This is a genomic window from Rhodococcus sp. 5G237, assembly GCF_053764735.1.
Map to the genome: position 1 here is coordinate 57,672 of NZ_JBSNCD010000012.1, position 112,915 is coordinate 170,586.

A 112,915-nucleotide genomic window follows, 5' to 3' on the forward strand; every position below is an offset into this window, starting at 1 on the left:
GTTGTAGTCGCCCCACCGTGAGGCGGTGAAGTAGAGGTCCGTATCCGTGGACCACGGGTGGATGAACGGAGCGTAGAGACCACCGATCTGACGGTGGGTGACCAGCACGCGGGCCTCGCTCCACGGTCCCTCGGGTCTCACGGACGTCCTCATCTCGATCGTGCCGTTCACCTCGTTGCCGTAGAGCATGACGAACTCGCCGCCCAGGAACTGCACCGACATCTCCCCGACGGCGGGTGGCACGACCGGGGTGGCCGCGGCGGCGTCGCCGGGCACCCAGCCGTCGCCGCTCCAGTACTCGTAGGCGGCCAGATCCAGCAGAGCGGTCTCGGGGACGCGCGAGACGAAGGCCGCGCCGAACCGGCCCTGCGGTGTGCCGAAGTCGTAGACGTATCCCTCGTGGCGGATGTAGGCGTGCTGCTGGAAGTTCTCGTTCCCGGTGGACAGCTGCTGCACCGTGGGCACGTCGAGCGGCAGGTTGATCCGCGCCGTCGCCGGGTCGAGCTGCCAGGTCTCCCCGTTGTCGGTCGAGGTCGCGATCATCGACGCGTTGGTCCACCACTCGCCGTGGTCGCCCCACGACCGCACCGACATGAAGTTGACGTATTGAACGCCGTCGACGGCGACGCCGGCCGTGGGGATCACGGTGATCTCGACGCCGTCGAGTGCGAGGCTGCCCACGAGTTCGCGGGAGATGTCGGGCGCGGAGGGCAGGACGGGGGAACCCGCACGTGGGTCGCCGGGCACCGGATCGGGCACGTCGATGCCGTCGGAGAGATCGGCGTCGGTGGTGCGCATGAGGACGTTGTGGCGCCACTGCTGGTCGGGCAGCGAGCAGTCGCCGAAGGTGTCGCCGAAGGCCATGAGGACCTGACGGTCCTCGCCCTGCGCACCGTTGTCCCACATGATGCCGAGGTCGGTTCCCGAGATGGAGAACCTGTCGTAGGTCCTGTTGGGGCTGCGCGGGCCGGTCACCCAGGCCACGGTGCTGGTGGGGCCCGGGCCGAGTGCCGGTAGCGGTCCCTGCGGGCCTTCGGGTGCGAGTCCTCCGCTCCCCGATCCACTGCTTCCGAGCCGCGGTCCTGATGATCCCGTGCCGAAGGGTCCGGAGCCCGAACCGGAGCCGGGGAGTCCCGAGTCGCAGGGTTCGCCGTGCGCGGCGGGGGCGGAGACCGCCATGAGTCCGAGTGCGAGCAGTGCACTGCACGATCCGGCAATCGCCGTGCGCAACGATCCCATCGATACGCCCTTCACCCATCGTGTTACCGGAGATACCGGTGTTACTGATGTTGCGGGAGTTACGGTCGGTAACGCTAGGGGCGCAAGTACCGCTCTGTCAGGCGCGTTCGTATCGATCGGGTCACGACATCACCGCTGCCCGGTCACACGGAACGCATGCGTGTGGGAGGTGCCACTTGGTCGAGGTGGGGTATGGCGCGATACACTGCAGGACATGCAGCGCGTGCTTCTCCTCGGCCGCCGCGGCGGGATCTGACCAGACCGGCTTCCCGTCGCGGGGTTTCGACGCGCCGGTCGATATTCGATCTGGGCCCACAGGTCCCCTTTTCTCTTTGGAGTTACGTCATGTCACCCGCCGACGCTTTCACCTCCGGCTCGCGCACCATCACGCCGCCGAGCAAGCCGGCCCCGGCCGACCAGCCGTCGTGGAACAAGCAGAAGAACTCGTCGATGCCGACCTATCGGTACCGTCCGTTCGCCGAGGAAGTCGAGTCGATCTCGCTGCCCGACCGCACCTGGCCCGACAAGATCATCGATCGCGCCCCGGCGTGGTGCGCCGTGGACCTGCGCGACGGCAACCAGGCGCTGATCGACCCGATGAGCCCCGCCCGTAAGCGGCGCATGTTCGATCTGCTCGTACGCATGGGTTACAAGGAGATCGAGGTCGGTTTCCCGTCCGCGAGCCAGACCGATTTCGATTTCGTCCGCGAGATCATCGAGGACGGCGCGATTCCCGACGATGTCACCATCCAGGTGCTGACGCAGTCCCGCCCCGAGCTGATCAAGCGCACCTTCGAGGCGTGCGCCGGGGCGCAGAACGTGATCGTGCACTTCTACAACTCGACGTCGATCCTGCAGCGTCGCGTGGTGTTCCGCGCCGACAAGGAGACCGTCAAGAAGATCGCGACCGACGCCGCCGAGCTGGTGCTCGAAGAGGCGAAGAACCACCCCGACACCAACTGGCGCTGGGAGTACTCCCCCGAGTCGTACACCGGAACCGAGCTGTCGTACGCCAAGGATGTCTGCGACGCGGTCGTCGAGACCCTGGGCGCGACCCCCGAGAACCCGGTGATCATCAACCTGCCGGCCACGGTCGAGATGGCCACCCCCAACGTCTACGCCGACTCGATCGAGTGGATGCACCGCAATCTGGCGAAGCGCGACTCGATCATCCTGTCGCTGCACCCGCACAACGACCGCGGCACGGGCGTCGCCGCTGCCGAGCTGGGCTACCAGGCCGGTGCCGACCGCATCGAGGGCTGCCTGTTCGGCAACGGTGAGCGCACCGGCAACGTCTGCCTGGTGACCCTGGGCATGAACATGTTCAGCCGTGGCGTCGACCCGCAGATCGACTTCTCGAACATCGACGAGATCCGCCGCACGGTCGAGTACTGCAACCAGCTGCCCGTCCACGAGCGCCATCCTTACGGTGGCGACCTGGTCTACACCGCCTTCTCCGGCAGCCACCAGGACGCGATCAACAAGGGCATCGACGCGATGAAGGTCGACGCGGAGGCCGCCGGTGTCGACGTCGACGACCACACCTGGGCCGTGCCCTACCTGCCGATCGACCCGAAGGACGTCGGCCGCACCTACGAGGCCGTGATCCGCGTGAACTCGCAGTCCGGCAAGGGCGGCATCGCGTACATCATGAAGCACGACCACGGCCTGAACCTGCCGCGTCGCCTGCAGATCGAGTTCTCGCAGGCCGTGCAGAAGGTCACCGACGGTGAGGGTGGCGAGGTCAGCCCCAAGGAGATGTGGGACATCTTCCACGAGGAGTACCTGGCCCCGGTCTCGCCGCTCGAGCGTATCCGGCAGAAGGTCACCGCGGCCGAGACCGACGACGGTGAGGACACCATCTCCGCCGTGCTGAAGGTCGACGGCGTGGAGAAGGAGATCTCCGGCAGCGGCAACGGCCCGCTGGCGGCCTTCGTCGACGCCCTCGAGTCGCTGGGTTATCAGGTGGCCGTCCGCGGCTACGCCGAGCACGCCATGTCCGCCGGCGACGATGCCAACGCCGCGGCCTACGTCGAGGCCGACGTCACGCGTCCCGACGGCACGACCGTCCTGGTGTGGGGCGTGGGCATCGCCCCGTCGATCACCACGGCGTCGCTGCGCGCGATGGTCTCCGCGGTGAACCGCTCGCACCGCTGATCCGTCTCCGAACCGGATGCGGTGGGCCCATCAGGGTCCACCGCATCCGTCGTTTTCGGGAATTTTCACCCCGACAATTCATCTCGCAAATACCGTTTCGGGCAATTACCGCACTCTCCGGAAAGATACAGTTCCGAATGTTCGACGAGAACGAACCCGTTCACGGGTGATATCCGTCGAATTCCGCAATTCTCGTCCCGCAGAGTCGTTCTGCTCGAACCCGGAGTGTGCGTATGGAATTCATGGACATCATCTGGTACATCGTCGTCTGCTTCGCATTCATCGCGTACCTGATCATGCTGTGGATGATCATCGGGGATCTGTTCCGCAACCGCGAACAGTCCGGCTGGGTCAAGGCGATCTGGATCGTCTTCCTGTTCGTCTTCCCGTGGCTGACGGGCCTGATCTATCTGATCGTCCACGGCACCGGAATGGCCGAGCGGTCCGCGAAGGAGGCCGCGCAGTACAAGGCCGTGCAGGACGACTACATCCGCTCGGTCGCCGGCAAGTCGCCCGCCGAGCACATCGCCGACGCGAAGAATCTGCTCGACGAGGGTGTCATCGACCAGACCGAGTTCGACGCACTGAAGGCCAAGGCACTCGCCTGATCCCGCGCGATGACCCGTTCGTTCACATCGACAGCTTCCGTGCCGCCGCGGCCCGGAAGCTGTCGAGCACTGCACCCACGGCGGGCCGTCGCGCCGCCCCCGGGCGGGTGACGAGCTCGTAGATCCGCGCCGCACGCACACCGGCCAGCGGCAGACGCACCAATGCCGGATGCAGAACCGAATACCGCGGCAACAGGGCCACCCCGTGCCCCGCCGCGACGAGTTCCTCGATGACGCGGAAGTCGTTGATGCGGTGCACAACCCGCGCTCGGATGCCCGTCACCGCCGCGACGGAGAGCAACACGTCGTCGACGGGGAAGCCACCCCGCACGCTGATCCAGCCCTCCCCCACCAGTTCGTCGACCTGCACGCGGTCCTGCGCCGCGAGCCGGTGCCCGGGCGGGAGGACGACATCGATCGGTTCGCGCATGAGCGTCTCGACGTGGACACGTGGGCCGGACAGCGGCGCCGAACGCTCGTCGCGGTGGGTGAGCACCACGTCGTAGTCGGCGAGCAGGGCGGGTGCGGCCGAGGCCGGGACGTCCTCGTCGCTCACGTCCAACTCGACGCCGATCGCCCCGGCCGCCTCGAGCACGGCCGGCAGCAGGAGCGCCGCTCCGGAGGGGAACGACGCCACGCGCACCCGTCCGCGGGGCGACCGCGCATAGGCGGTCATCTCGTCGGCGGCCCGATCGAGGGCGTCGAGCACCTCGTCGGCGCGCACCACGAGCGCACGACCCGCATCGGTGAACCGCAGACGCCGGCCGTCGGGTTCGAGCAGGGGCACTCCCGCCTCCCGGGCGAGCACCTTGAGCTGCTGTGAGACGGCCGACGGTGTCATCGACAACGCTGCGGCGGTCGCGGCCACGGTTCCGCGGTCGGCGAGTTCGCGCAGTATCCGCAATCGCACGACCTCCATGTAGTAAAACTACACATTTTCTTCAGAAACATTCGCTTGTCCTGATTGTTTCCTGAGCAAAGAATTGACGGCATGTCGTTCCGGGACCGTCTGCTCGCACTCACCGTCGTGGTGCTCTGGGGATGCAACTTCCTCGCGATCAGACTGGGTCTCGACCACTTCCCGCCGTTCTTCTTCGCCGGCCTGCGCTTCGCGATCATCGCCGTCCCGGTCCTGCTGTTCGTCCCGCGACCCGCCGTTCCCCTGCGCTGGCTCCTGCTCTACGGCGCCGGGTTCGGCTTCGCCCAGTTCGCCTTCCTGTTCTGGGCGATGGAGGCCGGTCTACCCACGGGCCTCGCGTCCCTTGTACTGCAGTCGTCCGCGCCCTTCACCGTCCTGCTCGCCGCACTGTTCCTGCGCGAACGGCTCGACGGAATCCGCCTCGCCGGTCTCGTCGTCGCCGTGTCCGGCATGGTGATCGTCGCCGTGGGGCAAGGCGCCGCGGACGCGAGCCTGCTCCCCATGACCCTCGCGTTGCTGGCCGGTCTGTCGTGGGCGGTCGGCAACATCGCGACCCGCAAGGCGGGCGCCTCCGACCCCATGCGCCTGATGCTGTGGATGTGCGTCGTGCCCGTGCTCCCCTTCTTCGGGATCTCCTGGTTCGTCGAGGGCCCGCAGGCCTGGTACACCCTCGGCAGCGCCGTCACCACCGTGGACGGAGGCCTGGCGTTGGCCGGACTCACCTACGTCGTCCTGGCGGGCACGATCGCCGGCACCGGCATCTATGCCTCGCTGCTGTCGCGCTATCCCGCCGGGACCGTCGCTCCGCTCTCCCTCATGGTGCCGGTCGTCGGGTTCACCGTCGCGTGGATCACGCTCGGCGAGCGGCCGGCACCGTCCTCCCTGATCGGCGGTGTGATCGTCATCGTCGGAGCCCTCGCCGCCCAGGGCGGACACCGCAGTGTGACGAGCAGGACGCTCCTCCGGCGACACAACGCTCCCCCGCCTGTGGAACACTCGCCGACGTGGGAACCAGCACAGGAATCACCGCACGTGGACGGCTCGCACTGCGCGCAGCCCGAGCCGCCGCGTGGGCGTCCCAGAAGGCCGGACGCGGTAAGGGCTCGATGATCGGAGGGCTCGTCGCCCTGAAGATCGACCCGGCACTGATGAAGCAGCTCGGCCACGGCCGGCAGACCGTGCTCGTCACCGGGACGAACGGCAAGTCCACGACGACCCGCATGACCGCAGCCGCGCTCGAGACCATCGATGCGGTCGTCACCCAGGCCGACGGCGCGAACATGGACGCCGGGATCGTCGCCGCGCTCGCCACCGACCTCCGGGCGCCGCTCGCCGCGATCGAGGTCGACGAACTCCACACCCCGCATGTCGCCGACGCCCTCGCGCCCCGCGCGATCGTGCTGCTCAACCTCACCCGCGACCAGCTCGACCGGGTCGGCGAGATCAACATGATCGAGCGGAAGCTGCGCGAGGGCCTGAAGCGGCATCCCGACGCGGTGATCGTCGCGAACTGCGACGACGTGCTCGTCACGTCCGCCGCCTACGACAACCCGAACGTCGTGTGGGTCGCCGCCGGCGCCGGTTGGGCCAACGATTCGGTGAGCTGCCCGCGCACGGGCGAACCGATCGTCCGCGAGGGCGACCACTGGTACAGCACGGGCTCCGACTTCGCGCGGCCGACTCCGGACTGGTGGGTCGACGACGAGAACCTGTACGGGCCGGACGGCCTCGTCCTCCCGCTCAAGCTGACCCTGCCCGGTCGCGCCAACCGGGGCAACGCCGCCCAGGCGGTCGCGGCCGCCGTCGCCCTCGGCGCCGATCCGGCGAAGGCCGTCGCGGCCGCCTCGGTCGTCGAAGAGGTCGCCGGTCGCTACAAGACCGTGCAGGTCGGGCCGCACTCGGTGCACATGCTGCTCGCGAAGAACCCCGCCGGCTGGCAGGAGGCCCTGTCGATGATCGACCCGACCGTCGACGGCCTGGTGATCGCCGTCAACGGTCAGGTGCCCGACGGCGAGGACCTGTCGTGGCTGTGGGACGTGCGCTTCGAACACTTCGAAGGCGTGCAGGTGGTGGCAGCGGGCGAACGCGGCACCGATCTCGCCGTCCGCCTGACCTACGCGGGTGTCGAGCACACACTGGTGCCGGATCCGCTGAAGGCCATCGCCTCGTGCCCTCCCGGTCGTGTGGAGGTGCTCGCCAACTACACCGCGTTCCGCGATCTCAACACTGCCATCGCCAGGAGAGCTGCCCATGTCTGAGTCGACCGTCCGCATCGGACTCGTCCTGCCCGACGTGATGGGCACCTACGGCGACGGCGGCAATGCCCTGGTGCTGCGCCAGCGCCTGCGGATGCGCGGTCACGACGCCGAGATCGTCGAGATCGGACTGAACGATCCCGTCCCCGAGTCTCTCGATCTCTACACCCTCGGTGGCGCCGAGGACGCCGCGCAGCGACTGGCCACACGGCACCTGCAGCGCTATCCGGGATTGCAGCGCGCCGCCGAACGCGGAGCGCCCGTGCTGGCCATCTGCGCCGCGATCCAGGTGCTCGGCCACTGGTACGAGACGTCCTCGGGCGAACGCGTCGACGGTGTGGGCATCCTCGACGCGACCACCTCGCCGCAGCAGACCCGCGCGATCGGCGAGATCGTCATCCGCCCCACGCTGTCCGGCGTCACCCGACCACTGACCGGATTCGAGAACCACCGTGGTGGAACGACTCTCGGATCCGACGCCACCGGGCTCGGCCGCGTCGACCGCGGTGTCGGCAACGGTGTGGGCGACGGGCTCGAAGGTGCCGTGCAGGGTTCGGTGATCGGCACCTATCTGCACGGTCCCGTGCTCGCCCGCAATCCCGAGCTCGCCGATCATCTCCTGATGCGCGCTCTGGGAGTCGACTCGCTGCCGCCGCTGGATCTGCCCGAGGTCGACCTGCTGCGGCAGGAACGGTTGCGCGCCTGAGTGATCAACCGTGCGCGGCGATGTGTTCGAGGACCAGCCGCGCGAGCTTCTCCGGCTCCTCGTCGGGAATCCAGTGGCTCGTGCCGACGAGCGTTTCCTGTCGGTACGGCCCACTGACGTAGCGGGCGGTCGCGTCGACCCCGGCGGATCCGATCGCAGTGTCCTTGTCGCTCCACACCATGAGTGCGGGCACGGTGATCTTCCCGAAGGACGACTTCGGATTCGACAGGGGCACCGCCCGATACCAGTTGATGCCGGCCCGCACCGCGGCGCGGTCCTTCAACCGCGCGACATCGCGGTCGGTGGCGGCGGACGGCTGGCCGGTGCCGTGCAGCAACTGCCGCGCGACCTTCTCCCTGCTCAGCAGGGTCTCCGGGATCCAGGGCAGCTGGAAGACGAGCATGTACCACGAGCGCAGCAGCTGACCGCTGGTGACGAACGAGCGCATGAACGCCGCCGGATGCGGAACGGACACCGCCGTCATGGTGCGGACGAGATCGGGACGCTGCTCCGCGAGCGCCCACGCGACGGCGGACCCCCAGTCGTGGCCGACGACGTGCGCGCGACCACCGGGCACCGATTCGATGAGCGCCGCGACGTCGTCGACGAGCAGGTCGAGGCTGTAGTCACGGCGGCGGGGTGGTCGGGCACCGGGCGAGTAGCCGCGCTGATCCGGGGCGAAGGTGCGATACCCCGCGGCGTGCAGGTGAGGTGCGACCGCCTCCCAGGATCGGGAGTCCTGCGGGAATCCGTGCAGAAGAACGATGGGTTCGCCGTCGATCGGCCCGTCGTCGCGGATGTCGAACCGGAGTCCGTCCCTCTCGACGGTCGTGATGCGCTCCCCCACCCCGTCCCCTTCTGTAGTCGCGGCGATCGGTACCGACCCGGGATTCGACCGCGAATCCTCCCCTGAACAGGGGTTCGGCCCGGTGATTCGCTTTACGCGTTCTCCGGGCCGGATCTCTGCTTCACGAGCTTCTCTCTGTCGTCCGCGGACGTCTTATAAGCTCGATTCGCACCTTCGATGTTAGCTACGTCACAGTGCGAACGCAAGTCTTTTCCGCGACCCGGTCAGACCGAGGCGAGGGGGAATCCCAGAGTCGCCCAGTCGTGCAGGCCCCCGCGGTAGTAGGCGAGCGCGGACGCGGGATATCCGGCATCGATCAGCTTCCGGATCGCATCGGGCGACTGAGGGCATTGGGGACCGTTGCAGAAGACGATCGTCGTCCGGGCGGTGTCGAGCTCGCCCTTCCTCTCGACGATGTCGTCGTGCGGGATGTTCACGGCGCCGGGGAGGCTCACTCCGCTCCGGGAATCGGGCACCCGCGTGTCGACGAGCGCAGCGCCCCGGTCGAGCAGTTCGATCACCTCGAGTTCACCGACGGTCGCCACGCCCGCCGCCACCTGCAGTGGCTGCACCTCACCCCAGGTCGTCTCCACCACCATGCGGTCGGCTTCACCCTCCAGCGGGCGGGGAATGTTCTGCGGGTCGCCGTCGCGTGTGCGATCGGCACGCCTGATCTGCTGCTCGTCGCTCGTCACGAACCGGACTCTACGGGAGATCGGTCGCCCTCCGCGGGGTTGTCGGGATCCCACCCGCGCTGGGCGAGGATCGCCGTCCCCATCCATCGCCGCAGGTAGCGGCGCAGATCGTCGTCGGAGCGTGGCGGCGTTCCCGGTGAGACGAAGAACGACTGCATCGTGCGCAGCACGTATTCGACCAATTCCGCGAGGGAGTCGTCGTCGTAGCCGTGTTTCTCCCAGTCGACGTCGAACCGCTTGATCATCGCCATGCCGAACATCCACGCCTCTTCCGACGCGATCTCCTCGGGATGCGGGTTCGAGTAGGTGCTCGACAGCAGGATGCCGAGGTGCGGGGTGCGACGCACCTCCGCGAGCGTGTAGACCACGCCTTCGGTCATGGCCTCGACCGGATCGTCGAGGCCCGCGACCTGCCGGGTCAGTCGTTCCAGGAACCCTTCGACCGATGCGATGGCGGCCGCGCGCATGAGGGCGTCGGCGCTCGGGAAGTAGCGGTAGACCGTCTGGCGGATCACGCCGAGGGACTGGGCCACGTCGGCGATGCTGATCTCCGCGCCGGTCCGGTCGATCAGGTCGACGGCAGCGGCGACGATCCGCTGCGACGCCTCTTCGTCGCTGGCGGGAGGACTTCCGCCCCACCCACGTCTACGTGCCACTTCGCGCTACCTCGAACCATCGCCTGGAGAAGGCCCGACGGTAACACGGCCGACCTCGGTGGATGTGGTCCGAAACGGGTCCCGCGAGCGAATGGGACACCTATCATACACATGACACATTTCGTGTATGTTCACGCCGATCGGGGCCTCCCGACTCTTCCGAGGTCCTCCCCAACCGTGTCCCAAACAGGTCCACCACCAGCCCGGTGTCGACGAGACGAGGTACCGCCCCATGACGAACCTGCAGGTCCGCAAGATGCGCTTCGCATTCGCGGATTACGACGTGCCGTTCCTGTGGAACGAGGAGAACCCGGCCTTCTCGAGCATGGCCAACGCCGTCTCGTTCCTCGCGATCGGCTTCGAGAAGATGATCGTGAACATGATCCGCGAGATCACCCCGCGCATCACCGATCCCGAGATCCTCGAAGAGGCCAACGCCTTCATGTATCAGGAGGGACAGCACTCCACCGCCCACCGGCAACACGTGAAGGGCCTGATCAAGAGCTATCCGGGGCTGCAGGAGACGCTCGACGACGTCATCGGCGCCTTCGACAAGCTCACCGCCGAGACCTCCGCCGAATACCGGCTCGCGTACACCGCCGATCTCGAGGCGACCTTCACTCCCGTCTTCAAGCTCATGCTCGACAACGACGCGGCGCTCTTCCGCCCCGGCGACGACCGGGTCGCGTCGTTGTTCATCTGGCATTTCGTCGAAGAGGTCGAACACCGCAGTTCGGCGCTCATCATCTTCGACGCGGTGGTCGGCAGCGATCTGTACCGCATGAGGCAGGCCCCCTCGGTGTTCAAGCACGTGCTCGACGTCATCGCCATCGCGTGCGAAGGCTTCAACAAGCATGTGCCGCTGGAGGAACGGAAGATCGACGCGATGTCGATGTTCGCGTCGTACCGCCGTAAGCAGAACCTGCGGCGCCGGTTGCCGTTCCTGCAGTACCAGGATCACGGCCCGATGCCGCGCGCCTTCGACGTCCTGCCGCTCGGCGAACAGCTCGTCGCGCTGGTGGGCATCGTTCGCAGCCAGATGCCCAAGCACAATCCCGACCACGAGAAGCTGCCGGCGCTCGCCGACGTGTGGTTCCGTCGATTCGACGAAGGCTACGACGTCTCGCACTGGTACACGGCGGAAACCGTGGGCGGGAGGAACAACTGATGTCCGACCTGTGTTCGCCGACCTTCGAGGACCTCTCGACCCGCCTCGGATTCTCGTGCGACGAAGCCGGTGGGATCTTCGAACTGCGCAGTCCGTTCGCGCTGGAGAACTGGACGCTGCCCGTCCTCGAAGCGACCATCGTGCTCGGGGCGGTGCTGATGCTCGTGTACGCGATCATCCGGCTGCGGCGCACCGGTGACGCCACCAACCTCGTCGTCTGGCTCGGTACGCTCGCGTTCCTGTTCATCATCGAACCGCTGCTGTACTTCCCCGACGCCTTCGGCGTGGAGGACTACCTCGACACGATGTTCGCGCACAACGTGTTCACCGTCGAGTTCATGTGGGGACGCCTGCCGCTGTACATCATCGCCATCTACCCGATGATGGCGACGATCGCGTTCGAAATCGTTCGGATGCTCGGGGTGTTCCGGCAGTACGGCACCGTCGTCGGCGCCGTGTGCGTGGGCTTCGTCCACCACGCCTTCTACGAGATCTTCGATCACCTCGGACCGCAGTTGCGGTGGTGGGAGTGGTCGCTCGACAACCCGATCAACCAGCCCTTCTTCGACTCCGTTCCGCTCCCGAGCGTCGTGGTCTTCGCCGCCCTGTGGCCGATGTCGCTGGCATTCTGCGCGCAGTTCTTCGTCGGCCGGCACATCGACGCGGGGCGCACCTTCGGCGGACTCGAACTGACCTGGCGCACGATCACCGTCGGGCTTCTCGCGTCCGTCGGTGTGGTGATCCTCCCGGCGCCGGCGACCGTGATCGGCATGGGCAACACGACGGTTCGGGCGACGATCTACGCGGCCGAACTCGTGATCCTGTCGATCGTGGCGATCTACGTGCTCTCGCGCCAGTGGTCCCGGCTGCGGAGCACACCCACCGATCGGCCCTATTCGAACGACCTCGTCCGCTGGTACGCCGTCGCCTATCTCGCCGTGATGGCCGTGCTGTGGATCAGCGCTCTGCCCGACTGGTTCTCCGCCGTCGACGGGGTCACCGAGGCGGGCGACCCGATCGGCAGCCTGTGGTACACCGTGGCGTGCTTCGTCGTCGCGATCGCCTGTGTCGCTGCGACCTTCACCGTCCCGCGCGAGGCCGATGCGAGTCCGGACGACACGGCATCGAAGACGCTCACCGAGGCCTGACAGATCCGACGGAGCCGGCCCGCGCTACCGCGCGTCGGCCCCGTCGAGCAACCACCGGTCGTCGACCCGCTTCAACGTGATGACGAAGCGGGTCGCGTCGGTGCGTCCCTCCGGTACGACGACGTTCTTCACGTCCTGATCGAGGAAGACCAGCACCGTGGCGACATCGCCGTCGAAGCTCTCGAGACCGGCATGCTCGGCGCGCGCCGCCGACGTGCCTTCCCCGTTTGCGACGAGCTCTCGCAGATCTCCGGCCACCTCCTCGTACCGGGCGGCGAATTCCTCGGTGGCATTGGAGGTCACGGCGGTGAGGTTGTCGTCGAACGAGCGGTAGTCGTAGGTGCCGAGGGCCACTGCGTACTCGCGGGCCTGCGCGATCGCGTCGTCGCGCAGCGTGGCGTCCTGTTCGGCCTGCCACCAACGGAATCCGAAGAAACCGGTGGCCGCGAGCAGCGCCACGATGACCGCGGCGGTGACCCATCTGCCCGCGCCGGAACGGGTGGTCGCAACAGCATCGTGCGACTCCGCTGCGGATTCGGTGTCGTTCCCGGTGGGGGCATCGGTCGGTGTCATCCGCCCAGTCCTTCCAAGACTTCTGTCGGTAGTTCAACGGTTCTCCCGACGCGGCCTCACCGATCCGGGGCCGAACGACGACGAACGAGGACACGGACCGTAGTGGTCCGGTCCCCGTTCGTTCGTACGAGGAGTGCGCCGGGATCAGCCCTGGGTGACGGCGGGGAGACCGCCGCGGAGCTCACCCTTGACGACCTTGCCGCTCGCGTTGCGCGGCAGGGCGTCGACGAGCACGACCTCCTTGGGGTGCTTGTACCGCGCGAGGTGCTCGTTCAGGTACGGCTGGAGCTCGTCGAGGGTGAGGTCGTCGTTGCCGGGCTTGAGCGCGATGACGGCGACAGGCACCTCGCCCCACTTCGCGTCGGGGCGACCGATGACCGCGGCCTCGAGCACCTTGGGATGCCCGAACAGGACGTTTTCCACCTCGGCGCAGTAGATGTTCTCGCCGCCCGAGATGATCATGTCCTTCTTACGGTCGACCACGTAGACGAAGCCCTCTTCGTCGACACGCACGAGGTCGCCGGAGTGGAACCATCCGCCGTAGAACGCTTCGCTGGTGGCGGTGGGGTTGTTCCAGTACTCGCGCATCATGGTGGGGCCGCGGTAGACGATCTCGCCGACCTCACCGGGGGCGACGTCGTTCATCTCGTCGTCGACCACACGCGCCTGGATGGTGGGGATGACCCGGCCCACGGAACCGAGCTTGCGGATGGCGTCGTCGCCGTCGAGCACACAGGTGATGGGCGACATCTCGGTCTGGCCGAAGACCGCCACGTTGAAGGCGTCGGGGAAGGTCTCCGCCATGGCCCGCAGGATCGTGTCGGAGCTCGGCGCCGCACCCCACGAGATGTTGCGCAGCTTCAGCTTCCGCGGCGCGGCCTGCTGCGCGGCACACATGGCCTGCCACTGCACCGGCACGAGGAAGAGGCTGGTGACGTTCTCGGCCTCGAGCACGTCGAGCAGTTCCTCCGGGTCGAAAGCGCCGACCGGGTGGATGACGGTGGGGGTGCCGAGCATCAGGCTCGGGGCGATCGAGCCGAGGGCCGCGATGTGGAACATCGGCGACGCGCAGAAACCGATGCCCGACTCGTCGAACAGGCGGAACGCCCGGATGCAGGTGAGCGACTGCGCTTCGAGATTGGAGTGGGTGAGCACGGCGCCCTTGGGCCGGCCCGTCGTGCCCGAGGTGTACATGATGAGCGCGGGCGTGTCGTTCGGGATCTCCACCGGCGGGTGGGGTTCGCCTTCTTCGGCGACGAGTGCCTCGTAGGAGAGCGAGTCGCCTTCCGGCTCGGTTCCGACCGTGATGGACAGTTCGATGCCCTCTGCCTGGCCACGGGCGGCAGCGGCGAGCGGGACGAGCGGCCCCTCCGCGACGATCGCCTTCGCGCCGGAATCACCCACGAGGAAGGCGACCTCGGGTGCGGTGAGGCGGAAGTTCACCGGCACGGCGATGGCACCGAGGGCGTTGGCCGCGAGCACGATCTCGACGTACTCCGGACGGTTGAGCATGAGGATGATGACGCGGTCGCCGAAGCCGATGCCGCGACGCGAGAGTGCATCGGCGAGCTTCTCGACACGCGTGTTCAACTGCGACCAGGTGATGGTCTCGCCGCGGAATCGGAAGGCCGTGCGATCGGGAATCATCAGGGCGTGGCGCGCCACCTGATTGTTCCAGTTGTTGCTGCGGAAGCGGGTGGCGTCGGAGCCGACCGCTTCGGAAACGACAGAGGGGGGAACCATCGATGATCCTCTCGTGACGGGGCGGGAGTGCGGGCACGGCCTGTGCCGAGCCGTCGATGTGTGAGGCACATTACAGGCCCGGAACGGTTTGGGCCAGAGCTTTTGTTAACGGAGATTCCGCGAATACGGACCGACTCGCTCCAGGCGTCGACGCCGAGCGAGAACGGGTGAACGAGGCAGAAAATACTGGTCGAGCGTTGGGTTCACCGGACGGGAGCGGGTGTTCCGACGGCACGTCGGTCCCTGCTCCCGTCCGGGAAGTTCCTTGTCGATCCCCCGAGAACCATGCCCCGGGAAGGATCGTCCGGTCAGGCGAAGCGGGCGGGACGCTTCTCCAGCATCGCCATGGCACCCTCCGCGAAGTCGGCGGAGCCGAGGAGTTCGACCTGACCGTCCTTCTCCCGCTCGAGCGCCGCGTCGAGTTCGCCGAGCGTCGAGGCGTTGAGGGCCCGCTTCGTCAGTTCCAGGGCACGTCGCGGGCCGGATGCGGTCCGCGAGGCGACGGCGTCGACGTGTGCGGCGAGTTCGGTGTCGGGCAAGGTGCGGGCCACCAACCCGAACCGGTCGGCGTCCTGCGCGGACACCCGCTCACCGAGCAGTGCCATCTCGGCGGCCCGGGCCCGCCCGATCGCGGCCGGAACCAGCAGGCTCGCGCCGCCGTCGGGCATCAGTCCGATGTTGACGAAGGCGAGCAGGAAGTACGCGCTCTCGGCCGCGTAGGTGAGATCGGCCGCGAGGGCGATCGAGACGCCGACGCCCGCGGCGGGACCGTTGACCGCCGCGATGACGGGCACGGGGACGGATGCGATCGTCCGGACCAGTTCGTTGGCGGTGTCCATGACGACACCGGGGTCCTGTGGATCCGCTGCTCCCGCAGCCAGATCCGCACCCGTGCAGAACGCCGATCCCTCACCGGTGACGACGATCGTGCGGACGCGTTCGTCGTCGCCGGCCGCCTTCACCGCGTCGCTCAGCGTCTTCATCGTGGTCAGGTCGATCGCGTTCATCCGGCGCGGACGCGTGATGGTCAGTCGCAGGATGCCGTCGGCGAGTTCGGACCGCAGGCTCTCGGTGGTGGTCGAGGTCATGCGCGCACCGCCCGGTCGGCACCGGCGATGTCGTTCAGGCGGCCCGTGATGATGGCCTCCGCTTCGGTGACCATGCGGTCGACCAGTTCGCCGACGGTGGGGATGTCGTGGATGAGCCCCTGGCTCTGCCCGGCCGTCCAGATGCCGGCGTCGAGATCTCCGTCCTCGAAGACCTTGCGACCGCGCGCTCCGGCGACCAGGTGAGCGATGTCGCCGAATTCGGCTCCGCGCGATTCGATCTCGACGACCTCTTCGCTCACCGCGTTGGTGGCGACACGAGCGGTGTTGCGCAGCGTGCGGAAGATGAGCTTCGTGTCGAGTTCGGTGTTGCGGACGATCTGCTCCTTGACCTCGTGGGCCACGGGCGATTCGACCGTGCACATGAAGCGGGTGCCCATGTTGACGCCGTCGGCGCCGAGCGCGAGTGCCGCCACGAGCCCACGGGAATCGGCGATGCCACCCGAGGCGATGACGGGGATGCCGAGCTTGCTCGTCGCGGCGGGGATGAGGATCAGGCCCGGGACGTCGTCTTCACCCGGGTGCCCGGCGCACTCGAAGCCGTCGATGCTCACAGCGTCCACGCCGATGCGCTCGGCCTTGACCGCGTGCCGCACGCTCGTGCACTTGTGGATCACCTTGATGCCGGCGTCCTTGAAGTGCGGCAGGTGGTCGGCCGGGTTGAAGCCGGCGGTCTCGACGATCTTCACGCCCGAGTCGATGATCGCCTGGCGGTACTCGGCGTACGGCGGCGGATTGATCGACGGCAGGATCGTGAGGTTGACGCCGAACGGCTTGTCGGTGAGTTCGCGCGTCCGTTCGATCTCGCGGACGAGATCCTCCGGGGTGGGCTGGGTCAATGCGGTGATGAAGCCGAGCGCCCCCGCCTCCGCCACGGCGGCCACGAGTTCGGCGCGGCCGACCCACATCATGCCGCCCTGGACGATGGGATGCTCCACCCCGAAAATCTCGGTGAATCGGGTTCTCACGAGTCCTCCTCGGTCCTTCGAAAAGTGCCGCTGTCGTGACGGATCCGTATGCGCCCAGCGGTGACGCAGCTGAAGAATTGGTGTTAACTTTGCGGTCTGGGTGCTGGTTTGTCAATACGTTCTGTCCTGCAGTTTTGGCGATTCTTACCCGAAAGTAGTGTTTCTCCGCAGGGGGTGCGACTGTTACCTTTGAGGCCGACGAACATTCACCGCGACATCGCGGCCGGAAACAGGATCCACGACGAGGAGGCAGGGTGCCCGAACAAGCGCAGGTCGGGGCACGCACAGCCGCGAAGACCGGCACCCCGACCCCCACCGTGCGGCGCCGGCCGAAGAACCGCAAGGCACAGATCGCCACGGTCGCGGCCGAGGCGTTCAGCGAACGCGGCTACCACGGCGTGAGCATCGACGAGATCGCCACTGCCGTCGGCATCTCCGGCCCCGCCCTGTACCGGCACTTCCCGAACAAGTACGCCCTGTTCCACCACGCCGTGGTCACCCTCGCCGACGCCCTCGGCGCCGCCCTCGCGGAGTTCGACGAACAGCGCGGAGCGAAGGGCACCGGACTCGACGCCGCCGAGGAGCTCGAACGCAAACTCCTCGCGCTCATCCGCACCACGATCGAGAACCGCCGGACGGGCGGGTTGTACCGCTGGGAACGCCGCTACCTCACGGGTGAGGACCACAGCGAGATCCGCTCGAAGATGCGGGCACTCAACCGCCATCTCGCCCGCACGGTCGCGCGGCTGCGGCCCGATCTCACCGACGACGACTACGTGCTGCTCAGCAGCGCGATGCTCAGCGTCATCGGCTCCATCACCACTCACCGCGTCCCGCTGTCCAACCGGCGCCTGCAGCAGCTGCTGCTTGACGCGTGCACAGCGGTCGCAGCAACCGACCTGGTGCCCGACATCGACGAACCCGCACCGACTCCCGAGCCGGGTGGGCTGTCCGTGGCGAACAAGCGTGAGGTCCTCCTGCACGAGGCCGTGCTGCTCTTCGACGCCCGGGGCTATCACGAGGTGAGCATCGAGGAGATCGGTGCTGCGGCAGGTATCAACGCGTCCGGCGTCTACCGTCACTTCGCGAGCAAGGCCGATCTGCTCGCCGCCGCCTTCCACCGGGCCGGTGATCGCGTCGCGATGATCATCGGCGAAGCGCTCGCCGACTCGACGACCTCCGCGCAGGCCCTCGACGTCCTCACCGAGGCGTATGTCCGGATGTCGTTCGAGAACAGCGAACTGATGTCGGTGTACTTCGCCGAGGTCGGCAACCTGCCCGCGCATCATCGCAGCGACCTGCGGAACATCCAGCGGCTCAACATCGAGGAATGGGCCCGTCTGGTCGGGGAGCTCCGCCCCGAACTGCCCGCCGTCGAATGCCGCTTCCTCGTGCACGCCGCGCTCAACCTCGTGCTCGACACCGGCAACCTCGTGCACTTCCTGCCCACCCCCTCCCGGCAGCGCAGGGTGCAGCAGCTGATGCTCTCGGTGCTGCTCGGCGACACCGGTTCGCCGGAGGCGGTGGGATGACCCGCACCGCGACCGCAGCGGTACTCCGCGAGTACGGTGCACCGCTGCGGCTCGAGACCGTGACCGTGCCCGAACTGCGCGACGACGAAGTGCTCGTACAGATCCACGGGGTCGGGATCTGCCACACCGACCTCACCGCCGCCGCGGGCGGCGTTCCCGTCCCGACGCCCGTCGTACTGGGACACGAGGGTGCCGGAGTCGTCACCGAAGTGGGCTCGGCGGTCACCGCTCTCGCGGTCGGCGACCGAGTCGTCCTCGGATTCGACTCGTGCCGCACGTGCCGCAACTGCGCCCGGGGACGGCACGCCTACTGCACGCGATTCGCCCCGCTCAACTACGGCGGTGTGCGCGCCGACGGCTCGACCGTGCTCCGCGACGCCGACGGAGCACCGGTGCACGGCAACTGGTTCGGACAGTCGTCGTTCTCCTCGCTCGTCGTGGCCACCGAACGCAACGCCGTGCGTCTGCCGGCGGATGTTCCGGTGGCACTGGCGGGTCCGCTCGGGTGCGGCCTGGCGACCGGCGCCGGAACCGTGCTCGAGGTGTTGCGACCGGAACAGGGGTCGACGATCGTCGTCTTCGGTCTCGGCGCCGTCGGCACGGCCGCGGTGATGGCAGCGCGTATCGCCGGGTGCGAGAGCATCATCGGCGTCGACCCGAATCCGCGACGGCACGGCGTCGCGCGATCGCTCGGGGCCACCGAGGTCCTCTCCCCCGACGATCACGACGACCTCGGACGCCATCTGCGTCGTCTCACCGGCGGTGGTGCCGACTACGCGGTGGAGGCCGTGGGCACCGAATCCGTGATCCGGCAGGCACTGTCGTCGCTGACCAGTCCCGGGGTCTGCGCCACCCTCGGACTGCGTGCCGGCCGCAATCCCGTCTCGATCGACCAGACCCATCTGTTGTCCGGTCGCACCCTGACCGGAGTCATCGAGGGCGACGTCGATCCCCACCGGTTCCTTCCCGAGCTGGCCGCGCTGTGGCGCGACGGGCGTTTCCCCGTCGACGAACTCGTGCAGACCTTCGATTTCACGAAACTCGACGACGCTCTCGCCGCTGTCGCCTCCGGCGAGGTCGTCAAAGCCGTACTCACCTTCGACATCCAGGGGAACACATGAACGTCGTCCAGCGACTCGAGGAACTGCGCGCCCGCACCGACCGGATCGATCCTCGCGAACTCGATGCCCTCTGGGAACATCTCGCTCCGGCACGCATCGACGATCTCGTCGGATACCGATGGAAGGGCTTCAGTTTCGACACCGGGCACCGCACCCATACGCTGCTCGGCACGTCGCGGTGGTACGGAAAGACGTTCGCGTCGGTGTCCGAGGTCCAGCCGCTCGTGTGCTACGGCGAGGACGGCGAGTTGTTCTCCGACACGAAGACCGGACGCGGCGAGGCGAGCCTGTGGGAGATCGTCTTCCGCGGTGAGGTGACGGCGACGATGGTCTACGACGGCATGCCGGTCTTCGACCACTTCAAGAAGGTCGACGACGACACCGTCGTCGGGGTGATGAACGGCAAGGGCTCGCTGGTGTTCGACGACGGCGAGCACTACTGGTTCGGTCTCGAACGCGACAGCGCCGTGTGATCGTCGGATGGGAAACGCACAGTGGCCGGACGTGCGTCCGGCCACTCGGCGTTCTCCGTGGAGAACTCAGATGACGTGTCCGTGCGCCTTCATTCGGCGGCGCATGTCGTTGAGGTAGTAGGTGGCCGACAGCTGGCGGATCGGCCTGGGCACCGCGCGGTAGATCGGCGGGACCACCTTCCAGAACAGGTCGAAGCGCCGTTGGTCGCGCGGGCTCCACGGCAGCGCGAATTCGTCGCGCATGCGTTGCGGGAGAAGGCCGATCGTCATGAAGCGCTGCAGCGGCATGAGGGCGCGAACGGGAAGCGGGGCGTCGCCGCCGGTGAGGAGGTCGCGGGTGAACGAACGCACCTTCCGGTCGACCTCGAAGGTCGCGATCATCTCGTCCCAGTACCTGTCGAACTCCTCCCGCGTCTTCGGCCACATGTCGTCCTTGACCTGCAGGGCCGTGCCGTAGATCGCGGACTGGCGGTAGATGCGTTCGATGTCGGCATCGGTGAGAGGCCCGAACATCCGCCGGTACATGTCGACACCGTTGCGGTACAGCGTTGCGGCGACCCATAACTGGAGTTCAGGGTCGAAGGCGTTGTAGGTCTCCGAACGCACCGGGACGTGCGCCTTGTTGACCATCCGGACGATCTGCTTCTTCTCCTCGGGAGTACCGAGCGTGACCGCGTAGACGTAGGTCATCGTGGTGCGCAGCCGGTCGAGCGGCCGCTGCAGGGTGGTGCTGTGATCGGCGACGCCGTGCCCGACACCGCGCGATGCCAGCTGCAGGAGGACCGTCGCACCGGCTCCGAGCAGGAGCATCGACTCACCGACGAAGTCGGCGAGTTCGACCGAGCCCGCCGGAAGCGGAGCGGGGATCGCCACCGGTTCGTCGGTGGTGGCGACGGGGACGCGCTCTTCGGCGTGGGTCGTCATCGGAGGTCTCCTGATGGTGAAAGTACGGGTGCAGCACTGTCATACAAATTGTGCACACCCGTACTCAGATAGGCAAGTGCCTATCCGGCAGGCGAATCGACACCCGCTCGCTCACGGTGGGCGACCAGGCGCGCGGCCGCGTCCTCGAACTGCACGAGCGTCTGCGTGATCACCTCGCTGTGGTCCTGCGCAGCGATCGCCTCGATCAGCTTCGTGTGCGACCGGATGGCGAGCGTTCCCCACTCGGCGTCCCGCGCGTAGAGGCGGTACGGAATCGTGCGCGCGGCGGTGTTGAGGAACCACGCGAGCTTGGGGCTGTCGGCGATGCGGTTGAGCTCGCGATGGAAGTCGAACTCCGCGTCGGCGATCCGCTCGATGTCGGGTGTCACTCCGTCCGGAATGACGACGAGCATGCGCAGCCTCTCGTTGAGTTCGGCCAGACGCTCGAGGTCGGCCGGCGTGGCACGGTCGACCGCTCGGAGCGCGAGCTCGACGGCGATCTGTCCCTGCAGCCAGAAGATGTCGTCGATGTCGCCGCGCGTGAGAGGCGAGACCCGGTAGCCGCGGTTCGGCGCGGATTCGACCATCCCCTCCCCGCGCAGCGTCAGCAGCGCCTCCCGGACGGGGGTGACGCTGACGCCGAGTTCGACCGCGGTCTCGTCGAGCCGGATGAAGTCGCCCGGACGCAACGCGCCGGACATGATCGAACCGCGGAGGTGGCCGGCCACCTCGTCGGAAAGCTGCGGACGGCGCCGCACGGCCCCCTCCGAACGTCGGGATGCCGCAGCGTGATCCGCCGCTGTCCCGGGGCTACGTGTCGGTGCCGCCATCGTGTCTCCTGTAGGAATCCGGACAACTGCGCACGGGGGTTGTCCAATTGGCCCGCGAACGCCTAATGTGATGTCCACTACAGCTATCACATCAAATATATGTGATGTGGTCCACCAGGAAGTGTCGAACATGACCCAGAACCTCTCCAGTCCGAAGAACGCGAAGAGCAGCTCGGACAAGGCATCCACGGCAGCGAACACCGACACCTTCGCCAGCCTCGACCCCCGGAACGGCGAGGTGATCGCCGAGTATCCGATCGCCGACGAGGCCGCCGTGAGCGCGGCCGTCGAGCGCGCCCGCGTCGCCGCTCGCTGGTGGGAGGCGCAGGGCTTCCGCGGCCGCCGCGACTGGCTCCTCGAGTTCAAGAAGGCCATCGCGTCCGACGCGACCTCGCTCGCATCGGTGGTGGCGAAGGAGACCGGCAAGCCCTTCGGCGACGCCTTCCTCGAAGTCATGCTGGCGGTCGAGCACCTCGATTGGGCGGCCAAGAACGCCAAGAAGGTGCTCAAGCCCCGCAAGGTGCCCTCGGGCGTCGCGAGCTTCAACCAGGCCGCGACCCTCGAGTACAAGCCCCTCGGTGTCATCGGCGTGATCGGCCCCTGGAACTACCCGGTGTACACCCCGATGGGTTCGATCGCCTACTCGCTGGCCGCCGGCAACGCCGTCGTCTTCAAGCCGAGCGAGCTTACTCCCGGTGTCGCGAAATGGCTCGAGGACAAGTGGAACTCGATCGCCCCCACCCAGCCGGTCTTCCAGGTGATCACCGGTCTCGGCGAGACGGGTTCGGCGCTCGTGCGTTCGGGTGTCGACAAGGTCGCCTTCACCGGCTCCGGCCCCACCGCCCGCAAGGTCATGGCGGTGTGCGCCGAGTCGCTCACTCCGCTCGTCGCCGAATGCGGCGGCAAGGACGCGATGATCGTCGCGGCCGACGCGAACATCGACGAGGCCGTCGAGTTCGCCGCCTTCGGTGCGTTCGGTAACGCCGGCCAGACCTGCGCGGGTGTCGAGCGCATCTACGTCGAGGAGCCGGTCTACCGCGAGTTCCTCGACAAGCTCACCGCCACCGTCCGGCGCGCGAAGCCGGGCGGCGACGAGAACTCCACCTACGGCCCCATGACGCTTCCGCGCCAGGTCGACATCGTGCGCAATCACATCGAGGACGCCCTGAAGTCCGGTGGCAAGGCCGTCCTCGGCGGGCTCGATTCGGTGCAGGAGCGCATCGTCGAGCCCGTCATTCTCACCGACGTGCCCGAGACCTCGGCCGCGGTGTGCGAGGAGACCTTCGGCCCGACGGTCGTCGTCAACAAGGTCCGCGATCTCGACGATGCTGTCGAACGCGCGAACGGCACCAACTACGGTCTCGGTGCGTCGATCTTCACGCGCAACAAGAAGAAGGGCCGTCAGCTCGCCGAGCGCCTGCGCAACGGCATGGTGTCGGTCAACTCGGTGCTCGGCTTCGCCGCCATCGCCTCGTTGCCCTTCGGCGGCATCGGCGAGTCCGGCTTCGGCCGCATCCACGGCGCCGACGGCCTGCGCGAGTTCAGCCGTCCCAAGTCCGTCACGGTGGCGAAGTTCCGCTCGCCGCTCAAGCTCATGAGCCTCGAGCGTCCGGAGCGCGACCTGAAGATCTCGCAGGCGATGCTCGAGTTCATGCACGGAAGGTGAGCCGATGACGACCACTCCCCCGCGTACTCGCAGCCGGAAGGCCGCCGTCGTCGCGAAGCCCGAGGCACGTCTCGAGAAGGCCGGTACGTTCCCACCCCCGAACAGGGATCCGCACCCGAAGCGTGGGCGGATGGGCTGGGTCAAGGTGATCGAGGAGCTCGACCCGGTCACGCAGCACCAGGACATCGTGCGGATCACCGCCGGTTACGAGTTCCCGTGGGACTACCAGCGGTCGCTCGAGTTCGCCCTCTTCCGCACCTACTGCGTGCCCAGCATCTCGGAGCTGCTCGCCCGCACCGGCGAGTTCGAGAAGCGGCCGCAGAAGCGGTACGACGACACCGCGCTGCTGATGGCCGAGCTGGTCGAGCACGGCTACGACGCCGAGCGGGGACGCGAGTCGCTGCGCAACATCAACCGGATGCACGGCAAGTACTCGATCGACAACAACGACATGCTGTACGTCCTGTCGACCTTCGTGTACGACCCGCTCGACTGGATCGACCGCTACGGGTGGCGTCGCCTGCACCCGAAGGAGCGCCTGGCGTCGTTCTACTTCTACCGCCAGGTGGGCATCCGGATGGGCATCAAGGACATCCCGGAGTCGTTCCAGGAGTTCCACCGGTTCAAGCTCGAATACGAGCGTGAGAAGTTCACCTACAGCGACGACAACCACGCCATCGGCACCTACACGCTGCGCCTGTTCCAGTCGTGGTACCCGAAGGTGCTGAACAAGGGCATCGAGAAGGTCGTCTTCGCGCTGATCGACGACCGCATGGCGTCGGCGTTCGGTTTCCCGAAGAGCTCACCGCAGCTGACGGAGATCGTCGAGGGCGCGCTGCGGGCACGGTCGGCGTTCGTGCGGCGACTGCCGAAGAGACGTGTGTCGCTGTCGGCGGGCAACGCCACCAACCGGACGTATCCGGGTTACCCCCTCGGTTACCGTCCGAGCGATCTGGGCGTCGAACACTGACGCACCGACAGGCCTGGGGGACAGGAGGGGCGGCCCCGCATTCCGGTTTCATCACCGGGGTGCGGGGCCGTAACTGTTCCGGCAGGAGCGTGCCGGGCTCAGTTCCCGACCGGCCGCAGGGCCTGCTTCGACGGGAGCGCGAAGCCCGAGACGAAGACGACCACGGCGCAGCCGGCGCACACGAGATAGGCGATCACGAAGCCCGCGGTGCCGATGCCGAGCCCGCCTCCGAGGGTGTGGGCCGCGAGCACCGAGGCGACGACCGCGCTGCAGACGGTGCTGCCCACGGTGCGGAGCAGGACGTTGACGCCGTTCGCCGCGGCGTTCTGCGACAGCGGCACCGCGCCGAGCAGGAGCACCGGCAGCGTGCAGTACACGAGCGACGTGCCGATGGCCGCGACGAAGATGGCGGCGACCACGAGCCACAGCGGTTTGCCGGGCACCGCGTGGACGCTGTAACCGGCGAGCAGGAAGACCGCGCCGGTCATGATCGTGATCTTGGGTCCGAAACGCTCGGTGATCCGGGAGGCCACGATCGCGAAGATCATCATCGCGAAGCTCGCGGCGAGCTGACAGGCCGCGGCCTGGAGGATGGTCAGGTCGTATCCGGCTCCGTGCTCGGACGACGCCTGCAGAAGCTGCGTGGTGATAAGGGTGTTGCCGTAGAAGGCGAACCCGACGAGCAGTGCCGACAGGTGCGGCGCGAGGACGGAACGGTGGGCCGAGACACGCAGGTCGACGAGCGGGTTGCGGTTGCGCAGCTGCTGCACGCCCCAAAGCACGAACAGCAGCACCGACGCTGCGAAGGAGAGCAGCACCGCGGGGCTCGTCCAGCCCCACGTGCTGCCCTGGGTGATGGGCACGAGCAGGCACACCAGGGCGGCGGACAGGCCGGCGGCGCCCACAGCGTCGAAGCGACCGCCGGTGCGGGTGTCCGATTCCGGGATGACGATCCACGCCGCGAGGGCGACACCGGCGCCGATGGCGGCGGTGATCCAGAAGAGCAGGTGCCAGTCGGCGAACTGGACGATGGCGGCCGCGAACGGGATGCCGACCGCGGTGCCGATGCCGAGGGTGGAGCTGAGCATCGCGATCGAGCGCTCCACGTGCTCACGGGGCAGGACCTCGCGGAGGATCGCCATGCCGATCGGCAGCACCGCCGCGCCGGCGCCCTGCAGGCCACGGGCGACGATGAGCAGTCCGATGTCCGAGGTCAGCGCGCAGATCAGCGAGCCGAGGGTCATGAGCGAGAACGCGGTGAGGAGCATCCGCTTCTTGCCGATCATGTCGGCGAGACGGCCGAAGATGGGCGTCATCACCGCACCGACCAGCAGGGTGCTCGTCACCAGCCACGACACGGCGGTGGGTCCGGCGCCGGTGAAACCCGGCATGCTCGGCAGGAGCGGGACCATGACGGTCTGCATGATGGCCTGGAAGACGGCACCGACCGCGAGAACCGGGAAGACGAGATGCCGCAGGTTACGCGTCTTCTTCTCCGCCGGTCCGCTCGCCTTCTTCGTTCCGGACGCCGAGCGCGTCGGCGCGGAGGCGGACCTACCCGCCACGTGCAGGCGTAGGGGGAGCGAGATCGACATCGACACCCCCTCCTCGACAAACAGGTAAATAGCCGTTCACCACATTAGGTGAACGGCTATTTACCCTCAAGAGGAGTGACCAAGGTCATTCGTGCTGCTAAGAACCGTCTCCGTCGAGCAACCGCTGGACCAGCGGCGCGTACATGGCCACGACTTCCTCGACCGTGCCGGTCGCGCGCTCCTGCATCATGCGGCGTCGCATGATCGCCAACCCCATCACCGCCGACATCGCCAGCTCGGCCCGGAGACGGGCATCCGGCCCCGGTAGCCGCGCGGCGAGCGCGTCGACCATCTGCGCGGAGTAGTTGTCGCGGAGCATGCGGTTGCTCTCCTCGCTGCCCCCGCTCATGAACAGGATGTTCATCGACAACGGCTTGTAGGGCTCGAGCGGGCGGGCGAGCATCGCGACCATCCGCTCCCCCAGGCTCTCGAGCGGGCCGTCGAACAGCACCTGCGCGCCGTACTGGAAGTCGACGAGCTCCTCGTACAACTGCTCCTTCGAGCCGAAGTACTTGATGATCAGCGGTGCGCTGACCCCCGCTTCCTCCGCGATGTCCTTGAGCGTGATGTCGCGGTAGGGGCGCGTCGCGAACGCCTTCCCCGCAGCGTCGATGATCAACTTCCTGGTCTCGTCGGAAGTCCGGCGACGCTTCTCGGGCTCACCACGGTGCGATGCCTCCGTGCTGCGCACGGTCACATCGCCCGCCTCCCCGACAACGCCCGTCCGAGTGTCAGCTCGTCGGCGAACTCGAGATCGCCACCCATCGGCAGACCCGAGGCCAGACGGGTGACGCTCAGCCCCGGGAAGTCGCGCAGCATGCGCACCAGATAGGTGGCCGTCGCCTCGCCCTCCGTGTTGGGGTCGGTCGCGATGATCACCTCGGAGACGTCGACGCCGTCCTCCTGATTGCCGATGCGGGTGAGCAGTTCGCGGATGTGCAGCTGGTCGGGGCCGACGCCGTTGAGCGGGTCGAGCGCACCACCGAGGACGTGATAGCGCCCCCGGAACTCACGGGTGCGTTCGATCGCCTGCACGTCCTTCGGCTCCTCGACCACGCAGATCACCGTGCGGTCGCGGCGAGGATCGGAGCAGATGCGGCAACGCTGCTGGTCGGAGACCGTTCCGCAGACCTCGCAGAACTGCACGCCGTCGCGGATCCGCTGCAGCGCCGCCTGCAGGCGGTCGATCTCGGGCGGCTCGACCGAGAGCAGGTGGAACGCGATGCGCTGGGCACTCTTCGGGCCGACGCCCGGAAGTTTGCCCAGCTCGTCGATGAGGTCCTGTACCGGTCCTTCGTACAACGCCGACCTCTAGAAACCGGGCAGGCCGGGGATACCGCCGCCGAGCCCACCCGCGAGCGGACCGAGCTTCTCGGCCGCGATCTCCTGAGCCTTCGCCGAGGCGTCGGCGATCGCACCGACCACGAGATCCTGCAGGGTCTCGACGTCCTCGGGGTCGACGACCTTCGGATCGATCTTCACGGACACGACCTCGCCCGTGCCCTTCACCGTCGCCGTCACGAGGCCACCGCCGGCCTGGCCGGTGACCTCCGCCTGCGCCATCTCGTTCTGCGCAGCGACGAGCTGCTGCTGCATCTGCTGGGCCTGAGCGAGGAGTTGCTGCATGTCGGGCATTCCACCACCGGGTTGCACGGCACGTCCTTTCTGCACGTTTGTGATGCCAGCCTAGTCGCCGCGCATCGGGGTCGGCACAGACGCCGAGGTCGACGGAACCGGGCTCAGTCGACTTCCTTCTTCAGGTTCTCGAGCACCTGCTGCTGGATCTTCTTCAGGCCGAGCGGCGCGAACGTCTTCTCGAAGAAACCCTTGACGCCACCGGCGCCCTGCCACTGCGTGAGCACCACGACCGTCGAACCCGTCCCGTTCGGCACGACGCTGTAGGTCGTCACGAGCGAGGAGTTGGCATCCGTCTCCGTGACGGTACTGCCCTTCACCGACACGGTGGCCTGCACGTCGCGCTGACGCTTCTCCGTGGCCTGGAGGATCCAGTGCACGACGGTGCCGTCGCCGCGGCCGCCGGAGATCACGCGGTAGTCGCGGTAGTGCTCGGTGAGGATGCGCGGGCGCACGGTCTCGTAGTCGGCCAGGGCGGTGAGCACCGCCTCGGGAGCTGCCGCCAACTGGATCGAACTGCTTGCGCTGACCTGTGCCATGAACGACTCCTTCTGCTTCTTCCCTGCTGATGCGGGCTCGAATGTGCCTGTGACGACAGCATCCATCCTGCCCTGCGCGTTCCGGGACGGATGCGACCGCCGGGTCTATTGTGGACGTGCCTACTGATGCGCCGCTCCGAAGGAGTCGAATGCAGATGCCGAGATCGTCAGGTGTGAAGGTCCCGTACGGGGAGGCGGTACACCGCCAGGGTGTAGATCGCCTGCTGCGCTCGTACAGCGCGATTCCGGCCGACGCGCCCGTGCGACTCGCGAAGAAGACGTCGAATCTCTTCCGAGCCCGCGCCGCGGTGAACGCGCCGGGACTCGACGTCTCCGGCCTCGGCGGTGTCATCTCCGTCGACCCGCAGGCCCGCACCGCCGACGTCGCCGGCATGTGCACCTACGAGGACCTCGTCGACGCGACCCTGCCCTACGGCCTCGCACCGTTGGTCGTCCCGCAGCTGAAGACGATCACACTCGGCGGCGCCGTCACCGGGCTCGGCATCGAGTCGACGTCCTTCCGCAACGGTCTCCCCCACGAGTCGGTGCTCGAGATGGACATCCTCACCGGGTCCGGCGAGATCGTCACGGCCCGCCCCGAGGGCGAGCACGCCGATCTGTTCCACGGCTTCCCCAACTCGTACGGTTCGCTCGGGTACGCCACGCGCCTGCGCATCGAACTCGAACCGGTGAAGCGTTTCGTCGCGCTACGTCACCTGCGTTTCGACACGATCGCCGCTCTGCAGTCCGCTCTCGCGCGGATCGTCGACGAACGGATCTGGGACGGCACGCCGGTCGACTACCTCGACGGCGTCGTCTTCTCCGCGACCGAGAGCTACCTGACGCTCGGCACGCAGACCGACGAGCCGGGCCCCGTCAGCGATTACACCGGGCAGGACATCTACTACCGGTCGATCCAGCACGTCTCCGTCAACCGCCCCAAGGAGGATCGGCTCACGATCCGCGACTATCTGTGGCGGTGGGACACCGACTGGTTCTGGTGCTCACGAGCTTTCGGTGCCCAGAACCCGAAGATCCGTCGGCTGTGGCCGAAGCAGTTGCTGCGCAGCAGCTTCTACTGGAAGCTCATCGCACTCGACCACAAGTACTCGGTGGCCGACCGGATCGAGGCACGCAAGGGCAATCCGCCCCGCGAGCGAGTCGTGCAGGACATCGAGGTCCCGCTCGAACGCACGCAGGAATTCGTCGAGTGGTTCCTCGACGAGATCCCCATCGAGCCGATCTGGTTGTGCCCCTTGAAATTGCGCGACATCGAGTCGTCTCCGGACACCGGTCGTCCGAACACCTCGGACGCCCAGCGCCCGTGGCCGCTGTACCCGCTCGAGCCGAAACGCGCCTATGTGAACGTCGGGTTCTGGTCGTCCGTTCCCATCGTGCCCGGCGCCGAGGAAGGCGCCGCCAACCGGTCGATCGAGAAGAAGGTCGCCGAACTCGACGGGCACAAATCGCTCTACTCGGACTCCTACTACTCGAAGGACGAGTTCGAGAAACTTTATTACGGCGGCGGTGAATACCCCGCTCTCAAGCAGAAATACGACCCTCGGTCCCGTCTACTGGACCTGTTTTCGAAGGCGGTGCAACGAAAGTGACCATATTCAAGACCGAGAACGATCGGTCCACCGAGGACAAGCTCGCACTCGCCCAGATCGTCGAGATCGTGACCGGCGGCGACATGCCGTTGCGCTTCACCGCCTACGACGGATCGGCGGCCGGCCCCGAGGACTCTCCCTACGGTCTGCATCTCGCATCGCCCAAGGGCGCGACGTACATCGCCACGGCCCCCGGCGATCTGGGTATGGCACGGGCGTACATCTCGGGCGATCTCCAGGCGAAGGGAGTGCATCCCGGCAACCCCTACGAGTTGCTCGCCTCGCTCGGCGACCTGCACTTCGAGCGTCCCCCGGCACGTATCCTCGCGCAGATCGCCCGGTCGCTCGGCACCGAACTGCTCAAGCCGATCGCACCGCCGCCGCAGGAGCACCTGCCGCGCTGGCGCCGCATCGCCGAGGGCCTGCGGCACTCGAAGTCGCGCGACGCCGAGGTCATCCATCACCACTACGACGTGTCCAACGAGTTCTACGAGTACGTCCTCGGGCCCTCGATGACGTACACCTGCGCCGTCTTCGAATCCGAGAACCAGAGCCTCGAGGATGCCCAGGAGAACAAGTACCGTCTGGTCTTCGAGAAGCTGCGGCTGAAGCCGGGCGACCGTCTGCTCGACATCGGTTGCGGCTGGGGCGGAATGGTGCGTTACGCCGCTCGGCGCGGCGTGAAGGCCCTCGGTGTGACGCTCTCCAAGGAGCAGGCCGAGTGGGCGCAGAAGGCCATCGTCGAGGAGGACCTGAGCGACCTGGCGGAGGTCCGGCACTCCGACTACCGCGACGTGCCCGAGGAAGGATTCGACGCCATCTCGTCGATCGGCCTGACCGAGCACATCGGTGTCGCCAACTATCCGGCCTACTTCCGGTTCCTCCACGGCAAGCTGCGGGTGGGCGGTCTGCTGCTCAACCACTGCATCACCCGGCCGACCAACAACACCCGCGCCAAGGCCGGCGGGTTCATCGACCGGTACGTCTTCCCCGACGGGGAGCTCACCGGTTCGGGTCGCATCATCACCGAGGCGCAGAACATCGGCTTCGAGGTGATGCACGAGGAGAACCTGCGCGAGCACTACGCCCTGACGCTGAAGGGCTGGTGCGAGTACCTCGAGAAGCACTGGGAGGCCTGCGTTGCCGAGGTCGGTGAAGGCACGGCCCGCCTGTGGGGTCTGTACATGGCCGGCTCGCGCCTCGGCTTCGAACGCAACGTGGTGCAGCTGCACCAGGTGCTCGCGGTCAAGCTCGGTGACGACAAGAAGCCGCAGACGCCGCTGCGCCCCTGGTGGGTCGCCTAGCCGACCCCGTCGGCACGACAACAGAAGAGCGCGAACGGGAAGGGCTCCCGACGCCGTGGCGTCGGGAGCCCTTCCCGTGCAACCGTCGTGTGCGTCAGCTGCGCAGCGACGCCGGCGGGTTGAAGCGCTCGCCGTACTTGGCGGCGAGTTCCTCGGCGCGCTTGACGAAGCCTTCCTTGCCACCCGGGTAGCCGACGATGTACTGAGCGACACCACCGGTCCAGGCCGGGAAGCCGATGCCGAGGATCGAGCCGATGTTGGCGTCGGCGGTGGTCTCGAGAACACCCTCGTCGAAGCACTTCTGGGTCTCGATCGCCTCGGCGAAGAGCATGCGGTCGATCAGATCCTGCAGCGGCACATCGAGCGTCGCCTCGGTCTTGTAGTGATCGCGCACGCCCTGCCAGATGCCCAGGCGCTTGCCGTTCTCGTCGTACTCGTAGAAACCGGCCTTCTCGAGGCGGCCCGGACGGCCCTGCTCGATCATCCAGTCGACGACGTCGAGTGCGGGATGCCGCGTGGTGCCGAGCTTGGTGTCGCCCTGCTTGGCGGCCTCCTCGGTCTCCTTCGCGATCTTCTGCATGAGCTTCATGTTCAGCTCGTCGGTCAGCTGCAGCGGCGGAGCCGGGTAGCCCGCCTGCGAACCGGCCTGCTCGATGGTCGCGGGCTCGATGCCCTCGCCGAGCATGGCGATGGCCTCGTTGACGAACGTGCCGATCACGCGCGAGGTGAAGAAGCCGCGGCTGTCGTTGACGACGATCGGGGTCTTGCGGATCGCGAGCGTGTAGTCGAACACGCGGGCCAGGGCCTCGTCGGAGGTCTTCTCACCCTTGATGATCTCGACCAGCGGCATCTTGTCGACCGGCGAGAAGAAGTGGATACCGATGAAGTCCTCGGGACGCTTGACGCCGGTCGCGAGACCGGTGATGGGCAGCGTCGAGGTGTTCGAACCGAGCAGCGCGTCGGGATCGACGATGTCCTCGATCTCCTGGAACACCTTGTGCTTGAGCTCGGTGTTCTCGAAGACTGCCTCGATGACGAAGTCGACGCCCGCGAAGTCGGCGGCGTCGGCCGTCGGCTTGATGCGGTCGAGCAGAGCCTTCGACTTCTCCTCGGTGGTCTTGCCACGCGAGAGGGCCTTGGCCTCGATCTTCTCCGAGTAGTTCTTGCCACGCTCGGCGGCCTCGAGGGTGACGTCCTTGAGGACGACCTCGAAACCGGCCTTGGCGGAGACGTACGCGATGCCCGCGCCCATCATGCCGGCGCCGAGAACGCCGACCTTCTTGATCTCCCGCTTCGGCACGTCCTTCGGACGCGAAGCGCCCGAGTTGATGGACTGCATGTCGAAGAAGAACGCCTGGATCATGTTCTTCGCGACCTGGCCGGTGGCGAGCTCGACGAAGTACCGCGACTCGATGGTCGAGGCGTTGTCGAAGTCGACCTGGGAGCCCTCGACGGCGGCGGCCATGATGGCGCGCGGAGCCGGCATCGGGGCGCCCTTGATCTGCTTGCGCAGGTTCGCGGGGAAGGCCGGGAGGTTCGCGGCGAAGGCCGGGCTGGACGGGGTGCCACCGGGGATCTTGTAGCCCTTGACATCCCACGGCTGGACGCCGCCCTCGGGGTTGGCCTTGATCCATTCCTTGGCGGCCGGGACGAGCTCCTCGACGCTGCCCACGACGTCGTGGACCAGGCCGATCTCCTTGGCCTTGACAGCGTTGTACTTGTTGCCCTGCAGCAGAACCGAGAGCAGAGCGGTCTGGATGCCGAGCAGGCGCACGGTGCGGGTGATACCACCGCCACCGGGGAGCAGGCCGAGGCTGGCCTCGGGCAAACCGATCTGGACGCCCTTGACGTCGGCGGCGATGCGGTGGTGCGTCGCGAGAGCGATCTCGAGACCGCCACCGAGAGCCGCGCCGTTGATGGCGGCGACGACGGGCTTACCGAGGGTCTCGAGGCGACGCAGGTCGGCCTTGATGCCCTGGACCTCGTCGAACGCGGCCTGCGCGTCGTCGGGGCCGATCGCGATGATGTTGCGCAGGTCGCCGCCGGCGAAGAAGGTCTTCTTCGCGGAGGTGATCACCACGCCGGTGATGGAGTCCTGCTCCTCGTACAGGCGGTCGACGGTGGCCTTCATCGACGCCTTGTACAGCTCGTTCATCGTGTTGGCGCCCTGGTTGGGGTCGTCGAGGGTCAGCACGACGATGCCGTCGGCGTCCTTCTCCCAGGAAATCATGTTGTCGCTCACTGTTGTTCGAATTCCTTCCGGTGTCAGACGCGCTCGATGATGGTGGCCACACCCATGCCGCCACCGATGCACAGGGTGACGAGGGCGCGCTTGGCTCCGCGGCGCTCGAGCTCGTCGATCATCGTGCCGGTGATCATGGCGCCGGTGGCGCCGAGCGGGTGGCCCATCGCGATGGCGCCGCCGTTGACGTTGAGCTTCTCGTCCGGGATGTTCAGGTCCTTCTGGAACTTCAGGACGACCGAGGCGAAGGCCTCGTTGATCTCGAACAGGTCGATGTCGTCGACCGTCAGGCCCGCCGCGGCGAGAACCTTGTGCGCGGCCGGTGTGGGGCCGGTGAGCATGATCGTCGAGTCGGCACCGGAGGTGGCCGTGGCGACGACGCGGGCACGCGGGGTCAGACCGAGGTCCTTGCCGGCCTGCTCGGAACCGACGAGCACGAGTGCCGCGCCGTCGACGATGCCCGAGCTGTTGCCGCCGTGGTGGACGTGGTCGATCTTCTCGACGAAGTGGTACTTCTGCTGCGCCACGGCGTCGAAACCGCCCATCTCACCGATGGTCGCGAACGACGGCTGCAGCTTGGCCAGACCCTCGAGGGTGGTGTCGGGGCGCATGTGCTCGTCGTGATCGAGGATGGTCAGACCGTTCTGGTCCTTGACCGGGACGACCGACTTGGAGAAGTAACCGCCGGACCAGGCTGCCGCCGCGAGCTGCTGCGAACGCAGTGCGTAGGCGTCGACGTCCTCGCGGGTGAAGCCCTCGATGGTCGCGATGAGGTCGGCGGAGATGCCCTGGGGAACGAGGTAGCTGTCGTAGTTGGTGGCGGGATCGAGCATCCACGCGCCACCGTCGGAGCCCATGGGCACGCGGGACATCGACTCGACGCCACCGGCGAGGACGAGCTCGTCCCAGCCCGAGCGGACCTTCTGCGCAGCCATGTTGACGGCCTCGAGGCCCGACGCGCAGAAGCGGTTGATCTGGACGCCGCCGGTGGTGACCGGCAGGTTCGCGATGGTGACCGCGGTGCGGGCGATGTCGGCACCCTGGTCGCCGACGGGGCCGACGACACCGAGGATCAGGTCGGAGATGCGGTTCTCGTCGAGGTCGGGGAAGCGAACACGCAGCTCGTCGATCAGGCCCGTAACCAGGGAGATCGGCTTGACGGAGTGCAGCGACCCCGTCTTCTTGCCTCGGCCGCGTGGTGTTCGGATGGCTTCATAGATGAATGCCTCGGTGGTCACAGTGCGCAGGTTCCTTCCCGTGCTTGCGGAGCGATGGCACCCACGGCCCTGCAGAGGGCCGCCGTGCCCAACCTCCCCCACGGTAGAAGCGGACGCCCTCGGCGGTAAGGACCGAAGCGATCGGTGTCCGTGACCGAACCGAACGTCCGGAAACCGTCTACGGAGCCACCGCTGCCCGCAGGCCGCGTCCTCTGTGCAGGACTTCTCCCAGCGCAGCGAGGGGAACGGGCGCGTCGACGAGCTCGGCCCAGGGGTGGACGGCGACCGTGCGGGTCAGGAACGTCACGGCCTCGTGCAGGTGCCGGGGTTCGTAGTTGTGCACCCCGCTGATGGTGAGCCAGCCGCGCACGATCGCCTCCGGATCGACAGGGACTGCGGCGGCGGGAGCCACCGACCCGGCGAGGACGACGCGGCCACCGATGTCCAGGCGCGGTACGAGCGAGGCGATCGCCTCCGACGACCCGGAGAAGTCGAGGGCGACGTCCACGGGACCACCGTTGTCGGCGACCGCTCCGAATCGTCCGGCACACGCCGTGCGCCGGGGATCGACGTCGAGGACCACGACCTCGGCACCGGCCTCCGCACACATGGCCACGGCCGTGACACCGAGCATTCCGGCACCGCACACCACGACCCGGCGTCCTGCGAGGTCGCCGGCCGCATCGATCACCGCGGCGGCAGTGGCGGTCGCGCACGCGGCGGGAGCTGCGACGACGTCGGGCAGCAGGTCCGGGACGGGCACGAGTTCCGTGCCCGCGGGCAGGACGATGTACTCGGAGTACGTTCCCGACAACGGCCACGGCCCGGCGAACGGTTCGTGACCGACCTTCGTCACCGATCTGCACTTGGCCGTGCGCCCGGATCGGCAGCGGTCGCAGTCGTGGCACACGCGCGTCACGCTCCACACGACCCGCTCCCCCACGTCCGAGGTGGCATGCGGGCCGACCGCGACGATCTCCCCGACCCCTTCGTGTCCGAGAACCGACGGCGCCGGGCCGCAGCGTCGTCCGGACACGGTGTGCAGATCGCTCCCGCACACCGTGGCGAGCCGGACACGGACGAGCACGTCGCCGTCACGCAGGGCCGGTACCGGTACCTCTCGCATCTCGATGTCCGCTCCCGTCCACACCGCCGTGCGGCTCACACGACCTTCGAGCGGATCCATCCCGACACCCTTTCGATGACGTACACGACGGCGAACACGATGACCACGATCGCACCGGCGAATTCGAAGTTCAGCGTCCGGACCGCTTCGAAGAGAAGGAATCCCACGCCTCCCGCACCGACGACACCGAGAACGGTCGAGGTGCGGATGTTGACGTCGAGCAGGTACAGCGTCGAACCGACGACGGACGGAACCACCTGGGGAATCACCGCGGCGAACAAGGTCTTCCACCATCCGCCACCGACGGCGCGGACCGCGTCGAGCGGACCGGAGTCGATCTCCTCGACGGCGTCGGCGACGAGTTTGCCGAGGAATCCGACGGATCCGACGGCGAGCGCGCATGCACCGGCAACGGGGCCGAGTCCGATAGCGGCCACGAAGATCACCGCGAGGACGAGTTCGGGGACGGCCCGCACGACGAGGATCACGGCGCGTGCGGATGCGTAGACGGTGGGATGCGGCGACACGTTGCCCGCAGCCAGGATTCCGAAGGGTAACGACAGCGCCGCGCCCACGGCGGTCGCGACCGCACCGATCGCGAGGGTCTGCAGCACCGCGTCGGCGAGATCCCATCCCACCGCGGCGAAGTCCGGCGGCACGAGACGCGTGAAGACCTCGAGGGACGGACCGATCCACGTGAACAGCTCGCGCGGGTCGATACGGAGAGTGATCAGGGCGAGTACCGTGGCTCCCACGACGGTGGCCGAGAAGGCGATACGTGAGACACGTTCGCGTCCGGGACCGTTCGCGGAGGGGGTGAGCAGGGCGCGCCGGACGAGGATGGCGACTACCTCCATCGCGGCGATGATCACCAGGATCACGCACACGATTCCGAGCGCTCGTGGATAGACCAGTCCGCGCAGTGCGTCCTGCAGCGCGAACCCGATGCCGCCGGCACCGACGAAACCGAGGACGACGGAGGTTCGGAGGTTGATGTCGATGCGGTAGACGAAGTTCGCGGTCCAGGACGGAACGACCTGCGGCAGAACCGCGTTGATCATCTCGCGGGCGTACCCGACGCCGGTGCTGCGCACGGCTTCCCGCGGCCCGGCGTCGGTCTGTTCGATCGCGTCGGCGAACAACTTGCCGAGCATGCCGATCGAATGGAGCGCGAGCGCGAGAACACCGGGGAGCACGCCGATTCCGAGTGCGCGGACGAACAGGACCGCGAACAGCAGGTCGGGCATGGCGCGGCAGAACGTGATGACGGCGCGGGCGATGCGATACAGCACCGGATGCGGTGTCGTGTTGCGTGCCGCGAGGAATGCGAGCGGGATCGAGGCGACCGCCGCGAGGACGGTGCCGAGCACCGCCATGAGCAGCGTCTCGAGGGCGAGGACACCGATGCGGCCCGGATCGTCGAGCCGCGGCGGCAGCATGCGTTCGATCAGGCCGGCCGTCGAATCGAGCCCGTCGAGCAGGGTCGCGGGCGCGAAATCGATATACGCGGCCGATGCCAGGACGGCGACCGCGATGATCGCCCACCCGGCGGTGATCGTCCGCCGGCGGCCGCGACCGGCGTCGTGGGGAGTCGGCTCGGTGCGGGGTGGGGCGAGGATGCTCATGCCGACCCGGCTCCGAGCGGGTCGGAGGCGGGCTCGACGCGCCGGTAGATCTCCATGGCCTCGTCGCGCGAGAGACCGACCGCGGGGCGATCGAGCACTTTGCGGCCGTCGCGCAGACCGACGATGCGGTGTGCCCACCCGAGTGCGAGGTCGACCTGGTGCAGCGTGCACACGACGGTGAGCTTGTCCTCCATGCACACCCGGAACAGCAGGTCCATGACCACGCCGGCGTTCTCCGGGTCGAGGGAGGCGACGGGTTCGTCGGCGAGCAGGACCGTGGGCCGCTGCATGAGGGTCCGCGCGATCGCGACGCGCTGCTGCTGGCCTCCCGAAAGCGTGTCGGCGCGCCGGTCCGCGAGGTCGGCGAGACCGACCCGGTCGAGATGCTCCCGCGCCTCGACACGCATGGCCTTCGGGTAGGTGAGTGCCCCGTAGCGGGGCAGCGACAGTCTGCCCAGTCCGCCGATGAGTACGTTCTCGAGGCAGCTGAGCCGTCCGACCAGATTGAACTGCTGGAAGACGAATCCGACGTTCCTGCGCAGCGACCGCAGTTCACGGCGCGACGCGAGATCGACCCGCGTCCCGGAGACGTCGATGCTGCCCTCGGTGACGGGGTGCAGACCGTTCAGGCACCGGAGGAAGGTCGACTTCCCCGAGCCGGACAGGCCGAGCAGCACGACCAGTTCGCTGCGGTGGACGTCGAGATCGACGCCGGACAGCGCGGTGGTGGTGCCGAATTCCTTGGTGACACCGCGGGCGGAGAGAACGAGATCGTCGCCGGCGACCTGGTGGGTGGGATCGATGTTCATCGTCAGCCCTTGCACTTCTCGGAGCCGGTGATCTCGCAGACGTGGCGTACCCCGTCGTAGTCGGCGTCGGTCGCGGGCACGACACCCCAGGCACGTTCGTCGGTGATGCGGCATTCGCCGTCGCAGTATCCCTGTGCGCGCAGGTAGTCGGCGTTGCCCTTCTCGGTGAGGATGCCGGCGAGTCGTTCGACGACCTCGGTGCCGAGGGAATTGTCGCCGACGAACAGGGATCCGGCGATCGTCTCGGATTCCCAGACCTTCTTCAGTTCGCCTTCCCGGAGGTCGCCGCTCTCGATCATGGTCTTGTCGACCATGGTGTCGAACGCGAAGCCGGCGTCGCAGTCGCCCGCTGCGATCGCCAGTGCGGAGGCGTCGTGTCCGCCGGCGTAGACGGGGGTCAGGCCGGCGACGAGATCCTGCTCGGTTCCCGATCCGACGACTCCCGCTTCGATGAGTCCTGCCGAGGGGTACAGGAATCCGGACGTCGAACCGGGATCGACGAAGCACACGTCCTTGTCCGCGAAGTCCTCGATACTGTCGATCCCGGAGTTGCCGGACTGCGTCAGACCGTAGGAGCGGTAACCGGGTTCGGCGCTCGGATCCTGCACCACGGCGCCGAGTGGGGTGGTGTCGGCGCCGTTGAGCTGTGCGACGACGTACGCGAAGGGACCGAAGAAGGCGAGATCGACGTTGTCGGCGATCATGCCTTCGACCACGCCCGCGTAATCGGAGGCCTGGACGAACTCGACGGTCGATCCGGTCTCGTCCTCGAGCATCTTCAGCAGCGGTTCGTAACTCGCCTTCAGGTCGGACGAGTTCTCGGCCGGAATCGCACCGAGCGTGAGGGTTTCGGGGAAGCCTTGTTCGGTGAGCGCGTCGGGATCCGAACCACCGCAGGCTGTCAGGGCGAGGGTGAGTCCGGCGGCGAGACCGGCACAGGCAACGGCGCGCCGGGACGACAGGGAACGCATGGGGGGGTGTCCTTCGTGTCGGGGGTCAGGCGTCGGGGGTCAAGCGAGGAGCAGAGCAGGCAGATCGGCGATCGAGTCGAGAACGTGTGTGGCTCCGGCTTCGCGGAGCGTCGCCTCGTCGTGGGCGCCGGTGCGGGTTCCGGCGACGACGGAGGCGCCGGCACGCAGACCGGACAGGATGTCTCCTGCCGTGTCCCCGACGACGGCGACGTCACGGACGTCGTCGGTACCGGTGCGCAGCAGGGCGGTGAGGATCATGTCGGGGTAGGGGCGTCCGCGACCGGCGTCGGCGGGCGTGAGAGCGAGGTCGGCGAGGTCGCGCCAGCCGAGTGCATCGAGCAGCCTGTCCTGGGTGGATCGGCTGAATCCGGTGGTGAGTACGACTTTCACGCCGGCCTCACGCAGCTGCGTGATCGACTTCTCGGCGCCGGGGACGGCGGAGACGTCGCCCTGGTCGACGAATCGTTCGTAGGCGCGTTCGAAGGCGTCGTTGGCGATCCGGGCACGTTCGTCGCTGCCGAACAGTGCGCGGAATACGACGATCTTCGACTGCCCCATGGTGTCGAGGACGTATCGGCGTGCGTCGTCCCGGTCCGGGCCGCTCGCGGGAAGGCCGACGGCGGTGGCCGCCTCGTCGAATGCGCGAACGACGAGTCCGTCGTCGGCGACGGTGGTTCCGGCCATGTCGAGCACGGCGAGTCGGATGGTCATGTTCTTCTCCAAGGGTTTCGGGGCGTCCCGTTCCGGGATGTCAGAGGCCGAGAAGGTCGGCGGTCTCCTCGCCGAGATAGGGGCCGAGGGTCATACCGCGGCCACCCGGACCGGCGACGACCCACACGTCCTCGTCGGCCTTCGTGCGGTGCACGAGCGCCGTGGGGTCGATGCACTGGCTGTACACACCGGCCCAGCGCCGGACGACGCGCGGCAGTCGGCGGCCGAGGAACTCCTCCGTCACCGCGACGAGGTGGTCGTAGGGTTCTTCGTCGACGTCGAAGTCGAACGGCTCGTCGTAGGCGTGGGTGTCGCCGATGGTGAGGCCGCCGTGCAGGCGCTGGACGCACAGCAACTGCATGCGATGCCGTGCGGCGACGGGTCGTTGCTCTTCGGAGGCGGTGAGGTCGTCGAGGGCGGTACCGGCGAATCCCGGGTAGTAGCGCAGGCTGTCGCCGTCGGCGATCGACGTGGTGAGGTCTTCGCCGAGCGGTGCGGTCTGCATCATCTGCAGCCGGACCCTGCGCAACGGCAGGTCGCCGGCGAGGTCGCGGGCGAGGCCACCGAGTGTCGCGCCGGGACAGACGAGAACGAGGTCGGTCTCGTGCACGGTGCCGTGGTCGTCGCGCACCTTCACGGTCCCGTGGGGCGTGCGGGAGACGTCCCGGGCCTCGGTGGACGGCAGGAACCGGTAGCGGCCCGAGGTGGCGAGATGTTGCCGGATCGCCGGGAGCGCGATGCGGGATTCGACGGTGGCGTCGGTGCTGCAGTGCAGTGCCGCGAGGAACTTGCCGCGTAGCGCGGGGTTACGGCGGCGCGTCTCGTCCGCATCGAGCAGGGCGAATCCCCGTCGCTGCGCGTCGTCGCGTGCGATCGCTTCCTCGGCGACGGCGACCTCGGCGTCGGTGCGCAGCAGCGTCAGCGAACCGTTCGCTCGGAAACCGACGTCGGGAACGCGGGCGCCGAGGTCCTCCCACAGCTCGCGGGACCGCAGGGTGGCGTCGAGTTCGCCGCGTGTGCGGCCGGAGACCCAGACGAGTCCGAAGTTCCGCACGGTGGCGCCGCGCGCTTCCGGTTCGCGTTCGAGGTGCAGGACGTCGTGTCCGCGACGGACGACGGCGTCGGCGTGTGCGGTGCCGAGGATGCCGCCACCGATGATCAGGATTCGCATGGGGACGACAGTGGCGGATGGTCTAGACCATATGGGGATGGTTCGGCGAACGCCCGGTGAACAGTTGGTATAGACCGGAATTCGGTTACGCTGGATGTGTGGCCACCGTCGTTCGCGAAACGCGCACCCTCAAGCACCAGGTCGTGCGCCGCCAGGTCGAGTGCCTTCTCGACCAGCTCAGCGTGGGAGATCAGGTCCCCTCCGAGCGCGATCTCGCCACCCGATTCGACGTCGCCCGCGAAACCGTCCGTCAGGCATTGCGAGAACTGCTCGTCGATGGCCGCATCGAAAGGCGGGGGCGCAGCACCGTCGTCGCCGGACCCAAGATCGTCCAGCCCCTCGTCATCGGTTCCTACACCGAGGCCGCCCTGCTCGAAGGGCGCAGTGCCGGACGTGTGCTCGTCGCGTGGACCGACCTCGTCGCCGACGACGAACTGGCCTGCCGTCTCGGTCTCGAACCCGGCGATCCCGTCCTCGAACTCGAACGCGTCCTGCTCACCGACGGAGTGCATGTCGGGCTCGAACGCACGCGCCTTCCCGCACAACGCTTTCCGGATCTGCGCCGCACGCTGGATCCGTCGTCGTCGCTGTACGCCGCGATCCGTTCCTACGGAATCACCTTCGCGCGGGCGGTCGAGCGGATCGAGACCACGCTGCCGGATGCGCGCGAGGCGGCGCTGCTCGACGCCGACACCCGCACACCGATGCTGCTGCTCGAGCGGATCTCCTACGACGAGAACGACGTCCCGATCGAGCACCGCCGGTCGCTCTACCGCGGCGACCGGATGTCGTTCGTCACGACCGTCACTCCCTGAGCGGCAGATCAGTCGACGCCCAGGCCTGCTTCCCGCGCACGGACGATCGCGCTCGCCCGGTCGGCCGCACCGATCTTGCCGAGGATGTTCGATACGTGGTTGCGCACCGTCTTCTGGCTGAGCACGAGCCGGCGGGAGATCGCGGCGTTGTCGAGTCCGCGGGCCACGAGGTCGAGGATCTCCCGCTCCCGTTCGGTCAGATCCGGGAAGGCCGCCGATGTGTTGCGGGAGGTCGCGACCGCTGCAAGGGCTTTCGCCGCGACCGCCGCACCGACGATCATCTCGCCGTCGGCCACGGCCCGGATCGCCCGTTCGACCCCCGACGGATCGGCCCCCTTGACGAGATAACCCGACGCACCGGCACGGATCGACGCGACGAGGATGTCCTCGTCCTCGTGCATCGTGACCATCAGGATCCGGGTCCCCGGCGACTTCCGGAGGATGCTGCGGGTCGCGTCGATCCCCGACCCGTCGCCGAGTTCGATGTCCATGAGCACGACGTCGACGTCGCCGGTCACGACCTCGAGCGCCTCCCCCACCGAACTCGCCTGGCACACGACGTCGATCCCCTCGAGCGTGCCGAGCAGTGCCGCCATACCGAGGCGGAAGACGGGATGGTCGTCGACGACCGCAACGCGTATCGCTCCGTTGTCGCTCATGATTCGGACCAGGGTAGCCGTGCCCGCACCACGACACCGCGCGGGTCGCCGGGTTCGATACCCACCGTTCCTCCGACCTCCCGGGCCCGCTCCCGCATGCTCTGCGTCCCCACACCGACGCGTACGTCGGCCGTCAGTCCTCGTCCGTCGTCGACGATGTCGAGGACCAGCACGTCGCCCTCCGCCGCGACCCGCACGGTGCATTCGTCGGCACCGGAATGCCGTCGTGCGTTGATGATCGCCTCGGAGGCGATGCCGTAGGCGGCCCACGCGATCGGGCCGGACATCCCGGCGGGGAGGTCGGACCGCAGGTCGACGCGGAATCCCGCGCGGGCGTGGGTGATCACGAGTTCGTCGAGTGCGGCGGTGAGGCCGAGTTCGTCGAGGACCGGGGGCAGCAGACTGCGCGACAGTTCGCGCACACCGTCGACCTGCCGGTCGAGTTCGCGGAGCAGTTCGTCGACGAGTCCGGCCGCGGCGTCCGGGTCGGTGGTGACGAGATTGCGTGCGCCCTGCAGGCCGAGCCGCACCCCGGCGAGCGACGGGCCGAGGCCGTCGTGCAGTTCGCGGCGAATGGTGCGGCGTTCCTCGAGTCTCACCTCGGTGAGGCGGCGACGTGCTTCTTCGAGGTCCTCGGCCGACCGCAGGACGACGAGCCCGGCGTCGACGACGGTCGCGAGTTCGGTGAGCGCCCGTCGGCTGCGTGCTCCGAGCGATTCGCCCGGGGGTGCGGTGACGGCGAGGGTGGCGTCGCCGTCACCGACCGGCACCTCCTCGACGGGTCCGGTCGCGGTCCCCCAGCGTGCGATCACGTCGCCGCCGCGGCGCACCTCGACCGATTCGAGGCGCAGTGCGGTACCGATGCCGGCGGCCAGTTCGCCCAACAGCAGGTCGGGCGAAGCGGCACCGGCGAAGTGCCGCCCGAGGATCCGCACGGCGCGTGCCGGGTCGACGCCGTCGCCGTAGACGAGGCGGTGCACCTTCCGGTCGAGCCATATCCGCGCGGGTTGCACGGCCAGGGCGACAGCGGTGGCGGCGACCGCCTGGGCGAAGACCGATTCGTTCGGAAGCACCAGCGACACTGCGACCGTCACCGCGAGATAGCAGGTGACGAGCACGGCGGTGAGACTGCCGGCGAGCGCGGCGCGACCGACCGCGAGGTCTATGCCCCAGAGTCGTTGGCGCAGAACGACTGCGAGGATCGCGACGGGATAGAAGGCCTGCGTCGCGAGGTGCAGCAGCGGTGTGAGCATCCACGGCACGTCCGGGACCGCCAGGGGGATGTACGAGGCCGTCATCAGAGCACTGCCGAGCGCGAGCCATCCCGTCCCGGATCGTTCGCCCGCCGGGGCGTGACGGCGACGCCACTCGACGTGCCCGGCGGTCAGGAACCCCACGGCCACAACGGGTCCGACGAACCAGATGTCGGCGATGTCGGTGAAGGTGCGGGCCCAGAAGAACCAGGCGATCGTCAGGACGCCGACGCCGATCCCGGCCCGCACCACGGGATCGGCCCGACGGTCGCGGACGAGCCACGGCACCACCAGGAACAACGCGAGTGTCCCGGGGATCCAGGTGGTGTTCTGCAGCGGACCGAGGAATCCGACGGGCAGTTCGGGGCGGACGAGGGCGAGCTGGGTCCAGCTGTAGGACATCGCTGCCACACCGACGCCGATCGACGCGACGGCCAACAGGATCGGCACGGCGTGGACCCGGCGGGCGAGGACCACGCCGGCGACCGTCCCGTAGACGGCGGCTCCGACGATGTCGACGAGGAAGAACAGCTGGTCGGAATCGAGCGCGGGCCGTGCCGCGACGAACACGACGACGGCCGCGACGGCGAGCAGCCAGGAGGCGACGGCCACGACGGCGGCGGGTACCGGAGCCCCGGTACCCGCCGATCCGTTCGTCGCGACTGCGTCCTTCATGGTGCGGTGAGTATGCACCACTGTGTCCTTGATGCGGCAGGTATACGCCGCTGGGCCGCTCGCAGTGGCACTAACGTGCACGCCGGTCCGCGAGGGCGAATCCGACTCCGGCCACCAGCACCCACACCGGGCCGGTGAAGCCCGCCATGTACTGCAGGGGGGAGATGCCGAGGAGCAGTGTCAGGCCACCGAGAACGATGCTCGCCCAACCGATCCACCGGGGCGCCGCGCGGTGCCGCAGGGCCGCCACCGCGACCGCGACACCGCTCACGCCGGCACCGATCCACAGCCACGGGATGGTGCCCATCCAGTGCGAGGCGAAGACTGCCACCTCGGGCACCATCCGATCGGTGTTGCCGAGACCGAACAGCAGCTCGGTGTCGAGTCCGGTGCCCATGAGGGTCGCGACCGAGGTGAGCACGAGGCCGAAGGCCGCGACCGTCGGCACGAGGCTGAACTCCGGAGTGCCGGCGCGCAGCCGGCGCTGCAGTCCGGCAGCGAAGACGAGCAGCAGCGTCGTCGACACCATCAGCGTCAGGTGCATGACGAGCATGGCCGTGCGCTGCCCGGCGAACTCGGTCATGATCGCCATCGCGTTGCCGGCGGTGCGCTCGTTGTACGCCGCGCCCATCGCCATGCTCGCCTGGATGCCCACGACGCCGGCGAGTCCGGCGACCGCACCCGTCCACGCCCAGAGCGAACCGGGGCCACGACGGTCGGGCGCGATCGGCGCGAGGGGTTCGGTCTCGGTGCCGAGAGTGTTCATGAGGGTCCCTTCGGATCGGTGCGACGCCCTGCGCGTCGTGGAAGGAACGATCCGGTGCCCGGTGTCCCGGGTGGAAGGGACGGCTGTCCCGACCTTCCGGGATCACAGTTCGCGCTCTCCCGGGCAGGCACCGTGTGCCTACCACAACCGAGGGGAGGTTGTGTGCGATTCTCCCGACGAAAACGCGCACAACCTCCCCTACGACCGGAGGATGTCGACGCGGACATTTCCGTGGGCTGCCGGATCCGCGTCGCCCCGAATTCACTCAGGGATTTCGGGTGCGGCGCTCGTCCGCCGAATGAAGAGCGGCGACGGACGCGAAGGCCGCAGCCAGTACCAGTAACAACAGCACAACATTGAGTGTCATGGAATGTCCTTTCACGGGGCCGGGCGAATTTCCCCCGACTTCGAAACAGGCGCTCCCCTCTTCTATCCTATTTACGAGAAATATGCGAGTCGACGCATTTTCCACCGGCGAATTCGATACGTTCGCAATTCGAACGCCGCGGAATTCCGGGTCGAATATTCCGTCGGAGAATGCGGCGGATCAGCCCAGTGACCTGCGCCTCATGCGCGCCTGCCGACGGTGAGCAGTGCCCCGTCGGTTCCTAAGGTGATACGACGTGGCGGAAGCGAGCGGAGATCATCGGGTCGTCGACCTGCCGCTGCCCACACCCGCCCCGCTGCGGACGGCGATGCTGTCGGTTCCCCGGCAGGGACGCCGGTGGCCCGGCGCCGCACGTGCAGCCGCCACGGTCGCGGTGCCCGGTCTCGTGGGCGTCGCCCTCGGATTCGGCGCCGTCTCCGCCATCGCCACACTCGGCGCCTTCGCCGTCGTCTACGGCGAGCAACGCCCCTATCGCGTCCGTGCCCGAGCGGTCGCCGTCATCGGGACGGTGCTCGTCACGCTGGCGACGATCGGTGCCCTCGCAGGTTCGGTCGTCCACCACGAACTGGCCGCAGGCGGGTCTGCGTGGTGGTACCTGCTGGTCGTCGCGGCGATGACCGCGACCGTCGCGGGGTGCGCCTTCGTCGTCGACGCGCTGCGGATGGGTGCGCCCGGCGCCTTCCTGATGTTGTTGTCCCTCGAGATCGCGTCCGCTCTCCCCGCACTGGGAGTGTCCGTCCCGACGGTCACTGCCTGGACCGCGATCGGCGCGGGGACGGCCGTCGTGGTCTCCCTGTCCGGCGCCCCGGTCCGGCCGCGAACTCCGGAACGCATCGCGGTGGCCGCTGCGGTCTCCGCCGTCGACGCGGTCTTCGAGGAGAACTCACCCGGCAATCGCCGCGCCGCGGTCCACGATCTGCACGCGGCCTGGCAGTGCCTGCACGACGCCGGACTCGTCGATTCGGGGCATCCGCTGGAGCAGACGCTGCGCGCGGCGCACCTCCGATGCGCGGAGACACTGGACGAGCGTCCGCGGGACGAGGCGGTTCCGGAGGACGATCTGCGACTGCGGACCCCGCTGCGACGCCCCTCCGTGCGGTACCGCCTCGCGCGCGCCGCGCACCTCCGCAGCCGGTCGGCGACGATCGCCGTGCGCCTGCTCGTCGCGGGACCTCTCGCCGGGACGATCGCCATCGCGCTGGGCGTCGGACGCCCCGACTGGGCGGTCATCACGGCCGCGATGATCCTGCATCAGGGACCGGACAGGATCCTCGGCTCATACCGGGCGGCGCACCGCTTCCTCGGCACCGTGCTCGGGCTCGTCCTGGTGGCCTGCCTGACGCCCTTCCATCCCGGTGGGGTCGCCCTCGTCGTGGTGCTGGCCGCGGTGATGGCCGGCACCGAGATGTTCCTGGTGCGGAACTACGGCCTGGCGATGGTCTTCATCACCCCGCTCGTCGTCGTCCTCGGCGGGCTGGGCGCCCCCGGCGATCTGATGACGGTCGCGCGCGACCGCTTCCTCGAGACCGTTGTCGGCGTCCTCGTCGCGCTCGCGGTGCTGTGGGGCGTACTTCCCCGGGCCCACCGCCGCGTCCTCGTCTTCGCCGACGGCCGCGTCCGCGACGCCGTCACGAGGATCGCCGCGTCGACGGACGCACGCGAACTGCCCGAACTGCGCCGCGACCTCGAGTTCGACCTGCACGCCTCCACCACCGCGGCTGTCATCGCCGCGCACACCGAGCCGGCGTGGACCCGGGACCGGTGGACCGAGCATCGCCGACTCCACGAACTCGGCTACCGGATCCTGACCCTGCCGGAGCGACCGGGCCCCTGAAGCAGGGACCCGGTCGTTTCCGTCGGAACACGCGCCGTCGTCAGAACACCAGGACTGCGAAGACGGTCGAGAGGATCAGCCCCGCCATCACCGGCAGGAAGCACTTGCGGGCGAGATCGAGCACGGGCACCCGGGCGAAACCGGCCACCGCGACCAGCGAGGACCAGGCGATGATGACGCCGCCACCGGCCCAGATGTTGCCCATCTGACCGATCGCCGCGAGCGTCGAGGGGTCGACGTCGACGGCGGGGCCGAGAGCACCCGACAGCGCGCCGGTGAGGGGCAGTCCGCTGAATCCGGACCCGTCGAGTCCGGCGACGAGGCCGATGAGCAGGATGCCGAAGGACGTGATGAAGGCGTTCTGCGGAAGGTGCGACTGCACCGTGGTCACGAGGTCGAACAGGATCGCCGGGCCCGCGGCGTCGGCGGAGATGCCGAGGATCGGTCCCGCGAACTCCGGATTGCCGATGAAGAAGAAGCCGGCGATCGGGAGGACGCAGCCCATGGCCTTGAAGGCGAAGACCAGGCCGTCGACCAGATGGTCCGAAGTGGTCTCGAGGAAACCTCCGCGGTCGGTCGACGCTGCGGCGGCGAACAGGATCAGCGCTGCGATCCCACCCACGATCGCGGCGGCGTCGCCACCCTGCAGCGGCGGCACGACCTCGGTGAATTTGCCCAGCATCAGGTAGACGATGAACGCGAGGTAGGCCAGCGGCACGAGCATCGCGAACGCCTTCGCGGTACCGCGGCGTTCCTTCTCCGCCTCGGCGTCGGGGTCGGCGTTCGGGTCGGACGGCGCCACGAGCACCGCCGTGGCCGTCGCCGCCTGCTCTCCGCCGCCGCTGGGGCCACCGGCCGGTTCCGGCCGACGCGGAGGACGGGAGCCACCCCCGCCACCCGAGGAGTCGTCGCCACCACGGGTGTCGCCGATGCCGCGGTCGGCTGTGTCGCCGATGCCGCGGTCGGCTGTGTCCCCGATGCCGCGGTCGGCTGCGGCCTCCCACTCGACGAGGAGGTCGGGGGACGGCGCACGCCAGTGCCGCTTCTGCACGAGGTAGGTGATCAGCAGAGCCGTGCCGCCGACGATCAGGGACAGGACCATGGCCTTGTCCGCGACGGCGTCGGCCTCGACGCCGGCCGCCGATGCGGAGATACCGGGCGCCACCTTGATGATGTAGTCCGAGGACAGTGCCATGCCCTGACCGCAGATCGCGATGACCATGCCCACCGACAGCGGGGACATGCCCGCGCGGATCGCGACGGGGATGAGCACCGCGCCGACGAGGGGCACCGCCGGAGTGGGCCAGAAGAACAGGGAGATCACGTAGGTGACCGCGGCGAGGACGAGGAAGCTGCTGGTGCCCGCACGCATGACCCGCCGGAACGGCGCGACCATCATCCGGTCGGCACCGAGCTGGCGCAGCGCGCCGAGCATGGCCGTGACCATCGCGATGATGAGGAAGATGTTGAACAGTTCCTTCGCCGCGACGAGGCTCGCGTTGAAGATGGCCGACAGTCCCGTGACGATGCTGCCGGAGAACGTCAGTGCGGTCAGGAAGGTTGCGACGACTGCAGGAACGACGATGTTCTTCCGCAGGGCCATGGTGGCCAGGATGACGAGGATGCCGGCCAGGTAGACCCAGTGCGCGGCGGTGAGTTGTACGTCCAAGGCGATTCCTTCGACAGGAGGTGGAACGAGTCGGGCTGTGTTCGTGGACGGTGAATGGGAACTCGATGTATTGGGGGAACTTTCCGCTACGGCCCGTGCTCGGTCAACGAGAACGGTGCACAGTGCCCGCCACGCTAGTTGTGCACTGTGTTCCACTTTTGCGATTTCGTGACGACGAGGCGCTCCGGTGTGAAATATTGCTACGAACATGTGTCGCGCGCCCCGCGCCGCCCTCACGACGTCGTCGAATGTGCACCCTGCACCGGCTCACCCGGATCCGATGTGCACCTTCACTCCGCGATGGCGATGCATCCGACGGTAGCGCAGTGCGAAAGTGGTTCGACGGCACGAACCGTGCCGCGCAGTTCCCCGAGGTTCCGGAGAGTTCGATGACCACTCGCACCGATACACCGGCAGCGCCGGCAGCCGAGACGGATACGGGCACTCCTCTGGCCCTGTCCGCACTGCTCGCCGGAACCCTCGTCGGGACATTGAGCAACAACATCATCAATGTCCCACTGCCACAGATACTTTCCGACTTCGACGCAAGCCTCGAAGACGGCGCACTCCTGGCCGTCGGGTTCCTTCTCACTTTTGCTGCGACAATGCCCCTTGCAGGGTACATCGGTGACCGATACGGTCGGCGTCGCGTCTACTGCGGCGCCCTGCTCGGCACCGCGATCTGTGCTGCCGGAGCGGCGACGGCGCCGACCCTCGAGATCCTCGTGGCCTGGCGCGCCCTCGGTGGAGTCGCGGCCGCCGCATTCGCCCCCGCGGTCATGGGATTGATCGCATGGTTGTTCGGCGCGCACCGCCGCGCACGCGCGGTGAGTGCATGGGCCACCGTCAACGGACTCGGTCAGGCCATCGGCCCCACCCTCGGCGGTTTCGTTGCGGGACATTGGGGTTGGCGATGGATATTCGTCCCGATGATCCCGATTGCACTGATCGGGCTCGCCGGAACGCTGCGCTGGATCCCGATCTTCCCCGGTCGCAGGATGACCCTCGACGTGCCCGGTGCGATCGCCCTGACGCTCGGCTCCGCCGGAGTCGTGCTGGGACTGAGCATGTTCGGGCAAGCGGGCGTTCCCACGTCCGTCGCGGGGATCGCCCTGGCGGTCTCGATCGTCGTACTGGTCGGTTTCGTGGTCCACTGCCTACATGCGGACGTGCCGTTCGTCGACGTCCGGTTGCTGGTCGAGAGCAGGTTCGCGCGGAGCGCGGCCGCCGCCTTCGCGCAGATGTTCTGCCTGGGCGCGGCTCTGCTGGCGGTCCCACTGCGGTTGCACGCGACGGGTGCGTCGACGGCCACGGCCGGAGCGATCCTGTTCGCGTTGCCTGCGGTCATGGCGGCCCTCGCGCCGGTGGTCGGCCGCACCGTCGATCGCGTCGGCGGACGGCGCATGTTGCGGGCGGGACTGGTGGTGCTGCTCGTCGGTCAGATCGCGCTTGCCGTCGTCCTCTCGGCGGACGAACCGCGGCTGTGGCTCGTGGCGACCGTCCTGGCGATGACCGGTGCCGGCATCGCTGCCGTGCAGACCCCCGCGGCGGCCGGCTCGACGCGGTCCCCGGCGGGCGAGCGTGGGACGGGGCTGGGGGTGTTCAACCTGATCCGTTTCGGCGGCTCGGCCGTCGGGGCCGCGTGGGTGACCGTCGCGTTCGGTTCGTGGACGGTGGGACCGCTCTTCGCGGTGTGCGCCGTGGTCGTGTGCGCGGGGTTCGCCGCGTCGTTCCTGGGGGCGGACCCCGAGGACCACGCAACGACCGGCTCCGAGTCGACCGCCCTCAGCGGTAGTTGATCTCGTTCTCGACCGAGGTACGCAGTCGGTCGAGAAGCTCGAGACGGACGGCGAGCCAGGCCGTGAACTGATTCTCCGGCAGCCGGACGTCCATCGCCATCGCGCGGGAGATCCGGTCGAGCTTCGACAGCATGGTGTTGCGGTGCACCGACAACTCCCGCGCCGCCGCGTTGACGTTCCCGCCCGCCGCCAGATAGGCCAGCAGGGTGTCGTACAGGTCGGTGCCGGGCTTGAGCGTCCCGAAGACGTCGCCGACGAACCTGCGGCTGCGATCGGTCTCGGCGACCAGCTCGAGCACGCCGTAACCCCGCAGGTCGCGGTAGGCCACCGAACCCGACATCCCGAGCCGCTGCCCGATGCCGAGTGCCACGCGGGCCTGCCGGTAGCTCTCCCGGATCTGGTCCGCGCCGACGGCCGGAGCGCCGTGGGCGACGGGCACCGGGCGCACGCGCCGGCGGGACAGGTCCTGCGACACCGCGTCGGCGTACTCGGCGATCTCGAGTTCGACATCGCGCGGGTCGCGGTAGCGGAGCGACCGCACCACCACCAGGACGTCGCCGATCACCGTGACGTACGAGCGCACCGACGGGTGGGGCAGGACGCTGGCCGCGTACCGGGCCAACCGCAACAGTCCACCGGATTCGTCGCCGCCCGGACCGGCCGGGTTCTCCCCGTAACCGGGCGCGACGAAGACCGCGAACGACGAGGTGAGGTCGATGTCGTGGTACTCGGCGCGCGCCTGCATGTCGTGCTGGCTGGTGAAACTGCCGTGCACCAGCGCCTGCACGAAATCGCCGCGGGCCCGTTCCTCGGCCTCGTCGACGCTGCGTTGCCGCAGCATCTCCGATCCGATGATCGCCGTCGCCTGTTCGGTGACGACCGCGTGCTGGGCCAGCTCGTGCGGTCCGGGAGACGTCCCCGACGCGAGAACGACCACCCAGCCCTCGAACCGTTTGCCGAGTCGGATGGTGCTCGCCGTGCACGTCCAGGGTGTGCCACCGACGACCTCCTCCAGCACGCGGGTGTCGTGGTGGGCGTGACGCTCCGCGGCCGTCACCGTCGACAGCTGCTTGTGCAGGATCTCCGAGATCTCTTCCGCCCGAGCGGCATCCACGCCGTGGAAAGCGACGGCCTGACCACGCGCGTCGAGCGCGATCGCCGGATGCTGTGCGAGCGCCGAGACCTCCTTGACGAGCAGGGTCAGCCCCGCGCCGCGGTGCAGCAGACCGGCGAGCGTCGAGTGCACATGCGCGGAATAGCGCATGACGTGCACTTCCTGCATCAGCGACCGCTCGGCGAGCAACCGGTTGAGCGCCGCGAATCCGACGGGCAGGTCGAGTTCGATCACCACCAACCCCGCCGGCCAGGACATTCCGGCGGGCACCGCGCCGTCGACGACCAGGGCCGCCGCGCCGCGGGCCGCAAGCGCGGACAGGGCGTGCGCACTGTCGGCCAGTGCCTCCGGCCGCATGTACACGGCGACGCCGGTGAGATCGTCGAATCGGCCGACGACCTCGCCGAACGGCAGCACCCAGGTGAGCGCCCGGTCGAGATCGGCCTCCCGATCCACGACCCGGGCGCCCTCCATGAGCGGTTCGTCGAGCAGCCCTCGGACTGTCAGACGCGGGCTCGATTCCATGGGGACCTGCTTCCATCGGGAGCATCGGCGGGCCGTGAGGGGGTGGACCCGTCGACACCGTGGCGGTGTGCACTTTCTACACCAGATACCAGAGTCATGCGTCCCAGACACATGTGCACTGTGTACACCGAATCCCGAAAACAACGGTGATCCTGACCGTCCCCATCGGCGCACGGTCCTGTTAGAAATGAGCCACGCCGGACACACCGCTCCACCGCTCCGGCACCCGCCGACACTTCAGCGACGCGGCATCGGCGGGACGCACACGGATCCCGACGCGGACCAGGAATCGTCCGACTCTCCGACCCGACTTCGAAAGTGGAGACCAATGCATCGAATCCACCGCATCACCCTCGACGACGCACTCCCCCTGCTGGCCGCCGGCCGCGCGAAGGCCGAGGAGATCGGCGTGAAGCAGACCCTCTGCGTCTGCGACGAGAGCGCGAACGTCATTGCTCTGCACCGGCTTCCCGGCGCCCGCCTCACCGGCGTCGAGATCGCCATGGCGAAGGCGTTCACCGCCGCCGGCCACGAGCGCGCCACCCACCTGTTCAACGAGGGTCCCAACGGACCCGCCCTCCCCGGCAACGAAGCGTTCGGCATCAGCCACATGCTCCCCGGGAAGTTCGCGATCTTCGTCGGCGGCTTCCCCCTCGTCTACGACGGACAGATCGTCGGCGCCGTCGGCATCAGCGGCGGCAACGGCGAGCAGGACAAGGCGGTCGGCGCCGCCATGATCGCCGAATTCGAAGCCCTGACCTCCGCGATCAACGCCTGATCGCATCCCCCGCACGACCTCCTCATCGAAAGGCATCATCATGACCGAACTGCTCGGACGCGACGAATTCCGCGCCGCACTCGAAGACGCCATCAAGGGACGCGAGGCGAAGAACGCATCGTTCAGCAAGGCGTGGGCCGAGGGCAAGCTCGAGAAGCACCACTTCGCCCGGTGGGCCGAGAACCACTACCACTACGTCGGCCCCTTCGCCGACTACCTGGCGAACATCTACTCCAACACCCCCGATCACTTCACCGACGCCAAGGACTTCACCCTCCAGAACATGTACGAGGAGGAGCTGGCCGACATCCGGCACACCGACCTGCTCATCAAGTTCGCCGAGGCGTGCGGCACCACCAAGGAGCGCGTCGAGGACCCGAACAACATGAACGCGGTCACCCGCGGACTGCAGGCCTGGTGCTACGCGGTGTCCCAGCGCGAGCACTTCGTCGTCGCCACCGCGGCCCTGGTCGTCGGTCTCGAATCCCAGGTGCCGAGCATCTACAAGAAGCAGATCGTCCCGCTCCGCGAGGTGTACGGCTTCACCGAGGACGAGATCGAGTTCTTCGACCTGCACATCACCTCGGACGTGGTGCACGGTGAGCGCGGCTACCAGATCGTCCTGGACTGCGCCGACACCCCGCAGCTGCAGCAGCGCTGCCTGCAGCTCGTCCGCTGGGGAGCGGAGATGCGTTTCTCGTACACGAAGGGTCTGTACGACACGTACGTCGCCCCCGATCTGGAGCTGGCGTCCGCCTGATCCGATGCGCGGGAGCGGAAGTCGCTCGCGGCTTCCGCTCCCGGTCTCGCACACGAGCGAAGGAGAAGCATGTCCACCGAAATCATGGGCAGCGGGACCGCCGGCGCCGACGCCACCGCGGAGTCCCCGACCTGGGTCGCCGTCGCCACGGTGAAAGAGGTGACCCGCCGCCGCAAACTCCGCGTGGAGGTCGACGGCCTCGCGATCGCACTGTTCCATGCGAACGACCGCATCTACGCCTTCGCCGACCTGTGCATCCATCAGGACCGTTCGCTCGTGAAGGGCACGCTCCTGCACGGCCGGGTCATCTGCCCCGGCCACCAGTGGCGCTTCGATCTAGAGACCGGATACGAAGAGGACCAGGACCTCTGCCAGCCGGTCTATCCCGTCCTCGTGCGCGACGAGACCGTCCTCGTCGACCCCACCCCGCGTCCGGCACCGGCCGCATCCGGAAAGGAGTGCACGGCATGACCGTTCGCACCGTAGTCACAGTGGGCGCCGGCCAGGTCGCCGCTGTCGCCGCACGCACCCTGCGTCGCCGCGGCTTCGACGGACGCATCGTGTTGCTCGGCGACGAGCAGCACGCCCCCTACCAGCGTCCACCCCTGTCGAAGGAATTCCTCGCAGGCCGCGAAGGAGTCGACTCCCTCGCACTACTGACCCGGAAATGGCTCGACGCCAACGACATCGACATCCGTACCGGCGTATCGGTGCAGTGCATCGACACCGCGACCCGCACCGTCGAGTTCGACGGCGGCGAGATCGCCGCCGACGCGATCGTCCTCGCCACGGGCGGACGCCCCCGCACTCTCGCCACCACCGGTTCCCGGCCCGATCTCGTCCACTACCTGCGCACCCTCGACGACGCGACCGCCCTCGCAGCCCGTCTGACCCCGGGTTCGAGCCTCGCGATCGTCGGCGGCGGCTTCATCGGACTCGAGATCGCCGCGACCGCACGATCTCTCGGCGTGACGGTGACGGTCCTCGAACAGGCCGAGCACCTCCTCGGAGGCATCCTCGGCGAGCAGGTCGGCCGGCACTGCGCCGATCTGCACCGCCGCAACGGTGTCGACCTGCACACCGGCACGGGCGTCACCTCGGTGACCACTTCCGATCGCGGTGTGCGGATCGAGACCACCACCGGCGGGGTCGTCGAGGCCGACGCCGTGGTCGTCGGCATCGGCATCGTCCCCAACACCGACATCGCGGCGGCGAGCGGACTCGCCGTCGACGGCGGGATCGTGGTCGACGCCACCGGGCACACCTCGGTCGAGAACATCTACGCGGCAGGCGATGTCGCGAAGCGGTTCTCCCCGCGTGAAGGTCGGCACGTGCGCGTCGAACACTTCGACAACGCGAACCGCCAGGCCGCGGTGGTCGCCGACACGATCGTCGGGCGGCAGTCGCTCTCCGACGACCCGCACTGGTTCTGGTCGGACCAGTACGACTCCAACATCCAGTTCGCCGGATCGACTTCCGGAACAACCGAACTCGTCGTCCGCGGTGACACCGACAGCGGAGAGTTCTCGGTCTTCTACCTCGCCGGCGACGTTCTGACCGCGGCCTTCGCGATGGACCGCGGCGAGGACATCATGGCGGCCCGCGAACTCGTCGGCCGCAGGGTCGACGCAGCGCTGCTCGCCGACGAGGACACCGATCTGTGGGAGATGTACGAGGAGGTCGAGCCCGCATGACGATCACCGGACTGAACCACATCGACGGCAACTGGGTACCGGCCGCCTCCGGCGCGGTCTTCGAACGCCGCAACCCCGCCGACGAGACCGACCTGATCGGCACCTTCCCGGACTCCGACGCCATCGACGTCCGCAACGCCGTCGACGCGCTCGACAAGGCCGCACCCGAATGGGCCGCCACCCCGCCCGAGCGTCGCGCCGCGATCCTCGAGGCAGCTGCCGACCATCTCGCCGCACGCTCGGCCGAACTCGTCGACGAACTCATCCGCGAAGAGGGCAAGACCCGCGCCGAGGCGTCGATGGAGGTGAGCCGCACCCCCATGAACCTGCGCTTCTACGCAGGCGAGGCACTGCGCGCCACCGGTGCGACCTTCCCGGCACCGGGCTCCACGACCATCTACACCGTGCGCGAACCGATCGGGATCGTCGGTGCGATCACGCCGTGGAACTTCCCGCTCAACATCCCCTCCCGCAAGCTCGGGCCCGCGCTCGCCGCCGGCAACACGGTGCTGTTCAAGCCGTCCGAGATCACCCCGCTGATGGGACAGCGACTCGTCGAGGCCCTGCTCGCCGGCGGTCTGCCCGCCGGCGCGATCGCGCTGGTCCAGGGCGACGGCAAGGCCGGTGCGGCGGTGTCCGGCGACGAGCGGATCGCCGCGGTGACCTTCACCGGGTCCACCGAGGTCGGACGCGCCATCCACCGCAGCGTCGGCCCCGACCGGCGCGTACAGCTGGAGATGGGCGGCAAGAACCCCGTCGTCGTCCTGGACGACGCCGACCTCGACGCGGCGGCCGCACTGATCGTCAAGGGCGCCTTCGGATTGTCGGGTCAGGCGTGCACCGGCACCAGCCGGGTCGTCGCCGTCGACGCGATCCACGACGAACTGCTCGAGAAGGTCGCCGAACGCACCCGCGCCCTGCGGGTGGGACCGGGTTCGGGTGCCGCCGTCGATGTCGGCCCGCTCGCGAGTCGCGGTCAGCTCGACAAGTTCCTCGAGTACGTCACCATCGGCACGGACGAAGGCGCACGGCTCGTGTGCGGCGGCGTGCGGTGCGAGGACGACGCGCTGCGAGACGGATTCTTCGTGCGGCCCACGATCTTCGCGGACACCGCCCCGGGGATGCGCCTGCTCACCGACGAGATCTTCGGCCCGGTCCTGGCTTTCCAGCGCGCCGGCTCCTTCGACGAGGCACTCGCCCTGGCGAACGACACCGCCTTCGGGCTCAGCGCCTCCGTCGTGACCCGGAGTCTCTCCGCCGCACAGCGTTTCATCGCCGGGTCGCGGACCGGGCTCGTGAAGGTCAACCAGCCCACCACGGGAATGGCCATGAACGCGCCGTTCGGCGGTTACAAGCAGTCGAGCACGCAGACCTTCAAGGAACAGGCCGGCCCCACGCTCATGCAGTTCTACCAGTCCGAGAAGACCGTCTACCTGTCCCCCGACGCCTGACCGGCGACACCGACCCTCGACAAGCCTGGAGGAAAGACCATGGAGTTCAAGCGAGTGGCCCGATCCGGGCAGGTGCCCGAAGGCATCGTCCGCCGGTTCTACGCCGAGGACTACGAGTTCGCCATCTCCCGACTGGACGGCAAGGCGTACGCGACGTCCAACTACTGCTCACACCTCGACTGCCTGCTGTCGTCCGGCAAGCTCGTCCAGGACGGCATCGGATGCTCCTGCCACGGAAGCGCATTCGACCTCGAGACCGGTGAGCCGATCTGCCCGCCGGCCACCGAGCCCATCAAGACCTATCCGTGCGAGGAACGCGACGGCGAGATCTTCGTCGGGATCGACCCCGCCGAGCCGCCGGAAGGACCCCGTCGACGTCGGATGCGGTCGGCATGACGCGGCGCGCGACACGACCGGCGACGCTCGCGACCGGAGGCATGGTCGCGTCGAGTCATCCGCTCGCGAGCCTCGCCGGGGTCCGCGTCCTCGAAGACGGTGGCAACGCCGTCGACGCGGCCCTGGCGATGGCAGCGGTCACGTGGCTGACCCTGCCCGGGCAGTGCGGCATCGGCGGCGACGCGTTCGCCGTGGTCCGCGAGCCCGACGGGTCGGTGTGGACCGTCAACGGCAGTGGTTACGGACCCGACGGCGGCACACCGGATTTCTACCGGGAACGGGGACTCGACGCGATCCCCCTCGACGGGGCGCTCGCCGTCGCCGTCCCCGGCGCGCCCGCCGCGCTGGCCGCACTGCACCGGCGGGGAGCGAGCAGGTCGCTGCCCGAACTGTGGGCACCGGCCGGCCGGATCGCCGAGAGCGGTCTGCCGTGTTCGGCGAAGACCCGGACCGATGTACAGACCGCCCTGCATGCGATCCGCGGCGACACCGGACTCGCCTCGGTGTACACACCGGGCGACCGGGTCCCGCGCCTCGGCGACGTGCTTCCCCAGCCCGACCTGGCCCGCACGATCCGTGCCCTGGCCGAGGATCCGGGATCGTTCTACACCGGCACGCTCGCCGAACGCTGCGTGGCTGCGCTGCAGGGGGGCGGAGCACCGTTCAGCGGTGACGAATGGCGGGCCGGGGCGTCGGTGGACGCGGAGGCGGCGCTCACCGGCAGCTATGCGGGGCACGTCCTGCACCAGACCCCGCTCCCGACACCGGGATGGATGGTGCTGCACCAGGCCGCCCTGTGCGACGACGCGCTCGGGACCCACCCCGTGCTCGGTACGGCGTCGATCGACCGCATGGCCCGCGCGGCCACCGTCGCCTTCGAAGACAGGCTCCGCTGGTGCTCGTCGGACAACGACGGGGTCCCACGGGTGCTCGATCCCGCGAACATCGCAGCGGGTCGCGCACGGATCGACGGGCGTGCACCGGCCGAGGCGTTCACCGTCTCCGCCGGGGACACGACATCGTTCGTCGCCGTGGACGCCGAGGGGCGGGCGGTGTCGTTCATCCATTCGCTGGCGTTCACCTTCGGAGCGAAGCTCACGGTGCCCGGGACGGGCATCGTGCTCAACAACCGGCTCGGTCGCGGTGCCTACCTGATCGACGGCCATCCGAACGAGGTGGCGCCGCGCCGCAAGCCCCTGCACACGCTCAACGCGTGGATCGTCACCGATTCGGCGGGCGAGCTGCGGCATGTGGGCAACACGCCCGGCGGCGACGGGCAGGTGCAGTGGAACATGCAGCTGCTGTCGCACCTGCTCGACCACGGTCTCGACCCCCAGGAAGCCGTCTCGGCGCCGCGCTTCACCGTCTTCCCGGGATCGGACGCCGATGTGCTCGGCGAACCGACCGCGTTGCGGATCGAAGGCGACGTCGCCGACGGCGTGTGCGACGAACTGCGCGAACTCGGCCACCGGGTGGAAGTCCTCGAACCGCTGGGTGCCGAGGGCAGCGCGCAGGTGATCTCGATCGACGACCGCGGAGTGCTCTCCGGCGGCAGCGATCCACGACAGGAGGGGGTGGCTCTGGGTGTCCTCTGATACTGCAGCTGCTGTTGCACCGCGTCCGCAGGGTCGGTACGTCCCGGCCGTGCTGGCCGGCGACACCGTCCGCACAGCGGGCATGACACCGCGTCGAGACGGCGAACTGATCCTCACCGGACGGGTCGGTGCGGAGGTCACCGTCGAACAGGCCCGGGCCGCCGCGGTCGTCGCGGTGGGCAACGCGCTGGCGGCGATCCGCGCGACGCTGCCGGAGGGCACGTCGTTCCGGCCGGTCGAGATGGTCGTCTACGTCGCGAGCGCGCCCGGTTTCGTCGATCTGTCGGTGGTCGCGGACGGCGCGTCGGACGTGATCGAACGCGAACTCGGTGTGGACGCGCTACCGGCCCGCACCGCCGTCGGCGTCCACACCCTGCCCGGTGGGGCACCGCTCGAGATCGCGCTGACCGCCGTCCGCGGATAGACGGAGGTCCACAACCGAGAAACGAGGCTCACAACCCCGGTGGTCGACCATCAGGGTTGTGAGCCTCATCTGTGGGTTGTGAACCTCGGGGACGAACGCTCAGCTCCTCGCGCCGATGTCCTCGAGTTCGGCTGCAAGATCGACACTCTCGGACGGTCGCTGCCACCGATACACTCCGCCACCCTGGGCGTAGGAGAGATGGCCACCGAGGGCACCACCGACACCGACGGCGCCGAGACCGATCAAAGTCCATATCGTTCCCGCCCGGTCGTGACGGGCACGTCGCGCGCGATAGGACGTCGCCATGCAGATCACCCCGATCGCGTTGGACACGGCGTGCACCGCGCCGACCCTGCGCTGAGGGGCATCCTCCAGGGTGGAGAAGTCGGTGTATCCGGTGACGATCGTCGGGACGGCCGCGCCCAGTCCCAACGCGACGAGTCGCCGGGACGCGGTGCGCTGCCCGGGCAGCGCGTCCAACGCCGCCGCGGACACCCACGACCCGATCGGGACGGTGACGAGGAGCGGATGGACGGGATGTCCGAGCCAGGAACCTCGGAGCAGGTCGTCGACGACGGAGCCGTCGAGGACTCGCCGTATGCGCTGCGCGATGCGCTCGGCGGGCCGATCCACAGCGTCGAAGGATTCGACGGCGCGCAGGAGTTCGTGCAGGTTCATGATGAGGCGATACCCGTCGGCAGCAGATACGAACCGCCGGGTGACCGCGATGCGACGGCACCCTTCGATTGCCGGCCATGACGAGGGTGGCATTCGTATTTCTGTCGTATCCCGAGGGCACCATGTGGCCGTGACCGAAAAGACCGTCGGGCTTCCCGAGGACTATCCGCAATTCCTGGACGAACTCAAAGCACAGGTTCGTCGAGCGCGTCTACGGGCTACACGCGCCGCGAATACCGAACTGCTGATCCTGTATTGGACGCTCGGGCACTCCCTTCTCGAGCGTCAACGTGTACACGGCTGGGGATCGAAGGTCGTCGACCAACTGGCCAGGGACCTGCGCTCCGAGTTTCCACACATGCGCGGTCTCTCACGCCGCAATCTCTTCTACATGCGGTCCTTCGCGGACGCCTGGCCCCAGGAAATAGTGCAACAGCCTGTTGCACAATTGCCATGGGGACATGTGACGGTACTTCTGGACAAGCTCGACAACCGAGAGCTTCGCGACTGGTACGCCGCGCGCGCAGCAGAACACGGGTGGTCGCGTCACGTTCTGACCCATCAGATCGCCGGGCAGTTACATCGCCGTGTAGGTGCCGCGCCGTCGAATTTTCCGGACCAACTTCTTCCACAGGACTCCGACCTCGCACAGCAACTCGTCCGCGACCCGTACATCTTCGATTTCCTCGATCTCGACGAGCGGGCCGCGGAACGAGAACTCGAAGCGGCACTGATGACACGCCTCGAACAGGTACTCCTCGAACTGGGGCACGGGTTCGCGTTCGTCGGCCGCCAGTACCACTTCACCGTCGACCACGACGACTTCTACATCGACCTGCTCTTCTTCAACTGGATTCAGTCGCGCTTCGTGGTGGTCGAGCTCAAGATCGGCCGGTTCGAGCCCGAATACGCCGGCAAACTCGGTTTCTACGTCTCCTGGGTGGACGCAAACCTGCGAGTCGCGGATCGGCACGCACCGACCATCGGGATCCTGCTGTGCGCGGGGCGCAACGACAACGTCGTGCGCTATTCGCTCGCGGGCACGACCGCTCCCTTGGCGGTTGCGAACTACACCTACGACACCCTGCCCGAACCCATCCGCGAACTCGTGCCTACCGACAGCGAACTCGCCGACGCGGTCGATGCGACCTGGGACGAACTCACGACGGACCGCGCCGACGGAGACACCGCGCAGAGCTGACATCGCTCGTCGGCAACACCAGGGGCCCGGGACTACTTCTCGTCGAGCGGTTTCGCTCCCAGCACGTCCTTGAGCAGCTCGATCGCGACTTCCTCCGGATCGCGGCGCGTCGACGGGTCGCCGGGCGTGGCGGCCTCGGCGAACATCTCCTCGACGTCCGCCTCCGTCATCTGCGACGGGTCGGGCGGCGGGGCGTCGTAGCCGGGGCCCGGATCGTCGGGAAGATCGGGGGCCTCGGGCGGCGGGATGTCGTCGACGCTCTCCGCGGACGGGCGTGTGAACGTCGGGGCAGCCGACGGTGCGGCTGCCGGTCGCTGCGGCGCAGCGGGGGCTTCGACGGGTGCGGGTGGCGTGGCATTCTTCGCCTGGCTCGGCCGGGAGAAACGCGGTTGACCCGCCGGACGCGAATTCTTCTCGGGCGCCGGGGTTCTGACAGGTGCCTCCGCAGCAGCGGACCCGTGGACGCAGGTGACCTCGAACTCTCCACCGAAGACCGCCTTCAGCGCATCGGCGATGACCGTGGCATTGCGCGCGTCGGCGAGTCGCTTCGCGAGCGGAGCGGAGTCGTGCACGAGCACGACCCGGGTGCCGTCGACCGACCGCACGGTGGCGCCCGAGAGCATCACCTCGACGGTGCGGCTGCGTTCGCGGACCTTCGCACGGACCTCCGACCACACACCCCGCATCTGGGCCGCGTCGGGACCGCCTGTCGCGCGGGCGGGTTCGGGCTCGGGTTCGGGAGTGGCCGGTTCCTGGGGCGCGGGCGGCGGAACCTCCTGCGCGACAACCTCGTCGGGCGCGCTCTGCGGCTGCGGCACCTCCGGGACGGCGGGAGGTTGCGTTGCTGCGGGAGGCGGTGTCGGGGCCGGTGCCGGCTGGGCCGGTTCGGGCTGCACCGGCGCCTGCTGGGCAGGGGGTTGCTGGACAGGGGCCTGCTGAGCAGGCACTTCCGGCTGCGGCTGAGCAGTCTCGCGAGGCTGAGCAGTCTCGTTGGACGGTGCGGCAGGCGCCGCCTCCGCTGCGCGGCGCTGGGAGGGACGCTGGAAACGTGCCGCGGGTTCGTCGGGCGAGATGGGCGGCGCGGCGGGTGCCGCTACCGGCTTCGGCGCGGCACCTCCCGCCGGGGCTGCGACGATGCCCTGCTCGAGTCGTTCGAGGCGCTGCAGGACAGCGGTTTCCGCGTCGGACGCCGCGGGGAGCAGCATGCGCGCGCACATCACCTCGAGCAGCAGACGCGGCGACGTCGCCCCGCGCATCTCACCGAGCCCGGCGTGCACGATCTCGGCGTAGCGGGTGAGGGTGGCCGGGCCCAGGCGGGTCGCTTCGTCGCGCATCCGCTCGAGGACGTCGCCGGGTGCGTCGACGAGTCCGCGCTCGGCGGCGTCGGGGACGGACTTCATGAGGATGAGGTCGCGGAGGCGTTCGAGGAGGTCGACGGCGAAGCGACGCGGGTCGTGCCCGGCGTCCATGACCTTCTCGACGGTGCCGAACAGCGCCGCGCCGTCGCCGGCCGCGAGCGAATCGACGGCCTCGTCGATGAGCGCGACATCGGTGACGCCGAGCAGCGACAGAGCGCGTTCGTAGGTGACGCCCTCGGGGCCGGCACCGGCGAGGAGTTGGTCCATCACCGACAGCGAGTCGCGGGGGGATCCACCGCCGGCACGGATGACCAGCGGATAGACCGCGTCCTCGACCGGCACGTTCTCCTGGCCGCAGATCTGCTCGAGCAGACCCCGCATCGCCGTGGGAGCGAGGAGCCGGAAGGGATAGTGGTGCGTGCGCGACCGGATGGTGGGCAGCACCTTCTCGGGCTCGGTGGTCGCGAAGACGAAGATGAGGTGCTCCGGCGGCTCCTCCACGATCTTGAGCAGGGCGTTGAAGCCCTGCGTGGTGACCATGTGCGCCTCGTCGATGATGAAGATGCGGTAGCGCGACTCGGCCGGAGCGTAGAACGCGCGGTCGCGGAGTTCGCGGGTGTCGTCGACACCGCCGTGGCTCGCGGCATCGAGTTCGGTGACGTCGAGGTTGCCTCCACCGCCCGGGCCGAGCGACACGCACGACCGGCACGTTCCACACGGCGTGGACGTGGGGCCGGTCTCGCAGTTGAGCGAGCGGGCGAGAATTCGGGCCGAGGACGTCTTGCCGCATCCACGAGGACCCGAGAACAGGTAGGCGTGGTTGATGCGGCCCGTGTCGAGCGCCGTGCTGAGGGGCACGGTGACGTGCTCCTGCCCCACCACCTCCGCGAAGGTCGCAGGTCGATACTTCCGGTACAGAGCCACGCGCCGAGCGTACCGGCGGCTCCCGACATGCACGGAGGTCGGTCCGTCGACATTTGTGGCCGAGACCACTCTTGCGTTAACGATATATCGAGATCTATCGTGATCGTATCGACAAAGAAGGAGACGCACAGATGCGAACCCACGAACATCCCCGCGGCCGTCGCCGCGCCATGCACGATCGAAATCTCCCCGGTGGCCCGTTCCGTGCCGACGGACCCCGCCGTCGCGGACACCATCCGCACGACGACGAACCCGGCTTCCGCCCGCACCGCGATGGCGGCGGACGGGGACGCGGAGGCCCGCGAGGAGGACGACGCGGCCGAGCACAACGAGGCGACGTCCGCGCGGCAGTCCTGCGCCTGCTCGGCACCGAGCCGATGCACGGCTACCAGCTCATGGAAGCGATCGCAGAACGGACGGGCGGCGCCTGGCGCCCCAGCCCCGGCGCGATCTATCCGACGATCTCCCAGCTCGAGGACGAAGGACTCGTCACGGTCGAGAAGGAGGGCGGACGCAAGCTCGTCTCACTGACGGATGCGGGCCGCACGTACATCGACGATCCGGGGAACGAACTCATCGACCCCTTCGCCGGTCACGATCCCGATTCCGACGCCCCGGACCTGCGACTCGCACTGCGCGAACTGCAGGTCGCGACTCGGTCGGTCGCCATGAGCGGTTCCGACGCCGAGGTCGCCGCGGCACACGCGGTCCTCATCGAAGCCAAGAAATCCCTCTACCGGATTCTCGCCGGCGACCTCGACACGTCCGATCAGGAGTGAGGGCTCAGCCGCGGGCGAAGAGACGGATGCGCTGCTCGCGGCTGCGCTCGAGATGAGCACGCATGTGCTCGCGGGCCGCGGACTCGTTCCGCGCCCGCAACGCGTCGAGGATCTGCGCGTGCTCCCGGTTGAGCAGATCGGGCTCGCCGTAGTTGGACGGCGGCCCGGAGTCGTAGATCCGCAGCTGAGTGGTCAGCCGCACGAGCAACGCCATGATCGTCGAGTTGTGCGCGGCCTGCCACAACGCCTCGTGGAACCGGAAATTCCCGATGCGCACCGCGGCGTCGTCGGTGGCGGAGCAGCACGAATCGTGCAGCCGCTCGAGCCGGGCCATGTCGAGATCAGTGTGCCGGATCGCCGCGGCGCCGGCCGCCTCGGATTCGAGCGCGACGCGCGCCGCATAGATCTCGATGACGTCCTCGGGGGTGCCCGAACGCACCCGGAAGCCGCGACTCGCCCGCTCGAGCAGACCGTCGTGCGCGAGCCAGTTGAGCGCCTCACGGATCGGGGTGCGTGACGCCCCGTAGGTCTCGCTGAGCTGGGTCTCGTGCAGAGCGGCGCCGCGCGGGAACTTCCCCGCGAGGATGTCCGAGCGCAGGCGCAGGTACTGCTTGGAGGTCTGGTCGTCGCGCCCGGTGGGCGATTCGACGAGAAGAGAGCTCTCCAGCTCGGCCGTCGCGTCCTGCTCGGTCATCTACACCCTCCGTAGGCGTGCCGTTCACGTGCGCCGATTATGCCACCGTCAACGTACGAATACTTGCGTATACGTTATTCGTCGTTTAGCGTCGCTCCTCGAACACGACGAGAGGACCCAACGCGTGACCGAGGCGGCATTCCGGGACGAACAGGTGCTGATCAGCGCCGAAGAGCTCTCGAGCGACCCCGGCGCCCACACGGTCCTGCACGCCACGGTCACCTTTCCGAAGCCCCGTTTCGACGGCGACTACCGACCGGAATCCGGCTACGCGACCTGGCGCGCCGCGCACATCCCGGGATCCGTGCACGCCGACCTACTCGGCGGATTCAGCGCCCCCGACACCGACCTGCACTTCTCCCGCCCCACCCCCGACGCCCTCGCGGCGGCCCTGGCCGAACTCGGCGTGGCCCCCGAGACCGACCTCGTGATCTACGACGACGGCGGCATGACCTGGGCGTCCCGGCTGTGGTGGATGCTGCGCAACATCGGTGTCTCCGCCCGCGTCCTCGACGGCGGCTTCGCCCGCTGGACCGCGCTCGACCTACCCGTGGAGACCGGTGACGCCGCCGAGCGCCGCGCCACCACATCCCGGACCGGGTTGCCCGACCACGGCCTGTGGCGCGATCGCGACGACGTGCTCGCCGTGGTGTCCGGCGATGCACCGGGCACCCTCGTCTGCGCGCTCGACGCCGAGCAGTTCGCAGGCACCGCCACCACTCGTTACGCGCGCCGCGGGCACATCAGCGGGAGCCGGAACCTACCGGCCAAGAGCCTGCTCGCCGACGGCGTCCTGCGGAGCACCGAGCGGATCGCCGAGTCGGCCGACCAAGCCCTCGCCGATACCTCCCGGCCTCTGATCCTCTACTGCGGCGGCGGCGTCTCGGCGTGCCTGGTGGCGCTCGCACTGGTCCGGACGGGCCACGACGACATCGCCGTCTACGACGGATCCCTCGAGGAGTGGACGGCCGACCCCGCACTCCCCATGCGGACACTCGGAGAAGGGAAGGGCGACGCATGATGCGATGTCCGCGATCCTGACCCGTTTCGTCCCCTCCCCTCCTTCCCGACAGGATCTTCCGTGACCACGACCCCCACCGTCGACGATCTCGCCGTCACCCTCGACGCCCTGCGCGCGCAGACGCCGCTGGTGCACTCGCTGACCAACATCGTCTCGGCCAACTTCCTCACCAACGTGCTGCTCGCCGCGGGCGCCAGCAACGCGCACATCGACAACGCCCACGAGGCAGGTGATTTCGCGCGCATCGCCGGTGGAGTGCTCGTCAACCTCGGCACCCCCTTCGACGAGACCTCGGTGGCCTTCACCCGCGCGGCCGAGGCCGCGCACGACGCCGGCACCCCGTGGGTCCTCGACCCCGTGGGAGTGGGCGGACTGGCGTGGCGCACCTCGCTCGCCGCCGACCTGCTGAAGTTCCGTCCCACCGCGATCCGCGGCAACGCCTCCGAGATCATCGCGCTGGCCGGTCTGGGTGGTGACACGCGCGGCGTCGACAGCGCCGACGAGGCCGCAGCCGCCGTGCCCGCGGCGCTCGCGCTGCTCGACCGCGCCGACGCCGTATCGGCCTCCGGTCCCGTCGACTACCTCGTCGGACGCAACCGCGACGGCGGGATCGTCGGACTGCGCATCGCCGGTGGCAGCGCGATGCTGCCGCGCGTGACCTCCACCGGATGCTCCCTCGGCGGACTCGTCGCGGCCTATCTCGCGGTTGCGGAGACCCCTCTCGTCGGCCTCGCGGCGGCCCACGCGCACGTCGCCGTGGCGTCCGAGATCGCCGAGGAGAACTCCACCGGCCCCGGTTCGTTCGCCGTCGCCTATCTCGACGCCCTGTTCGCCGTGGACGCCGACATGCTGCGCGCCCGCGCCCGCGTCGAACCGTTCGAACTCCCCTCGAAGGACACGAAGTAATGCCCATCAAGACCTTCTGGTATCTCACCCAGGCCGACGGCGACTACCCCTGGAGCCCCGGCGGGTTGTACCCGGTGGACGGGCAGCGGCAGATCGAGCTCGCGAAGACCATCGACGACGGCGGCTTCGAAGGTGCGCTCGTCGCGACCTGGCCGAACGACCCCTTCATCTCGGCGACCTGGGCTGCGGCGCACACCAGCCGGATGAAGTTCCTCGTCGCGATCTACGCGAACATGACGCCCGCGCGACTGCTCGCCGAGAAGGCCCTCACCTTCGACGCGTTCAGCGGTGGTCGCCTGATGATCAACTCGGTCAACGGCCGGGAGAACATCCTCACCAAGTACGACATGAACGTCGAGCACGACCGCCGGTACGAGCTCGGCGAGAAGTACTGGGCGGAGTTCCGGCGTATCTATGCCGAGGGCACCGCGTCGAACTTCCCGAACACCCCGCTGCGCATCGATGCTCCTGCGGACCACTCGGTGCCGCTGTGGGGAACGGGCGACTCCCCCGCCGGTCTGCAGAACGCCGGCAAGGTGCTCGACGCCTACCTGATCATGCTGCGCGAGACCTCGTTCGTCGCGGAGAAGTTCACCGCCGCACGCGAATCCGCTGCAGCAGAGGGTCGCGAGTACACCGACTTCGGCGCCCTGTCCGGCGTCATCGTGCGTCCGAACCGGGAGGAGGCACTCGAGCGGTTCCGGTCGCTGTTCGAGAAGGCCGGCATCGAGCAGATCCAGGACGTGCTCGACAACGCGGTTCGGCGCCGCACGCACGGCAAGCAGGATCTGAAGACCTTCACCGCGCGCGACGCGCAGCGGCAGGGCTGGGTCGACACCATCAATGCCGGCAAGCTGCCCGAACCCGAGGACCTGTATCTCGGCGACGGCCTCTACGCGGGCATCACCGCGTGGTCACCGCTGGACATCTTCGCCACGGGATCGTCGGCCGTCTACTATGTCGGCGACCCGGACGAGATCACCGGCCACGTGCGCACCCTGCGCGACGCGACCGGACTGACCTCCCTCATCCTCGCCGGATGGCCGCTCATCGACGAGGCGAAGAACGTTGCCGAACATCTGATTCCGCGTTTCGACAAGCTCTGACGGTAACGCCGGCGGGATCGGTCAGGGGGTGTCGACGAGACGGAACCCCGAGCCGATCCCGTCGCGCGCGTCGATCTCGGCAAGGATCCGGTCGGCCCGCTGGTAGGCGGCGAACCTCGTGTCGGGAACCTGCCGGTCGTCGGAGACCGCGGTCTGTGGGAACCGGTAGCCCACCGACAGTCCCATCCATTCGCCCGTCTCGGCACGCACGAGCGGCCCGCCGGAGTCGCCCGGCCGCATGAGCAGCGGCGACGACATCAGGTTCCCGTCCACCCGCACATCGCCGGTCGCGCAGGCCACCGACGTGCTTCGCCCTGCCGCGCACTGTGTTCCGACCGACACCTCGCCCTCGCCGAACGCCGCGACCGATTCGAGCACGACACGCTCTCCCCGATCGTTGGGTACCGACGTGTTCGATCCCCGCACGCGGGTCTCGTCGAGCAGGACCACCGCGTAGTCGGCGATCTCGTCGGTGGGGAATCCCAGCTGATCGACCGAACCCGTACTCGCGACGTCCGTTTCGGTTCCGATCGGCCCTCGGTGCTGCTCGTCGACCTTCCAGACGGGCGACGATCCCGTCCGGTAGCAGTGCCCCGCCGTGATCGCGACGAGACGACCCGCGTCGTCGTGCCCGACCGCCGCCACGGAACACCAACCCGGTGCCGGCTCCGCGGAGAACACGATCCCGTCGCCGGGCCGGAGGACGACCCGGTCGTCTCCCCCGCCGGCCGCGGCCACGCCCCCGGTTCCCGCGGCGAAGGCGACGGCGGCGCCGCACACTGCTACGACGCGTCTCATGACTTCTTCGCTGCCTTCATCGACTTCTTGAACTCGCGCACCTCGCGCAGCGACTGCTCGTCGACGACGTCGGCGATCGACCGGCGCGCATCCTCGTGCCCGTAATCGCCGGCGGCCTCCCGCCAGCCCTCGGGTCGCACCCCCATCTGCTTGCCGAGCAACGCCAGGAAGATACGTGCCTTCTGGTCACCGTAGCCCGGCAGCTTCTTCAGCCGCCGCAGCACTTCCTTGCCGTCCGGGTCGCCGGACGTCCACAGTGCGGAAGCGTCGCCGTCGTAGTCCTCGACGATCGCCGCGCACAGCGCCTGGATCCGCTGTCCCATCGACTTGGGGAACCGGTGGACGGCCGGTTGCTGCGCGCACACCGCGACGAACTCGTCGGGGTCGGCCGACGCGATGCGGTACACGTCGAGACCGCCGAGACGGTCGGCAAGTTTCTTCGGTCCCGCGAACGCGACCTCCATCGCCACCTGCTGGTCGAGCAGCATGCCGATGAGAAGCGCCAGCGGGTTCTCGGCCAGCAGTGCGTCGGCGTCGGGATCTCCGACCAGATTCAGCGTCGATGACATGCAGACGATCATGCCCTGCACGTCAGGGGCGGCGCCACACGACCACCGCGATCACGATGCCCAGGGTGAGCGCGATCGACGTGGTCAGAGCATGCAGCCAGTGCGGGAAGAGCGTCGGTTGTGACGTTGCCGGAACGGCGGCCAGGGCGGCGAACAACGCCACGACGGCGATGACCGAGGCCGCCGCGGACCAGCCCTGGGCCAGGCGAGTGTGCCTCGCACCGCGCAACTCCGCACTGCGCAACAGGGCGTGCTCGACGACGTCCACGGCCTCGGACAGTTCCGCGTCGAGTTCGGCCAACTCGTCGGCGACCCGGCCGGCCATGAGTGCTCGCAGCTGTGTGGGTTGCGTCCACGAGTGGAACCGGTCGTCGTGGATCGATTCCTTGCGCAGCAGGGCCCGTTCCATCCGGCGCGCCTGCATGATCGCGATGTCGTCGAGGACCGTGGCCAGCCGATCGCCATCGAGCCCGTCGGGGTGGCGCAGATGCTCCATGGTCGTCCAGTAGTCGGCGGAGGCCCGTGCCCGCACCGCCACCCACGGGATGAGCCCGTAGATCATCTCGCGGGTGCCGTGCCCGACATAGTCGCTGCCGAGGGCGGTGGCCTCGAGGTCGAACAGCACCGCACCGGAGTCCTCCCGCACGGCGATGGCGGCCCCCGGCTGCACGGGCCGGTCCACCAGCGGAACCCGGTCCCACTTCCACAACACACCCCAGGACCGTGCCGCGGCGCGGGCCTCCGGTCCGATGCGCGGGCCGTCGACGAGCGAGCGGACGCGTTCGCCGCCGCTCGAGACCACCTCCACGACCATGCCCTCGGCGACCTCGCGATCGCCGACTCCCCGGTGGCGGTGGACGACGAGTTCGTGCAGGGGTCGATAGGTCGTCGGCGCGCACAACCGCCTGTTCAGTCCGGGGAAGACGTCGTTCAGGCAGGCGTCGGCGGTCAGTTCGAAGGGCGCGAGGAACTCACCGAGCACCGGGCGCAGACCGGCGCCCTCGCGGTCCTGCAGCGGGTCGCTGCGCCAGTCGACGAGCGGGGAACCGTGGTCCGACAGCGATTCCAGCGCCAGGACGAGACCGTGGCCGGGGACGTCCCACAGCGACACGCATGTCGCGGGGTGTCCCACATACGGTCTGGTCGCGTCCGGCGCCTCGCGCAGCGACCCCGTCGATGCACCGAACGAGATCTCCGGTCGTGTCGGGTCGACGACGTGCCGGAACGCGAGCAGGCACGGCGGACGCACTCCGTGGTCCGTCTCGGGCTGCTCGGCGATGCGTGCCGGCAGGAAGGGCTCCACCTTTTCGACGGGTGGGACCCGCGGTGGCGTCTCGGGCGCCGCCTCGATGTCGAGCGCCAGGAGGAACACCTTCAGCACACCGAGACACCCCGTGACAGATCCGACGGCCGATGCGCCGACTCCGGAATTCACGAGAGCGCGGTTTTCCATCACACTCACCACTTCCGAACCCGCCGCACGGTATGCGGCGACCCTGACCAGCGAGTATGTCAGGTCGGTCGGGGAAAGCAAGTCGTGGTGACGGCGGACACCGATAATGCCCCGAACAGGGCCGATCCGAGTTGTCCACCGCCCGTCCACGTGTTGTGCACAACTTTATCCACAGGTTGGGAACAAACTCACACTCGGAGTGCACATTCTTGTCGGCGGAGGCACGCAACAAAGAAACGAGGCTCGCAACGCCGGCAGTGACTGCCGATGTTGCGAGCCTCGTCCTCGCGTTGCGTACCTACCTGCGCACTACTTGTTGGCGAGCGCCTTCTCCGCCGCGGCCAGCAGCACGCAGGTCGCGACACCGTCCATGGCCTTCTCGAGCTCGCCGAGCGAAGGGAAGCTCGGCGCGAGTCGGATGTTCTTGTCCTCGGGGTCCTTCTTGTACGGGAACGCCGAACCGGCACCCGTCAGCGCGATACCCGCTTCCTTCGCCAGGGCGATGACGCGGGCCGCCGTGCCCTCGACGACATCGAGGCTGATGAAGTAGCCGCCCTCGGGCTCGGTCCACGACGCGACCTTCGACGTGCCGAGACGCTCCTCGAGGATGCGACGCACGAGCGCGAACTTCGGCGCGAGGATCTCGCGGTGCTTGGCCATATGGGCACGAACACCCTCGGCATCGCGGAAGAAACGCAGGTGACGCAGCTGGTTGACCTTGTCGGGGCCGATGGTCTTGATGCCCAGGTGCTTCTGGTACCAGGTGAGGTTCTCGGTGGAGCTGCCGAAGAAGCTCACGCCCGAACCGGCGAAGGTGATCTTCGAGGTGGACGCCAGCGCGAACACGCGGTTCGGGTGACCGGCCTGCGCGGCCAGACCGAGGATGTCGATCGCGGGCGCGAGGTGCTCGGTGAGCGGGTGCACCGCGTAGGCGTTGTCCCAGAAGATGCGGAAGTCGGGAGCGGCCGTCGGCATCGACACCAGCTCGCGGGCGACCTCCTCGGAGTACACCGCGCCGGTGGGGTTCGAGTAGGTCGGCACGGCCCACATGCCCTTGATCTGCGGGTCGTTCGCGACGAGATCGGCGATGAACCGCACGTCGGGTCCGTCCTCGCGCAGCGGCACGGGGATCATCTCGATGCCGAGCGACTCGGTGATCGCGAAGTGCCGGTCGTAGCCGGGCGCCGGGCACAGGAACTTGACGACCGACTCCTGCGACCACGGGCGCGGCGAGTCGACGGTGCCGTGCAGCAGCGACCAGACAACGAGATCGTGCATGATCTCGAGGCTCGCATTGTTGCCCGCGATGAGGTTCTCGACCGGGATGTTCAGCAGCTCGGCGAAGATCGCGCGCAGCTCGGGCAGGCCGGTGAGGCCGCCGTAGTTGCGGGTGTCGGTGCCGTTGCCGTCGCGGAAGTCGTCGGCACCCGGCAGCGACAGCAACTCCGCGGAGAGGTCGAGCTGCTCGGGCGAGGGCTTGCCGCGGGTCAGGTCCAGCGTCAGCTTCTCCGACTTCAACCGTTCGTAGTTGGCGGACTGGCGCTCGTGCTCTGCAACGAGTTCCTCATGGCTCATCAACCCGTACTGGGTCTGCGTAGGCATGCGGAGGGACCTTTCACCGTGCACGGCGACACGGGCATCGGCGGAAATTAAGAGGACCCCGCGCACCCGGCAGAGCCCGTTGACCCTTGCTGCCTTCCGGCCCTGGGGGAGTTCACAGGATGCGCGCCGCGCGGGATCCATCGGCAAGTGTAGAGGAACGAGCGCCCCGGCGGCGAACCACCCCCGCAGCACCCCCGGAATCAGGGTGCGACGTGCTCGTTTGGCAAGTTGGGGTCTCCATTCGGTATGCTTCCCCACGGAGGATTCGCCTAGTGGCCTATGGCGCTCGCCTGGAACGCGGGTTGGGTTAACGCCCTCAGGGGTTCAAATCCCCTATCCTCCGCCACGGAACCCCGTGGGGCGCACAGCGTCCCACGGGGTTTCTGCTTTTCCGGTTCCCCTGTTCGCGTACCGGGCCGATCTCGGGCACGATGCGTCTCGTGACCGCGGACGACAATTTCCCGCTCGCCGGCGACGCCGATCACGAGCAGGCTTCGGTCTGGGTGGAGATGCTGGACCGGGAGATCGACGAGGTGTCCGCAGCCATCGAGAAGACCGAACAGAAGGCCCTCGCCGAACACCGGGTGGGGGCCGTGGACCGGGCGCGCCGGTTCGACGCCGAGGTCGAGCGGCTGGGCGCCCAGCTTCGCGAGCTGCACCGCATGCGCCGCAATCTCACCGACCGCTTCAGCTGACCGGAAGATCGCGGCAGTGCGCTACTCGCAGACGCTGCGGTGCGCTACTCGCAGACGCTGCGGTGCGCTACTCGCAGACGCTGCGGTGCGCTACTCGCAGACGCTGCGGCGCGCTACTCGCAGGCGACGCCGTCCCCGTCACCGTCCATCTTCGGCCGGTAGCCGGGCTCTCCCACATACAGCGGTGCAGCTCCCGCGGCCCGGGCCGCCGCGCAGTTCTCGTAATACACGTCCGCCGGAGCAGGAGCAGGAGCGGGTGCCGGAGCCGGCGCGGGCGCGGGTGCCGGAGCAGGAGCAGGGGCAGGCGCCGGTCGCGTCGTCGTGGTGGGCGCGGGAGCGGGTGCAGCTGCGGGAGACCCACCTCCGCATTCGGTGAGGACCCGCGCCATCGCGTCGTGCTCGGCCTGCGTCACCCACAGGCCGTAGATCGCCTTGACCTCGATCTGCCGCGCGACGTACGTGCAGCGGTACGCGCGGTTCGGCGGCAGCCAGGTCGCGGCGTCGCCGTCGCTCTTCTGCTGATTGGTCGGCCCGTCCACGGCCTGGAGGTTGCGCGGGTCGTTCGCGAAATCTGCCCGGGTGCCCGCGTCTAGCTGCTGCGCACCCTTCTGCCACGCGTCCGACAACGCGACGACGTGGTCGATCTGCACCGCGGTCGAGGTGTCCTGTCCGCGGGTGAACGCGATCGTCGTGCCGGTGTACACATCGTTCAACGTTCCCGACGCCACGACACAATCGCGGGTACCGGGCCGGTAGACGATGTCGACCAGGTCGCGTCGCAGGATGTCGTTGCGGGTGTCGCAGCCGTTGCCCCCGAACTCCACCGACACGTCGTCACTCCACGCCTGGCCGAACAGGTCGCGGCTGTACCCGGTCTTGGGCGCGCGCCCCTTGACGGGCAGGGTCGCCAGCCGGGCCAGGGCCTCCGACGAATCCGCCGACGCTGCCGGGTTCGACGCAGCGGGACCCGGCGCGGTCGCCGAGGTGGGACGCGTCGTGGTGGGGGACGGTGTCGTCGTGGGGGTATCGGAGCTCGGTGCCGGGGACCGTTCGGAGGTCGCCGCCGGAGCGACGGAGGTGTCCTCGGTGGTCGAATCGCAACCAGTGAGGGTCAGACCCGCGACCGTCGCGACGACGAGCACGGACAGCCGGGAGGACAAGCGGGGCAAGGACATCGAGGGAACTCCTGAGAACGACGGCGCCGGACGGCTCCCCTTGTTCATCGCGCCCACGACGCCCGGTCGTTACACCGCGTAAGTATCCGGGAGCCGACGTCGTCGGCGTCCGGCAGGAACGGTTCCTACTATCGTCTGGTGGTCGGTTACGGAAGGCAGTTGCAGGGACTCGCGATCGCGCTGTCCTCTCTCGCGGGGTTCATCGATGCCCTCGGTTTCATCACCCTGGGCGGCGTCTTCGTGTCGTTCATGAGCGGCAACTCCACGCGCTTCGCGGTCGGGGCGGCCGACGGTGCATGGCAGACGGTCGCGCTCATCGGCGGCGTGCTCGCGCTGTTCGTGCTCGGGGTGATCCTCGGCAGCGTGGTGGCGGAACTGACCGACCGCGACCGGCGGACCCGCAAGACCGCGGTCCTCGCGACGGTGACGGTGTTGCTGACGATCGCCGCCGCGGCGGTCCTCGTGGACTGGACACCGGTCGCCGTGATCGCGATGACCTTGGCCATGGGAACGGAGAACTCGGTGTTCCGGCGGCACGGGGAGACGACCGTCGCCCTCACCTACATGACGGGTGCGCTGGTCAAGATCGGGCAGCGGATCGCGGCGGCCTTCTTCGGCGGTCCGCGCTGGAGCTGGCTGCCCTATCTGGGCCTGTGGGGCGGCTTGGTGACGGGTGCCGTTCTCGGCGCGCTCGCCCACCGGGTACTGGGTTTGCACGCCCTGTGGATCGCAGCGGCGTTCGCAGCCGCGCTGACGGTGGCGGTCCGTTTCCTCTCCGATCACGAGCTCACCGGCGGGGTGTGATTCCCACCTCCCCGTACGTTCGTACGGTAGAGAGCTCGGCTACGGTGCTCCCCATGCGCACGCGCCCCTACGTCACCACCAGCCCCACCAGGCTCGCTGCGGCCCTGCTCGACGTGGCCGCACGCAACGGTCTCGACGCGGCGAGCGTGCGGGAGGTGGCCAACGAGGCAGGGGTCTCGATCGGGGCGGTGCAGCACCATTTCCCGACCAAGGACGAGATGCTCGCGTACTCGTTCCGCACCCTCTCGGACCGGGTGCTGAACCGACTGACGAACGTCGATCCCGACATCGATCCGGCGCGCACCCTGTTCTCCGCGCTCAGCCAACTGCTCCCCCTCGACGAGGAACGCGGCAGCGAGGTGCACGTGATGTCGGCGTTCGCCGTGCGGGCGGTCACCTCCCCCACGCTGAGCGCCATCCGCACCGCCACCCTGTTCACGATCCGCACGGGCATAGCGCGCGTATTGATCCGCGCCGGTACACCCGACCCGGAGACCCGGGCCGCCCTGCTGCTCTCGGCCGCGAACGGGCTCGCGCTCGACGCGGCGGCCAGCCCCGAGCTCTACCCGCGCGAGTATCTGACCCACGCTCTGCACGCCCAGGTCCAGCTCGTCCTCGACGGCGCCGACGCGCACTGACCCGCGCCCCGGAATCCGGGACGCGGGTCGGTGATTGCAGTCGGACCGTCCTGTCAGTGGGCCGACCAGCCGCCGTCCATCGTGTACGACGCGCCGGTGACCATCCCGGCCTCGTCGGAGGCCAGCCACGACACGAGCGAGGCCACCTCCTCCGGCTCGACCAGCCGGGTCACCGCCTGATCGGTGAGCAGCACATCCGAGAGCACGCGATCCTCCGGGATGTCGTGCGCGCGGGCCTGTTCCGAGATCTGCTTCTCCACCAGCGGGGTACGGACGTAACCCGGATTGACGCAGTTGCTCGTCACGCCGCGGGGGCCGCCCTCGAGCGCGACGACCTTGGAGAACCCCTCGAGGCCGTGCTTGGCGGTGACGTACCCGGCCTTGAACGCCGACGCCCGCAGCCCGTGGACCGACGAGATGTTCACGATCCGGCCGAAGCCCCGCTCGTACATGCCGGGCAGCGCGGCCTTCACGAGCAGGAAGGGCGCCTCGACCATGAGCGTCTGGATGCGGCGGAAGTCGGCGAGGGCGAAGTCCTCCACCGGCCGCACCACCTGGATGCCGGCGTTGTTGACGAGGATGTCGACGTCGAGGCGGAGACCGTCGAGGCCGTCGGTGTCGAGCAGGTCGACCCCCCACCCCTCTCCCCCGATCTCGTGGGCGAGCGTCTTCGCGGCGACCTCGTCGACATCGGCGACGGTCACGCGGACTCCCTGCCGAGCGAGAGCGCGGGCACAGGCCGCCCCGATCCCGCCGGCACCACCGGTCACGAGTGCGGTGCGGGCCCTCATGCCGAGACCCTGGCGTTCTCGGCGGCCTTCTCCTGGGCGACGGTTTCCGCGTCCGCGGCGTCGATGTCGCGCAGCGAGATGCCCTTCGTCTCCCGGGCCACGATCACCGCGACGATCGTGATCAGCGACGAGCCGAGCAGATAGAAGGAGATCGGGACCGACGACTCGAAGCGGCTGAGCAGGCTCGCGGCGATGATCGGGGCGAGCGACCCGGCGACGATCGAGGTGACCTGGTAGCCGAGCGAGACGCCCGAGTAGCGCATGCGGGTCGGGAACATCTCCGCCATGATCGCCGGCTGCCCCGCATACATGAACGAGTGGAAGACGAGTCCGATGACGATCGCCGAGACGATCCACGCACTGTTGCCGGTGTCCATCATCGGGAAGGCGAGGAAGCCCCAGGCCCCGGCGGTGACGGCACCGATCATGTAGACGGGACGGCGTCCCAGCGTGTCCGACAGTCGTCCGACCATCGGGATGATCACGAAGTGCACGGCATGCGCGGCGAGCATCCACCACAGGATGTGGCTGGTGTCGGCACCGACGACGATCTTCAGATAGGTGATCGAGAAGGTGACGACGAGGTAGTACATGACGTTCTCGGCGAACCGCAGGCCCATGGCCGTGAACACGCCGCGCGGGTAACGCTTGAGCACCTCGAAGACGTTGAACGACGTCTCCTTGAGCTTGTCGGCCTCCTGCTGCGCCTCGAGGAAGATCGGGGCGTCGGTGACCTTGGTGCGGATGTAGTAGCCGATCAGCACGATGACGGCCGAGAGCCAGAACGCGACTCGCCAGCCCCACGACAGGAAGGCCGATTCGGGCAACGTGGTGGTGAGGACGAGCAGGACGATCGTCGCGAGGAGATTGCCCATCGGCACACCGGCCTGCGGCCACGACGACCAGAACCCGCGTGAGCGGTTGGGGCTGTGTTCGGCGACCAGCAGTACCGCGCCGCCCCACTCGCCGCCGACCGCGAAGCCCTGGATGAACCGGAGCGTCACGAGCAGCGCCGGCGCCCAGTACCCGATGGCACCGAAGGTCGGCAGGCAGCCCATCAGGAAGGTCGCGACGCCGACCATGATGATGCTGGTCTGCAGCAGTTGCTTGCGTCCGAACCGGTCACCGAAGTGGCCGAAGACGATCCCACCGAGCGGCCGGGCGACGAAGCCCACGGCGTAGGTGACGAACGCCGCGATGATCGCGTCGAGTTCGTTGCCGCCGTCGGGGAAGAAGACCTTGGCGAAGACGAGGGTTGCGGCGGTGCCGTAGAGGAAGAACTCGTACCACTCGACGACGGTGCCCGCCATGGACGCACCGACTACCCTGCGCAATGCCGACGGTGAACTCTCCGGCCCATCCGTTCGTGCCTGTTCGACGCTCATGCCTGCACCCTCCCGGGACGCTGTGTGACGGGGAACACTTCCAAACGCATATGCCGAGTATCGGTACGCACATATGCATCCACAATGACGCGATTCGCAGATGCGATCTGCAAAACTGCACACATGAGCGTGCCCTCGGCCGATGACCTCCTCGTCCTGCTCGCCGTCGGGCGCAGCGGCAGGTTCACCAGCGCCGCCGACGACCTGGGCGTCAACCACACCACGATCTCCCGGCGGATCGCCTCGCTCGAGCGCAGCCTCGGTGGTCGCGTGCTCGCGCGGTCGGCGGCGGGATGGGAACTGACCGACCTCGGTCGCGAGGCGCTCGAGGCCGCCGAACGCATCGAGGCCGCGGTCGGGACTCTGCGGAACCCCCGGGGTGAGCGCCGCCTCGAAGGCGTCGTGCGTATCTCCGCCACCGACGGCTTCAGCGCATACATCGCCGCCCCGGCCGGCGCGCTCGTGCGGCAACGCCATCCGGGTATCTCCGTCGAGATCGTCGCGACCACCCGTCGCGCCTCGCAGCAACGATCCGGCATGGACATCGAGGTGGTCGTGGGACGCCCGCAGGTGCATCGGGCCGAAGCGCACCGCCTCGCCGACTACAACCTGGGCCTCTACGCGTCGCGCGACTATCTCGCCACGCACGGCTCCCCGTCGTCGGTCCGCGACCTGCGTGAACACACCCTCGTGTACTTCATCGATTCGATGCTGCAGGTCGACGATCTCGACGTCGCGCGGCGCATCGCCCCCGACATGCAGGATTCGATCAGCTCGACGAACGTGTTCGTGCACGTCGAGGCGACCCGTGCCGCCGGAGGCCTCGGTCTGCTGCCGTGCTTCATGGCCGATCGGCACCCCGATCTCGTCCGGGTCCTGCCCGGCGAGGTCGAGGCGCGTCTGGCCTACTGGCTCGTCGCGCGCTCGGAGACGCTGCGGCGGCCGGAGGTCGCGGCCGCGGTCGCGGCGATCCGGGAGGTCGTGCACGCCCAGCGAGCAGTGCTCCTGGGGGTCGCTCGATAGAGTGCACGGGTGTCACTTCCGGACGAGGACGAAGCAGGAGCGGGCCGCTTCGCACCGAGTCCCTCCGGCGACCTGCACTTGGGCAATCTGCGCACCGCCGTTCTGGCGTGGCTGTTCGCGCGGTCGACGAACCGTCGGTTCCTGGTCCGCGTCGAGGATCTCGACCGGGTGCGTCCCGGCGCGGAGCAACGCCAGCTCGCGGATCTCGCGGCCATCGGTCTCGACTGGGACGGCCGAGTGGTCCACCAGTCCCGCCGCCGGCGCCTGTACGACGAGGCGATCGCGCGGCTCGAGCAGGCCGGCCTGACCTACGAGTGCTACTGCACCCGACGCGAGATCCTCGAGGCCACCTCCGCACCCCACGCCCCTGCGGGCGCCTATCCGGGCACCTGCCGCAACCTCACCGACGAGCAGCGGGCCGAGCGCCGGTCCTCCGGCCGCGCCCCCGCGATCCGATTGCGGGCGACCGAGGAGTGGTTCACCGTCCACGACCTGCTGCACGGAGATTTCACGGGCATCGTCGACGATCTCGTGTTGCGCCGCAACGACGGAACCCCCGCGTACAACCTCGCAGTGGTGGTGGACGACGCCGACCAGGGCATCGATCAGGTGGTGCGCGGAGACGACCTGCTCACCTCCGCGCCCCGGCAGGCCTATCTCGCACACCTTCTCGGACTGTCGGAACCCGTCTACGCGCATGTGCCGCTCGCGCTCAACAAGGAGGGCAAGCGACTGGCCAAACGGGACGGCGCGGTGACACTGGCCGATCAGCTCGCGCTCGGTCACACGGCCGACGACGTGCTGGGCACGATCGCCGTGTCGCTGCGACTCGCCGACCCCGGCGAGCCCGTGTCGCCGGAACTGTTGCTGGACCGCTGGAATCCCGTGAGACTCCCCCGTGATCCGTGGGTGTTCGCGCCGTCGGAGGAAGGCATCCGATAGGACACGATGCGGACATAGCGGATGCGGACCCGAGGTGATGTCCGTACTCTCTCGGAAGTGTCCGATCCCGGAGACGAGAGGCAGCCATGACCACCGGTGGTTACGACCCGAATCAGGATCCGAAGAACCCGGGTGGTTATCCGCCACCCGGAAACTGCCCACCACCCGGAAACTATCCGCCGCCCTCGGGGGGTGGCACTCCCCCGCCGGGTGGGAACTATCCGCCGCCCGGCAACTACCCGCCTCCGGGGAACTATCCCCCGCCCTCGGGTGGCAACTACCCGCCTCCGGGTGGGTCCTACCCGCCGCCGGGGAACTATCCGCCTCCCCCGTCGAGTGGTGACTACCCGCCCCCGCCGGGCGCGTACGGCGCCGGGAGCTTCGGTGGTCCGCCCCCGAATCAGTTGAGTGTCGGCGACGCGATCTCCTACGGTTGGTCGAAGTTCAGCGGCAACGCCGGCGTGTGGATCGTCTTCATGCTCGCCGCGTTCGTCATCCAGGGCCTGATCAGCGGCATCTTCAACGGGTTCGACTTCACCGGTGAGGCGACGGACTTCACCCTCCTGAGCGCCATCGGCAGCATCGTCACGACGATCGTCGGATACCTGATCCAGGCCGCCTTCGTGCGCGGCGCACTGGCCGAAACCGACGGGCAGCGACCCGCTTTCGGGACGTTCCTCCAGATCGGCCCGATCGGCGCGGTCATCGTCGCAGGTCTGCTCGTGGGCATCGGCACGTCGATCGGTCTCGTGCTGTGCATCCTCCCGGGCCTGGTGTTCGCGTTCTTCGCGTGGTGGACGATGCAGTTCGTCATCGATCGCAATCAGGACGCCGTCACCGCGATCAAGTCGAGCTTCAATGCCGTCAAATCGAATGCGGGAACGCTGGTGCTGCTCGCCCTCGCACTGCTCGGCATCAACCTCCTCGGTGCCCTGTTGTGCCTGATCGGCCTGCTGGTCACCGTGCCGGTCTCGATCATCGCCGTCACGTACGCCTACCGGGTCACCACGGGTGGTCCCGTAGCGGCCTGACACAACCCCGGCGGGGACCCTCCCGTCGCATCCGGAGGCATCTACCGACGCGCCACGGCACGCTGTACCGTGGCGCGTTGCCATGCCGATCGCGACAAGGGAGACATAAGTGACCACTGGTGGCTATCCACCCCCTCAGCAGGATCCTCGGGCGACGGGCGGTCATCCCGGCGCCCCCTCGTACGGCGCCACCCCGCCCGACTACACCCAGCAGTTCCCTCAGTACGGCGCTCCCCAGAACGGTGGCCCTCAGTACGGCGCTCCCCAGTACGGAACGCCGCAGTACGGAACACCGCAGAACGGCGCTCCCCAGTACGGTGCACCTCAGTACGGTGCACCGCAGGGCAATGGGTTCGGAGGCCCGGGATTCCCCGGTCCGGATCCGAACTTCGGCACCGGCACCCCGGGGGAGCTGCTCCCGCGTCTCGGCGCCCGCATCATCGACGGTCTCATCGTCGGCATCCCCATGGGGATCCTGACCGCGATCATGCTCCTCGCGAGCGGCGGAAGCGGCTTCGTGAACTTCTTCATGACGGTCGTCAGCGGTGTCGTCGCCTTCGGCTACTGGACGTACATGGAGTCCGCTCGGGGCGCGACCGTCGGCAAGAAGCTCCTCGGCCTGTCGGTCGTCGGTCCCGCCGGTGGCAACCCCACCCTCGAGCAGGCCGCCAAGCGCAATGCCTTCGTCGCGCTGCAGATCCTCACCGGCATCCCGCTGCTGGGCTTCCTCGCCGGTCTGCTGTCGCTCGCCGCATACATCGGTATCGCGGTCACCATCGAGCAGGACGGCGACAAACAGGGCTTCCACGACAAGTTCGCCGGCGGCACCCGGGTACGCAAGTCCTGATCTCCCGCGCGTTCCGGGTCCCGTCCTCGTCAGGACGGGGCCCGTTCGTCGCATATGGGGTGTTCGCGCACGTACAGACCGTCCGCAACTTCGTGATCGCCCCATGGTGATGCTTGGATGTCCGGGTGACCGAGCACGGATCGAACACCTCCCCCGCCCTCTTCGACCACGCCGCCTTCGCGCGCGTGGGCCGCAGCCCGTACACGGGGATCGTCGTGCTGTTCACCGCGGTACTGATGATCTCCAACATCTCCGCGACGAAGGGCATCGCGTTCTTCACCGGCTCCGAACTCACCGCCGGTCCGCTGCAGATCCTGCCGATCATCACCGACGGCGGGTTCTTCCTGTTCCCCCTCGCCTACATCCTCGGCGACGTGCTCAGCGAGGTGTACGGCTTCGCGGCCACCCGCCGCGCCGTCTTCTACGGCTTCGGGGCGGTCGCGCTGTCCGCGCTGTGCTTCTGGATCACGCAGCAGCTACCTCCGGCCGACTTCTACGCCGGTCAGGAGTCCTTCGAGAACGTGCTCGGCGTGGTGCCCCGGATGCTCATCGCCGGGCTCGCCGGGTACGCGGTCGGGCAGCTGCTCAACTCGTACGTGCTCGTCCGCATCAAGGAACGCACCCGGGAGAAGCACCTGTGGGCGCGGCTGATCGGGTCGACCGTCGTCGGCGAGTTCGCCGACACCCTCATCTTCTGCTCGATCGCCGCAGGGGCCATCGGCATCACGACCTGGGCCGACTTCGTCAACTTCGTGATCGTCGGGTTCCTGTGGAAGACGCTGGTCGAGATCGTCGTGCTCCCGGTGACGTACCGCGTGATCGCGTACGTCAAGAAGCGCGAACCCTCCTACGCGTGACGACTCACGCCTGACGACTCAGGCCCGACGACTCAGGCCTGGCGCCGGCTCGCGTAGAACCGGCCGAGCGTCTCGGCCTTGAACTCGGCGAGCGTGCCCTTCTCCATGTTCGTCCGGATGTCGTCGACGAGGCGCACCGTGAACCGTTCGTTGTGGATCGTGCACAACGTCGAGGCGAGCATCTCCTTCGCCTTGAACAGGTGGTGGATGTACGCGCGCGTGTAGTTCCGGCAGGTGTAGCAGTCGCAGTTCTCGTCGATCGGCGTGAAGTCGCGCCGGTGACGGCTGGTGTTGATGTTGAACCGGCCGTCCGGGTGGTAGATCGCGGCGTTGCGCGCGACCCGCGACGGATTGACGCAGTCGAAGGTGTCGACGCCGTGCTCGACCGCGACGAAGATGTCGTCGGGTTCGCTGATGCCCAGCAGGTGCCGCGGCTTGTGCTCGGGCAGCTCCTCGGTGCACCACCGCACGATCGTGCCGAGATTGTGCTTCTCGAGCGCCCCGCCGATGCCGTAGCCGTCGAACCCGCGGCCGGTCTCACCGACGATGGACTCGAGGCCGCGGCAGGCCTGTCGTCGCAGGTCCTCGTATTGCGCGCCCTGCACGACCCCGAACAACGCCTGGTAGGGGCGGTGGGCACGTTCGGCGGTGAGCTTCTCGTGCTCGGCGATGCACCGCACCGCCCACGCCTGGGTCCGCTCGAGGGAGCGTTCCTGGTAGCCGCGGGTGTTCATGAGGGTCGTGAGCTCGTCGAAGGCGAACATGATGTCGGCACCGAGCTCGTGCTGGATACGCATCGACACCTCGGGGGTGAACCGGTGCCGCGACCCGTCGAGGTGCGATTTGAAGGTCACACCGTCGTCGTCGACGTGGGCGAGCCGTTCCTTGCCCTTGGCGATGACGTCGTCGTTCTGGACGCCGACGGACTCCATCGCGATGACCTTCTTGAACCCGGCCCCGAGCGACATGACCTGGAATCCGCCGCTGTCGGTGAAGGTGGGGCCGGGCCAGTTCATGAACTTCCCGAGCCCGCCGGCCTCGTCGACGATGTCGGAGCCGGGCTGCAGGTAGAGGTGGTAGGCGTTGGCGAGCAGCGCCTGCGAGCCGAGCTCGGCCATCGTCTCGGGCAGCACCGCCTTGACGGTCGCCTTCGTACCCACCGGGACGAAGGCCGGGGTGCGGATGTCTCCGTGCGGGGTGTGGATCGTGCCCGTGCGGCCGAGTCCGTTGTCGAGACGCGCTCCGACCGTGAAGAAGGGATCGGGCGGGGTCGGAATGCTGGAATCGGTCACTTCCGTATCCAATCACGTCGGGAAGGTGCGGCCTTCTCACGGCGGCGAACGGAGATCGCGAACACGGCGACACCGGCGAGCGCCAGCAGCACACCGACCGCGGCGGGAGCGGTGTAGCCGAATCCGGCCGCGATCACGACCCCGCCGATCCACGCACCGAACGCGTTCGCCAGGTTGAACGCGGCGTGGTGCAGCGACGCCGCGAGCGTCTGGGCGTCCTCCGCGACATCCATCAACCGCACCTGCAGAGCCGGGCCCACCGCGGCGCATCCGACGCCCAGACCGAAGACCATCACGAAGGCGGTCCACGGGTTGTGGGCCGCGGCGACGAACAGCGCGAGCAGCACCGCGAGCGAGGCGATCGACGCGTAGACGCCGCGGATCACACCGCGATCGGCGACGCGACCACCGATGGCATTGCCGACGACCATGCCCACGCCGAAGAGCATCAGCGCGACCGGCACGAGCGATCTCGACACTCCGGCGACGTCGGTCAGCGTGGTGCTGATGTAGGTGTACACCGCGAACACACCACCGAAGCCGATGACGGCCACGGCGAGCGTGAGCCAGACGGTGCTGCTCTTCAACGCCCCGAGTTCGACCCGCACGCTGGTCGTCGGTATCGACAGTGTCGGCACCCAGGCGGCGAGAGCGACGACGGTGGCCGCTCCGATCACGGCGACCAGCACGAACGCCGCGCGCCAGCCCAACGCCATGCCGAGCCACGAGGCGGCGGGCACCCCGACGACGTTCGCCACCGACAACCCCATCATCACCAGCGACACCGCCCGCGCGCGCCGACCGGGTCCTGCGAGATGCGCCGCGACCAGCGCGGCGACCCCGAAGTACGCGCCGTGCGGCAGGCCGGCGACGAAACGGGAGACGACGAGCAGACCGTAGTTCGGGGCCAGCACCGTGGCGGCATTGCCGAGGGTGAACGCGACCATCAGCGCGACCAGCAGTGTCTTGCGCGGCACGCGGGCGGCGATCGTCGCGATGAGCGGGGCACCGACGACGACACCGGCCGCGTAGGCGGAGACGACGTGGCCCGCGGTGGGTTCGGAGACCCCGATGCTCGTCGCGATCTCGGGGAGCAACCCCATGGCGACGAACTCGGTGGTTCCGATCCCGAACCCGCCGAGGGCGAGCGCCCACATCACGAGCGTGCGCGCGGGATGTCCGGAGTCGGCGTGGGCAGGATCGTCGAGTGGGCGGCCGGAAGCCGTGGTGGTCATCGGTGAGGAAACCTTCGATCTGTCGAGGGTCCCGGAGTCGGAGGTCGTGCGGGCCGGGACGCGGGCGCGCTCGGGGAGCAACGCGGGGCAGCCTCCATTCTGGGACAGTCCGGCCTCGCACTTCTCCCCGCGGCGACGTGAGTTCCGCCATCTCCCGATCGTCAGGTGAGGAAGGTCGTATCCGCCCGCTCGGCTCTGCGCGCCTCGATCCTCCTGGCGACGAACTTGCCGATCTCGTCCACCCACAGCACGGACGAGCCGACTGCGACCGCGAGCAGCCACTGCTCGGAGGTGAGGGAGGTGGTGTCCATGAATCCCTGCAGGGCGCCGAGTTGCACGACGCAGATCTGCAGGACGACGACGGCGCCGATCGCGATCCAGATGGTGTGGTTGGTGAACGTCTGCGCCGAGAACACCGATCCGAGATCCGAGCGCACGTTGAACAGGTTGAACACCTGGTAGAAGACGAATGTCGTGAACGCGAGGGTGGTGGCGAACAACGGGTCGGATGCGCTGTCGGGGAACAGTTCCGGTCCGAAGTGCAGGACTGCGATCGTGCCCACCGTCATCACGATGCCGAGGCCGAGGATGCGCTGGACCCGGGAGCGTTCGAGCAGGGCCTCGTTCGCGGGCCGCGGTCGTCGCCTCATCGCGTCGGGGGCGGTCGGGTCGACACCGAGTGCGAGCGCCGGCGGTCCGTCCATGATGATGTTCACCCACAGGATCTGCAGTGCGCTGAAGGGCGCGCCACCCGCGAGTCCGAGCACACCGGCCGTCAGGAAGATGAGGACGAAGCCCCACGCCGTGGTGAGCTGGAACTTCACGAATTTGACGATGTTGTCGTAGATTCCGCGTCCCTCGGCCACGGCGGCGACGATGGTCGCGAAGTTGTCGTCGGTGAGGATCATGTCCGCGGCGCCCTTGGAGACGTCGGTTCCCGTGATCCCCATGGCCACACCGATGTCGGATTGTTCGAGCGCGGGAGCGTCGTTGACGCCGTCGCCCGTCATCGCGACGATCTGCCCGTCGGCCTGCAGCGCTTCGACGAACCTGATCTTGTGTTCGGGCGCCACGCGGGCGAGGACGCCGAATTCCTTTGCCCTCCTGCGCAGTTCGTCGTCGGTGAGTTTGTCGAGATCTGAACCGGAGGCAGCCGACCCGCGGATTCCGAGTTCCTCGGCGATCGCGGAAGCCGTCACCAGATGGTCGCCGGTGATCATGTGCACCGAGATGCCCGCCTCGTGGGCGACGGCGATCGCATCCTTGGCTTCGGCCCGCGGCGGGTCGACGATGCCGACGATCGCGTGGATCGTCAGGTCGGCCACCTTCTCCTGCAGAGCATCGGTGTCGCCGCGGGGAACGGCATCGAGGTCGCGACCGGCGATCATGAGGGTTCGCAGACCTTCCGACGCGAGCGCCTCCACGGCCCGCTGGATCCTCGCGCGACCGTCGTCGTCGAGCGGAATCGGGCCGTCGGGGCCGGCGATCGAGGTGGCACGGTCGAGGAGCACACCCGGCGCGCCCTTCACGAAACAGCGGTATCCGCCGTTCGGCAGGGTGTGGAAGGTGGCCATGTACTTGTAGTCCGAGTCGAACGGCACCTCCGAGATGCGGTTCAACGCGGCCCGCGCACCCTCGACGTCGATGCCGCCCTTCTCGGCGAGCACCACGAGGGCACCCTCGGTGGGATCGCCGACCAGCACTCCGTTGCGAACGGTCGCGTCGTTGCACAGTCCCATCCCGAGCAGTGCGTCCGTGAAGTCCGGTGCGGGCAGACCGTCACCGACGAGGATCTTGCCGTCGGTTCCGTACCCGGTGCCGGTGACGCGGAAGGCACGACCCGCGACGAGCAGTCGCTGCACCGTCATCTCGTTGAGGGTGAGGGTGCCGGTCTTGTCGGTGCAGATGTGGGTGGTGCTGCCGAGCGTCTCGACCGCGGCGAGTCGTTTGACGATCGCACCGCGGGCCGCGAGACGTGAGGCTCCCATCGCGAGGGTGAAGGCGACGACGGCCGTGAGCCCTTCGGGGATCGTCGCGACCGCCAACGACACCGCGGTGACGAGGAGATCCGACCAGGTCTGTCCCCGCAGCAGACCGAGGACGAACACCAGCGCCACCGTCACGATCGCGACGATCGTCAGGGCCTGGGCGAGTTGGCCGATGCGCCGTTGCAGCGGCGTCTGTTCGCCACCGGCCGATCCGAGAAGGGTTGCGATGGCACCCATTTCGGTACGCATGCCCGTGCCGGTGACGATCATCGCGGCACGTCCGCGTGTGACCTCGGTGTTCATGAACAGCATGTCGGTGCGGTCGCCGAGCGGCGCGTCGGGATCGTCGACGACGTCGGCCTGTTTGTCGACGGGCTGGGATTCACCGGTGAGGGCGGCCTCCGCGACCTGCAGCCGGACGGCGGTGACGAGTCGGCCGTCGGCCGGGACGGTGTCGCCGGCCTCGAGGAGCACCACGTCTCCGGGGACGAGTTCGGCGCGGGGCACCTCCGTCCCCCTGCCGTCGCGCAGCACCCGGCTGGTCGACACCGACATCTTCTTCAACGCGGCGAGGCTGCTCTCGGCCCGGGATTCCTGCACGTAGTTCAGCACGGTGTTGAGCGCGATCACCGCGAAGATGACGACGGGGGTCTCCCACTCGCGGGAGACGGTGGCGCTGACCACCGCCGCCACGACCAGAACGAGGGTCATCCTGTCGGCCAGCAGCGAGAGCACGCGCCGCCAGGTCGGTACCTTCTTCGCCTCGCCGAGCAGGTTCGGGCCGTACTCGCCACGCCGTCGTTCGACCTCGTCCGCACTCAACCCTCGTTGCGGATCGACCTCGAACGCCTCGGCGACGTCGGTCGCGGCGCGGGTGTGCCAACTCGAGGTGGTCGCGGGAGCTTGTGCGGACATCGGCACTCCTCGTTCGGGCTGCTCTCGGCGGATCGGGCGAACACGGTCCTGACGGCCGGTTTCACCGTAACCGGCGGAGCGTTCCACTGCGCCGGAAGCCGGTTCGTGATGTGCTGGATACGGCAGCGGAACCGGAGGAGTGAACGCGATGAGCGACAACCCGAACACCGACGATCCTGTCGTCCCACTCGACGAGGACCAGTGCTGGGACCTGCTCGCGACGGGCAAGGTGGGCCGCCTCGTCACCGTCGTCGGCGGGCGACCGGAGATCTATCCCGTCAACTACGTCACCGACGATCGCACGGTGTACTTCCGCAGCGGTGAGGGCAGCAAGCTCTCCGAACTGGCGGTGCACCCGCAGGTGGCCTTCGAGGTGGACGAGATCCGCGAGGACTCCGCGTGGAGCGTCGTGCTGCACGGACACGCCCGGATCCTGCGGAGCTTCGACGACGCGGCGCGGATCGACGCCCTCGGACTGTCGCCGTGGGTTCCCACCCCGAAATACGACTACGTCGCGCTGACGGCCACCGACCTCACCGGGATGCAGCTCACGCTCGTCAAGCGCTGAACGGTGGCGCCCTCTGCGCAGCAGCACCGCCTGTTGATGCGGTTCATGCTGCTGTCGGTGGCGACCGCGCTCGCGACGATGCTGCTGAAGGCATCGGCGGCGTGGATCACCGGATCGGTGGGTCTGTTGTCGGACGCGCTCGAATCCGGGGTCAACCTCGTCGCGGCGCTCGTCGGTCTCGCGGCGCTACGTCTCGCCGCGAAGCCGGCCGACGCGAACCACGATTTCGGGCACGGGAAGGCCGAGTACCTCTCCGCCGCGGTCGAGGGCACCATGGTCTTCGCCGCCGCGACGGTGATCCTGTGGACCTCGGTCGAGCGCCTGATCTCCCCGCAGCCGGTGACCGAGGTCGGACTCGGTCTCGTCCTGTCGGCCGGATCGTCGGCGCTCAACCTCGTGGTCGGTCTGCTGCTCATCCGGCAAGGCCGCGCACATCGGTCGATCACGCTGGTCGCCGACGGGAAACACCTGCTGACGGACGTGTGGACGTCGGCGGGCGTGCTCGTCGGCGTCGCGCTGGTCGCGCTGTCCGGGTGGGACGTGCTCGACCCGATCGTGGCGATCCTCGTCGCCCTGAACATCCTGCGGATCGGCTTCGGGCTCGTGCGGCAGGCGGTCGTCGGCATGCTCGACGCGGTTCTTCCCCCGGAGGACGTGACGGCGGTGAACGCCGTCCTCGACCGCTATCGGGAACCGGGGGTGGTGACGATCCTGCCGCCGCGCACCCGCGAGTCGGGACGGCAGCGCTTCGTCTACCTCGTCGTGCGGGTGCCGGGCGACTGGACGGTGCGCGCCGGCCACGACCTGCTCGACCGCATCGAGGCCGATCTCGGCGAGGCACTGCCCGGCGTCGTGGTGTTCAGCCATCTCGAGCCCGACCGCGCCCCCACGGGACGCAGGTGAGGTGATCAGGCCGAGGCGACGAGCCCGGCACCGAGGCCGAGCATCAGGACCGCGACGCCGCCGTCGAGGATGCGCCACGAGGACGGCTTGGCGAACCAGGCACGCAGATAACGGGCGCCGTACCCGAGGGCGGCGAACCACACGACGCTCGCGGTGATCGCCCCCGCACCGAACCACCACCGGCCGGGGTTGCCGTAATGGTTGGCCACCGAACCGAGCATGAGCACGGTGTCGAGATAGGTGTGCGGGTTGAGCCAGGTCAGCGCCAGGCAGGTCAGCAGGGCCGCGCCGATGGTGACGGCACCGCCCGGGGCGGCGGACAGTGCCGACGGCTTCAGCGCGCGACGTGCCGCGAAGAGTCCGTAGCAGATGAGGAAAGCGGCACCTGCCCAACGGATCACGTCGATCGCGCCGGGAGCGCGGTCGAGGATCGTCGCGATCCCGGCGATGCCCGCGGTGATGAGCACGGCGTCGGAGATCACGCAGATCGCGATCACAGGCAGCACGAATCGTCGCGCGATCGCCATGCGCAGGACGAAGGCGTTCTGCGCACCGATGGCGACGATGAGGGACAGACCTGTGACGAATCCGGCGACGACGAGTGACATGGCATCGACGCTAGGAATCCTGCCGAGATAAGAACAGTTGATTGTGCTGTACCTGCATTAGAGTTTCTTAATATGGACCTGGACTTCGCTCAACTGCGCACTTTTGCAACGGTATTGGACGAGGGCACTTTCGAGGGTGCGGCGGCTGTTCTTCGCGTCACACCGTCCGCGGTGAGCCAACGCATCAAGTCGCTCGAACAACACGTCGGTCAGGTACTGCTGCGACGGACCAGGCCCGTCAGCGCGACCGCGGCCGGCGAAGTGGTGATGCGACTTGCCCGGCAGGTCGCGCGGCTGGAGCAGGACGCCTCCGAGGAACTCGGTCTCGGCGCCGACACCGGGAGTTACGCCACGATTCCGCTCGTCGTCAACGCCGACTCGATGTCCACCTGGATGCTGCGCGCCCTGGCCCGGATGCCCGTGCGCTACCGAGCCCTGTTCGAACTGCACCGCGAAGACGAGTTCCACTCCACGGATCTGTTGCGCGACGGCACCGCCATGGCGGCGGTCACCTCCGTCCCCGAACCCGTGCAGGGCTGCACGTCCGAGAAGCTCGGCGCCATGCGCTATCACGCGATGGCGAGCGTCGACTTCGCCGAACGCTGGTTCCCCGAGGGTATGACCCCCACCGAACTGCGGGAGGCCCCGATGCTCACCTTCGACCGTAAGGACGACATGCAGGATCGCTTCGTCCGCAAGCGGACCCGGCGGCGGCTGAATCCGCCGCGCAACTACGTTCCCGGCGCCCTCGAGTTCGTCGAGGCCGCGCGGCTGGGGTTGGGCTGGGCCATGCTCCCCGACGCGATGGTCGCCGACACGACCGATCTCGTGAGCCTGGCCCCGGACGACCCGATCGCCGTGCCGCTGTACTGGCAGCGGTGGCGGCTGGACTCTCCCGTTCTCGACGCGCTGACCGATGCGGTCCGTCGCACCGCGCGCGAAGTGCTGCATTGACCTCCCGAACCCGACCTTCCGAAATGAGAACGGCCCGAACCGGATTGCTCCGGTTCGGGCCGCTCTCGTCGTGATGCGGATCAGTAGTTGAACGCCTCTGCCCAGTGCTGCGAGTACTCGGCCTGACGTTCCACCTCGGTCAGCGGCATACGCCAGACCTTGTCGGAGTCGAGCGGCGGGAGTTCACGGCCGAGCGCGGTCGGCGGTGCGACGTCGGGTCGTACGCTGTAGTCGCCCAGCTCGGTGAACAGCTCCTGGCCGCGCTTCGAGAAGTTGTAGTTCATGAACACCTCGGCCGCTTCCGCGTTCTCGGCGGTGGCGGTCCTGCCCAGGTAGTAGTCGAAGGTCACGAAGCCTTCCTCGGGCACGACGAAGTCGATGGGCGCCTTGTCCTCGGTGGCGGTGACGTTCACCGACGCCGAACCCGTGGTCGCGATCGGCACCTCACCGCGGGCGAAGGCCGTCAGCTTCTGGCCGGCACCGTCGTAGATCGTCGGCTGCAGCGCCGCGAGCTTCTCCCAGTAGCCGTCCTCGAGCTTCTCCTCGACGAACCAGTTGAGTGCGACGTTGGAACCGCCCGTCGCACCCTGCGAGATGCCGATCTTGCCGCGCCACTTCTCGTCGAGCAGGTCGGCCCACGAGGTGGGTGCCTCCTCCTCGGTGACGGCGCGGGTGTTGTAACCGAAGGTCTGCACCACGTTGGTGACCCGGGAGAAGTTGCCGTCCTGGATCACGACCTCCTCGAGTTCCTCGGTGCCGGGCACGACGTACGGATTCCACACGTCGGCGTCGGTGAAGCTGTCGACGATGTCGTAGTCGGAGGTGCGGATCACGTCGGCGTTCAGACGGCCTGCGCCCTGCTCGGAGAGCACGCGCTCGGCCAAGCGGGCCGGGACGAGGCGCATCAGGTCGACCTTGATGCCGGTGTCGCGGGTGAACGCCTCGATGAAGGCCTGCTCGTTGGATTCCTGGTAGCTCGAGTACAGACTCAGCGTCTGCGACTTCGCTACCTCGTAGGTCTCCTTGTCGGCGATCGTCTCGCCGTCGATGACCAGACCCTCCGAGGTGTCGACCTCGGCCTGGGAGGTGACGCCGTCGGAATCTCCGCCACCGCACGCCGCGAGTGTCGTGGCGAGGACGACCGACAGAGCGGTGAGCGCTACTTTGCGCGTTTTCATGGTGAGGCCCTTCGTTTCTCGAAAAGTCCGGTCAGAGCGAATTGGTTCCGGAGTCCGACGCTTCGGCGAGCTGCTTCTTCTCCCGGTTGCCGGCGAGCTGGGCGAGGACGGCCAGCACGGCGATCACCAGGACGAACAGCACGCTGATGGAGGCCGCGACCGCCGTCTGCCCGTTCTCGAAGTTGTCGAAGACCAGGATCGACAGGATCCGGGTGTCGGAGGTGAACAGGAACAGCGAGGCCGACAGTTCGCGCATCGCCAGCATGAGCAGGAGCAGGAAGGTCGACACGATACCGACGCGCATCAGCGGCACGGTGACGTTGGCGATGGCGCGCGACCGGCGGGCGCCGAGCATCACGGCACTGTCCTCGAGGTCGCTGTGCAGCTGCAGCATCGACGACGAGATCGAGCGGTAGCCCTGCGGCAGCGCCACGGCGACACAGGCGACGGCGAGGATGATCAGCGTGCCGTAGATCGGGATCGGCAGGCTGAGCCAGGTCCAGAGGATGCCCATGCCGAGCACGATCGACGGGATGGCGAGCGGTGCGGTGGCGATCTGCTCGAGCAGGGCGCCGAGGCGGCTCTTGGTCCGGTAGCGGATGTACGAGGCGGAGAAGCTGATCGTCGTACCGGCGAAGGCGGCGACGACGGCCACGACCACCGAGTTCACCAGCGCCTTCTGGAAGTCGGCCGCCGAGGCCACCTCCACGATGTTGTCGAACGACATTCCGCCCTGGAACATCTGGGACATGCTGTACAGGTACGGCGAGTCCTGGGTGGCGGCGAGGAAGAGCGCGCCCATCGGCAGTGCGATCGCGAGCAGGAAGTACACGAGCGCGAAGATCGTTGCCGGCCAACGCCAGCCGCGCAGCGGCACCTGACGGGGACGGGCACCCTTGCCGGTCATCGTCGTGAACTTGCGGCGGTTGACGATCCACTGCTGGCCCATGGTGACGAAGACCAGGCCGAGCGTGAGCAGGATGGCGATACCGGCGGCGGCGTTCGCTTGGGCCGGGGCTGCACCCATGAGCCGGAAGATGTAGGTGGGCAGGGTCTCGATCCCCGCGGGGTTACCGAGCACCGCCGCGACCGGGAAGTTCTCCATGCTCAGCGCGAAGACGAGGATGCCCGAACCGAGCAGGGCCGGCATGGCGAGCGGCAGGGTCACCGTTCGGAACATCGTCTTCAGGGAGGCGCCGTGCACGGTCGCGGCCTCTTCGAGGTCGGCGTTCATCATCGACAGCGAACTGTGCACCAGCATGAACACGTACGGCGCGTAGAACAGGCCGAGAACGAAGATCAGGCCGGGGATGCTGTAGATGTTGATCGTCATGCCCAGGCCCAGGTCGGCAAGCAGGATGTTGACGAATCCGGCACTGGGAGAAGCGAGCAGCGACCAGGCGAGCGCACCCACGAGAGCCGGCACGAACACCGGCGCCATGCCGATGAAGAAGATGAACCGGCGCCAGGGCGCATCGGTGCGAGCACAGATGAAGGCGAGCGACGCACCGATCACGAGCGCGATGACCGTCGCCCCGAGGCCGAGCATGAGGGAGTTCACCAGACCCTTGACGGCGTCGGGACTCGTGAGCACCTTGAGGTTGTCGAGTGTGAGGGCACCGAGACCGCTGTTGCCCGGACGCGGCACCTCGGTGGCGATCGCGGCGACGAGCACCAGGATCATCGGCATGATCACCAGGACGGCCAGGACGGCGAGGACCACCAGTGCCGCGCCGTTCTTGCGGAGGATTCCCCTGCGCCACAACGGCGCCGATACCGGGGTCTCCGGCTCGAGGTCGTCGACCGGATGCGTTTCGGGGGGTGTGGCCAGCTGGGTCATGCCGCGACCTCCTGCAGTCGTGCCTGTCGTGCCACATCGGCCGGCAGGACCTGGACGTTCTCCGGTGAGACCGAAGCGAACACGCGATCGCCGATCTCGAAGCGCTCGGCGCCCTTCGTCGGGGCGAAGATGTCGAGCTCACCCCCGTTGTCGAGGGTGACGGCGTAGCGGACGCTCGAGCCCTGGAAGCTCGTGACGGCGACGCGACCCGAGAACTCGTTGGTGCCACCGCCGGACACAGTCGACAGCATCAGGTCCTCGGACCGGATGCACGCCTTGAAGTCGTCGGCGGCGGCGAGGCCGCGTTGCTCGGTGCGGATCACCTCTCCCCCGTCGCGAACGGCCGTGACGTAACCGTCGGTGCCGACGGTGGCGGTGCAGTCGAAGATGTTGGACACACCGAGGAAGTGCGCGATCGACGCGCTCGCCGGCTCGTTGTAGATCGCGGTGGGGCCGCCGATCTGCACGATCCGTCCGCCCTGCATGAGCGCGATGCGGTCGGCGAGTGCGAATGCCTCCTGCTGGTCGTGCGTGACGTAGACCGTGGTCAGGCCGAGGCTCAGCTGGATCTCCCGCAGTTCCACCCGCAGGCGGTCGCGCAGGCGGGCGTCGAGGTTCGACAGCGGCTCGTCGAGCATGAGCACCGAGGGGCGCATCACGAGCGAGCGGGCGAGTGCCACACGCTGCATCTGTCCACCGGAGAGCAGGCTCGCGCCACGCTGCGCGAAGTCCGACAGACCGACGAGCTCGAGCACCTCCGCGACACGCGACTTGATCTCCGCCGCAGGGAGTTTCTGCAGCTTCAGCGAGTACGCGACGTTCTGGAAGACGGTCATGTGCGGCCACACCGCGTACGACTGGAAGACCATGCCGACGTTGCGCTTGTTGGGCGGCAGGTTGATGCCCTTCGCCGCGTCGAAGACGACCGTGTCGCCGATGGTGATGCGACCGGCGGTGGGTTCCTCGAGGCCGGCGATGCACCGCATGGTGCTGGTCTTGCCGCAGCCCGACTTCCCGAGGAGCACAACCGATTCGCCCTCGTCGATCTCGAGGTTGAGGTTCTCGATGGCCGTGAACTTCCCGTAGCGGAGCTGCAGGTTCTCGATCGTGATCTTCATAGTGGTTCCTCAGGTTGTCTTTCCGGCGGGTGTCGGGTCCTACTCGAAGTACGTGACGGCTTCGATCAGCACCGGGGAGGTGCCTTCGAAGGCTCGGTGCAGGGCCGCCTTCAGTTCCTCGGCACCGGTGACCCGTTCGCCCTTCACGCCGTAGCCTTCCGCGATCTTGACGAAGTCGATGTCGGGCACGTCGAGTCCCGGGGTGTCGCCGGTGTCCAGAGCGCGGGTGAACCGGCGCAGCGCACCGTACGTACCGTTGTTGAGGATGACGAACACCACCGGCACGTCGCGGCGGGCCGCGGTCCACAGTGCGGTGATCCCGAAATTGGCGGATCCGTCACCGATGGTCGCGACCACGCGACGCTCCGGATGGGCGAGCTGGACGCCAACGGCAGCGGGCAGGCCGAAGCCCAGGCCGCCGGAGGCCGGCGAGTAGAACGAACCCGGTTCGACGAGTTGCGCGTGCCGCCAGAAGGCGTCCGCCGTGGAGGTGGATTCGTTGACGTAGACCACGTCGCGGGGAGCGATCTCGGCGATGGTGGCGAACACCGTGTCGGGGTGCATGGCCTCGGTGCGATCGGCTCCGCGTGCGAACGCCTCCCGTGCCGGCTCTGCCGGAAGGTCGCGGCTGCGGACCCGCTCGGCGAGGATGCGCAGCGTCGCGCCGACCGGCGCGAGGTAGGCCTCGCCGAAGGGCGCACGGGCGACCTCGCCGGTGTCCTCGGACAGGTGCAGCACGCGCGTGCCCTCCGCCAGGAAGGGACCCGGACGGTAGTGGTGGTAGCGGAAGACCGGGGCACCGGCGACGAGCACCACGTCATGGTCGGCCAGTGCCTCGTGGATGGACATGACGTTGGCGGGCAGCACCCCCCGGAACAGCGGATGGGTGTTGGGGAAGGGGCACCGCGACGGCGACGGTGCGATCCATACCGCGGCTCCGAGCGATTCCGCGAGCTGCACCGCGAAGCCGTTCGCGCGCTCCGCGTCGACGTCCGGTCCGAGGACCAGGGCGGGACGGACCGCACCGTCGAGGGCGGCGAGCAGTTCGACCGTCATCGCCTCGGACGGTTCGGTCGTCGTGGTGACGCGCCGCTCGGCGAGGTAGGAGGTGTTGGCCGGGGCCTCGTGCTCCCAGTCGTCATAGGGCACCGAGACGTAGACCGGGCCGGGGGCGGGCAGGGTCGCCATGTGGACGGCCTGGCTGATGGTGCGGGGCACGTCCTCGGGGCAGGTCGGTTCGGCGCTCCACTTGGTGAGCGGTCGGGTCAGGCTCGCCGCATCGACGTTGGCCAGCATGACTTCCTGGCCGATGGTGTCGCGCACCTGCTGCCCCGCGGTGATCACCAGCGGCGAGTGCGAGTACACCGAGTTGGTGAGCACCCCCATGCCGTTGCCGGTGCCGGCTGCGGCGTGCAGGTTCACGAAGACCGGCTGTCCGCTCGCCTGCGCGTAACCGTCCGCCATCGCCACCACGGCGCCCTCGTGGAGACCGAGGACGTACTCGAAGTCCTCGGGGAAATCCTTGAGAAACAGAAGTTCGTTCGAGCCGGGGTTGCCGAAGATCGTGGTCATACCGTGCCGGCGCAGCAGCTCGAAGGTCACTTCGCGAATCGTGGGCATGCAGAGGTCCCCTTACAGCAGGACGAGAAGAGAATTCGTAGGGTCGGGACGACCACTTATCAGCACACTATGTTAGAGCGGTCACATAGATCCAATAGATTCTGCCGATCGCATTATTCAATGCATCTATAGTCGGCCGAATGGCGAACAACTACGACCTCAGTATGCTGCGGGTGTTCGTATCCGTCTACAAGACCAGAAGCGTCACGCTCGCCGCCGAGAACCTCTTCGTGGCCCAGCCGACCGTGAGCTACGCACTTGGCAAGCTGCGCAAGCGATTCGGCGACGAGTTGTTCGTCCGCCGCCACCAGCAACTCGTACCCACACGACTGGCCGACGAACTCTACCCCCGCCTGCGGGAGGTGCTCGAGCGTCTCGATGCCGTCATGAACGCCGCCGAGGCGTTCGACCCGGCCGCCACGACCCGGACCTTCCGGTTGGTGCTGTCCGATGTGGGCATTACGGGGCTTCTGCCCAAAATCATGGCTGCCCTGTCCGTTCGGGCTCCCCTCGCGAGCGTCGACGTGGTTCCCCTCGCCCTCTCGCACGCGGGCGAGGCGCTGTGGCTCGGGGACGCCGACGCGGTGGTGTGCACACCGGTTCTGAACGGGCAGGATCTCGACCGCACGCCGCTGTTCACGCAGCCCTACATCGGAGTGCGCCGACCCGACCATCCACGCATCGGACCGACACCGAACCTCGCGGAATTCGAGGCGGAACGGCACGTGTCGGTTGCCGTCGAAACCGGACATACTGCAGTGGATCTGCGCATCCGGGAACTCGGAATCCACCGCGACGTCGCGGTCACCCTCCCGAGCTTCACCGGCATCGCCGGCGTGTTGGCCTCGACCACCTATCTGGGATTCGCCCCGCGCGTCTACGCCGAACGCTCCGCCCGTCTCGGCGAGGTCGGCCTGTACGAACTGCCTTTCGAGGTACCGGAATCGGTGGTATCGCTGTACACGATCCGGCGCGACCTGCCGTCCCCCGAGATCGACTGGCTACGCGAGCTCGTCGTCGAGATCCTCGGCGACGGTTCGACGCTCGACCCGGCGTAGCTATCCGCTCGAATGCAGGATACGGCCGGTCAGAACTCGCCGGTCGCCGCGAGATCACGGGAAATCGCACGTGCCGTAGCGATCACGCGCGGCACGATCTGCTGGGGTTGTGGAATCCGGGACTCGGGGAAGGCCACCGTCACGCTGGCGACGATGCCGCCCTGCGAATCGAGCACGGCGGCCGCGACGGAGGTGCGGCCGGGCAGGCCGTCGTTGCGGGCGATCCCCACACCCGTGCGGCGGATCTCCGCGAGTTGCGCACGCAGTTCCGGTATCCGTGCCGCCATCTCCGGATCCGACTCCGCATCGGCGACGAGCTCGTCCCAGGCCTCGGGGCTGTAGGCGAGCAGGACCCGCCCACCTCCGGTGCGGTGCAACGGAAGTCTGCGGGTCGCCCGGGAGGAATTGGCGGTGGGTTTGACGCGGGTGATGCGGTCGGAGAAGATCCCGTCCGATCCGTCCCGCACACCCAGGTAGACGGTGCCGCGTGTGGCGACGTGCAGGTCGACGAGATAGGGCTGCGCGAGCTCCCGGAGGCGACGCACCTGCGGCGCACCGATTCCCAGGCTCCAGATCCGCCGTCCGAGACGGTAGCGACCGTGGGACAGGCGTTCGACGCCCTCCCACCGCACCAGCGCCGCAAGCATCCGATGCACCGTGGCCGGTGGGAGCCCCGTGCGGTCGCAGATCCCCGCGACCGTCATCTCGGCGCCCCCGGCGAAACAGTCGAGGATCTCGAAGGCACGACCCAGGACCGACCGCTTGCCGTCGTCGTTGTTGCTCATGGCTCGTCCTGAGGTGGTGCGGGATGTGTACGACAACATCGAATCACATCCCGCACGCACCGTCCCGGACAGCCGTGTCGCGCACCGTCGATCGTTCTCAGAACGGATACGGCGCGATCTCCGACCGCACTGTGACCCACTGGGTTTCGGTGAAGGCCTCGAAGTTCGCCGCCGGACCACCGAAGCGGGAACCCGTTCCCGACGCCCCGGTGCCCCCCATCGGCGCGTACGCTTCGTCGCCGACGGTCTGCTCGTTGATGTGCAGCTTGCCGCAGTCGATGCGATCGGCCAGCTGCATCGCGAGCCCCACTTCGCCGAGGATGCCGACCGACAGTCCGTACTCGCTCGCGTTCACCAGGGCAGCGGCCTCGTCGAGGTCGTCGAACGGCACGACCGGGGCGACCGGCCCGAAGATCTCGTCCGTCCACGCCCGCATCGACAGGTCGAGGTCGGCGAGCACGGTGGGCCGGTAGTACTGGCCGTCGTTGGTGCCACCGGCACACACCCGGGCACCGGCGTCCACGGCGTCGCGCACGATCGCGTCGATCGACTTCAGCTGTCGCTCGTCGATGATCGGGCCCAGGTCGACGTCGTCGGTGAACGGATCGCCGACCCGCAGCGCGTCGGCCTTCGCGGCCAACTTCGCCACGTACTCGTCGTAGATGTCGCAGTGGACGATGTGGCGGCCGGTCGCCATGCAGATCTGCCCCTGGTGCAGGAACGATCCGAAGGCTCCGGCGGAGGCGGCGCGGTCGAGGTCCGCTCCGGGCAGCACGATCAGCGCGTTGTTGCCTCCGAGCTCGAGGTGGGCCCGCTTGAGCAGGCGCGATGCGGCCTCCCCGACCCGGCGCCCGGCTGCGGTGGAACCGGTGAACGAGATGACGGCGACCTCCGGTGCGGAGACCACGGCCTCCCCGACGTCGGCGCCACCGGTGAGCACGTGGAGCACACCCTCGGGGAGACCGGCCTCCTCGAAGATCCGCGCGAGAACGACCCCACCGCTCACGGACGTACGCGGATCGGGCTTGAGCAGCACGCTGTTGCCGAGCGCGAGCGCCGGTGCGACGGAACGGATCGACAGCGTCAGCGGGAAGTTGAACGGAGCGATCACCGACACCACGCCCGCGGGACGGCGACGCGAGAACGACCAGCGGTCACTGTCGGTGGCCAGCACCTCTCCCGACGGATGCGTCGGAAGACCGGCCGCCTCATAGCATTCCGCTCGCGCTGCCGCGAGCTCCCGGCCGGCCTTGAGCCGGGTGCCACCCGACTCGCGGACCAGCCACTCCTCGATCTCCCCGGCGTGCTCGGCGAACAGGTCGCCGGCGCGACGCAGCACGGCAGCCCGGTCGGCAGGCTTCGTCGCGGCCCACGCCCCTTGCGCACGGGCTGCAGCGGTCGCCGCAGCCCGGACCTGGCCGGCGTCGGCGACACCGATCCGGCCGAGCTCCGTGCCGGTGGCGGCCTCGAGCGCCGGCTGGTCGCCCGCCGCTCCGGGGATCCAGCCACCGCTGTGGATGTTGCCGGCCCAACGGCCGGGGTCGAGAAGGTTCATCATGCTCCTTGCAGGCGCCGCGGCGTCGGTTCGGTCAGCGGTTCTTCCACACGGGTGCGCGCTTCTCGAGGAAGGCACGGACACCTTCGACGCGGTCCTCGCTCAGGTACGGATTGGGGCCGACGTTCAGGCGCAGGGCGCTCGGCAGCGGCAGACCCCAGCTCTTGGTGGCCATCTCCTTGTAGCGGCGCAACGTCACCGGCGAGTTCGCGAGGATGTCGTCGACGTACTTCTGGACCTCGGCCTCGAAGTCCTCGCGCGGGACGACGCGGTTGATCAGGCCCATCTCCTTGGCCTCCTCGACCGGGATGGTCCGCGCGGTGTAGAGCAGGTCCATCGCGACGGCGCGGGGCACCAGACGCGGCAGCAGCACCGAGCCGAGGTTGGCGCCCATGCCGCGGCGTGCCTCGGTCAGGCCGATCGTGGCACCCTCGACGGCGATGCGGACGTCGCTGGAGAGCACGATCTCGCAGCCACCTGCGATGGCGTGGCCGTTGATCGCGGCGATGACGGGCTTGTACGTCTCGAGCATCACCTCGAACAGCGCGCGGTACAGGCCGGTCATCGGGACGTGGACCTGACGCCCCGAGCGGGCGATGTCGTCCATCTCCTTCATGTCGCCGCCGGCGCAGAACGCCTTGTCCCCGGCACCGGTGATGACGACGGCGAAGACGTCCGGGTCCTCCCCCGCCTCGACGAACGCTTCGGTGAGCTGGTTGACTGTGCGACGCGCCATCGCGTTGCGGCGATGCGGACGGTTGATCGTGATCCACGCGGCGTTGCCGCGTACCTCGTAGAGGACCTCGTCGGAGTAATCCGGCTCGGCGTTGTCGACGGAACCGACTTCGGTGGTGGTCATGCTCTTTCGTTCCTTTCGCGGTCTCGTCAGGCCGGAGCCTGCTCGGTGGCGGCTCGCACCACACCGTCGGCGATCAGTGCGCGGATCTCGTCCTCGCTGCGTCCGAGCGCCGCGAGCACCTCGACGGTGTCCTCACCGAGGGCGGGCGGGCACTTGGTCAGCGGCGGGTACTGCCCGTCGAAGGTGACCGGGAGGTTGACGACCTCGAGATCCTCGACGACGGGATGAGGCAGCGGCTGCAGCATGCCGGTCGCCTTGACCTGCTCGTCGCGGTACACCATGTCGACCGTGTTCACCGGTGAGTGCGGCACGTTGGCGGCCTTCAACCGGACGAGCAGTTCGTCGAGGGTGAACTGCGAGGTGCGCTCGCCGAGGACGTCCTGGACGAGCTTGCGGTTCTCGACGCGCACGGGGTTGCTGGTGAAGCCTTCGCGCTCCCCCAGGTCCTGCGCGTCGATGGCCTCGAGCAGGCGACGGAAGATGTCGTCGTTACCGGCCGAGATGAAGATGTGGCCGTCGGCGGTCGGGAAGGCGCCGTAGGGCACCACGCCGCGGAAGCCGGAGCCCAGACGACGCGGGGCGGGGTTGCCGGCCGCGATCCCGATGAGCGGCGAGGTGATCCAGGTCAGCGCCGTCTGCAGCAGCGAGTTCTGCACGTGGCAGCCGTTGCCCGTCATATCGCGGCGGCGCAGCGCCTCGAGCACCGACATCGCCATCCACATGCCGGTGCCCATGTCGAGCAGCGAGACGGGCACGCGGGCGGGTTCGCCGCCGTCCTCACCGGTCATCGACACGATGCCCGAGAACGCCTGCAGCAGCGGGTCGTAGGCGGGCTGCATGGCGCGGGGGCCGGTGTGGCCGTAGCCGGACATCTCGCAGTAGATCAGCCGCGGGTTGAGTTCGTGCAGGTACTCCCACGTGAATCCCGCCTTGGCGAGTGCGCCGGGGCGCAGGTTCTGGACGAGCACGTCGGCGTCGCGCAACAGGTCGACGAGGATCTTCTTGCCCTCGTCGGTCTTGTAGTCCAGCACGACGGACTTCTTGTTGCGGTTGAACGACATGAACGCGATCGACTCGCCGTTCCATGCGGGCGGCGCCCACTTGCGGGTGTCGTCCCCGGCCTGTCGCTCGATCTTGATGACCTCGGCGCCGAGATCCCCGAGGATCTGCCCGCCGAACGGCGCGGCGACCGAGGTGCTGATCTCGATCACCCGCAGGCCGGTGAGGGAACCGGGTGTGGGCTCCTGGATGGGAGTGCTCATGCGGAATCTCCTGTTCGGGACGACGCACCGGTGAGCAGCGTGCGTTCGAAGTCGTCGCGGGCGGCCGAGCGGATCTCGGTCTTCCAGGGCGAGAGTGCGCCCTCGTAGACCTGCGGTCCGAGCCGGAAATGCTGTGCCTGTTCGAAGGTTTCGATGAACGGCATGTCCATCGCGTAGACGTCGCTGCCGTAGGGTCGCGGACCCGCCTTCGAGACGTGACCCCACAGTTCGTGCCCGACGATCTCCTCGGCGAGCACCACGGCCTCGATGAGAGCCGCGAGATCGACACCGGTGTCGATGCCTTCGCTCTCGAGGAAGTGCACGAAGTCCTCGGTGGGGATCATGCGGGTGAGCCGGCCGTTGCCGCAGTAGGGGCAGCCGCCGAGTCCGCCGATGGCGGTGTCGACGACGAGGGTGTGGCGCTCGTCGAGTTCGCAGAAGGCGGCGTAGGCGCTCAGCGGCGCCATGCCGCGCGCGTTGTGCAGGTGCACCTGGAAGTGCCAGATCTCGGGCCAGGTCGCAAGAATCCGGCGGATCTGGGAACGCATGGCGGCGGGGGTGTTCCAGCTCATCGGATCACCGAGGTGGACGCGCGTGACGGGAACGCCTGCGGCGGTCCACTTGTCGATCTGCAACTGCAGGATCTCCATGCGGCGGTCCTCGCCGATCTCACCGGTCCAGTTCGATCCCCAGCACGCGTTGACGGAGACCTGGGCCTCCTGCGCACCGCGTTCGACAGCGCGGGCGATGACACCGTCGAGCGCGTCGATCTCGTCCTGCATCGACCGTGCGGTGTTGCGCTGGACGAAGACGTCGTCGAGGTGGATCTTGGACTGTCCGATGCGCGGGTCCGGCGGGGTGATCTTCGGAGCGAACGACGCGCGCCGCTCGACACCCTTCTGGTTGAGTGCCAGGGCGGTGTAGCGCACTCCGTCGACCGGGGTGAATCCCTCGACGATCTTCTCGATCTCCGCCATCTGCGGCACCCACTTGGGTGAGACGAACGAGCCGACCACGATGGTCTTCAGGCCCGTGGCCGAGAGTGCGTCCAGCAGCCGGATCTTGTCCTCGACCGGGATGTTCGCACTCTCGATCTGCATGCCCTCGCGCATGCCTTCCTCGATGATCTCCACCCTCGGGTGCGAGCGCTGTGTGGCGGTCATGCCAGTCGTCCTTCCGTACGGTATTCCGGCGCCAGGGCCGCGGCGACCTGCTGCAGGGCTCCGCCGCGCGCCGATGCGACGAGCGCGGAGTGCAGGGTCGATGCCGCTTCGGCGGTGAGTCCGCCGGTGGCGCAGCAGTCGTCGAACTTGTCTCGTAGTTCCTCGTCGCTCAGCGGGTTGCGTCCGTCGCCGCGGGTGATGTCGACGCGTTCGGCGTGTCGTGCACCGTCCTGCGTGAGCACCTCGACCACCGAGTACCCACCCGAGAAGGTCGGTGCGCCGGCGGGAGGTTCGGCGCTCTCGGTGATGCTCACCGCGTTCATCAGGCGGATGGTCTCGGGTTCGGCGAACGCGTCCTCGGTGAAGTCGGCCAGGACGACGGCTCCGCGCTGCAGTGCGACCGAGACGGCGTACTCGGCGCTGAACTTCGCGGCCGTGGCCGAGACCGGAGGGAAGGCCACGAGCGCGCGGGTTCCCCTCGGATGCACGGTGATCCGGACCTCGCGGATCGGGGCGCCGGCGATGCGCTCGCGCAGTGCCAGGCTTGCGTCGATGCTGCGGTGCGTGCCGTAGCAGGCGGGATACCTCTTGATGCCCCAGTCGCTGGGCCACGCGTCCAGCCAGTACTCGAGGCGTTCGGCGAGGGTCTCGTCCGGATCACCGAGCGGTGCCAGTTCGGGATCGCCGTAGCGGTCGAAGAATCCGGCGTCCGCTTCGAGTTCACGCGGATTGGCGGTGAAGCCCGCCTCGGCGAGATCGACGGCCGTGACGGCGTCGCGGGCGGCGAGGCCGGCGTGAAGCGGCTTGGTCATCGATCCGAAATTGGGACGCGAGCCCGCGGCCATCGAGGCCACGATGCCCAGGGCGTGCGCCGCGTGCTCGGACGACATCTCCACCAGGCGCGCAACGGCCGCGACGGCGGCGAGCCGGCCCACCGTGGAGGTGGTGTGCCAGCCCCGGGCGTAGTGGACGTGCTGCGGGAGCAGGTCCGCCACCGCGCGGAAGACGGCGGCACCGACGTCGTACGCCTGCACCAGCCGGCGGGTGTCGGCCCCGCGCTGCTCGGCGACGGCGAGCAGCGCGGGAACGATCACCGTGCTGGGGTGGATGGGCATGCTCGGCGAGATGTCGTCGTAGTCGAGCTGGTGCCCGGCGGTGCCGTTGAGCAGCGCTGCGGTGGCAGCGCTCGCCGTGCGGCCCGTCGTCCATACCGTTGCCCGGCCCGAGGTTCCCTCGGCCGCGGCCCAGTTCTGCAGGATCCGTTCGGCGGGCTCGTGCGCGGAGGCGAGAGCCGAGCCGACGGTGTCGACCAGGATGCGGCCGAGAAGTTCCTCGTGTTCGTCACGGGCGATCTCGCCGCCCGCGGCGAAGGCGGCCAGCACCGACGTCAGTCCGTCGGTGTCGGTCCGCAACGGCATGGGTGCACCCATCGTGCTTCTCCTAGTACGACTTCGGCAGGCCGAGCGTGGCGTGCGCGATGCCGGCGAGGACGATGTTGTTGGAGATCGGCGCGGTGGAGGGGAGGCGGGCCTCGCGCCACTTGCGCTCGATGCCGTACTCCTCGGCCGCGGCGTATCCGCCGAAGGTGTCGAAGGCGGCCTGCGCTGCCTGCCAGAGTGCCTGCGAGGCGAGCAGTTTCGCGCCGTTGACCTCGAAGCGGGGGTTCTCGCCGGCAGCGTACATCTCGGCGGCGCGCCAGCGCATGAGCGAGGCGGCCTGCAGGTTCGCGTAGGCCTGGGCGATGGGGAACTGGACGCCCTGGTTCATGCCGATCGGGCGGCCGAAGACGTGCCGCTCGTTGGCGTACTGGACGGCGCGGTCGATGAGGTGGAAGCCGGCACCGATGTACTCCGAGGTGACGATGATGCGCTCGGAGTTCATGCCGGACAGGATGACCTTGAAGCCCTTGTGCTCCTCGCCGATCCGGTTCTCGACCGGCACGCGCAGGTTCTCGATGGCGAGCTCGTTGGTCTCGTGGTTGACCATGGTCTTGATCGGGGTGGCCCGGATGGTGCCGTCCTCGATCGCCTTGCGCAGGTCGACGAGCAGCACGGTGAAGCCGTCGGACGGCTTGGAGGCGTCCTCGCGCTTCTTGGTGCGGGTGAGCAGAAGCAGCAGGTCGGAGTGCTGGATGCGGGAGATGAAGATCTTGTTGCCGTTGACGACGTACTCGTCGCCCTCGCGCTGGGCGAAGGTGCGGATGCGAGTGGTGTCGGAGCCGGCGTCGGGCTCGGTGATGCCGAAGGACTGCAGACGCAGTTCGCCGGAGGCGATCTTCGGCAGGAAGCGCTGCTTCTGCTCGTCGTTGCCGTGACGGAGCAGGGCGCCCATGGTGTACATGCCGGCGCGCGCCGCACCGGCGTGGCAGCCGTTGCGTTCGAGCTGCTCGAGAACGACTGCGGCATCGCGGATGTCGGCTCCGCCTCCGCCGTACTCCTCGGGGACGAGCATGCCCATCCAGCCGGTCTCGTAGAGCGTGTCGACGAACTTCTCCGGGTATTCACCGGCGGCGTCGCAGGCACGCCAGTAGTCGTTGTCGAACGGCTCGCACAGCTCGTCGATGGCGCTACGGATGGCGCGCTGTTCTTCCGTGAGACTGAAGGCGGACGATTCGATTGCGGTCACGGCGACCTCTCCTGCATGTCGTGGGTGTGATGACAGCCAATCCGACGTCCAGGAGACGCAGAAGCCCATCTATCACCCAGTGAAATGGTTCGTGGAAATCGGTGGTCGGGAACTCCCGACGGACGGTAGCCGTGAGAGTAGGGCCGTCCGGAGCGGCCGAACAACGCCGACTGTCACTCAGTGATAGATCGTTTTCGGAATCGCAGGAATCGAGCGGTCGAGGGTTGACCAGCCATTCTCGCGAACCTAATCTGTCATGCAGAATCGAATTCCTCGATACAGAACATCTCTGTGATCACCGGAAAGGTTGCCCTATGAGCACCTCGGCAGAAATCATCGACGTCCCCCTGCTCATCGTCGGCGGCGGCATCGCAGGCCTCGCCACGGCCCTCGGCCTCGCCCGCAAGGGCCGCCCGGCGCACGTGATCGAGCGCGCCCCCGAGTTCGGCGAGGTCGGCGCCGGCATCCAGCTGGCCCCGAACGCCATGGCGGTCCTCGACAGCCTCGGCGTGATGGACGCGATCATGAAGGACGCCGTCCTCCCGCAGAAGAAGCGGTACATGGACGCCGTGACGGGCGAGGAGATCGGCACCGTCGATCTCGGACCCGAGTTCGTCGAACACTACGGCTACCCCTACGTCGTCACGCACCGGGCCGACCTGCACGGCGCGCTCCTCGAAGGCTGCCGCACGAGCGATCTCGTCACCCTGGAGACGAACCGCGAGGTCCTCCGCGCCGAGAACCTGCCCGACGGCCGCGCGAAGGTGGTCTGCGCCGACGGCACCGAGTACATCGCCGACGCCGTGGTCGGCGCCGACGGACTGCGCTCGTCGATCCGCCCGCTGATCGTCGAGGACGAGCCCGTTCCCTCCGAGTACGTCGCCTACCGCGGCACCGTGCCGATCGAGATGGTGCCGGCCGACGCCGTGGAGACCCCGATGGTGCTGTGCTGGCTGGGCCCGCACATGCACCTGATCCAGTACCCGCTGCGCGGTGGCAAGCTCTACAACAACGTCGCCGTCTTCCGCTCGGACTTCTACTCCCCCGACCACGAGAACTGGGGAACCGAGGAGGAGCTCGACGCCCGCTTCGGCCTGTGCTGCGACAAGGTCCGTGAGGCCGGGAAGTACCTCAACCGCGAGATCCGCTGGCCGATGTACGACCGGGAGCCGGTCACCACCTGGACCTCGGGCGCGGTGAGCCTCATCGGCGACGCCGCCCACCCGATGCTCCAGTACCTCGCCCAGGGTGGCGCCCAGTCACTGGACGACTCGCTCGCGATGGTCGATGCGCTCGTGACCGAGCCGAACGTCGAGGCCGCGTTCAAGACCTTCGAGGCACGACGGGTGCCGCACACCGGCAACATCCAGCGCCTCGCCCGGGTCGCAGGCGAGCTGTTCCACATCGACGGGGTCGGGCGCGCGCTGCGCAACTACTCCTTCAAGGACCACAACCCCACGGACTACGAGAACCTCGACTGGATGTTCATGCCGCTGTCGGTGGCCGGCGACACCCGCAACTACCCGTACTGACCTGCATCGTCGCCGGCCGGGCGTCCATCCGGCCGGCGACGGGGCTACCGCCCGGAACCGGCCAGGGCGTCGGCGAGTTCGTCGGCCGCCTTCCGGGCTGCGGCGAGCACCTCGCCCCAGCGGTCGACGCCGATCCGCCCGGTCGGGAAGGTGATACCGATGGCGAAGCCGGAGGTGCTTGCACCGGAGAACCCGGCGGCAGGGGTGCTTGCACCGGAGAACCCGGCGGCAGGGGTGCTTGCACCGGAGAACCCGGCGGCAGGGGTGCCCGCACCGGAGATCCCGGCGGAGGCGGCACCCACCGAGACGGCCACCGCGCTGACACCCGACTCGACCTCGCCGTCCTGTGCGGCGTAACCCCGCTCCCGGATCACCTCGAGCTGGGACAGCAGGGTCTGCCGTTCGGACTGTTGCAGGCCGTTCGGCAGATGAGGCTCGATGTCCCCGCCCATCCCGGCGAGCAGCGCCTTACCCATGGCGCTCGAATACGCCGGCTGCGAATGACCCGACCGGTCACCCACGCGCAGCAGATGGGGGCTCTCCACCGAGAGCAGCGTCAGTGCCCGATCCCCGTCGAGGGTGGCGAGGTGCACCGTCTCCTGGGTGAGGGCCACGAGCCGCTCCAGGATCGGCCGGGCCAGGTCGATGACCCGGCCGCGGAAGTTCGACAGCCGCTCCATGGTGGGACCGGCCCGGTACATCTTGGACTCCGGATCCTGTTCGGCGAAGCCGTAGTGCGCCAGCATCTGCAACAACCGGTGCGCGGTGGACGGGGCGATACCCAGCAGGGCGGCGGCATCGCCCACCCGCAGTCCGTCGGGTCGCTCGGCGACCACGAGGAGCAGTCGGAGAGCCTTGTCGACCGAACCGACAGGATATGCCGGTGCGTCTCGACGCGCAGAGTCAGTGGCCATGATTCTTTATAACAGAACGATTCGCAGTTATTCCTTGACCAACCACCCCAAATCCCGTATTAATTCTGTATCGAGGAATCAATCTCCGCATTGCAGAACAGAGAGGATCGTGCGATGAGTGTCGACACCACCCGGTCCGACGAGACGGTGCACGACGACTTCTACGCCGAACTCGCGGACAACCACTACTCCCCGCTCTGGCAGCTCATGGGCAATCTGGGCCCGGAAGCGAAAACCAATCTGGTGCCGCACATCTGGCGCTACGAGCAGGCGCGGCGGTTGATGGTCGAGGCCGGCGAGATCGTCCCGCTCGAGGACGCACTCCGCCGCGTCCTCGGTTTCCGCAACCCCGGCTGCCTCCCGCACCAGCGCACCGGAGCCACCGACACCCTCTGGTCCGCACTGCAATTGGTGCTCCCGGGGGAGATCGCCCCGGCACACCGCCACACGCCGTCCGCACTGCGCTTCATCGTCGAGGGCGACGGCGCCTACACCGTCGTCAACGGCCAGCGCGTCCCGATGGACGAGGGCGACTTCCTGCTGACCCCCAACGGGCACTGGCACGAGCACGGCCACACGGGCGAGGGCCCGATGATCTGGCTCGACGGGCTCGACTCCCCGCTGATGTCGCGGCTGAACCAGTACATCATCGAAGAGGACCCCGAATGCCAGGAGGTGGACGCACCGCTCCCCGCCGCCTACGGCAACGGACTGTTCGCCAAGCCCTGGGGCGAACCCGAAAAGGTCGAGCAGCCACTGGTGTACAAGCTCGCCGATGCACTCGAGACCATCGAGTACCTGCGTACGCGCGAAGGTGATCCCTTCGACGACATCATCGTCGAGTACCGCAACCCGATCACGGGCGGACCGGTGATGACCACCATCAGCGCCTACCTCCAGCTGATCCGCCCGGGCGTCGACACCCGTGCCCATCGGCACACCCACTCGACCGTCTACCACGTGGTCCGCGGATCCGGATACTCGATCGTCGACGGCCGGCGTATCGACTGGACCAAGGGCGACACCATCGCAATTCCGTTGTGGTACGAGCACTCCCACCACAATCCGACCGGCGAGGACGCAATCCTGTTCTCGTACACCGACAAGCCCGCCATCGATGCGCTCGGAATCGGCCGCATCCGACCCAGCGAGTAGGAATCATGAAGCTCTACGTCTACAACGACTACCGACTCGGCGTCGAGGCCACCGACGGCACCCTCGTCGACATCACCGATCTCGTCCCCGAGCACACCGAACCGCGTGAGCGCACGAACGCGCTCATCCGCGCCTGGTCGACCGTCTCCGCCGACGTCTCGTCCCGCGTCGCCTCCGGCGGCGGGCAGGCACTCGACTCGGTGACCGTCCGCGCACCGCAACCCCAGCCGCGCAACCTGTTCGCCGCGCCGGTCAACTACCACAAGCACCAGCAGGAGATGGGTGGGGAGAAGGGCGTCTACACCGATCGCAAGATCCTCGACGTCTCGGTCCGCAAGGGCTTCCTCAAGGCCGTCACGTCCATAGTCGGACCGGACGGCGCGATCGAACTCCCCTACGAGGACCGGCGTTTCGACCACGAGGCCGAGGTCGGCATCATCATCTCGAAGGAGGCGAAGCGGGTCTCCGTCGAGGAGGCACTCGACTACGTCTTCGGATACACCCCGCTGCTCGACATCACGCTGCGCGGCGACGAGGACCGGTCGTGGCGCAAGTCCATGGACACCTTCACCCCGATCGGCCCCTACATCCTCACCGCCGACGAGGTGGAGGACCCGGAGAACCTCGACTTCTGGCTCACCGTGAACGGCGAGATGCGGCAGAAGTCCAACACGTCCTTCCTCATCTGGGGCATCGCCAAGCTGATCTCGGAGTACTCGCAGGTGATCACCCTGCAGCCCGGTGACATCATCGCCACCGGCACCCCCGAGGGCGTCGCACAGATCGTCCCCGGCGACACCGTCGTGCTCACCATCCCGGCGATCGGCGAGCTGACCATGCCGGTCGTCGCGCGTCCCTAGAGTTCGACCGCAGTAAACCTCGCGTCGGTGGCCCGTTCGGGATATCGAGCGCCTGTCGATCGGACCACGTATCCGACTCGAACGGGTCACCGACGCTCTCGTCTCACCGCGCCTGCATCGCGCCGATCGGGTCGACGTACATCACCCGCGACGCCGCACCGAGCGCCGCCGCCGACCGCAGATCGTCGTCGGGTTCCGAGAACCGCAGCGGCACATCGTTGTACGACGACCGCTGCCGGTAACCGTCGGACACGTCCTCACGATCCGATCCGTGCCCGGTGAGCGCCTCACCACCGACGGTCACCACATCGGGATTCACGACGTCGCGCACCAGCGCGACCGCACGGCCGAGGAGCACCGCCCGGTTCGGCGACGGGTCGGTGCCATCGGCGCTCCCCGGTTCGAGTACAGCACAGAACGATTCGATGTCGTCGGCCGAGGACCGTGCGAGGCCGTCCACGAGCCACGCCATCGAGATCGATTCCTCCGCACACAGATACAGCCAGCTCTCGGGTCGTCGCCGGAAGGCACTCTCGAACCGGCGGTATTCGACCTCCGCGACCGCCTCCACGTACGGAACGACCGTGTACGGCGTGGGCACGATCGCCCGGAACAACACGTCCACGGGCGCTTCGCACCAGCCCAGCCGCGGGTGGTCGAGCGCCCCTCGGTGCTCGTCGTACAGACCACCCACCGCGAGGCCGGCCCACAGCGGCTGCCTGCCGTGCAGCTGCGACTCGTGCACCCGCAGCGCCGCACCGATCGCGGCGAAGACATCGAACGCCGACGCCGGGGTCGCGAAGGTCGTCCGGTGCAGCTCCCGTCCGAGCAGGTCGCCGGAGACCACCCGGGTCTCCCGCTCCCCCAGATGGATACCGGCGAGGAAGCCCCGTTCGGTGTCCACCTCCACCGGCACGTGCGGCCGTCCCACCCGCCCCCGCGGAGCGAGATCGGGACGGTCGCGCAGCAACCCGTGATCGAGCAACGACGTCACCGCCCGGTTGACCGTCGACGCCGACAGGCCCGTGAAGTCGGCGAGCATCGTGCGCGTCGCCGGTCCCCCACGTCGTAGGTGCTGCATGATCCACCCCGCCGGTGTGGTCTCGTCGACCCGGAAGACCCCCGGTCGCGCAGAACGCACGAGATCGAGAGTCGACCGTACCGCCGTTGTCCGCACCCCCGTCATGGCCAGAAGTGTCCCGCCCCGCCCGCGAGGACGGAATGGTTTGTATCAGGCCGCGCCGAAGTCTCCCGCGTTCACTCCACGAGTGCCTTGAACTGCGCGTCGTACAGCCTCGCGTACGCACCGGCCGCCTCGAGCAGCCCCTCGTGCGTGCCCTGTTCGACGATCCGTCCGTCCTCCATCACCACGATGCGGTCGGCGTTGCGGATGGTCGACAGGCGGTGGGCGATGACGAAGCTGGTGCGGTCGTCGCGCAACCGCGCGGTGGCCTGCTGGACGAGCAGTTCGGTGCGGGTGTCGACCGAGCTCGTCGCCTCGTCGAGGATGAGGATCGACGGCTTGGACACGAACGCCCGCGCGATCGTGATGAGCTGACGCTCGCCGGCGCTGAGGTTGCCGTCGTTCTCCTCGTCGATGATCGTGTCGTAGCCGTCGGGCAGGGCCCGCACGAAACGATCGACGTAACTCATCCTGGCCGCGGACATGATCTGGTTCTCGGTCGCGTACGGATTGCCATAGGCGATGTTCTCGCGGATGGTGCCGCCGAACAGCCAGGTGTCCTGCAGGACGATGCCGATGCGCAAGCGCAGTTCGTCGCGGGACATCGAACGGATGTCCACGCCGTCGACGAGGATCCGGCCCGCGTCGACCTCGTAGAAGCGCAGGATCAGGTTGATGAGGGTGGTCTTGCCGGCGCCCGTGGGTCCGACGATCGCGATCATCTGGCCCGGTTCGGCCCGCAGCGACAGGTTCTCGATGAGCGGCCGGTCGGGGGTGTACGAGAAGGCGACGTTCTCGAACTCGACGAGTCCGTGCCGGCTCCACGGCATCGTCGGCGCCGCGACCTCCGGTTCCTCCTCCGGTTCGTCAAGCACCGCGAACACTCGCTCGGCCGACGCCGACGCCGACTGCAGCAGGTTGACCATCGCGCCGATCTGCGCGAGCGGCTGCACGAGCTGACGCGAGTACTGGATCATCGCCTGGATCTCGCCGAGCGTCGCGGTGCCCGACGCG

At 68.2% G+C, this 112,915-nt stretch carries 102 protein-coding genes, 1 tRNA gene and 1 other RNA gene (2 of these 104 only partly in view); 46 read left to right on the forward strand and 58 right to left on the reverse strand.

Features of this window, described 5'->3' with window-relative positions:
• Positions 1-1,239: the 5' portion of a DUF4185 domain-containing protein gene (locus tag ACWPOC_RS23805; RefSeq protein ID WP_120281203.1), read on the reverse strand. It extends 30 nt beyond the left edge of the window; only the first 1,239 of its 1,269 coding nucleotides appear in the window; the start codon lies at positions 1,237-1,239; its stop codon lies beyond the left edge, outside the window.
• A 345-nt stretch (positions 1,240-1,584) separates the two neighbouring features.
• On the opposite strand from ACWPOC_RS23805, the gene leuA reads away from it, so the two are divergent.
• Together leuA and ACWPOC_RS23815 are read left to right on the forward strand one after the other, a co-directional pair.
• Positions 1,585-3,396 carry a 2-isopropylmalate synthase gene (leuA, locus tag ACWPOC_RS23810; RefSeq protein ID WP_120281202.1) on the forward strand — a complete coding sequence of 604 codons (1,812 nt, stop codon included), beginning with the start codon at positions 1,585-1,587 and terminating at the stop codon, positions 3,394-3,396.
• Between the two features lie 233 nt (positions 3,397-3,629).
• Positions 3,630-4,004 (forward strand): SHOCT domain-containing protein, encoded by a 375-nt coding sequence (locus ACWPOC_RS23815; protein WP_455409424.1) that lies wholly within the window; start codon positions 3,630-3,632, stop codon positions 4,002-4,004.
• 22 nt (positions 4,005-4,026) lie between these two features.
• Here ACWPOC_RS23815 and ACWPOC_RS23820 read toward each other — a convergent pair whose 3' ends face one another.
• Positions 4,027-4,923: a LysR family transcriptional regulator gene (locus ACWPOC_RS23820; protein WP_455409425.1), complete on the reverse strand. Its 897-nt coding sequence runs from the start codon at positions 4,921-4,923 to the stop codon at positions 4,027-4,029.
• A 72-nt stretch (positions 4,924-4,995) separates the two neighbouring features.
• Here ACWPOC_RS23820 and ACWPOC_RS23825 point away from each other — a divergent pair, with 72 nt between their 5' ends.
• The 3 genes from ACWPOC_RS23825 to ACWPOC_RS23835 are packed head-to-tail and all read left to right on the forward strand — an operon-like array spanning position 4,996 to position 7,884.
• Positions 4,996-6,033, forward strand: coding sequence for an EamA family transporter (locus tag ACWPOC_RS23825; protein ID WP_455409426.1), 1,038 nt, complete (start codon positions 4,996-4,998; stop codon positions 6,031-6,033).
• Entirely contained in the window at positions 5,928-7,181 is a 1,254-nt protein-coding gene (locus tag ACWPOC_RS23830) for a Mur ligase family protein (RefSeq protein WP_230792119.1), read from the forward strand. Before ACWPOC_RS23825 ends, ACWPOC_RS23830 begins: the two co-directional genes overlap by 106 nt.
• A complete protein-coding gene (locus ACWPOC_RS23835) occupies positions 7,174-7,884 on the forward strand; it encodes a type 1 glutamine amidotransferase (protein ID WP_159416895.1) in 711 nt (236 codons plus the stop codon). Before ACWPOC_RS23830 ends, ACWPOC_RS23835 begins: the two co-directional genes overlap by 8 nt.
• 4 nt (positions 7,885-7,888) lie before the next feature.
• Here the strand turns inward: ACWPOC_RS23835 and ACWPOC_RS23840 are convergent, their stop codons facing one another.
• From ACWPOC_RS23840 to ACWPOC_RS23850, 3 genes are all read right to left on the reverse strand, one after another.
• Positions 7,889-8,731 (reverse strand): alpha/beta fold hydrolase, encoded by an 843-nt coding sequence (locus ACWPOC_RS23840; protein ID WP_230792117.1) that lies wholly within the window; start codon positions 8,729-8,731, stop codon positions 7,889-7,891.
• Positions 8,732-8,955: 224 nt separating this feature from the next.
• Positions 8,956-9,426, reverse strand: a complete 471-nt coding sequence (locus tag ACWPOC_RS23845) for a rhodanese-like domain-containing protein (RefSeq protein ID WP_120281195.1) — start codon at positions 9,424-9,426, stop codon at positions 8,956-8,958.
• Positions 9,423-10,082, reverse strand: coding sequence for a TetR/AcrR family transcriptional regulator (locus tag ACWPOC_RS23850; RefSeq protein ID WP_024102792.1), 660 nt, complete (start codon positions 10,080-10,082; stop codon positions 9,423-9,425). Before ACWPOC_RS23850 ends, ACWPOC_RS23845 begins: the two co-directional genes overlap by 4 nt.
• A 232-nt stretch (positions 10,083-10,314) precedes the next feature.
• Between ACWPOC_RS23850 and ACWPOC_RS23855 the strand changes: the two genes are divergently transcribed.
• Complete coding sequence (locus tag ACWPOC_RS23855) at positions 10,315-11,250, forward strand: metal-dependent hydrolase (RefSeq protein WP_120281194.1); 936 nt, start codon at positions 10,315-10,317, stop codon at positions 11,248-11,250.
• A complete protein-coding gene (locus ACWPOC_RS23860; RefSeq protein WP_120281193.1) occupies positions 11,250-12,398 on the forward strand; it encodes a hypothetical protein in 1,149 nt (382 codons plus the stop codon). Before ACWPOC_RS23855 ends, ACWPOC_RS23860 begins: the two co-directional genes overlap by 1 nt.
• A 24-nt stretch (positions 12,399-12,422) precedes the next feature.
• On the opposite strand, the gene ACWPOC_RS23865 is transcribed toward ACWPOC_RS23860, so the two are convergent.
• The 4 genes from ACWPOC_RS23865 to ACWPOC_RS23880 all read right to left on the reverse strand — a co-directional run bounded on the left by ACWPOC_RS23865 (position 12,423) and on the right by ACWPOC_RS23880 (position 16,788).
• Positions 12,423-12,971: a hypothetical protein gene (locus ACWPOC_RS23865; RefSeq protein WP_120281192.1), complete on the reverse strand. Its 549-nt coding sequence runs from the start codon at positions 12,969-12,971 to the stop codon at positions 12,423-12,425.
• A 144-nt stretch (positions 12,972-13,115) separates the two neighbouring features.
• Positions 13,116-14,714 carry a fatty-acid--CoA ligase FadD5 gene (gene fadD5 / locus ACWPOC_RS23870; RefSeq protein WP_120281191.1) on the reverse strand — a complete coding sequence of 533 codons (1,599 nt, stop codon included), beginning with the start codon at positions 14,712-14,714 and terminating at the stop codon, positions 13,116-13,118.
• 308 nt (positions 14,715-15,022) lie between these two features.
• On the reverse strand, positions 15,023-15,802 hold the full coding sequence (locus ACWPOC_RS23875) for an enoyl-CoA hydratase (protein ID WP_120281190.1): 780 nt from the start codon (positions 15,800-15,802) through the stop codon (positions 15,023-15,025).
• Positions 15,799-16,788 (reverse strand): NAD(P)H-dependent flavin oxidoreductase, encoded by a 990-nt coding sequence (locus tag ACWPOC_RS23880; protein ID WP_120281189.1) that lies wholly within the window; start codon positions 16,786-16,788, stop codon positions 15,799-15,801. Before ACWPOC_RS23880 ends, ACWPOC_RS23875 begins: the two co-directional genes overlap by 4 nt.
• Before the next feature lie 254 nt (positions 16,789-17,042).
• Between ACWPOC_RS23880 and ACWPOC_RS23885 the strand changes: the two genes are divergently transcribed.
• From ACWPOC_RS23885 to ACWPOC_RS23895, 3 genes are read left to right on the forward strand one after another with little or no spacing between them, the layout of a single operon-like run.
• Complete coding sequence (locus ACWPOC_RS23885; protein WP_120281188.1) at positions 17,043-18,320, forward strand: TetR/AcrR family transcriptional regulator; 1,278 nt, start codon at positions 17,043-17,045, stop codon at positions 18,318-18,320.
• Positions 18,317-19,441 carry an NAD(P)-dependent alcohol dehydrogenase gene (locus tag ACWPOC_RS23890; RefSeq protein WP_120281187.1) on the forward strand — a complete coding sequence of 375 codons (1,125 nt, stop codon included), beginning with the start codon at positions 18,317-18,319 and terminating at the stop codon, positions 19,439-19,441. Before ACWPOC_RS23885 ends, ACWPOC_RS23890 begins: the two co-directional genes overlap by 4 nt.
• Positions 19,438-19,914, forward strand: a complete 477-nt coding sequence (locus ACWPOC_RS23895; RefSeq protein ID WP_120281186.1) for a DUF4334 domain-containing protein — start codon at positions 19,438-19,440, stop codon at positions 19,912-19,914. The genes ACWPOC_RS23890 and ACWPOC_RS23895 overlap by 4 nt, the downstream gene beginning before the upstream one ends.
• 66 nt (positions 19,915-19,980) lie before the next feature.
• Here the strand turns inward: ACWPOC_RS23895 and ACWPOC_RS23900 are convergent, their stop codons facing one another.
• Both ACWPOC_RS23900 and ACWPOC_RS23905 read right to left on the reverse strand, forming a co-directional pair.
• Positions 19,981-20,838, reverse strand: coding sequence for an oxygenase MpaB family protein (locus ACWPOC_RS23900; protein ID WP_120281185.1), 858 nt, complete (start codon positions 20,836-20,838; stop codon positions 19,981-19,983).
• Between the two features lie 80 nt (positions 20,839-20,918).
• Positions 20,919-21,668, reverse strand: a complete 750-nt coding sequence (locus tag ACWPOC_RS23905) for a GntR family transcriptional regulator (protein WP_455409427.1) — start codon at positions 21,666-21,668, stop codon at positions 20,919-20,921.
• Between the two features lie 130 nt (positions 21,669-21,798).
• On the opposite strand from ACWPOC_RS23905, the gene ACWPOC_RS23910 reads away from it, so the two are divergent.
• Positions 21,799-23,334, forward strand: coding sequence for an aldehyde dehydrogenase family protein (locus tag ACWPOC_RS23910; RefSeq protein WP_120281183.1), 1,536 nt, complete (start codon positions 21,799-21,801; stop codon positions 23,332-23,334).
• Between the two features lie 4 nt (positions 23,335-23,338).
• Positions 23,339-24,304, forward strand: a complete 966-nt coding sequence (locus tag ACWPOC_RS23915; RefSeq protein WP_120281182.1) for an oxygenase MpaB family protein — start codon at positions 23,339-23,341, stop codon at positions 24,302-24,304.
• A gap of 98 nt (positions 24,305-24,402) precedes the next feature.
• On the opposite strand, the gene ACWPOC_RS23920 is transcribed toward ACWPOC_RS23915, so the two are convergent.
• The 5 genes from ACWPOC_RS23920 to ACWPOC_RS23940 all read right to left on the reverse strand — a co-directional run bounded on the left by ACWPOC_RS23920 (position 24,403) and on the right by ACWPOC_RS23940 (position 28,073).
• Entirely contained in the window at positions 24,403-25,899 is a 1,497-nt protein-coding gene (locus tag ACWPOC_RS23920) for an MFS transporter (protein WP_455409428.1), read from the reverse strand.
• A 97-nt stretch (positions 25,900-25,996) separates the two neighbouring features.
• Positions 25,997-26,596, reverse strand: coding sequence for a TetR/AcrR family transcriptional regulator (locus ACWPOC_RS23925; protein WP_060653917.1), 600 nt, complete (start codon positions 26,594-26,596; stop codon positions 25,997-25,999).
• Complete coding sequence (gene recR / locus ACWPOC_RS23930; RefSeq protein WP_016693177.1) at positions 26,593-27,201, reverse strand: recombination mediator RecR; 609 nt, start codon at positions 27,199-27,201, stop codon at positions 26,593-26,595. The genes ACWPOC_RS23925 and recR overlap by 4 nt, the downstream gene beginning before the upstream one ends.
• 9 nt (positions 27,202-27,210) lie before the next feature.
• The gene (locus ACWPOC_RS23935; protein WP_019290262.1) at positions 27,211-27,534 is read right to left on the reverse strand and encodes a YbaB/EbfC family nucleoid-associated protein; all 324 of its coding nucleotides are present in this window, start codon (positions 27,532-27,534) and stop codon (positions 27,211-27,213) included.
• Positions 27,535-27,638: 104 nt separating this feature from the next.
• Positions 27,639-28,073: an SRPBCC family protein gene (locus ACWPOC_RS23940; RefSeq protein ID WP_120283886.1), complete on the reverse strand. Its 435-nt coding sequence runs from the start codon at positions 28,071-28,073 to the stop codon at positions 27,639-27,641.
• Between the two features lie 149 nt (positions 28,074-28,222).
• On the opposite strand from ACWPOC_RS23940, the gene ACWPOC_RS23945 reads away from it, so the two are divergent.
• Positions 28,223-29,683, forward strand: a complete 1,461-nt coding sequence (locus ACWPOC_RS23945) for an FAD-binding oxidoreductase (protein WP_455409429.1) — start codon at positions 28,223-28,225, stop codon at positions 29,681-29,683.
• The gene (locus ACWPOC_RS23950) at positions 29,680-30,987 is read left to right on the forward strand and encodes a class I SAM-dependent methyltransferase (protein ID WP_455409430.1); all 1,308 of its coding nucleotides are present in this window, start codon (positions 29,680-29,682) and stop codon (positions 30,985-30,987) included. Before ACWPOC_RS23945 ends, ACWPOC_RS23950 begins: the two co-directional genes overlap by 4 nt.
• A 94-nt stretch (positions 30,988-31,081) precedes the next feature.
• Here the strand turns inward: ACWPOC_RS23950 and ACWPOC_RS23955 are convergent, their stop codons facing one another.
• From ACWPOC_RS23955 to ACWPOC_RS23990, 8 genes are all read right to left on the reverse strand, one after another.
• Positions 31,082-33,229, reverse strand: a complete 2,148-nt coding sequence (locus tag ACWPOC_RS23955; protein ID WP_159416910.1) for a 3-hydroxyacyl-CoA dehydrogenase NAD-binding domain-containing protein — start codon at positions 33,227-33,229, stop codon at positions 31,082-31,084.
• A gap of 23 nt (positions 33,230-33,252) precedes the next feature.
• Positions 33,253-34,467 carry an acetyl-CoA C-acetyltransferase gene (locus ACWPOC_RS23960; RefSeq protein WP_120281177.1) on the reverse strand — a complete coding sequence of 405 codons (1,215 nt, stop codon included), beginning with the start codon at positions 34,465-34,467 and terminating at the stop codon, positions 33,253-33,255.
• A 157-nt stretch (positions 34,468-34,624) separates the two neighbouring features.
• Positions 34,625-35,632 (reverse strand): zinc-binding dehydrogenase, encoded by a 1,008-nt coding sequence (locus tag ACWPOC_RS23965; protein ID WP_455409431.1) that lies wholly within the window; start codon positions 35,630-35,632, stop codon positions 34,625-34,627.
• Positions 35,608-37,197 carry a phosphonate ABC transporter, permease protein PhnE gene (phnE, locus tag ACWPOC_RS23970; protein WP_455409432.1) on the reverse strand — a complete coding sequence of 530 codons (1,590 nt, stop codon included), beginning with the start codon at positions 37,195-37,197 and terminating at the stop codon, positions 35,608-35,610. Before phnE ends, ACWPOC_RS23965 begins: the two co-directional genes overlap by 25 nt.
• Positions 37,194-38,006, reverse strand: a complete 813-nt coding sequence (gene phnC, locus ACWPOC_RS23975; RefSeq protein WP_120281174.1) for a phosphonate ABC transporter ATP-binding protein — start codon at positions 38,004-38,006, stop codon at positions 37,194-37,196. The genes phnE and phnC overlap by 4 nt, the downstream gene beginning before the upstream one ends.
• Positions 38,007-38,008: 2 nt before the next feature.
• Positions 38,009-38,977 carry a phosphate/phosphite/phosphonate ABC transporter substrate-binding protein gene (locus tag ACWPOC_RS23980; RefSeq protein WP_159416913.1) on the reverse strand — a complete coding sequence of 323 codons (969 nt, stop codon included), beginning with the start codon at positions 38,975-38,977 and terminating at the stop codon, positions 38,009-38,011.
• Between the two features lie 39 nt (positions 38,978-39,016).
• On the reverse strand, positions 39,017-39,688 hold the full coding sequence (locus ACWPOC_RS23985; protein ID WP_230792110.1) for a phosphonatase-like hydrolase: 672 nt from the start codon (positions 39,686-39,688) through the stop codon (positions 39,017-39,019).
• A gap of 40 nt (positions 39,689-39,728) precedes the next feature.
• Complete coding sequence (locus ACWPOC_RS23990) at positions 39,729-40,859, reverse strand: TIGR03364 family FAD-dependent oxidoreductase (RefSeq protein ID WP_230792109.1); 1,131 nt, start codon at positions 40,857-40,859, stop codon at positions 39,729-39,731.
• A gap of 98 nt (positions 40,860-40,957) precedes the next feature.
• Between ACWPOC_RS23990 and ACWPOC_RS23995 the strand changes: the two genes are divergently transcribed.
• Entirely contained in the window at positions 40,958-41,674 is a 717-nt protein-coding gene (locus ACWPOC_RS23995) for a GntR family transcriptional regulator (protein WP_455409433.1), read from the forward strand.
• An 8-nt stretch (positions 41,675-41,682) separates the two neighbouring features.
• Here the strand turns inward: ACWPOC_RS23995 and ACWPOC_RS24000 are convergent, their stop codons facing one another.
• The 3 genes from ACWPOC_RS24000 to ACWPOC_RS24010 all read right to left on the reverse strand — a co-directional run bounded on the left by ACWPOC_RS24000 (position 41,683) and on the right by ACWPOC_RS24010 (position 45,027).
• Positions 41,683-42,333, reverse strand: a complete 651-nt coding sequence (locus ACWPOC_RS24000) for a response regulator (RefSeq protein ID WP_455409434.1) — start codon at positions 42,331-42,333, stop codon at positions 41,683-41,685.
• A complete protein-coding gene (locus ACWPOC_RS24005) occupies positions 42,330-44,261 on the reverse strand; it encodes a histidine kinase (protein ID WP_455409435.1) in 1,932 nt (643 codons plus the stop codon). Before ACWPOC_RS24005 ends, ACWPOC_RS24000 begins: the two co-directional genes overlap by 4 nt.
• Positions 44,262-44,331: 70 nt before the next feature.
• The gene (locus tag ACWPOC_RS24010) at positions 44,332-45,027 is read right to left on the reverse strand and encodes a hypothetical protein (RefSeq protein WP_455409436.1); all 696 of its coding nucleotides are present in this window, start codon (positions 45,025-45,027) and stop codon (positions 44,332-44,334) included.
• Between the two features lie 623 nt (positions 45,028-45,650).
• On the opposite strand from ACWPOC_RS24010, the gene ACWPOC_RS24015 reads away from it, so the two are divergent.
• Positions 45,651-47,249, forward strand: coding sequence for an FUSC family protein (locus tag ACWPOC_RS24015; RefSeq protein ID WP_455409437.1), 1,599 nt, complete (start codon positions 45,651-45,653; stop codon positions 47,247-47,249).
• A gap of 40 nt (positions 47,250-47,289) precedes the next feature.
• Here ACWPOC_RS24015 and ACWPOC_RS24020 read toward each other — a convergent pair whose 3' ends face one another.
• Positions 47,290-48,918: a hypothetical protein gene (locus tag ACWPOC_RS24020; protein WP_455409438.1), complete on the reverse strand. Its 1,629-nt coding sequence runs from the start codon at positions 48,916-48,918 to the stop codon at positions 47,290-47,292.
• Positions 48,919-49,244: 326 nt separating this feature from the next.
• Between ACWPOC_RS24020 and ACWPOC_RS24025 the strand changes: the two genes are divergently transcribed.
• Positions 49,245-50,717, forward strand: a complete 1,473-nt coding sequence (locus ACWPOC_RS24025) for an MFS transporter (RefSeq protein ID WP_455409439.1) — start codon at positions 49,245-49,247, stop codon at positions 50,715-50,717.
• Here ACWPOC_RS24025 and ACWPOC_RS24030 read toward each other — a convergent pair.
• The gene (locus ACWPOC_RS24030; RefSeq protein WP_120281166.1) at positions 50,704-52,356 is read right to left on the reverse strand and encodes a PucR family transcriptional regulator; all 1,653 of its coding nucleotides are present in this window, start codon (positions 52,354-52,356) and stop codon (positions 50,704-50,706) included. The genes ACWPOC_RS24025 and ACWPOC_RS24030 overlap by 14 nt on opposite strands.
• Before the next feature lie 328 nt (positions 52,357-52,684).
• On the opposite strand from ACWPOC_RS24030, the gene ACWPOC_RS24035 reads away from it, so the two are divergent.
• From ACWPOC_RS24035 to ACWPOC_RS24070, 8 genes are all read left to right on the forward strand, one after another.
• A complete protein-coding gene (locus ACWPOC_RS24035; RefSeq protein WP_006552488.1) occupies positions 52,685-53,134 on the forward strand; it encodes a GlcG/HbpS family heme-binding protein in 450 nt (149 codons plus the stop codon).
• A gap of 40 nt (positions 53,135-53,174) precedes the next feature.
• Positions 53,175-53,894: a TenA family transcriptional regulator gene (locus ACWPOC_RS24040; protein WP_006552489.1), complete on the forward strand. Its 720-nt coding sequence runs from the start codon at positions 53,175-53,177 to the stop codon at positions 53,892-53,894.
• Between the two features lie 84 nt (positions 53,895-53,978).
• Entirely contained in the window at positions 53,979-54,365 is a 387-nt protein-coding gene (locus ACWPOC_RS24045; protein ID WP_455409455.1) for a Rieske (2Fe-2S) protein, read from the forward strand.
• Entirely contained in the window at positions 54,362-55,588 is a 1,227-nt protein-coding gene (locus ACWPOC_RS24050) for an NAD(P)/FAD-dependent oxidoreductase (RefSeq protein ID WP_455409440.1), read from the forward strand. Before ACWPOC_RS24045 ends, ACWPOC_RS24050 begins: the two co-directional genes overlap by 4 nt.
• On the forward strand, positions 55,585-57,039 hold the full coding sequence (locus ACWPOC_RS24055; RefSeq protein ID WP_455409441.1) for an aldehyde dehydrogenase family protein: 1,455 nt from the start codon (positions 55,585-55,587) through the stop codon (positions 57,037-57,039). The genes ACWPOC_RS24050 and ACWPOC_RS24055 overlap by 4 nt, the downstream gene beginning before the upstream one ends.
• Positions 57,040-57,078: 39 nt before the next feature.
• The gene (locus ACWPOC_RS24060; RefSeq protein ID WP_006552493.1) at positions 57,079-57,435 is read left to right on the forward strand and encodes a Rieske (2Fe-2S) protein; all 357 of its coding nucleotides are present in this window, start codon (positions 57,079-57,081) and stop codon (positions 57,433-57,435) included.
• Positions 57,432-59,030, forward strand: a complete 1,599-nt coding sequence (locus ACWPOC_RS24065; RefSeq protein ID WP_120281162.1) for a gamma-glutamyltransferase — start codon at positions 57,432-57,434, stop codon at positions 59,028-59,030. Before ACWPOC_RS24060 ends, ACWPOC_RS24065 begins: the two co-directional genes overlap by 4 nt.
• Positions 59,020-59,454, forward strand: coding sequence for a RidA family protein (locus ACWPOC_RS24070; RefSeq protein ID WP_120281161.1), 435 nt, complete (start codon positions 59,020-59,022; stop codon positions 59,452-59,454). Before ACWPOC_RS24065 ends, ACWPOC_RS24070 begins: the two co-directional genes overlap by 11 nt.
• A 99-nt stretch (positions 59,455-59,553) precedes the next feature.
• On the opposite strand, the gene ACWPOC_RS24075 is transcribed toward ACWPOC_RS24070, so the two are convergent.
• Positions 59,554-60,132: a DUF2231 domain-containing protein gene (locus ACWPOC_RS24075; protein WP_120281160.1), complete on the reverse strand. Its 579-nt coding sequence runs from the start codon at positions 60,130-60,132 to the stop codon at positions 59,554-59,556.
• Positions 60,133-60,262: 130 nt separating this feature from the next.
• On the opposite strand from ACWPOC_RS24075, the gene ACWPOC_RS24080 reads away from it, so the two are divergent.
• Positions 60,263-61,333, forward strand: coding sequence for a PDDEXK nuclease domain-containing protein (locus tag ACWPOC_RS24080; protein ID WP_455409442.1), 1,071 nt, complete (start codon positions 60,263-60,265; stop codon positions 61,331-61,333).
• 32 nt (positions 61,334-61,365) lie between these two features.
• On the opposite strand, the gene ACWPOC_RS24085 is transcribed toward ACWPOC_RS24080, so the two are convergent.
• Complete coding sequence (locus ACWPOC_RS24085) at positions 61,366-63,615, reverse strand: DNA polymerase III subunit gamma and tau (RefSeq protein WP_159416926.1); 2,250 nt, start codon at positions 63,613-63,615, stop codon at positions 61,366-61,368.
• Positions 63,616-63,746: 131 nt separating this feature from the next.
• On the opposite strand from ACWPOC_RS24085, the gene ACWPOC_RS24090 reads away from it, so the two are divergent.
• Positions 63,747-64,394, forward strand: a complete 648-nt coding sequence (locus tag ACWPOC_RS24090; protein ID WP_120281159.1) for a PadR family transcriptional regulator — start codon at positions 63,747-63,749, stop codon at positions 64,392-64,394.
• A 4-nt stretch (positions 64,395-64,398) separates the two neighbouring features.
• On the opposite strand, the gene ACWPOC_RS24095 is transcribed toward ACWPOC_RS24090, so the two are convergent.
• Complete coding sequence (locus ACWPOC_RS24095) at positions 64,399-65,088, reverse strand: GntR family transcriptional regulator (RefSeq protein ID WP_060653963.1); 690 nt, start codon at positions 65,086-65,088, stop codon at positions 64,399-64,401.
• Positions 65,089-65,212: 124 nt separating this feature from the next.
• Between ACWPOC_RS24095 and ACWPOC_RS24100 the strand changes: the two genes are divergently transcribed.
• The 3 genes from ACWPOC_RS24100 to ACWPOC_RS24110 are packed head-to-tail and all read left to right on the forward strand — an operon-like array spanning position 65,213 to position 68,121.
• Positions 65,213-66,109, forward strand: a complete 897-nt coding sequence (locus ACWPOC_RS24100) for a sulfurtransferase (protein WP_120281158.1) — start codon at positions 65,213-65,215, stop codon at positions 66,107-66,109.
• A gap of 60 nt (positions 66,110-66,169) precedes the next feature.
• Positions 66,170-67,015: a hydroxyethylthiazole kinase gene (gene thiM, locus ACWPOC_RS24105; RefSeq protein ID WP_120281157.1), complete on the forward strand. Its 846-nt coding sequence runs from the start codon at positions 66,170-66,172 to the stop codon at positions 67,013-67,015.
• Positions 67,015-68,121, forward strand: coding sequence for an LLM class flavin-dependent oxidoreductase (locus ACWPOC_RS24110; protein WP_120281156.1), 1,107 nt, complete (start codon positions 67,015-67,017; stop codon positions 68,119-68,121). The genes thiM and ACWPOC_RS24110 overlap by 1 nt, the downstream gene beginning before the upstream one ends.
• Before the next feature lie 21 nt (positions 68,122-68,142).
• Here ACWPOC_RS24110 and ACWPOC_RS24115 read toward each other — a convergent pair whose 3' ends face one another.
• The 5 genes from ACWPOC_RS24115 to ffs form a co-directional block, all read right to left on the reverse strand.
• Positions 68,143-68,919 (reverse strand): trypsin-like peptidase domain-containing protein, encoded by a 777-nt coding sequence (locus ACWPOC_RS24115; RefSeq protein ID WP_455409443.1) that lies wholly within the window; start codon positions 68,917-68,919, stop codon positions 68,143-68,145.
• On the reverse strand, positions 68,916-69,488 hold the full coding sequence (locus tag ACWPOC_RS24120) for an HhH-GPD-type base excision DNA repair protein (RefSeq protein ID WP_120283876.1): 573 nt from the start codon (positions 69,486-69,488) through the stop codon (positions 68,916-68,918). The genes ACWPOC_RS24115 and ACWPOC_RS24120 overlap by 4 nt, the downstream gene beginning before the upstream one ends.
• Before the next feature lie 22 nt (positions 69,489-69,510).
• Entirely contained in the window at positions 69,511-70,869 is a 1,359-nt protein-coding gene (locus ACWPOC_RS24125) for a hypothetical protein (protein ID WP_230792083.1), read from the reverse strand.
• Between the two features lie 381 nt (positions 70,870-71,250).
• Positions 71,251-72,543, reverse strand: a complete 1,293-nt coding sequence (locus ACWPOC_RS24130) for an aminotransferase class I/II-fold pyridoxal phosphate-dependent enzyme (protein WP_120281153.1) — start codon at positions 72,541-72,543, stop codon at positions 71,251-71,253.
• A gap of 47 nt (positions 72,544-72,590) precedes the next feature.
• Positions 72,591-72,685: signal recognition particle sRNA small type (gene ffs / locus ACWPOC_RS24135), an RNA gene on the reverse strand.
• Positions 72,686-72,801: 116 nt separating this feature from the next.
• On the opposite strand from ffs, the gene ACWPOC_RS24140 reads away from it, so the two are divergent.
• Positions 72,802-72,889, forward strand: a tRNA-Ser gene (locus tag ACWPOC_RS24140).
• 85 nt (positions 72,890-72,974) lie between these two features.
• The gene (locus ACWPOC_RS24145; protein WP_016691009.1) at positions 72,975-73,238 is read left to right on the forward strand and encodes a hypothetical protein; all 264 of its coding nucleotides are present in this window, start codon (positions 72,975-72,977) and stop codon (positions 73,236-73,238) included.
• Between the two features lie 113 nt (positions 73,239-73,351).
• On the opposite strand, the gene ACWPOC_RS24150 is transcribed toward ACWPOC_RS24145, so the two are convergent.
• Complete coding sequence (locus ACWPOC_RS24150) at positions 73,352-74,413, reverse strand: GmrSD restriction endonuclease domain-containing protein (RefSeq protein ID WP_455409444.1); 1,062 nt, start codon at positions 74,411-74,413, stop codon at positions 73,352-73,354.
• Between the two features lie 138 nt (positions 74,414-74,551).
• Here ACWPOC_RS24150 and ACWPOC_RS24155 point away from each other — a divergent pair, with 138 nt between their 5' ends.
• Entirely contained in the window at positions 74,552-75,217 is a 666-nt protein-coding gene (locus ACWPOC_RS24155) for a YoaK family protein (RefSeq protein WP_455409445.1), read from the forward strand.
• 53 nt (positions 75,218-75,270) lie between these two features.
• A complete protein-coding gene (locus ACWPOC_RS24160; RefSeq protein WP_016691005.1) occupies positions 75,271-75,855 on the forward strand; it encodes a TetR/AcrR family transcriptional regulator in 585 nt (194 codons plus the stop codon).
• Positions 75,856-75,908: 53 nt separating this feature from the next.
• Here ACWPOC_RS24160 and ACWPOC_RS24165 read toward each other — a convergent pair whose 3' ends face one another.
• The gene (locus ACWPOC_RS24165; RefSeq protein ID WP_120281150.1) at positions 75,909-76,646 is read right to left on the reverse strand and encodes a 3-hydroxybutyrate dehydrogenase; all 738 of its coding nucleotides are present in this window, start codon (positions 76,644-76,646) and stop codon (positions 75,909-75,911) included.
• Positions 76,643-78,031: an MFS transporter gene (locus ACWPOC_RS24170; RefSeq protein WP_120281149.1), complete on the reverse strand. Its 1,389-nt coding sequence runs from the start codon at positions 78,029-78,031 to the stop codon at positions 76,643-76,645. Before ACWPOC_RS24170 ends, ACWPOC_RS24165 begins: the two co-directional genes overlap by 4 nt.
• Positions 78,032-78,154: 123 nt before the next feature.
• Between ACWPOC_RS24170 and ACWPOC_RS24175 the strand changes: the two genes are divergently transcribed.
• From ACWPOC_RS24175 to ACWPOC_RS24195, 5 genes are all read left to right on the forward strand, one after another.
• Complete coding sequence (locus tag ACWPOC_RS24175) at positions 78,155-79,054, forward strand: LysR family transcriptional regulator (protein ID WP_120281148.1); 900 nt, start codon at positions 78,155-78,157, stop codon at positions 79,052-79,054.
• A gap of 9 nt (positions 79,055-79,063) precedes the next feature.
• Positions 79,064-79,996, forward strand: a complete 933-nt coding sequence (gene gluQRS, locus ACWPOC_RS24180; protein ID WP_120281147.1) for a tRNA glutamyl-Q(34) synthetase GluQRS — start codon at positions 79,064-79,066, stop codon at positions 79,994-79,996.
• An 86-nt stretch (positions 79,997-80,082) separates the two neighbouring features.
• Entirely contained in the window at positions 80,083-81,027 is a 945-nt protein-coding gene (locus ACWPOC_RS24185) for a hypothetical protein (protein ID WP_455409446.1), read from the forward strand.
• A gap of 109 nt (positions 81,028-81,136) precedes the next feature.
• On the forward strand, positions 81,137-81,874 hold the full coding sequence (locus ACWPOC_RS24190) for an RDD family protein (protein WP_120281145.1): 738 nt from the start codon (positions 81,137-81,139) through the stop codon (positions 81,872-81,874).
• Between the two features lie 125 nt (positions 81,875-81,999).
• On the forward strand, positions 82,000-82,731 hold the full coding sequence (locus tag ACWPOC_RS24195) for a queuosine precursor transporter (protein ID WP_120281144.1): 732 nt from the start codon (positions 82,000-82,002) through the stop codon (positions 82,729-82,731).
• Between the two features lie 32 nt (positions 82,732-82,763).
• On the opposite strand, the gene tgt is transcribed toward ACWPOC_RS24195, so the two are convergent.
• The 3 genes from tgt to ACWPOC_RS24210 all read right to left on the reverse strand — a co-directional run bounded on the left by tgt (position 82,764) and on the right by ACWPOC_RS24210 (position 88,161).
• Positions 82,764-84,023, reverse strand: coding sequence for a tRNA guanosine(34) transglycosylase Tgt (gene tgt, locus ACWPOC_RS24200; RefSeq protein ID WP_174246950.1), 1,260 nt, complete (start codon positions 84,021-84,023; stop codon positions 82,764-82,766).
• The gene (locus ACWPOC_RS24205) at positions 84,020-85,258 is read right to left on the reverse strand and encodes an MFS transporter (RefSeq protein ID WP_455409447.1); all 1,239 of its coding nucleotides are present in this window, start codon (positions 85,256-85,258) and stop codon (positions 84,020-84,022) included. The genes tgt and ACWPOC_RS24205 overlap by 4 nt, the downstream gene beginning before the upstream one ends.
• A gap of 161 nt (positions 85,259-85,419) precedes the next feature.
• A complete protein-coding gene (locus tag ACWPOC_RS24210) occupies positions 85,420-88,161 on the reverse strand; it encodes a calcium-translocating P-type ATPase, PMCA-type (protein WP_120283869.1) in 2,742 nt (913 codons plus the stop codon).
• 148 nt (positions 88,162-88,309) lie between these two features.
• Between ACWPOC_RS24210 and ACWPOC_RS24215 the strand changes: the two genes are divergently transcribed.
• Positions 88,310-88,729 (forward strand): pyridoxamine 5'-phosphate oxidase family protein, encoded by a 420-nt coding sequence (locus ACWPOC_RS24215; RefSeq protein ID WP_026060903.1) that lies wholly within the window; start codon positions 88,310-88,312, stop codon positions 88,727-88,729.
• Positions 88,730-88,765: 36 nt separating this feature from the next.
• Entirely contained in the window at positions 88,766-89,632 is an 867-nt protein-coding gene (locus tag ACWPOC_RS24220) for a cation diffusion facilitator family transporter (RefSeq protein WP_183070781.1), read from the forward strand.
• A gap of 5 nt (positions 89,633-89,637) precedes the next feature.
• Here the strand turns inward: ACWPOC_RS24220 and ACWPOC_RS24225 are convergent, their stop codons facing one another.
• Positions 89,638-90,240, reverse strand: a complete 603-nt coding sequence (locus ACWPOC_RS24225; protein WP_016690991.1) for a LysE/ArgO family amino acid transporter — start codon at positions 90,238-90,240, stop codon at positions 89,638-89,640.
• A 72-nt stretch (positions 90,241-90,312) separates the two neighbouring features.
• Between ACWPOC_RS24225 and ACWPOC_RS24230 the strand changes: the two genes are divergently transcribed.
• Positions 90,313-91,194 (forward strand): LysR family transcriptional regulator ArgP, encoded by an 882-nt coding sequence (locus ACWPOC_RS24230; protein ID WP_024102747.1) that lies wholly within the window; start codon positions 90,313-90,315, stop codon positions 91,192-91,194.
• A gap of 80 nt (positions 91,195-91,274) precedes the next feature.
• On the opposite strand, the gene ACWPOC_RS24235 is transcribed toward ACWPOC_RS24230, so the two are convergent.
• From ACWPOC_RS24235 to mdlC, 4 genes are read right to left on the reverse strand one after another with little or no spacing between them, the layout of a single operon-like run.
• Positions 91,275-92,372, reverse strand: coding sequence for an ABC transporter substrate-binding protein (locus tag ACWPOC_RS24235; RefSeq protein WP_120281141.1), 1,098 nt, complete (start codon positions 92,370-92,372; stop codon positions 91,275-91,277).
• A gap of 31 nt (positions 92,373-92,403) precedes the next feature.
• Positions 92,404-94,212 (reverse strand): ABC transporter permease, encoded by a 1,809-nt coding sequence (locus ACWPOC_RS24240; RefSeq protein ID WP_120281140.1) that lies wholly within the window; start codon positions 94,210-94,212, stop codon positions 92,404-92,406.
• The gene (locus ACWPOC_RS24245; RefSeq protein ID WP_016690987.1) at positions 94,209-95,330 is read right to left on the reverse strand and encodes an ABC transporter ATP-binding protein; all 1,122 of its coding nucleotides are present in this window, start codon (positions 95,328-95,330) and stop codon (positions 94,209-94,211) included. The genes ACWPOC_RS24240 and ACWPOC_RS24245 overlap by 4 nt, the downstream gene beginning before the upstream one ends.
• Positions 95,331-95,369: 39 nt before the next feature.
• The gene (gene mdlC / locus ACWPOC_RS24250; RefSeq protein ID WP_016690986.1) at positions 95,370-96,950 is read right to left on the reverse strand and encodes a benzoylformate decarboxylase; all 1,581 of its coding nucleotides are present in this window, start codon (positions 96,948-96,950) and stop codon (positions 95,370-95,372) included.
• Between the two features lie 140 nt (positions 96,951-97,090).
• Here mdlC and ACWPOC_RS24255 point away from each other — a divergent pair, with 140 nt between their 5' ends.
• Positions 97,091-98,008 carry a LysR family transcriptional regulator gene (locus ACWPOC_RS24255; RefSeq protein ID WP_120281139.1) on the forward strand — a complete coding sequence of 306 codons (918 nt, stop codon included), beginning with the start codon at positions 97,091-97,093 and terminating at the stop codon, positions 98,006-98,008.
• Between the two features lie 29 nt (positions 98,009-98,037).
• Here ACWPOC_RS24255 and ACWPOC_RS24260 read toward each other — a convergent pair whose 3' ends face one another.
• The 7 genes from ACWPOC_RS24260 to ACWPOC_RS24290 form a co-directional block, all read right to left on the reverse strand.
• Positions 98,038-98,793, reverse strand: coding sequence for an IclR family transcriptional regulator (locus tag ACWPOC_RS24260; RefSeq protein WP_016690984.1), 756 nt, complete (start codon positions 98,791-98,793; stop codon positions 98,038-98,040).
• A 97-nt stretch (positions 98,794-98,890) separates the two neighbouring features.
• Positions 98,891-100,348, reverse strand: a complete 1,458-nt coding sequence (locus ACWPOC_RS24265; RefSeq protein WP_120283867.1) for an aldehyde dehydrogenase family protein — start codon at positions 100,346-100,348, stop codon at positions 98,891-98,893.
• A gap of 34 nt (positions 100,349-100,382) precedes the next feature.
• Complete coding sequence (locus ACWPOC_RS24270) at positions 100,383-101,207, reverse strand: enoyl-CoA hydratase/isomerase family protein (protein WP_016690982.1); 825 nt, start codon at positions 101,205-101,207, stop codon at positions 100,383-100,385.
• A gap of 26 nt (positions 101,208-101,233) precedes the next feature.
• A complete protein-coding gene (locus ACWPOC_RS24275) occupies positions 101,234-102,469 on the reverse strand; it encodes a CaiB/BaiF CoA transferase family protein (protein WP_016690981.1) in 1,236 nt (411 codons plus the stop codon).
• The gene (locus ACWPOC_RS24280) at positions 102,466-103,632 is read right to left on the reverse strand and encodes a beta/alpha barrel domain-containing protein (protein WP_016690980.1); all 1,167 of its coding nucleotides are present in this window, start codon (positions 103,630-103,632) and stop codon (positions 102,466-102,468) included. Before ACWPOC_RS24280 ends, ACWPOC_RS24275 begins: the two co-directional genes overlap by 4 nt.
• A complete protein-coding gene (locus ACWPOC_RS24285; protein WP_120281138.1) occupies positions 103,629-105,062 on the reverse strand; it encodes an MmgE/PrpD family protein in 1,434 nt (477 codons plus the stop codon). Before ACWPOC_RS24285 ends, ACWPOC_RS24280 begins: the two co-directional genes overlap by 4 nt.
• Before the next feature lie 10 nt (positions 105,063-105,072).
• Positions 105,073-106,257 (reverse strand): acyl-CoA dehydrogenase family protein, encoded by a 1,185-nt coding sequence (locus tag ACWPOC_RS24290; protein WP_016690978.1) that lies wholly within the window; start codon positions 106,255-106,257, stop codon positions 105,073-105,075.
• 314 nt (positions 106,258-106,571) lie between these two features.
• Between ACWPOC_RS24290 and ACWPOC_RS24295 the strand changes: the two genes are divergently transcribed.
• The gene (locus tag ACWPOC_RS24295; RefSeq protein ID WP_120281137.1) at positions 106,572-107,789 is read left to right on the forward strand and encodes an FAD-dependent monooxygenase; all 1,218 of its coding nucleotides are present in this window, start codon (positions 106,572-106,574) and stop codon (positions 107,787-107,789) included.
• Positions 107,790-107,833: 44 nt separating this feature from the next.
• On the opposite strand, the gene ACWPOC_RS24300 is transcribed toward ACWPOC_RS24295, so the two are convergent.
• Positions 107,834-108,703 (reverse strand): IclR family transcriptional regulator, encoded by an 870-nt coding sequence (locus ACWPOC_RS24300; protein WP_455409448.1) that lies wholly within the window; start codon positions 108,701-108,703, stop codon positions 107,834-107,836.
• A 114-nt stretch (positions 108,704-108,817) separates the two neighbouring features.
• Here ACWPOC_RS24300 and ACWPOC_RS24305 point away from each other — a divergent pair, with 114 nt between their 5' ends.
• Both ACWPOC_RS24305 and ACWPOC_RS24310 read left to right on the forward strand, forming a co-directional pair.
• On the forward strand, positions 108,818-109,858 hold the full coding sequence (locus ACWPOC_RS24305) for a cupin domain-containing protein (protein ID WP_455409449.1): 1,041 nt from the start codon (positions 108,818-108,820) through the stop codon (positions 109,856-109,858).
• 5 nt (positions 109,859-109,863) lie between these two features.
• On the forward strand, positions 109,864-110,718 hold the full coding sequence (locus ACWPOC_RS24310) for a fumarylacetoacetate hydrolase family protein (protein ID WP_120281135.1): 855 nt from the start codon (positions 109,864-109,866) through the stop codon (positions 110,716-110,718).
• A 103-nt stretch (positions 110,719-110,821) separates the two neighbouring features.
• On the opposite strand, the gene ACWPOC_RS24315 is transcribed toward ACWPOC_RS24310, so the two are convergent.
• Positions 110,822-111,859: a helix-turn-helix domain-containing protein gene (locus ACWPOC_RS24315; RefSeq protein ID WP_183070629.1), complete on the reverse strand. Its 1,038-nt coding sequence runs from the start codon at positions 111,857-111,859 to the stop codon at positions 110,822-110,824.
• Between the two features lie 116 nt (positions 111,860-111,975).
• Positions 111,976-112,915, reverse strand: partial view of an ABC transporter ATP-binding protein gene (locus tag ACWPOC_RS24320; protein WP_120281134.1) — the 3' end only. It continues 950 nt past the right edge of the window; only the last 940 of its 1,890 coding nucleotides appear in the window; the start codon falls outside the window, past its right edge; its stop codon occupies positions 111,976-111,978.

What these genes read in the sequence shown, in the direction of transcription:
- leuA (WP_120281202.1), top strand. Translation starts at nt 1,585, where the DNA reads ATGTCACCCGCCGACGCTTTCACCTCCGGCTCGCGCACCATCACGCCG.
- ACWPOC_RS23815 (WP_455409424.1), top strand. Translation starts at nt 3,630, where the DNA reads ATGGAATTCATGGACATCATCTGGTACATCGTCGTCTGCTTCGCATTC.
- ACWPOC_RS23820 (WP_455409425.1), bottom strand. Translation starts at nt 4,923, where the DNA reads ATGGAGGTCGTGCGATTGCGGATACTGCGCGAACTCGCCGACCGCGGA.
- ACWPOC_RS23825 (WP_455409426.1), top strand. Translation starts at nt 4,996, where the DNA reads ATGTCGTTCCGGGACCGTCTGCTCGCACTCACCGTCGTGGTGCTCTGG.
- ACWPOC_RS23835 (WP_159416895.1), top strand. Translation starts at nt 7,174, where the DNA reads ATGTCTGAGTCGACCGTCCGCATCGGACTCGTCCTGCCCGACGTGATG.
- ACWPOC_RS23855 (WP_120281194.1), top strand. Translation starts at nt 10,315, where the DNA reads ATGACGAACCTGCAGGTCCGCAAGATGCGCTTCGCATTCGCGGATTAC.
- ACWPOC_RS23860 (WP_120281193.1), top strand. Translation starts at nt 11,250, where the DNA reads ATGTCCGACCTGTGTTCGCCGACCTTCGAGGACCTCTCGACCCGCCTC.
- ACWPOC_RS23865 (WP_120281192.1), bottom strand. Translation starts at nt 12,971, where the DNA reads ATGACACCGACCGATGCCCCCACCGGGAACGACACCGAATCCGCAGCG.
- fadD5 (WP_120281191.1), bottom strand. Translation starts at nt 14,714, where the DNA reads ATGGTTCCCCCCTCTGTCGTTTCCGAAGCGGTCGGCTCCGACGCCACC.
- ACWPOC_RS23875 (WP_120281190.1), bottom strand. Translation starts at nt 15,802, where the DNA reads ATGACCTCGACCACCACCGAGAGCCTGCGGTCCGAACTCGCCGACGGC.
- ACWPOC_RS23890 (WP_120281187.1), top strand. Translation starts at nt 18,317, where the DNA reads ATGACCCGCACCGCGACCGCAGCGGTACTCCGCGAGTACGGTGCACCG.
- ACWPOC_RS23895 (WP_120281186.1), top strand. Translation starts at nt 19,438, where the DNA reads ATGAACGTCGTCCAGCGACTCGAGGAACTGCGCGCCCGCACCGACCGG.
- ACWPOC_RS23900 (WP_120281185.1), bottom strand. Translation starts at nt 20,838, where the DNA reads ATGACGACCCACGCCGAAGAGCGCGTCCCCGTCGCCACCACCGACGAA.
- ACWPOC_RS23905 (WP_455409427.1), bottom strand. Translation starts at nt 21,668, where the DNA reads ATGGCGGCACCGACACGTAGCCCCGGGACAGCGGCGGATCACGCTGCG.
- ACWPOC_RS23910 (WP_120281183.1), top strand. Translation starts at nt 21,799, where the DNA reads ATGACCCAGAACCTCTCCAGTCCGAAGAACGCGAAGAGCAGCTCGGAC.
- ACWPOC_RS23915 (WP_120281182.1), top strand. Translation starts at nt 23,339, where the DNA reads ATGACGACCACTCCCCCGCGTACTCGCAGCCGGAAGGCCGCCGTCGTC.
- ACWPOC_RS23920 (WP_455409428.1), bottom strand. Translation starts at nt 25,899, where the DNA reads ATGTCGATCTCGCTCCCCCTACGCCTGCACGTGGCGGGTAGGTCCGCC.
- ACWPOC_RS23935 (WP_019290262.1), bottom strand. Translation starts at nt 27,534, where the DNA reads ATGCCCGACATGCAGCAACTCCTCGCTCAGGCCCAGCAGATGCAGCAG.
- ACWPOC_RS23940 (WP_120283886.1), bottom strand. Translation starts at nt 28,073, where the DNA reads ATGGCACAGGTCAGCGCAAGCAGTTCGATCCAGTTGGCGGCAGCTCCC.
- ACWPOC_RS23945 (WP_455409429.1), top strand. Translation starts at nt 28,223, where the DNA reads ATGCAGATGCCGAGATCGTCAGGTGTGAAGGTCCCGTACGGGGAGGCG.
- ACWPOC_RS23965 (WP_455409431.1), bottom strand. Translation starts at nt 35,632, where the DNA reads ATGGATCCGCTCGAAGGTCGTGTGAGCCGCACGGCGGTGTGGACGGGA.
- phnE (WP_455409432.1), bottom strand. Translation starts at nt 37,197, where the DNA reads ATGAGCATCCTCGCCCCACCCCGCACCGAGCCGACTCCCCACGACGCC.
- phnC (WP_120281174.1), bottom strand. Translation starts at nt 38,006, where the DNA reads ATGAACATCGATCCCACCCACCAGGTCGCCGGCGACGATCTCGTTCTC.
- ACWPOC_RS23980 (WP_159416913.1), bottom strand. Translation starts at nt 38,977, where the DNA reads ATGCGTTCCCTGTCGTCCCGGCGCGCCGTTGCCTGTGCCGGTCTCGCC.
- ACWPOC_RS23985 (WP_230792110.1), bottom strand. Translation starts at nt 39,688, where the DNA reads ATGACCATCCGACTCGCCGTGCTCGACATGGCCGGAACCACCGTCGCC.
- ACWPOC_RS23990 (WP_230792109.1), bottom strand. Translation starts at nt 40,859, where the DNA reads ATGCGAATCCTGATCATCGGTGGCGGCATCCTCGGCACCGCACACGCC.
- ACWPOC_RS24000 (WP_455409434.1), bottom strand. Translation starts at nt 42,333, where the DNA reads ATGAGCGACAACGGAGCGATACGCGTTGCGGTCGTCGACGACCATCCC.
- ACWPOC_RS24005 (WP_455409435.1), bottom strand. Translation starts at nt 44,261, where the DNA reads ATGAAGGACGCAGTCGCGACGAACGGATCGGCGGGTACCGGGGCTCCG.
- ACWPOC_RS24010 (WP_455409436.1), bottom strand. Translation starts at nt 45,027, where the DNA reads ATGAACACTCTCGGCACCGAGACCGAACCCCTCGCGCCGATCGCGCCC.
- ACWPOC_RS24030 (WP_120281166.1), bottom strand. Translation starts at nt 52,356, where the DNA reads ATGGAATCGAGCCCGCGTCTGACAGTCCGAGGGCTGCTCGACGAACCG.
- ACWPOC_RS24035 (WP_006552488.1), top strand. Translation starts at nt 52,685, where the DNA reads ATGCATCGAATCCACCGCATCACCCTCGACGACGCACTCCCCCTGCTG.
- ACWPOC_RS24040 (WP_006552489.1), top strand. Translation starts at nt 53,175, where the DNA reads ATGACCGAACTGCTCGGACGCGACGAATTCCGCGCCGCACTCGAAGAC.
- ACWPOC_RS24045 (WP_455409455.1), top strand. Translation starts at nt 53,979, where the DNA reads ATGGGCAGCGGGACCGCCGGCGCCGACGCCACCGCGGAGTCCCCGACC.
- ACWPOC_RS24050 (WP_455409440.1), top strand. Translation starts at nt 54,362, where the DNA reads ATGACCGTTCGCACCGTAGTCACAGTGGGCGCCGGCCAGGTCGCCGCT.
- ACWPOC_RS24055 (WP_455409441.1), top strand. Translation starts at nt 55,585, where the DNA reads ATGACGATCACCGGACTGAACCACATCGACGGCAACTGGGTACCGGCC.
- ACWPOC_RS24060 (WP_006552493.1), top strand. Translation starts at nt 57,079, where the DNA reads ATGGAGTTCAAGCGAGTGGCCCGATCCGGGCAGGTGCCCGAAGGCATC.
- ACWPOC_RS24065 (WP_120281162.1), top strand. Translation starts at nt 57,432, where the DNA reads ATGACGCGGCGCGCGACACGACCGGCGACGCTCGCGACCGGAGGCATG.
- ACWPOC_RS24075 (WP_120281160.1), bottom strand. Translation starts at nt 60,132, where the DNA reads ATGAACCTGCACGAACTCCTGCGCGCCGTCGAATCCTTCGACGCTGTG.
- ACWPOC_RS24090 (WP_120281159.1), top strand. Translation starts at nt 63,747, where the DNA reads ATGCGAACCCACGAACATCCCCGCGGCCGTCGCCGCGCCATGCACGAT.
- ACWPOC_RS24095 (WP_060653963.1), bottom strand. Translation starts at nt 65,088, where the DNA reads ATGACCGAGCAGGACGCGACGGCCGAGCTGGAGAGCTCTCTTCTCGTC.
- ACWPOC_RS24110 (WP_120281156.1), top strand. Translation starts at nt 67,015, where the DNA reads ATGCCCATCAAGACCTTCTGGTATCTCACCCAGGCCGACGGCGACTAC.
- ACWPOC_RS24115 (WP_455409443.1), bottom strand. Translation starts at nt 68,919, where the DNA reads ATGAGACGCGTCGTAGCAGTGTGCGGCGCCGCCGTCGCCTTCGCCGCG.
- ACWPOC_RS24120 (WP_120283876.1), bottom strand. Translation starts at nt 69,488, where the DNA reads ATGTCATCGACGCTGAATCTGGTCGGAGATCCCGACGCCGACGCACTG.
- ACWPOC_RS24130 (WP_120281153.1), bottom strand. Translation starts at nt 72,543, where the DNA reads ATGCCTACGCAGACCCAGTACGGGTTGATGAGCCATGAGGAACTCGTT.
- ACWPOC_RS24145 (WP_016691009.1), top strand. Translation starts at nt 72,975, where the DNA reads ATGCGTCTCGTGACCGCGGACGACAATTTCCCGCTCGCCGGCGACGCC.
- ACWPOC_RS24150 (WP_455409444.1), bottom strand. Translation starts at nt 74,413, where the DNA reads ATGTCCTTGCCCCGCTTGTCCTCCCGGCTGTCCGTGCTCGTCGTCGCG.
- ACWPOC_RS24160 (WP_016691005.1), top strand. Translation starts at nt 75,271, where the DNA reads ATGCGCACGCGCCCCTACGTCACCACCAGCCCCACCAGGCTCGCTGCG.
- ACWPOC_RS24165 (WP_120281150.1), bottom strand. Translation starts at nt 76,646, where the DNA reads ATGAGGGCCCGCACCGCACTCGTGACCGGTGGTGCCGGCGGGATCGGG.
- ACWPOC_RS24170 (WP_120281149.1), bottom strand. Translation starts at nt 78,031, where the DNA reads ATGAGCGTCGAACAGGCACGAACGGATGGGCCGGAGAGTTCACCGTCG.
- ACWPOC_RS24175 (WP_120281148.1), top strand. Translation starts at nt 78,155, where the DNA reads ATGAGCGTGCCCTCGGCCGATGACCTCCTCGTCCTGCTCGCCGTCGGG.
- ACWPOC_RS24185 (WP_455409446.1), top strand. Translation starts at nt 80,083, where the DNA reads ATGACCACCGGTGGTTACGACCCGAATCAGGATCCGAAGAACCCGGGT.
- ACWPOC_RS24205 (WP_455409447.1), bottom strand. Translation starts at nt 85,258, where the DNA reads ATGACCACCACGGCTTCCGGCCGCCCACTCGACGATCCTGCCCACGCC.
- ACWPOC_RS24210 (WP_120283869.1), bottom strand. Translation starts at nt 88,161, where the DNA reads ATGTCCGCACAAGCTCCCGCGACCACCTCGAGTTGGCACACCCGCGCC.
- ACWPOC_RS24215 (WP_026060903.1), top strand. Translation starts at nt 88,310, where the DNA reads ATGAGCGACAACCCGAACACCGACGATCCTGTCGTCCCACTCGACGAG.
- ACWPOC_RS24220 (WP_183070781.1), top strand. Translation starts at nt 88,766, where the DNA reads ATGCGGTTCATGCTGCTGTCGGTGGCGACCGCGCTCGCGACGATGCTG.
- ACWPOC_RS24225 (WP_016690991.1), bottom strand. Translation starts at nt 90,240, where the DNA reads ATGTCACTCGTCGTCGCCGGATTCGTCACAGGTCTGTCCCTCATCGTC.
- ACWPOC_RS24230 (WP_024102747.1), top strand. Translation starts at nt 90,313, where the DNA reads ATGGACCTGGACTTCGCTCAACTGCGCACTTTTGCAACGGTATTGGAC.
- ACWPOC_RS24235 (WP_120281141.1), bottom strand. Translation starts at nt 92,372, where the DNA reads ATGAAAACGCGCAAAGTAGCGCTCACCGCTCTGTCGGTCGTCCTCGCC.
- ACWPOC_RS24240 (WP_120281140.1), bottom strand. Translation starts at nt 94,212, where the DNA reads ATGACCCAGCTGGCCACACCCCCCGAAACGCATCCGGTCGACGACCTC.
- ACWPOC_RS24245 (WP_016690987.1), bottom strand. Translation starts at nt 95,330, where the DNA reads ATGAAGATCACGATCGAGAACCTGCAGCTCCGCTACGGGAAGTTCACG.
- mdlC (WP_016690986.1), bottom strand. Translation starts at nt 96,950, where the DNA reads ATGCCCACGATTCGCGAAGTGACCTTCGAGCTGCTGCGCCGGCACGGT.
- ACWPOC_RS24255 (WP_120281139.1), top strand. Translation starts at nt 97,091, where the DNA reads ATGGCGAACAACTACGACCTCAGTATGCTGCGGGTGTTCGTATCCGTC.
- ACWPOC_RS24260 (WP_016690984.1), bottom strand. Translation starts at nt 98,793, where the DNA reads ATGAGCAACAACGACGACGGCAAGCGGTCGGTCCTGGGTCGTGCCTTC.
- ACWPOC_RS24265 (WP_120283867.1), bottom strand. Translation starts at nt 100,348, where the DNA reads ATGAACCTTCTCGACCCCGGCCGTTGGGCCGGCAACATCCACAGCGGT.
- ACWPOC_RS24270 (WP_016690982.1), bottom strand. Translation starts at nt 101,207, where the DNA reads ATGACCACCACCGAAGTCGGTTCCGTCGACAACGCCGAGCCGGATTAC.
- ACWPOC_RS24275 (WP_016690981.1), bottom strand. Translation starts at nt 102,469, where the DNA reads ATGAGCACTCCCATCCAGGAGCCCACACCCGGTTCCCTCACCGGCCTG.
- ACWPOC_RS24280 (WP_016690980.1), bottom strand. Translation starts at nt 103,632, where the DNA reads ATGACCGCCACACAGCGCTCGCACCCGAGGGTGGAGATCATCGAGGAA.
- ACWPOC_RS24285 (WP_120281138.1), bottom strand. Translation starts at nt 105,062, where the DNA reads ATGGGTGCACCCATGCCGTTGCGGACCGACACCGACGGACTGACGTCG.
- ACWPOC_RS24295 (WP_120281137.1), top strand. Translation starts at nt 106,572, where the DNA reads ATGAGCACCTCGGCAGAAATCATCGACGTCCCCCTGCTCATCGTCGGC.
- ACWPOC_RS24300 (WP_455409448.1), bottom strand. Translation starts at nt 108,703, where the DNA reads ATGGCCACTGACTCTGCGCGTCGAGACGCACCGGCATATCCTGTCGGT.
- ACWPOC_RS24305 (WP_455409449.1), top strand. Translation starts at nt 108,818, where the DNA reads ATGAGTGTCGACACCACCCGGTCCGACGAGACGGTGCACGACGACTTC.
- ACWPOC_RS24310 (WP_120281135.1), top strand. Translation starts at nt 109,864, where the DNA reads ATGAAGCTCTACGTCTACAACGACTACCGACTCGGCGTCGAGGCCACC.